This is a genomic window from Gordonia bronchialis DSM 43247 (genome assembly GCF_000024785.1).
GTDB lineage: Bacteria > Actinomycetota > Actinomycetes > Mycobacteriales > Mycobacteriaceae > Gordonia > Gordonia bronchialis.
In genome coordinates this window covers 1-81,410 of record NC_013442.1, presented here as the reverse complement: position 1 = coordinate 81,410, position 81,410 = coordinate 1, and the positions used below count along the sequence as shown (strand labels likewise).

Annotated in this window: 77 protein-coding genes and 1 pseudogene; 50 read left to right on the top strand and 28 right to left on the bottom strand. The window is 65.1% G+C overall.

Annotated elements, in window-relative coordinates; all coding sequences use genetic code 11:
* Positions 1-35 precede the first annotated feature (35 nt).
* From GBRO_RS24480 to GBRO_RS24425, 12 genes are all read left to right on the top strand, one after another.
* Positions 36-1,544, top strand: coding sequence for a PrgI family protein (locus GBRO_RS24480; protein WP_012836527.1), 1,509 nt, complete (start codon positions 36-38; stop codon positions 1,542-1,544).
* A gap of 43 nt (positions 1,545-1,587) precedes the next feature.
* Positions 1,588-3,462: a hypothetical protein gene (locus GBRO_RS24475; RefSeq protein WP_012836526.1), complete on the top strand. Its 1,875-nt coding sequence runs from the start codon at positions 1,588-1,590 to the stop codon at positions 3,460-3,462.
* Complete coding sequence (locus tag GBRO_RS24470) at positions 3,459-3,797, top strand: transposase (RefSeq protein ID WP_012836525.1); 339 nt, start codon at positions 3,459-3,461, stop codon at positions 3,795-3,797. Before GBRO_RS24475 ends, GBRO_RS24470 begins: the two co-directional genes overlap by 4 nt.
* 43 nt (positions 3,798-3,840) lie before the next feature.
* The gene (locus tag GBRO_RS24465) at positions 3,841-4,629 is read left to right on the top strand and encodes a hypothetical protein (protein ID WP_012836524.1); all 789 of its coding nucleotides are present in this window, start codon (positions 3,841-3,843) and stop codon (positions 4,627-4,629) included.
* Positions 4,630-4,736: 107 nt separating this feature from the next.
* Positions 4,737-6,785, top strand: coding sequence for a transglycosylase family protein (locus GBRO_RS27640; RefSeq protein WP_012836523.1), 2,049 nt, complete (start codon positions 4,737-4,739; stop codon positions 6,783-6,785).
* On the top strand, positions 6,782-7,387 hold the full coding sequence (locus GBRO_RS24945) for a hypothetical protein (protein WP_012836522.1): 606 nt from the start codon (positions 6,782-6,784) through the stop codon (positions 7,385-7,387). Before GBRO_RS27640 ends, GBRO_RS24945 begins: the two co-directional genes overlap by 4 nt.
* Positions 7,388-7,417: 30 nt before the next feature.
* Positions 7,418-9,427, top strand: coding sequence for a type IV secretory system conjugative DNA transfer family protein (locus GBRO_RS24450; RefSeq protein WP_012836521.1), 2,010 nt, complete (start codon positions 7,418-7,420; stop codon positions 9,425-9,427).
* Positions 9,424-9,888, top strand: a complete 465-nt coding sequence (locus GBRO_RS24940) for a DUF4913 domain-containing protein (RefSeq protein ID WP_012836520.1) — start codon at positions 9,424-9,426, stop codon at positions 9,886-9,888. Before GBRO_RS24450 ends, GBRO_RS24940 begins: the two co-directional genes overlap by 4 nt.
* A gap of 65 nt (positions 9,889-9,953) precedes the next feature.
* Positions 9,954-10,652 carry a hypothetical protein gene (locus GBRO_RS24935; protein WP_012836519.1) on the top strand — a complete coding sequence of 233 codons (699 nt, stop codon included), beginning with the start codon at positions 9,954-9,956 and terminating at the stop codon, positions 10,650-10,652.
* A 17-nt stretch (positions 10,653-10,669) separates the two neighbouring features.
* Complete coding sequence (locus GBRO_RS24435; protein ID WP_012836518.1) at positions 10,670-10,891, top strand: hypothetical protein; 222 nt, start codon at positions 10,670-10,672, stop codon at positions 10,889-10,891.
* A 274-nt stretch (positions 10,892-11,165) separates the two neighbouring features.
* On the top strand, positions 11,166-11,750 hold the full coding sequence (locus GBRO_RS26505; protein ID WP_012836517.1) for a hypothetical protein: 585 nt from the start codon (positions 11,166-11,168) through the stop codon (positions 11,748-11,750).
* A gap of 125 nt (positions 11,751-11,875) precedes the next feature.
* Entirely contained in the window at positions 11,876-17,746 is a 5,871-nt protein-coding gene (locus GBRO_RS24425; protein ID WP_012836516.1) for a DEAD/DEAH box helicase family protein, read from the top strand.
* A 120-nt stretch (positions 17,747-17,866) separates the two neighbouring features.
* On the opposite strand, the gene mobF is transcribed toward GBRO_RS24425, so the two are convergent.
* Both mobF and GBRO_RS24415 read right to left on the bottom strand, forming a co-directional pair.
* A complete protein-coding gene (mobF, locus tag GBRO_RS27440; RefSeq protein ID WP_012836515.1) occupies positions 17,867-24,139 on the bottom strand; it encodes a MobF family relaxase in 6,273 nt (2,090 codons plus the stop codon).
* A gap of 2 nt (positions 24,140-24,141) precedes the next feature.
* Entirely contained in the window at positions 24,142-24,483 is a 342-nt protein-coding gene (locus GBRO_RS24415) for a hypothetical protein (RefSeq protein WP_041920856.1), read from the bottom strand.
* Positions 24,484-24,730: 247 nt separating this feature from the next.
* Between GBRO_RS24415 and GBRO_RS24410 the strand changes: the two genes are divergently transcribed.
* The 3 genes from GBRO_RS24410 to GBRO_RS24400 are packed head-to-tail and all read left to right on the top strand — an operon-like array spanning position 24,731 to position 26,615.
* Complete coding sequence (locus tag GBRO_RS24410; protein WP_012836513.1) at positions 24,731-25,222, top strand: hypothetical protein; 492 nt, start codon at positions 24,731-24,733, stop codon at positions 25,220-25,222.
* A 17-nt stretch (positions 25,223-25,239) separates the two neighbouring features.
* Complete coding sequence (locus GBRO_RS24930) at positions 25,240-25,836, top strand: hypothetical protein (RefSeq protein ID WP_012836512.1); 597 nt, start codon at positions 25,240-25,242, stop codon at positions 25,834-25,836.
* Positions 25,837-25,874: 38 nt separating this feature from the next.
* Complete coding sequence (locus GBRO_RS24400; protein WP_041920854.1) at positions 25,875-26,615, top strand: hypothetical protein; 741 nt, start codon at positions 25,875-25,877, stop codon at positions 26,613-26,615.
* A gap of 61 nt (positions 26,616-26,676) precedes the next feature.
* Here the strand turns inward: GBRO_RS24400 and GBRO_RS24395 are convergent, their stop codons facing one another.
* From GBRO_RS24395 to GBRO_RS25675, 6 genes are all read right to left on the bottom strand, one after another.
* Positions 26,677-27,279 carry a thermonuclease family protein gene (locus GBRO_RS24395; protein WP_012836510.1) on the bottom strand — a complete coding sequence of 201 codons (603 nt, stop codon included), beginning with the start codon at positions 27,277-27,279 and terminating at the stop codon, positions 26,677-26,679.
* Between the two features lie 55 nt (positions 27,280-27,334).
* Complete coding sequence (locus GBRO_RS24390) at positions 27,335-27,547, bottom strand: hypothetical protein (protein WP_012836509.1); 213 nt, start codon at positions 27,545-27,547, stop codon at positions 27,335-27,337.
* Position 27,548: 1 nt separating this feature from the next.
* The gene (locus tag GBRO_RS24385; RefSeq protein WP_012836508.1) at positions 27,549-28,223 is read right to left on the bottom strand and encodes a hypothetical protein; all 675 of its coding nucleotides are present in this window, start codon (positions 28,221-28,223) and stop codon (positions 27,549-27,551) included.
* A 44-nt stretch (positions 28,224-28,267) separates the two neighbouring features.
* Complete coding sequence (locus GBRO_RS26580) at positions 28,268-28,546, bottom strand: hypothetical protein (RefSeq protein WP_012836507.1); 279 nt, start codon at positions 28,544-28,546, stop codon at positions 28,268-28,270.
* 14 nt (positions 28,547-28,560) lie between these two features.
* On the bottom strand, positions 28,561-28,803 hold the full coding sequence (gene nrdH, locus GBRO_RS24375; RefSeq protein WP_012836506.1) for a glutaredoxin-like protein NrdH: 243 nt from the start codon (positions 28,801-28,803) through the stop codon (positions 28,561-28,563).
* A 356-nt stretch (positions 28,804-29,159) separates the two neighbouring features.
* Positions 29,160-31,118, bottom strand: a complete 1,959-nt coding sequence (locus GBRO_RS25675; RefSeq protein ID WP_012836505.1) for a DNA cytosine methyltransferase — start codon at positions 31,116-31,118, stop codon at positions 29,160-29,162.
* 189 nt (positions 31,119-31,307) lie between these two features.
* Between GBRO_RS25675 and GBRO_RS24365 the strand changes: the two genes are divergently transcribed.
* The 3 genes from GBRO_RS24365 to GBRO_RS24355 all read left to right on the top strand — a co-directional run bounded on the left by GBRO_RS24365 (position 31,308) and on the right by GBRO_RS24355 (position 32,527).
* Positions 31,308-31,778: a hypothetical protein gene (locus tag GBRO_RS24365; RefSeq protein ID WP_012836504.1), complete on the top strand. Its 471-nt coding sequence runs from the start codon at positions 31,308-31,310 to the stop codon at positions 31,776-31,778.
* A gap of 154 nt (positions 31,779-31,932) precedes the next feature.
* The gene (locus GBRO_RS24360) at positions 31,933-32,178 is read left to right on the top strand and encodes a hypothetical protein (protein WP_012836503.1); all 246 of its coding nucleotides are present in this window, start codon (positions 31,933-31,935) and stop codon (positions 32,176-32,178) included.
* Between the two features lie 118 nt (positions 32,179-32,296).
* Complete coding sequence (locus tag GBRO_RS24355) at positions 32,297-32,527, top strand: helix-turn-helix domain-containing protein (protein WP_012836502.1); 231 nt, start codon at positions 32,297-32,299, stop codon at positions 32,525-32,527.
* A gap of 67 nt (positions 32,528-32,594) precedes the next feature.
* Here the strand turns inward: GBRO_RS24355 and GBRO_RS24350 are convergent, their stop codons facing one another.
* The 4 genes from GBRO_RS24350 to GBRO_RS24335 all read right to left on the bottom strand — a co-directional run bounded on the left by GBRO_RS24350 (position 32,595) and on the right by GBRO_RS24335 (position 36,127).
* A complete protein-coding gene (locus GBRO_RS24350; RefSeq protein ID WP_012836501.1) occupies positions 32,595-33,626 on the bottom strand; it encodes a nucleotidyl transferase AbiEii/AbiGii toxin family protein in 1,032 nt (343 codons plus the stop codon).
* Complete coding sequence (locus GBRO_RS24345; RefSeq protein ID WP_012836500.1) at positions 33,626-34,300, bottom strand: type IV toxin-antitoxin system AbiEi family antitoxin domain-containing protein; 675 nt, start codon at positions 34,298-34,300, stop codon at positions 33,626-33,628. Before GBRO_RS24345 ends, GBRO_RS24350 begins: the two co-directional genes overlap by 1 nt.
* 46 nt (positions 34,301-34,346) lie before the next feature.
* The gene (locus GBRO_RS24340) at positions 34,347-34,919 is read right to left on the bottom strand and encodes a hypothetical protein (protein ID WP_147290684.1); all 573 of its coding nucleotides are present in this window, start codon (positions 34,917-34,919) and stop codon (positions 34,347-34,349) included.
* 947 nt (positions 34,920-35,866) lie between these two features.
* Positions 35,867-36,127, bottom strand: a complete 261-nt coding sequence (locus GBRO_RS24335) for a hypothetical protein (RefSeq protein ID WP_012836497.1) — start codon at positions 36,125-36,127, stop codon at positions 35,867-35,869.
* A 650-nt stretch (positions 36,128-36,777) separates the two neighbouring features.
* Here GBRO_RS24335 and GBRO_RS27435 point away from each other — a divergent pair.
* From GBRO_RS27435 to GBRO_RS24290, 9 genes are all read left to right on the top strand, one after another.
* Positions 36,778-37,371: a trypsin-like peptidase domain-containing protein gene (locus GBRO_RS27435; protein WP_115311873.1), complete on the top strand. Its 594-nt coding sequence runs from the start codon at positions 36,778-36,780 to the stop codon at positions 37,369-37,371.
* Positions 37,372-37,505: 134 nt separating this feature from the next.
* Positions 37,506-37,766, top strand: a complete 261-nt coding sequence (locus GBRO_RS24330) for a hypothetical protein (protein WP_115311874.1) — start codon at positions 37,506-37,508, stop codon at positions 37,764-37,766.
* A 612-nt stretch (positions 37,767-38,378) separates the two neighbouring features.
* Complete coding sequence (locus tag GBRO_RS24325) at positions 38,379-38,900, top strand: MlaD family protein (protein WP_227892985.1); 522 nt, start codon at positions 38,379-38,381, stop codon at positions 38,898-38,900.
* Between the two features lie 271 nt (positions 38,901-39,171).
* Positions 39,172-39,843, top strand: coding sequence for an 8-oxoguanine DNA glycosylase OGG fold protein (locus GBRO_RS24320; RefSeq protein ID WP_012836492.1), 672 nt, complete (start codon positions 39,172-39,174; stop codon positions 39,841-39,843).
* A 164-nt stretch (positions 39,844-40,007) separates the two neighbouring features.
* Positions 40,008-40,205, top strand: a complete 198-nt coding sequence (locus tag GBRO_RS24315) for a hypothetical protein (RefSeq protein WP_012836491.1) — start codon at positions 40,008-40,010, stop codon at positions 40,203-40,205.
* Positions 40,190-41,335, top strand: a complete 1,146-nt coding sequence (locus GBRO_RS24310) for a hypothetical protein (protein ID WP_012836490.1) — start codon at positions 40,190-40,192, stop codon at positions 41,333-41,335. Before GBRO_RS24315 ends, GBRO_RS24310 begins: the two co-directional genes overlap by 16 nt.
* Positions 41,336-41,532: 197 nt before the next feature.
* On the top strand, positions 41,533-44,358 hold the full coding sequence (locus tag GBRO_RS24305; RefSeq protein WP_012836489.1) for a DNA methyltransferase: 2,826 nt from the start codon (positions 41,533-41,535) through the stop codon (positions 44,356-44,358).
* A gap of 382 nt (positions 44,359-44,740) precedes the next feature.
* On the top strand, positions 44,741-45,235 hold the full coding sequence (locus GBRO_RS24300) for a hypothetical protein (protein ID WP_012836488.1): 495 nt from the start codon (positions 44,741-44,743) through the stop codon (positions 45,233-45,235).
* A 114-nt stretch (positions 45,236-45,349) separates the two neighbouring features.
* A protein-coding gene (locus GBRO_RS24290) for an IS3 family transposase (protein ID WP_370452974.1) occupies positions 45,350-46,494 on the top strand; the annotation gives its coding sequence in 2 pieces (ribosomal slippage) (positions 45,350-45,617 and positions 45,617-46,494; 1,146 coding nt in all).
* A gap of 802 nt (positions 46,495-47,296) precedes the next feature.
* Here the strand turns inward: GBRO_RS24290 and GBRO_RS27860 are convergent.
* Both GBRO_RS27860 and GBRO_RS24280 read right to left on the bottom strand, forming a co-directional pair.
* Positions 47,297-47,800 carry an RES family NAD+ phosphorylase gene (locus GBRO_RS27860; RefSeq protein ID WP_227892978.1) on the bottom strand — a complete coding sequence of 168 codons (504 nt, stop codon included), beginning with the start codon at positions 47,798-47,800 and terminating at the stop codon, positions 47,297-47,299.
* Between the two features lie 62 nt (positions 47,801-47,862).
* Complete coding sequence (locus tag GBRO_RS24280) at positions 47,863-48,186, bottom strand: MbcA/ParS/Xre antitoxin family protein (protein ID WP_012836485.1); 324 nt, start codon at positions 48,184-48,186, stop codon at positions 47,863-47,865.
* Between the two features lie 178 nt (positions 48,187-48,364).
* On the opposite strand from GBRO_RS24280, the gene GBRO_RS24275 reads away from it, so the two are divergent.
* Positions 48,365-49,573: a hypothetical protein gene (locus GBRO_RS24275; protein WP_041920850.1), complete on the top strand. Its 1,209-nt coding sequence runs from the start codon at positions 48,365-48,367 to the stop codon at positions 49,571-49,573.
* Positions 49,574-49,829: 256 nt separating this feature from the next.
* Here GBRO_RS24275 and GBRO_RS25650 read toward each other — a convergent pair whose 3' ends face one another.
* Together GBRO_RS25650 and GBRO_RS24270 are read right to left on the bottom strand one after the other, a co-directional pair.
* Positions 49,830-50,738, bottom strand: coding sequence for a phosphotransferase (locus GBRO_RS25650; RefSeq protein WP_012836483.1), 909 nt, complete (start codon positions 50,736-50,738; stop codon positions 49,830-49,832).
* Positions 50,735-51,574, bottom strand: a complete 840-nt coding sequence (locus GBRO_RS24270; protein ID WP_012836482.1) for a nucleotidyl transferase family protein — start codon at positions 51,572-51,574, stop codon at positions 50,735-50,737. The genes GBRO_RS25650 and GBRO_RS24270 overlap by 4 nt, the downstream gene beginning before the upstream one ends.
* Before the next feature lie 327 nt (positions 51,575-51,901).
* Here GBRO_RS24270 and GBRO_RS24265 point away from each other — a divergent pair, with 327 nt between their 5' ends.
* Positions 51,902-53,125 (top strand): hypothetical protein, encoded by a 1,224-nt coding sequence (locus GBRO_RS24265; protein WP_041920849.1) that lies wholly within the window; start codon positions 51,902-51,904, stop codon positions 53,123-53,125.
* A gap of 328 nt (positions 53,126-53,453) precedes the next feature.
* Here the strand turns inward: GBRO_RS24265 and GBRO_RS24260 are convergent, their stop codons facing one another.
* Both GBRO_RS24260 and GBRO_RS24255 read right to left on the bottom strand, forming a co-directional pair.
* Complete coding sequence (locus GBRO_RS24260) at positions 53,454-54,632, bottom strand: HEPN-associated N-terminal domain-containing protein (RefSeq protein WP_012836480.1); 1,179 nt, start codon at positions 54,630-54,632, stop codon at positions 53,454-53,456.
* Positions 54,633-54,930: 298 nt separating this feature from the next.
* Positions 54,931-55,161, bottom strand: a complete 231-nt coding sequence (locus tag GBRO_RS24255) for a hypothetical protein (RefSeq protein WP_012836479.1) — start codon at positions 55,159-55,161, stop codon at positions 54,931-54,933.
* 409 nt (positions 55,162-55,570) lie between these two features.
* On the opposite strand from GBRO_RS24255, the gene GBRO_RS24250 reads away from it, so the two are divergent.
* The 9 genes from GBRO_RS24250 to GBRO_RS27855 all read left to right on the top strand — a co-directional run bounded on the left by GBRO_RS24250 (position 55,571) and on the right by GBRO_RS27855 (position 60,101).
* On the top strand, positions 55,571-56,686 hold the full coding sequence (locus GBRO_RS24250; protein WP_012836478.1) for a CPBP family glutamic-type intramembrane protease: 1,116 nt from the start codon (positions 55,571-55,573) through the stop codon (positions 56,684-56,686).
* Between the two features lie 337 nt (positions 56,687-57,023).
* Positions 57,024-57,248 (top strand): hypothetical protein, encoded by a 225-nt coding sequence (locus tag GBRO_RS24240; RefSeq protein ID WP_012836477.1) that lies wholly within the window; start codon positions 57,024-57,026, stop codon positions 57,246-57,248.
* A 5-nt stretch (positions 57,249-57,253) separates the two neighbouring features.
* Positions 57,254-57,529 carry a hypothetical protein gene (locus tag GBRO_RS24235; RefSeq protein WP_012836476.1) on the top strand — a complete coding sequence of 92 codons (276 nt, stop codon included), beginning with the start codon at positions 57,254-57,256 and terminating at the stop codon, positions 57,527-57,529.
* Positions 57,526-57,954, top strand: coding sequence for a hypothetical protein (locus tag GBRO_RS24230; protein ID WP_012836475.1), 429 nt, complete (start codon positions 57,526-57,528; stop codon positions 57,952-57,954). The genes GBRO_RS24235 and GBRO_RS24230 overlap by 4 nt, the downstream gene beginning before the upstream one ends.
* A gap of 379 nt (positions 57,955-58,333) precedes the next feature.
* Positions 58,334-58,546: a hypothetical protein gene (locus GBRO_RS24225; RefSeq protein ID WP_012836474.1), complete on the top strand. Its 213-nt coding sequence runs from the start codon at positions 58,334-58,336 to the stop codon at positions 58,544-58,546.
* Entirely contained in the window at positions 58,543-58,725 is a 183-nt protein-coding gene (locus GBRO_RS24220; RefSeq protein ID WP_012836473.1) for a hypothetical protein, read from the top strand. The genes GBRO_RS24225 and GBRO_RS24220 overlap by 4 nt, the downstream gene beginning before the upstream one ends.
* Before the next feature lie 38 nt (positions 58,726-58,763).
* Positions 58,764-58,934 (top strand): hypothetical protein, encoded by a 171-nt coding sequence (locus tag GBRO_RS26495; RefSeq protein WP_012836472.1) that lies wholly within the window; start codon positions 58,764-58,766, stop codon positions 58,932-58,934.
* Positions 58,935-58,974: 40 nt separating this feature from the next.
* Positions 58,975-59,430: a hypothetical protein gene (locus tag GBRO_RS26575; protein WP_012836471.1), complete on the top strand. Its 456-nt coding sequence runs from the start codon at positions 58,975-58,977 to the stop codon at positions 59,428-59,430.
* The gene (locus GBRO_RS27855; protein WP_407636627.1) at positions 59,331-60,101 is read left to right on the top strand and encodes a GNAT family N-acetyltransferase; all 771 of its coding nucleotides are present in this window, start codon (positions 59,331-59,333) and stop codon (positions 60,099-60,101) included. The genes GBRO_RS26575 and GBRO_RS27855 overlap by 100 nt, the downstream gene beginning before the upstream one ends.
* Before the next feature lie 5 nt (positions 60,102-60,106).
* On the opposite strand, the gene GBRO_RS24925 is transcribed toward GBRO_RS27855, so the two are convergent.
* From GBRO_RS24925 to GBRO_RS25630, 9 genes and pseudogenes are all read right to left on the bottom strand, one after another.
* Complete coding sequence (locus GBRO_RS24925; protein WP_012836469.1) at positions 60,107-61,009, bottom strand: DUF2637 domain-containing protein; 903 nt, start codon at positions 61,007-61,009, stop codon at positions 60,107-60,109.
* A gap of 85 nt (positions 61,010-61,094) precedes the next feature.
* Positions 61,095-61,409, bottom strand: coding sequence for a hypothetical protein (locus GBRO_RS24205; RefSeq protein WP_012836468.1), 315 nt, complete (start codon positions 61,407-61,409; stop codon positions 61,095-61,097).
* A complete protein-coding gene (locus GBRO_RS24200) occupies positions 61,406-62,182 on the bottom strand; it encodes a ParA family protein (RefSeq protein WP_012836467.1) in 777 nt (258 codons plus the stop codon). The genes GBRO_RS24205 and GBRO_RS24200 overlap by 4 nt, the downstream gene beginning before the upstream one ends.
* Before the next feature lie 364 nt (positions 62,183-62,546).
* On the bottom strand, positions 62,547-64,577 hold the full coding sequence (locus tag GBRO_RS24195) for a hypothetical protein (protein WP_147290686.1): 2,031 nt from the start codon (positions 64,575-64,577) through the stop codon (positions 62,547-62,549).
* A gap of 509 nt (positions 64,578-65,086) precedes the next feature.
* Positions 65,087-65,749: a hypothetical protein gene (locus GBRO_RS25640; protein WP_147290687.1), complete on the bottom strand. Its 663-nt coding sequence runs from the start codon at positions 65,747-65,749 to the stop codon at positions 65,087-65,089.
* A gap of 57 nt (positions 65,750-65,806) precedes the next feature.
* Positions 65,807-66,091 (bottom strand): annotated as a pseudogene (locus GBRO_RS27850) (GAF domain-containing protein); the annotation flags it as partial.
* Complete coding sequence (locus GBRO_RS25635; RefSeq protein WP_012836464.1) at positions 66,081-67,475, bottom strand: cytochrome P450; 1,395 nt, start codon at positions 67,473-67,475, stop codon at positions 66,081-66,083. The gene GBRO_RS25635 and the pseudogene GBRO_RS27850, both read right to left, overlap by 11 nt.
* Before the next feature lie 18 nt (positions 67,476-67,493).
* The gene (locus GBRO_RS24185) at positions 67,494-68,531 is read right to left on the bottom strand and encodes an amidohydrolase family protein (RefSeq protein WP_012836463.1); all 1,038 of its coding nucleotides are present in this window, start codon (positions 68,529-68,531) and stop codon (positions 67,494-67,496) included.
* Positions 68,532-68,772: 241 nt separating this feature from the next.
* Positions 68,773-69,318 (bottom strand): helix-turn-helix transcriptional regulator, encoded by a 546-nt coding sequence (locus GBRO_RS25630; protein WP_012836462.1) that lies wholly within the window; start codon positions 69,316-69,318, stop codon positions 68,773-68,775.
* Positions 69,319-71,161: 1,843 nt separating this feature from the next.
* On the opposite strand from GBRO_RS25630, the gene GBRO_RS24175 reads away from it, so the two are divergent.
* On the top strand, positions 71,162-72,085 hold the full coding sequence (locus GBRO_RS24175) for a hypothetical protein (protein WP_052298461.1): 924 nt from the start codon (positions 71,162-71,164) through the stop codon (positions 72,083-72,085).
* 6 nt (positions 72,086-72,091) lie between these two features.
* Complete coding sequence (locus tag GBRO_RS24915) at positions 72,092-72,952, top strand: hypothetical protein (RefSeq protein WP_012836459.1); 861 nt, start codon at positions 72,092-72,094, stop codon at positions 72,950-72,952.
* A 9-nt stretch (positions 72,953-72,961) separates the two neighbouring features.
* Here GBRO_RS24915 and GBRO_RS26490 read toward each other — a convergent pair whose 3' ends face one another.
* A complete protein-coding gene (locus tag GBRO_RS26490; protein WP_169309909.1) occupies positions 72,962-73,198 on the bottom strand; it encodes a hypothetical protein in 237 nt (78 codons plus the stop codon).
* A gap of 31 nt (positions 73,199-73,229) precedes the next feature.
* On the opposite strand from GBRO_RS26490, the gene GBRO_RS24910 reads away from it, so the two are divergent.
* The 10 genes from GBRO_RS24910 to GBRO_RS24120 all read left to right on the top strand — a co-directional run bounded on the left by GBRO_RS24910 (position 73,230) and on the right by GBRO_RS24120 (position 81,381).
* The gene (locus tag GBRO_RS24910) at positions 73,230-74,825 is read left to right on the top strand and encodes a cutinase family protein (RefSeq protein WP_052298459.1); all 1,596 of its coding nucleotides are present in this window, start codon (positions 73,230-73,232) and stop codon (positions 74,823-74,825) included.
* 45 nt (positions 74,826-74,870) lie between these two features.
* On the top strand, positions 74,871-76,109 hold the full coding sequence (locus GBRO_RS24155) for a MinD/ParA family ATP-binding protein (RefSeq protein ID WP_012836457.1): 1,239 nt from the start codon (positions 74,871-74,873) through the stop codon (positions 76,107-76,109).
* Entirely contained in the window at positions 76,106-76,825 is a 720-nt protein-coding gene (locus tag GBRO_RS24905; RefSeq protein WP_012836456.1) for a hypothetical protein, read from the top strand. The genes GBRO_RS24155 and GBRO_RS24905 overlap by 4 nt, the downstream gene beginning before the upstream one ends.
* A gap of 127 nt (positions 76,826-76,952) precedes the next feature.
* Positions 76,953-77,246, top strand: a complete 294-nt coding sequence (locus GBRO_RS24145; RefSeq protein ID WP_012836455.1) for a hypothetical protein — start codon at positions 76,953-76,955, stop codon at positions 77,244-77,246.
* A complete protein-coding gene (locus GBRO_RS24140; protein WP_012836454.1) occupies positions 77,246-77,524 on the top strand; it encodes a hypothetical protein in 279 nt (92 codons plus the stop codon). Before GBRO_RS24145 ends, GBRO_RS24140 begins: the two co-directional genes overlap by 1 nt.
* Before the next feature lie 53 nt (positions 77,525-77,577).
* Positions 77,578-78,240: a hypothetical protein gene (locus GBRO_RS26485; RefSeq protein WP_012836453.1), complete on the top strand. Its 663-nt coding sequence runs from the start codon at positions 77,578-77,580 to the stop codon at positions 78,238-78,240.
* A gap of 49 nt (positions 78,241-78,289) precedes the next feature.
* Positions 78,290-78,523, top strand: coding sequence for a hypothetical protein (locus tag GBRO_RS24130; protein ID WP_012836452.1), 234 nt, complete (start codon positions 78,290-78,292; stop codon positions 78,521-78,523).
* Positions 78,516-78,677, top strand: coding sequence for a hypothetical protein (locus GBRO_RS26480; protein ID WP_012836451.1), 162 nt, complete (start codon positions 78,516-78,518; stop codon positions 78,675-78,677). The genes GBRO_RS24130 and GBRO_RS26480 overlap by 8 nt, the downstream gene beginning before the upstream one ends.
* A gap of 2 nt (positions 78,678-78,679) precedes the next feature.
* On the top strand, positions 78,680-79,567 hold the full coding sequence (locus GBRO_RS24125; RefSeq protein ID WP_012836450.1) for a hypothetical protein: 888 nt from the start codon (positions 78,680-78,682) through the stop codon (positions 79,565-79,567).
* A gap of 50 nt (positions 79,568-79,617) precedes the next feature.
* Entirely contained in the window at positions 79,618-81,381 is a 1,764-nt protein-coding gene (locus GBRO_RS24120; RefSeq protein ID WP_012836449.1) for a hypothetical protein, read from the top strand.
* Positions 81,382-81,410 lie beyond the last annotated feature (29 nt).

The following is an 81,410-nucleotide window of genomic DNA, read 5'->3' as shown; positions in this document are numbered from 1 at the left end:
GCTTTTCACCGCCCGATGTCTGTTCTGGGTGAGCGATGAGCAGCGCAACCGAAGCGCTGCAGCGCCAGCACTACGAACCGCTCAACGAGCCCAAAGAGTCCTTCCTGTTCGGCATGACCCTGCGTACCAGCGCGGCGTTCTTGGTTCTCGCCGTCGTGGCGGTCGGGCTGATCCTGTGGCTCGGATTGTTGACCGGCCTGCCGATTGCGGTGGTCATGCTCGCGGCGTGGCTGCCGACCGCGATTCGATTTCGCCGTTTGACGCTATGGCAGTGGTGGGTGCTGTGGCGGCAATGGCGTGCACACGTCAAGAAGGGTGAACACATGTATCTGTCCGGCCTGTTCAGCCGAGTTCCCGGCGGCACCAACGCATTACCCGGGGTGGCCTACGCCACACGGATGCACGAGGGGTGGGTGCAACACCAGTCCCGCCAGAAGTACGGATGCATCGAAATGCCCGACACCCACCAGTTCACGATCGTCATCGAGTGCTTTCCGCAGGGCAACGAGGCCGTCGACCAAGCGTCGGTCGACGTGTCGGTGTTCAACTGGGGCACCGTCATCAAATATCTCGGCGAGACCGGGGACGTCGATGCGGCGGTCGTGGTGCTCGAAACCGGGCCCGAAACCGGAAACCGGTTGCGCCGCGAGGTCGTCGACCTCGTGGCGGCCGGCAAGCCCGGTGGCGAGCTGCCCACCGCCATGATGATCGAGAGCGCTGAGATGCTGCCGCAGGACAGCGTGCGCATGTGGGCGCGATGCTCGATCACGTTCCGCGCCAACACACCAGAGCGGCGAAAGGACCCCGCCGAACAGATCAAGGAGATCTCCCGGCGCCTGGGCGGTGTGCTCACCGTGTTGGCCGAAGCCAACCTCAATCCGCGGCTGCTGGAGGCCGAGGAGATGACGGCGATGACCAAACGTGCCTACACCCCTGGGCTGCTCAACGAACTCGAGCTCGCCGAGATCGAAGAGGACGGTCACGATCTGGGGTGGGAAGATGCCGGCCCGAGCGCGCACCGCGAGGGCAAGTCCTGGTACTACCACGACGGGTGCTACTCGGCGACGTGGGAATGGAACAAGGCACCCACCAGCGCCATCACCGAGACCGTGTTGCGCCCGGTGCTCGACGTCAACGGTGAACTGGTGCGCAAACGGGTGGCATTCGTGTATCGGCCACACACTCCGGCCGAGGCCGCCGACATCGTGCAGCGCGACTACAAGAACGCGCTCTCGGGCCGCAACTCGCACCGCAAAGGCATCGTGTCGGTGGAATCAGAGATGGCCGTGGAGGCTACCAGCCGCCAACGCGAGGAACAGGGCCGCGGGCATGGTTTGACTCTGCTGGGTTTGCTCATCACCGTGACCGTGCCCGAGGACGGCGACCTGCCCAATGCGGCGTCGATCACCGATCAGCTCTCGATCCGCTCGCAGTTGCGCGTCCGACGCATGTTCTTGCAGCAGGCTCCGGCATTCGCCGCGTCCCTGGGGATCGGAGTGTTGCTGCCCGATCACCGCTCGGTCGGCAAGAAATTCGCGAAATGATGTCCGCCCCAACGTTTCCTGCAGAACCAGGAGGTTTCCTACCGTGGTGATCACCCGGCCCCCACGAGGCACCGTCGGCCCGTGCGACGAGCTGTCCAAACCTTCCCGCCGCGATCGCCGGGCAGCGGCGGCGCAGACGTCGACGGAGAAGCTGACGAAGCTACCGCTGCTCACCATCGAGGAACGCTTCGCGCTGGAACGCCAAACCACCACCGCCAACCCGTTAGTGGCGCTGCGCGCCAAGCTGAAGCTGCATTTCGACACCAGCCGCCGCTTCAACTACGCCAAACAGGTGCGGGAGCAGGCCGCTGCCCGGTCGTCGGTCGTCGATCCGCACCAGCAGACCCGCCGTGGGCTGGCCGGGGAAGGGGGTGGGCGGACCGGGCCGGTCGCGGCACCCGTCGAGTACCGCGGCACCACCTATCACGCGGGTGGGCTATGGCCCTTCCCTGTGGGTGCCGGCGCACCCCTGGTGGGGGTACCGCTAGGCCTGCATCTCTACACCCACGCCCCGGTGTGTTTTGACCCCCTGTCGTGGATGACCCGCGCCAAGCACATCGGACAGCCCAGCTTCATGCTGCTCGGGCTGCCGTCGTTCGGGAAGTCGACGCTGCTGCGCAAAATGATGCTGGGCATGATCGCTACCGGCGTCACCGCGCTCGTCCTCGGCGACATGCGCCCGGACTATCGTGATCTGGTCGCCAGCCTCGACGGCGGGCAAGTCATCACCCTCGGGTTGGGGCAAGGGACGATCAACCCTCTGGATATGGGGCCGTTGGCCCAGATCGTGCCGATTCTTGCCGCTGCTGTCGCAGAACGCACCGAGGCCGCCACGGCCGCCCGCGAGCGGGGCGACCTGGACGGCGCCCATACGTGCCAGGCTCTCGCCGACCTCGCCGCCATGAAACTGCGGGAGGTCCGGGCACGCATCGCCGGGGACCGGGTCCGGCGCATCAAGGGGCTGCTGGAGCTGACCCGTGGCGGTGAGATCGCCGACTATGAAGAGACCGCCATCCGGGCAGCTCTCGAGGTCTGTGATCGCCGCGGCCGCGCCGAGGATCGCCAGCCGGTGCTCAAAGACCTGGTGGCTGTCATCTCCGAGGGTCCCGCCGCGGTGCGTGAGGCCTATGTCGCCGACACCGACGCCGAGTACCGGCGCGAAGCCAAGGCGCTGTTGCGGACACTGACCGCGCTGCGCCGCGGCTCCTTCGGCGAGGTCTTCGATCACGAAACCTCCACCCCGATCGACATCGACGCACCCGCCATCTGCATCGATGTGTCCGGGGTGGAGGCCTCTGACCGCAAGCTCAAAGGGGCGGTACTGCTCACCTGCTGGGAGCACGGATTCGCCGCGATCGCGGCCGCGCACTTTCTCGCCGACGCCCTGTGCGGACCGAAACGCCAGTTCCTCGCGGTCCTCGACGAGATGTGGCAGGTGCTGCGCGCCGGGGTGGGGATGGTCGACCGCGTCGACGAGCTCACCCGCCTCAACCGCAATATCGCCACCGCCGTAGCCATGTGCACCCACACCGTGTCCGACCTGGTGGCGCTGCCACGCGAAGAAGACCGAGCCACCGCACAGGGCTTCGTCGAACGCGTGGCCGCGCTCATCGTCGGCGCCCTGCCACGCAAAGAGATGGACCGGCTCTCCGACATCAAACCCTTCACCGACACCGAGATCGCCGACATCACCAGCTGGAGCTCACCACCGGCGCTGACCGGTGACTCACGCACCAACAACGCACCGCCAGGACGCGGAAAGTTCTACATCAAGATCGGCGAACAAGGCACCCCCGGTCTCCCGTTCCGCACGATCCTCACCGACGTCGAGATCGAGTCCGGAATCCACGACACCAACCGCCGCTTCGATGCCACCGACCACGACTGGTCACGCGAACTCGCCGAGGTGGCGGCATGAGCCCACGCCGCATGTACAGCAGCCAGTTCCGTGCCACATGCCTTGAGCTGGTCACCGACAACCTGCGCCACCAGCGCTCACGCGAGGCCGCGATCGTCGCGGTGGCCACCGCCGTGGGAGTGCCGATCACCACGCTGCGCAACTGGGTCCGAGATGCCTGGGGCCCAGCCCGCGAACCGGACACTGACCGCGACACCGCGCTGGTTCTCGGTCAGTTGCAACGCGAAAACGACACCCTGCGCCGCGCCAATCGAGCACTCAGCAGACTCGCCGACACCACCCACCTGATCGGTCATCACCCGCACTGTGACGACCCCGAGACCACCCCCCTCTAAAACACGACGCACCCAATCATCCACCGACACAAAGGGATCAGCCATGACACACGCAGACACGCAGCTCGGCGGCGGCGACATCCTCGAGATGTCGCAGCAGACGCTCGCGCACTCGGCGCGCAGTGCCCTGCGCGCCGCACGCGCCACCCGCCGCACCATGCGCGCCCGATCGCACCACCGCCGGCGCACGCAGTGGCGCACACACACCGACACCACCGCAGTGCAAAGCCAACAGCAGGCCACCATCACCGCTCAGGATCAGCGGCTGACCGAACTCACCGCCCGGTGGGCTGCCAGCCAGGCCCTGGCCGAGGAAACCCGGCAACGCCTCGACGAACTGCGCAGCGAGATGCACCACCTGCCCGCCGCGAACAACCACGACACCGCCGCCGAACTGCGCGGCACCGAAGCCGATGCGGTCATCGCCGACATTCACCGCGACGCCTGGGCGCAGCGGCTGGCCCAGGCCGGATTCTCGACAGCGGCACTCGATGCCGCCACCCGCGACACCGGGGCCGACAGTGAACTCGACGCCGCCACAGGTCTCGACGGCGAGGCCTTGACCCCTGACGAACAGCTGGCCATGGACACTCCCGCGGGGGCGTTGGCGACCGAGTACGCCGCCGACATGGATTCGCCGTCGGCTGCTGCCACGCAACAACCCACGCTGGCCGATCTGGTGACCGCGACCCGGCCGGGCGTCGAGAACGCCGCCGGCGATGAGGCGTCGATCGAGCTCGGCAGCTTCACCGCAGGCAGTGTGCCAGCACCGGCTCATCACCTCGACACCCCCGCCCCTGCCGCCGACACCGGTTACACCACGGACAGCTGAACGGTGCTCCGTCACCTGCTGCGCCACCCGCCTGGGAGATCATCTCTCCTTCCGCGTCTCCGGCTTCGTGCCGAACCCACCACCGCTGAGCCCAAAGGACCGCCCGCATGAAGAACTCGAGGACGTCGGGCAGCACAACGTTGCTGGCGCTCGTGGCGGTGATCGTCCTCGCCGTTCCGATCCTGTTCATCACCGTGCTCCTCTCCGGCGGCGGCGGGGGTGACTGCGACCCCGGTGCCGGGGACATCACCGTCGATATACCCACCGACGGATCGCTTTCGCCCGGGGCGAAGGTCAAACCGATGAAGCAGAAGGACTTTCAGATCTCGTCCGGCTTCGGGCCACGCGGTCAGGAGTTCCACAACGGTATCGATCTGGCCGGGCCGCAGGGCGCGCCGATTTATGCCGCCGCCGACGGGGTGGTGGTCGCGGCCGGACCGGCGTCGGGGTTCGGGCACTGGATTGTGCTCAACCACAACATCAATGGGCACAAGTGGGCGACGGTCTACGGCCATATGTATGCGGCCGGGGTGTTGGTCAAGGTCGGGCAACGAGTCACCGCCGGACAACACATCGCCGACCGCGGCAATGACGGCCAATCCACCGGGGCACACCTGCATTTCGAGGTCTGGGACGGCGGGCACCGCGATTTCGGGGGCGGGCGAGCGATCGATCCGACTAGCTGGGTGACCACCAGCCCGGATCCCGGCAGCGCCGCGCCGCGTCCGGCGCCTACGCCCAACCCGGGGCGGCCGGGGCCCAGCGATCCATCCGTGGTCACCGCCGCGGACTGGGACAAGGTCGCCCAGCTCGAATCCGGCGGGAACTGGGCCATCGACACCGGCAACGGCTACCAGGGCGGCCTGCAGTTCGCGCCGTCGACGTGGACCGGCGCGGGCGGTGCCCAGTACGCGCCCACCGCCAACAAGGCCACCCGCGAGCAGCAGATGGAAGTCGCCAACCGGGTACTGGGCACCCAAGGGTGGGGAGCATGGCCGAGCACCTCCAAAGCTGCCGGTGTGACCGGGAAAAAGCCCGCTCCGCCAGGAACATTCGTCAACGCCGCGCGAACCCCGGCACCGACGCCGACACCGGCACCGCCGGCCACCCGCGCCGGCGATACCGGCGCCGGGCAGATGAGCGGTGCGCTGCCCCCGCTGCCGTCGTCGAAAGGGTCCGAGGCGCACTGGCAGATCGACAGCATCCGCCTGGCCCGCGCCATCGCGGTGAAATTCCCGAAGATCGCCACCATCGGCGGCTGGCGTCCCAGCGACCCCTTCCCCGATCATCCGTCCGGGCGGGCGATCGATGTCATGATCCCCAATTACAGCTCGGCCGAGGGGATCGCGCTGGGCAACGCCGTGCACAAGTACGTGATGGACAACAAGAAGTTCTTCAAGGTGGTGTACACGATCTGGCGGCAGCGGTACCTCGACGCCACCGGCGCCACCAACATCATGGGGAACCGCGGCTCGGACACCCAGAACCACATGGATCATCTCCACGTCACCCTGGAAGGACACGGATTTCCCACCGGCCGTGAGGTCTACACCGCCCCGGGTGTCACCGGCGGCGGTGAGGACCTCGACGGCGGTGGGGGCAGCGAAGACGAGTGCGAGGACCCGGCACCGTCGGGCGGCGGGGAGGGCCACGACAACCTCGCCGCGGGCAAGGTTCCGCCCGCCTATGAGCGGTGGTTCCGCAAAGCGGGGACGATCTGCAAGCAGATCAGCTCGTCTCTGCTGGCGGGAATCGGCAAGCAGGAAACCGGGTTTCAGCAAAACCTCACCTCCAAGGACGGGGCGAAGGGGCCGATGCAGTTCATGGATGGCACCTTCCCGTCGTGGGCCAAGGACGACGACGGCAACGGCCGCGCCGACCCCAACGACATCGGTGACGCTGTCATGGCGGCGGGCCGATTCTCCTGCGCCAACGCCGCCCAGATCGACGCCGCCATCGCCCGGGGCACCGTCCGCGCGCCCGCCGAGGGACCGGAAAAGCTCTACGCCGAGGCCTACAACGCCGGGGTCGGCGCGATCCTGGCCGCCGGTGGTGAACCCTCGGGCGGCGACTACGACACCCAAACCCGCCCCTACGGGGCCAACGTCATCCGCTACGCCCGCGAATTCGCCCAACAAGGAATGACCACGCCATGACCACACCTGTGATCGTCCGATCAGCCGCCCACTCCACCCGAAGCCAGCGGCACCGATCCCGCGTCCCCCGCACGGCAGTCATCATGGGATCGCTGGCCGCGGTGCTCATCGTTCTCGCCGGGTGTGGTGGTGATGTCGAGGAGTCAGGGGAGCACGCCGGCGATGTGCACGAGCACTACAGCAGCGCACCGGGCCTCATCGACCGTGACGAGCCGGCCGGGGTGCTGACCGCGGCGCTGGCGGCGATCTACAGCTGGGAGCCGGTCACCGACACCTCACCCACGGACGGATTACGCCGTGCCGCACCGTTTCTGACCGGCGATGCGCTGGCATCAGCGCAGTCACCACCGGCGTCCGGTGTGCGGGTCAGTGCCGACTGGGCGGCCTGGCGCAGCTCCGGTGATCTCATCACCGCCCGCGTCGACGAGCCCCGTATCTCCCGCATCGGACCCACGACAGTGCTCGGGCAGGCGCGGGTGGTGCAGACCGTGCTGGCAATCGACGGGGCCAGCACACCACTGGACACCTTCACCGCCACCACCCGTCTCAAACTCACCGACGGGCACTGGAAAGTCGCGACATACCCCTCGATCACTCACTGACACATCCTCAAAGGAAAGGACGGCCCGATCATGGTCACTGCCGCCACCCGCCGCCGCGAAGCCGGACAACACCCACCCACCGCCGCACCACTGGTGGCGGTGGTGGCCGCGATCGCGGTGACCGCCGTGTTCTACCTGAGTCTGCGGGTGGGGCACTGGTGGACCCGATCGCCGGCAGCCATTCCGGCCAACCCCGTGCGCGCGCTGCTCGAAGTCACCCAGGGCCGACTAGCCTGGCCCACCGCTTCCACCGTGCTCGTCGTGCTGCTCGGTGGCATCGGCGTGCTGGCCGTCGCCGCCGTCACGGTCAGCCGCACCCGAGATGGCCGGGGACGGGAACGGGATTTCGACCGAGCGGCACCGTTGATGGCCACCGCACGTGAACTCTCGGCCGTGACCGTCAAAGAGGCCCGCGCCTCGGCGACGCGGCTGCGCCGCGACCTCGCCGGGCAACGGCCGGGATTCCTCGATTACGGGCTGCTGCTCGGCCGCCTGGCCGGACCGTCCTCGGTACCGATCTTCATGCTGTGGGAATGGGTCGGCCTGGTCATCGGCGGACCCCGCTGCGGCAAAACATCGGCGATGGTCATTCCCATGGGCTGTCAGGCACCCGGCCCGGCGGTGCTGACCTCCAACAAGGCCGACATCTACGACGCCATCCGGTACGTCCGCGACGCCGACTTCGATCCGCACGCAGCCAGCTACACACTCGGCAGACCACGACAGCAGCGGTGGTTCACCCGCTGGTGGAACGGGATCACCGTCACCGCCCACGATCCCGGAATACGTGGACACCTGGGCCGCTGGCATGTGCGGCGCGTGATCCGTGCGCGGCGCAACGCCGTCCAGGGCCGCATCTGGGTATCCGATCTGCAACACATCGCCAGCGCCGAAGGCCAGCAGTGGTGGTGGGACCCGTTCTGGGACATCGACGACCTCGCCGATGCCCGCGAACTCGCCGCCATCTTCAAAGGCGCCTCGACCGAGTCCTCGGCACGCGTAGATGCCTATTTCGACGGTGGGGCACAAGAACTCCTCGCGCTCTACATTCTCGCTGCCGCCTGCGGTGGCGGCGATCTCAAGCACGTCGACGGATGGCTGACCGACCCCAAGCTGCAACTTCCCCGCAACCTGCTGATCCAGCACGGGCATGCCGACGCAGCCGCGAAAATCTATGCCGCCCAGGACCTCAACAAACGGCAACAAGACGGCCTCTACGACATGGCCCGCCGCTTCATCAACATCATGACCGTCCCGAAATATGCGTGCACCGTCCTGCCACCGCGGCGGGTGCAGTTCGCCGGTGACAACACCGTCGGCAACGCCGACCTGCACCACAACCTGCCAGCCTTTGACCCGCAACAGTTCGCGCAGTCGACCGACACCCTGTTCGCGCTCTCCAAAGAAGGTGCCGGTGCGGCCACCGCACTGACCACCGCGCTGGCCGATTCGGTGTTCAAAGCCGCCACCGCGATCGCCGAACAGCACGGCGGGCGACTGCCCACCCCGATGGTGGCGTTACTCGACGAAGCCGCCAACGTGTGCAAACTTCCCGAATTACCCGACTGGTACTCGCATTTCGGTAGCCGCGGCATCGTCGTGGTCACGTTCCTGCAGTCCTTGGCCCAGGCGTCCAAGGTGTGGTCGGCCGAGAAGCTGGACATGCTCAAAGACGCATCCAACGTCTACTACTTCGCCGGCAACTCCAACAGCACCCCCTACCTCGAATCACTGGTCCGCATGATCGGCACCCGCGATGTGCGCCGCGTGACCCGCAACCGTAATGGCAGCGGCGGTGTCGGGTCATCGTCGATCAGCGAGAGCTGGTCCTCAGAACCCATCCTCGATGTGGCCGAACTCGGCGCCATGCCCGACACCCGTGCGGTGGTCAAGACCTCAGGCAACCGGGTGCTGCTGCTCAAGAAGAACTCCTACTGGAAAGGCCCGTTCCGCCACGCCTGCCACGCCTCGGAAAGTGCCGCCAAAGCCCAACGAATCGCTGCCGGGCTACCCCTCGACGGACAAGGAGCTGCCGCATGACCGACACCGACGACGCGTTCGCCTGGGACGACACCGACGAACCCCAACCCGAACCCGAACCCGACACCCCACCACGCCGTTTCGGTTCGGTCGACGAATGGGTCGACCAATGGCTCTCCGAAGTCATCCACAACAGCTTCAACCGTGAACACCGCTGGTGTGCACAGTGGTGGCGCCATGAAGAGGTCGTCACCCGCCTCGTCGCGCTCTGGGACGGCTGGGAAGGTGCACGGATCAGCGAAGACCCGCTCGCTATGTCCGGGTGGTGGGTCTACCACTTCGACGCCCACTGGCGAGCGCTGACCGCTGAGAACGGCCCACTGCACCTGTGCAGTCCCGAGCAGCACGTCTCCCACGGCGAGCGCCGAAACCTGCCCCACGTCCCGATGCCGCGCGGATGGCTTACCCCCACAGATCTCGGCGACCAGCACGCCGACAGCAGCATGCTCAGGCCGGCGTAGTGAGCGCCGGACCACCACCCCAACAACCAACCAATCGACGCCACCCGACAGCGAGGTTTCTGGCCATGACACCCGAACAGCACCCCACGCAGCGGTTCGACCCCCCTGCCCCCGCACCCCGCCCTCTCGCGTACTCCGAGGTGCCCGACGGCGACCCCGACGGCAACCTGTACGACGGCCCCGACGACAGCGTCGCCCACCTTGACCGGCGGCATCTGGGCCCGGCGTCGGGGTTCAATCCGCACGCCGCCGCCTGGGGCGAGGACCGCTATCCAGATCCCCAGCCGCACACGACGACACAGGACACCCCAGCCCTCTCGGCGAGCTGCGACGCCGGCGTCGACCTTCTCCGGTTTATCGCTTGCGCACTCGTCACCGCGATCGTCGCCGCGCTGGTCGCCATCCTCGGCGTGTTCGTGGCCAACGCCGCGACACAACGCTGGACTCCGGCCACCTACTGGATCGACCATGCGCTGCCCACGCCGACCGTTTCCGGTGTTGGCGCCGTAGCACTTTCGGTGGGTGCCGCACTGCTTGCGGCCGGGGTGATGTGGGTGCTGCTCAACGCGACGCCTGCCGCAGGTGGCTTCTTCTGCGCGATCGGTGTGCTGGTGACAGCCATCGCGATGCTGCTGGTGGCCACCTCCGGGCCGTGGCAAACCACCCTCGGACCCGCAGTGATCGTCGGCATGGTCAGTACGGTCATCATACCTCTGACCTGCCGATATGCACGCCTTACCACAACCCGCCCCGGGCGTTTCTGACGACGCGGATGCCCGTCATGACCGCATCTAACACATCCCCCGAGACTCACCAGCAGCCCCGGAGCCGCCGCCGATCCGCCCGGGAGACGGCGCGGGTCGCACGCACCGCCAACGATCTGCTCAACTGCCGACTGCTGCAGGCCGAACACCACAGCACCACCGACGCGGAGAACCACATCGCTGAACACTGTGCGCAGACGATGGACACCCAGGCAGAAGGTCCGGCGATGGTCACCTGAGGCAGCAGGCCCTGACAGGTGTTGGAGCACCTGCCAGGGCGTGGCGGTCAGAGGACAGGCTCCGACCGGTGAGTGATGTTATCGCCCCACCTGGGCTGGGCAACGGCTGCGGGTGGGATTCCACCAACCACCGTGAGAGGTTCCCCTGCAATGGCCAGCCGTTCCCGACGTAGCCAACCTGATCCGAACCAGCAAGACTTGTTCTCACTACCAGTGCAGGAGAGATCATCAGATGAACAGCTCACTGTGGACACAACCCGTGAGGAGATACGCGATGAGCGAGATCCAGGCGGCGGTACACGCACGCTATCGCCAGGAACTCAAGGACATGGACCGGGGCAGCTACGAGGACCTGGTGATGCGCCGGACCGCGGAGCTGGAGGCACAGATAGCTCAGCGGATCAGCGAGACCGAGCACTCGATGATCCGCGCGTGGGAGAAGGAGATGGGGCGGGTAGCCGACTACACCGAGCGGATGGGGTTGCTCAATCAGGCGAGGCTATCGGCGCAGGAGACAGTGCTGCACGAGGCGCTGTGGGAGGGCTATCAGGCCGCAGAGGACAACCCGACCGAGAACGACAGGGAGCCGGCATCGCCGAAGTCAGCGATGCCGGCGTGGGCAGCCTCCGAGTCTCCGGCGAGCCCGGAGATGGAACGTCTGGCGGAGCTGGTGTGGCCGGATCAGCCGATCCGGTGGCAGTTGTGGGCAGCAGACCTCCTGCAGAGTCGGGCAACAGAGTCGATGAACCTTCCACAAGGACCGCACGATCAGCTGGCCACGGAACTGGAACGCGTGGTGAGCGCGGCACTGGCCGAGCACGACGCCCTGATCGCCAGAAAGCCACCGCCGCAGCAGTAGTAGAACCCGAGCAGGGACTTCTGTTCGATTCGCTTGAGGACTTTCGCCAGCCGGTCAATCCAGCAGTCATCGACCCCGGCGGCACCCCCTTGCCCGCCGACGAGTCTTCTGTCGAATCGTTGCCGATGGTGGCCGCCGACGAGATGGGTGTTCCCCTGTCGGAGTGGACACGCGTTCGCACAAGAGAGGCCCGCCGACCCGACGGCACCCGCGTCTGGATTGCCGCCGACTCGGTGATCGCCGGCCTCGAACCCGATCCCGATCCGGTCAGCCGAGCAGCCACCCCGCAACATCAGCGTCAAACCGACACGCCATCACACGCCGCGTCCCACGCGGCAGAGTCCCACGAACAGAACATCACTGGGGATGAGGCCACAACCGGCAGCAGTGGGAAGCGCGATGAATCTACTCCGGTCCGCGAACCGGACGCAGAACCATTCGTCACGCCCCAGCGTTTCACCCACGGCGGCGACGTGCTGGTGCCATCGGGGGAGAGGGCACGTGCCCGAGCCAATATCGCAGCCCTGGAAGTAGTCACCGACTGCGCCGCCGGCAACCGGTACGCCACAGCCGACGAGCAGAACACCCTTGCCCGATGGTCGGGGTGGGGTGGATGCCCGAACGTGTTCGACCCGGGCCGCGAAGAGTGGGCGGCCGAGCGCGAACGCCTGCAACAACTGATCACCGCCGAGGAGTACCAGTCAGCCCGCGCCTCGACACTGAACGCGCACTACACCGATCCGGCAATCGCACAAGCGATGTGGGATGCTCTCGTCGACGCCGGTTTCAGCGGTGGACGGGTCCTCGAACCGGGTTGTGGGTCAGGCAACTTCATCGGACTGGCACCCGATACGGCCTCGATGGTGGGTGTGGAGAACGATCCAGTATCAGCACGCGTCGCCCACCTGCTCTATCCAGACGCGCAGGTCCGCAACGAAGGTTTCGAACGCACTCGAGTACCCGAGGGATCGTTCACCGCAGCGATCGGCAACGTACCGTTCGGCCGGTTCACAGTACCGGACCCGGTGCACAACAGCCGCAACCACAGCATCCACAATCACTTCATCATCAAAACCCTGCATCTGACCGCACCCGGCGGATACGCAGCACTGATCACCTCCAGCTGGACGCTGGACGCTGCCGATGAGAAGGCCCGCCGCGAGATGCACGAGCTAGGTGAGCTGGTCTCGGCGATCCGGCTGCCGTCACGGGCTTTCCAGCGCGTCGCGGCCACCGACGTAGTCACTGACGTCCTCGTGTTCCGTCGCCGCGACAACGCCGAAACCGTGCCGCACCCAGAAACCGTGGATTGGATTCACGCCGGACCGATGCGGGTACGTGACCGCCACGGCGAGTGGCAGGTCATCACCGTCAACCAGCACTACCACACCCGGCCATCATCAGTACTCGGACAGATTCACGCGGGCCGCGGCCAGTTCCACGACGCACAGATGGTGGTGATCAACGAGGACCTGGGCAGCGCGGCCGAGCAGCTCAGGCAACGGCTGCACGCTGACGTGACCGCCGCAGTAGACGCGGGCCACAGCCTGTCGGCGCGGCCCCGCCCGAGTCGGGGCAGCGACTTTCAGGCCGGGATCGCCACCGCCCGCGACCTGACCGAGGCGCAACGGCCGATCGGGCGGGTGGAATACGACGCCGAGGCCGACGAGTTCGTGCGCGAAGGCCTCGACGGGCCAGAAACGCTGTCTGTGTTCAAGACTCGTGTTGTCGAGACCAAACATCTGCTGCGGCTGCGTGATCTGGCCGAAGCGACGATCGCCGCTCAACGTGACGGCACGGCCGACAAGGATATGCGCGACGGACTGCGCGAGGAGCTCGGCCGCGTCTATGACGCCTACGTCGCCGCGTATGGGCCGATCAACCGCGCCCAGATCACCGGCGGAACTGAACGCAGCGCCGCTGAGGCAGAGGCCAAATATGTTGAGGCCGAGAAGAAGTGGCGGGCAAAGAACGGGGTCGGTGGGGTTGCTTACCGAGGTGAACTGCCCGCCGAGGTCGCCGAGGAGCTCACCGAGAAGGCATGGCAGACCTCTCCGCGGGTACGCCGGCAGCGCCACCTCGAGCAGCTGCGCGGCGATCCGTCGATGGCGGCGGTGCTGGCGCTGGAACACTTTGACACCGAAACCAAGAAGCCGACGAAGACCGCCATCTTCTCCCGCGACGTCGTCGTCGCCCCGGTACCGGTGCGCAGTGCCGAGTCTGCCGAAGAAGCTGTGTCGATCAGTGTCGGTGAGAGCGGCGGTGTCGACCTGGACCGGATTGCTCAGCTCCTCGGGTGCGCTCCGACGGAGGCCCGCGACCGGATCCGCGGTCTGGTCTATGCCGACCCGCAAAGCGACGGGCAGCTGGTTCCCGCGTCGACAGCCCTGTCGGGCAATGTGATTGCCAAACACGAGCAGGCGCGCACGGCACTGTCCGAGGACCCCGGCAACGGTGACCTGCGTGAGTACGTCGATGCGCTGGCCAAGGTGATTCCACCGCGCAAGGAACCCTCACAGATCGGTGCAGTCAGTCCGGGTGTGACCTGGGTGGCGGCCGAGGACTACGCCCAATTCGTGAAGGACGTGTTCGGTGCCCGCACCGCGACTGTGGAGAAGTCCTCGCAGGGATGGGTGGTTGATGTTCCCGCCGGCGAACGCAACACTCCGCTCATGCGCACCGAGTACGGCGCAGACAATCAGGACTACGAGAAGTCGCTCGACGCTATCGATTTGTGGACCGAACTGCTCAACCAACGACCGATCGCGGTCAAGAACTCCCCGCGTGAACGCGACGACGGTGCACCCGAGATCGACAGCCAGGCGACCGTGCTTGCACACGTGCAAGCACGCAAGATCACCAGCGAATTTCAGGGCTGGTTATGGTCCGATGATGATCGCCGCGAGCGGCTGACGACCGAGTGGAACCGGCGTTTCAACGCGTGGGTGGCGCCCCGACACGACGGCCGGTACCTGTCGCTGCCGGGATTGTCGCCAGCATTCACACCACACCCGTATCAGCGCAACGCCGTCGCCCGCATCGCGGCCGAACCCACGGTCCTGCTCGATCACGTGGTCGGCGCGGGAAAAACAGGAACCATGTTCATGGCCGCGATGGAACTCAAACGGCGCGGGGTGGTTTCACAACCATGGATCGTGGTGCCCACGCACCTGATCGAGCAATTCGGCAGAGAAGTCAAGCAGTGGTATCCCGCCGCGAACGCACTCGTGGGCGGTAAGGGCATGTCCCCGGAGGAACGACGCACCTTCGTCGCCCAGACCGCCACCTCCGATTGGGACATGGTGATCGTTCCAGCGAGCGTCTTCGAGAAGATCAAGGTGGCCCCTGACCGGCGAGAGGCCTACGTACGCCGGGAGCTGGCCGATCTGGAGGAGGAACTCCAACAACGCAAAGACAGCGGCGCAAGCCACCAAACCGTGAAAGCTATTGAGCGGGCGAAGAAATCCCAGGAGAAGCGGCTGTCCAAACTGTTGGAGAGCAAGTCGCGCGATGAGGGGGTGACCTTCGAGAACAGCGGCTGCGACTACATCTTCCTCGACGAGGCACACGAGTACAAGAACAAGGCACGCCAGTGCGCTATCGAATCTCTCTCCCACGAGGGGTCGCAGAAGGCCGAGGACCTCTCGATGAAGCTCGATCTGCTGCGCGAACGGGCCCAAGAACGCGCACACGACACCGGCCTTGCGCTGACGGCCGGCATGGAACGGGTGGCGACCTTTGCCACCGGTACCCCGATCGCGAACTCGCTGGCCGAATCCTGGGTGATGCAGCAGTATCTTCGCCCCGACGTGCTCGACGCGGCCGGTGTGCGGTCGGTGACAGACTGGGCTGCGGCGTTCACCCAGAAACGATCGGAGACGGTCACCAACGTGGCCGGTACCCGCCTGAGGGTGGAGACGGTGACCTCGTCATTCTCCAGTCCGCGGGAAATGTTCGCGATGAGCGCCCAATACGCTGACGTGGTCACCCGAGATCAGGTGCCCGCCAAGTTGCCCGTCTACGGCGAGCGCACCATCATCACCACCCGGCCGAGCCAAGAGGTCCTCGACTTCATCACCGATCTCGAACATCGGCTCGACCATCTGGACCCGCGGGAGCCGCAGTACGACAACACGCTCAAGGTGCTCAGCGACGGCCAGAATGTGGCCCTCGACCCGCGCCTGGCCAACCTGACCGCGACACGCGAGACCACGCGCGCCTACGCCGTGGCACAGAAGGCAGCAGACATTTATCACGCGAATCGCGACAACGAGTATCTGACCGCGACGGGGGAACGGTCGGCGACTCCCGGCGCATTACAGATGGTGTTCTGCGACCGTGGAACACCCAAAGAGGCCGGGAGTTGGACGGTCTACCACGCACTGCGCGACGAACTGATCGCGGCCGGCGTGCCTGCCGAATCCATCCGATTCATCCACGAGGCACGCTCGCCCCAGCAAAAGTTGGCTCTGCAAGAGGACGCGCGAACTGGGAAGATCGCGGTGCTGATCGGGTCCACAAAGACAATGGGCACCGGAATGAATGTGCAGGACCGCATGATTGCGCTGCATCACATGGACGTGCCGTGGCGGCCGGCGGATCTCGAACAGCGGGAAGGCCGCATCATCCGCCAGGGCAACCAGAATCCGCGCATCGAGATTTGCGGCTACGTCACCGAGGGCACAACCGATACGGTGATGTGGCAGAAGGTCGAACGTAAAGCTCGGTTCATCGCCGAAGCCAAGACCGGGCAACTCGACCCGACGGTGACCGAGGTTCAGGATGTCGACTCCTCACAGTCGCTCGTCGATGCGGCTGCGGCCACCAAGGCCGCGGCAACCGGAGATGAACGGTTCCTGCGCATGGTGGAGTTGCAGTCCGAGGTCGATGACCTACAAGCCTTGGCCAACGCCCACCGGGACTCCCGGATGCATGCCGCCATGGTGGTTCAGCGGGCGGATCGGATGATCCCGCAGTTGGAGCGGGCCCGAGACGTTCTCGAACAGCTCGTCGTCGATCACGGCGAGTGGGACGAGAAGGGAAGGCGGTTCACCGTCGCCGGCCAGAGTTACCGCGAACGGCCGGAGCGGTCTCTGGCGCTGCTGACACGCGCTCGAGAAGCCTTTATGAGCGTTCGCAACAAAGGCATTGGGGAGAAGGTGACGATTGCCGAGTTTCCCCACGGCGTGACGCTACAACTGTCGCGTTATGCGATGAGCGGAGATCACGCCTGGTTCCACCTCCATATTCCGGAGGTAGACGCGGAGTCGACTGGCCGACTGGAATTTTCAGTGGAGGGGACTCGATTGATGGCGGGTGGCCCCAGCGGCGAGCAGGTGAGTGCCGTAGCCAGTGGCTTGGCTACCCGCGTCGAGAATCTGTACGCACGGCTACCCGAGAAGGTCGCCGCTGTCGATGAGGCGATCGAGAACTATCGCGCAACCATACGCGTGCATAGCCCCCGCATCGATGTGCCGTTTGATAAGGCTAAGGAGTTGCAGGACCGGCAGGTTGACCTTCAGACGTTGCGGATGGAGTTGCAGGCGGCGCAGAACACACCGGAGGCGATCGCGGGCCGTGAGGCCGCAGCTGAGCGGATGCGGCGCGCCGGCCGTGAGCCAGGGTGGAGTTTGGAGCTCAACCCGACGAAAGCGACCCTCGAGGACGCCGGACTTACCGCCGAGCAGTATGTGGCCGCGACCATACGCAGGCACGCCGCCGCTGCCCACGACTACACACTTCAGCAGTCCCTCAGGGAAGCAGAAATGCGCGTGGAGGGCCCTGCACCTGAGCCGGAGCGAGAGACCGCCGACACCGGCGCGGATGAGCAGCAGGGACGGCCGCATGTGCGTGATCTGCTGAATGACATGCGTCCACCTGGCCGCCGCTCACGCAGCTCTACCCCGCCCGCAGCACCTACATCAGATCAACTGCAGCAGAGGGCATCTGGATTAGAGCAACGGCCCGCCGCGCCCGACCACGACCTGTCTCCGTGAGCCAGGCGCGGGGGACAAAACGGGGGTCCGCAGCCGGTGTCGTGGTGTGCTGCTGCTTAGTGGTGGTGGGGCAGCGTGAGCGGCGGCCAAGTGGTCGCGTACTTGGTCCTCGACGGCGCGTCAGTCACCGATGCCGTGGCCGATGGTGGGTTCGTGTGTGGGCGGTAGGGGGTGGGAGTGGTCGCGGCTGGGTGGGGTGGAGCGCGTGGGTGGTTCGGCCTCACCGGCGTTCGTGGTGTTGTCGAGGCGATCGTGGATGCGTGTTTCGGCGGTCTGCTGTTCGGGGGTGAGGTGGGCTCGGCGGGCGAGTTCGGTGTGTCCGCGCTGGAGGGCGTGGGCTGTGTAGTCGCGCTCGTCGATGGCCTGCTGGTAGAGCTCGCGGGCACGCTGGTCGGCCGCGTGGGCGGCGGCGATCTCGGCGTTGCGCGTGTCGGCGTCGGGAAGGGTGGAAAGGGTGTGTGCCCATTGCGATTCGGGAATGCCGATCGCTTGGGCCGTGGTGGTGCGTTGGTGCTGCAGGGTGGCGCGGCGTTCGGCGGCGGCGTGTTGGGCGGCGGTGAGGCGGTCGTGCTGCAGTTGGTGGGCCTCTCGGGCGGCGCGCCCGCGCCGTGGTGGGGCCAGAGCGGCCATGTCGGTACGCAGTGCGGTGAGTTCGTGGTCGACGGCCGCGAGGGCGGCGTCGAGGTCTGCGACTTCGTTGATGGCGGCCACTGCTGCTAGGTGCTCGGTGTGGCGGGTGTGGACGTGTTCGGCGCGGTCGCTGCAGGGGGGACCGGTGGCGAGGTCGGCCAGTGCGATGCGGTGGCGGCGCTCGAGGTCTGTCATGCGGCGGGCCAGGCGGTGGTCGGGCAGTAGCCGGACGGGGTCGTCGCGGAGCCACTGTTCGAGGGTGGTGTCCTCGGTGGTGAGAGTGGTTGGGGCCGTGGTCTCGTCGACGCCGGCGGCGTATTCGGTGCTGCTGTCGGGGTCGGGTGGAGTACTGCTGGTGCTGGTGCGCGGGGTGAGGTCGTCGTCACGGTGGTGGTGGGCGGTGTGGGTCAGTGCGTGGGTGCGGGCGAGGCGTTGCTCGGTTCGCCAGAGCCGGTTGTCGAGATCGGTGAGGCGGCGACGGTGGTCGGCGAGCTGATCGGTGTCGAGGTCTGTGGCGGCACGGCGTGCGGCGTCGACGTCGGCGGGGGTGACGCGGCGGCCTCCGGCTGCGGCGACCGCGGCGTCGAGGGCGGTTTCCGCGTCGGCAAGGGTGGTGGCGGCGGCGTCGCGGGCGGTGGTCGCGGCGGCGACGCGCAGGGTGAGCAGCTGGTGTTCGGCCTGCTGTGCGAGGAGTTGGTCGTCGGGGGACAGGTAGTCAGGATCGAGCCGGCGGGCGGGGTCATCGCTGATGTCTCCGGCGGCGATGCGGGCGCGCAGGTCGGTCAGGGCGGCGGCCGAGTGGTCGGCCTGGGTGGTGAGGGCATCCAGGGTGTCGGTGGCGTCGGCGAGTGCTTGGCGGGCGTCGAGGACGGCGATCGCGGCTGGGCGCTGGGTGTCGGATGATTCCCGCAACGTGATGAGGACTGCCGCGGTGGCTTCGGTGTGGGGGCCGCGGCCGTCGAGGACGGCCGCGCGCAGCCGCTGGTAGTCCGCGCGTGCCTCGGTGATTTGAGCGCGCAGTTCGTAACTGAGCGCGATGCATTCGGCGATGTCGTCCGGCGGGGCGGTGCGATCGGTTGTGGTGGCGGCGGTGTGTGCCAGGTCGTCCCAGTCGAGGTCCTCCCAACCGGGTTCTTCGCTGCTGGGTTCGAGGTCGGTCTCGGGTGGCGGTTCGAGGGTGGTGAGCGAGGTCAGGTAGTCGACGTCGGTGTCGGGGGGGTCGGGGAGTGGCGTGGTGGTGGTGTCGGCGCAGACTGGGGTGTACCAGGGGTCGTCGCGGCCGGCGGCTGCGGCGGCGGCTTCCTCGGCTGCAGGATCGGTGGGGGGTTCGGGGGGTGGTGTGGTGTCGGCGGCGTGGGTGGAGTGGGTGAGGATGAGTTCGATGCGCCAGGTCAACAGGCGCGCGTACTCGTCGAGTCGCACGGTGTGGGTGGCCTCGGCGGTGGTGTCGGCGCCGCCGTGAAGAAGGTCGTTGGCCAGGTGGAGCAGGTCGGCGGGTTCCCATTGGTCGGGGTCGGCGGCGTGGACGGCGGCGACCAATGCGGGCCAGGCGGGGTCGGTGAGGATGGCGTGGGCTGCGCGGTCACCGACGATGCCGGTGAGGTGGTGGGCCCAGGCCGGGCGCAGCTGCGATTCGCTGGTTTCGGCGGCGGCGGGGGTCAGGGTGGCCGAGAGGCGCCACCAGAGTGCGGCGGCAGGCATTTCGGTGGGAAGTGGCTCGGCGGTGGCGGCGTCCCGGACGAGGGTGTCGACGTCGAGGCCGGCGCGGTGTGCTTGGGCGAGATGTTCGGCCAGTTCGGGCCAGTAGGGGTCGGCCAGTAGGTGGTTGTCGATGCTGGCGGCAAGCTCGCTCCAGCGGTGAATGTCTGCGGTGGCCTGGATCAGTGCGGTGGCACGGTCGGTGAGCGTGCGGTGATGGCGTGCCAGTCTGGCTGCGGGTGGGGTGGGTCCGGCGGGGCGGCGGTCGGTGTCGGCGACCGCGTGGCTGGCCCGCCACACGGCCAGGTCGGCGACGAGCTGCTGACCGCGGTCGGGGTCGGCCAGCAGCAGCGGCCGCGCCCATCGCGGCGCAGTCTCCGGTGTCCAGGTGGCGGTCTGGGCGGCGACTTCGGTGGCCAGGTCCCTGGTGCAGTCGGCGCGGGCGGTGAGATAGGTGCGCCAGGTGTCGTCGAGCCCGGTAGGTGCCTGCGGCAGCCAGGGCAGTGGGCCGGTGCCCGCGGAGTGGTTCTGGGTGTCGTCGATGCGCCAGTCGAGCACGGCAGCGGGATCATCAGCGGTGTCGAGTTCGCGCATGTCGATGGCCGTGGCGAGACGGTGCAGCGGGTCGGCTCCGCGTAGCTGCAGGGTGGCCAGGTGGTGACGCAGGACGGGCCAGGCGGGGGCGTCGGTGAGGGTGCCGATTGGGCGTCCGGTCCGGGTGCTGTAGAGGTTGTCGGCGTCGCGTTCGAGCGCCTGGAGTGCCTCGGCGCCGAGGGCGTCTTCGGCGGCGGCGCCGACGGCGTGGGCGTATGCCCCGGCAGCAAGGTGTAGCCGGGTCGCGGGGTCGGTTGCTTCGCGGGCGGCGGTGGTCGCCGACTGCTGGGCGCCGTCACGCTCGAGGATGGCGGCCAAGGTTTCCAGACCTGTGTTGGGGTGGCGGGCCTTGGGTGTGGTGGCGTTGTGCGGGTCGGTTTCGGCGGTGGCCAGATAGATGTGGTTGGCGTGGCGGCCGCGGGTCAGCGCGACGTATAGCAGTTGGCGGGTCAGCGCGTCGGAGCCGACGACGTGGCAGGTGTCGGCGGTCATGCCCTGGGCGGCGTGAATGGTGGACGCGTAGCCCAGGGTGGTGTTGTCGGCGACGTAGTCAGCCGGCAAGGTGATCAGTCGCCCGGTGTCGAGATGTTGGGCGGTGAGCGCGCCGTCTGCTCCGAGCGCGGTGACTTGCCACCGGTCGCCGTTGCGTACCCAGTCGGTGGCCGACAGCCGAAGATCTCGGCGGTTGGATCGGGTGCAGATGAGGTCGCCGATGCTGGCCTGCAGGCCGTCGGAGAGCTGCACGGCCGCGTGCGGTGCCGCAGGATCAGCTGCGAGCCGGTCGGCGCGGGCGCGTTCGTTGAGGGCGTTGACCGTGTCGCGGGTGGCGGCGAGCATGACGGTGTCGCGGCCGGTGTCGCGATCGTGGGCCCAGGCGGTGTAGGCCTGCTCGACGGCCACGGTGTCGGCGGCGACGTGGACGCGTCCGGCGTCGGCGTAGAAGCCGAGAGCGGCGGGATCGCCGTCGCGTAGGGCGAGGGAGGCAGCGCCTTCGGCCGGGTCGGAGAAACGCACGACCTGGCTGAGGGTGAGTGCCCCGGTTTCGTGGGCGATGTCGCGCAGGACGCCGCCGGCAGAGATCGATGCCAGCTGTTGATCGTCACCGACCAGGCGGACACTGCCGCCGCGTGCGCACACGAACCGGATCACGGTATCGAGGTCGGCGGTGGAGGCCAAACCGGCCTCGTCGACGACCACCAGGGTGTTGGGGCCGATCGCGGTGAACCAGTCGGGGATGGTGGGCGGGCGCGACCGCGACAGCTCGGCGCGGGCGGCGCGCACCTGCCGCGCCAGCCGCGGATTGGTGGCGGTGCGCCACCGGGGGGTGGCCGCAAGAGCCTGTAGCCGCTCGGTCGCAACGAGCTGGACGAGTTTGGCGGCGGTGTCGGTGGTGGTGTCGAGTTCCTCGCGCAGAACGGCGGCGGCGGCAGCCGTCGGTGCCAGCCCAACCGTCGTTCCGCCGGAGTCGTTCCACGCGCGGGCCAGCGTGCGCAGGGCGGTGGTTTTACCGGTCCCGGCAGGGGCGAGGACGAGCTGCACGCGGCGGCCCGAGGTCGCCATCTCCCGCACCATGGCGGACTGGCCGTCGTTGAGTTCGCGGCCGTTGGCGGCCTGTTCGAGCAACGCCAGCGACACGGCGTCACCGTCGATGGTGCGGCCGTCGACGCGCCGCGCGGCGGCCACGATGCGGGCCTCGGCCGCGAGGATCGTCCGGGAGGTGTGCAGGTCGGTGTCGTGGCGGGTGAACACCGATTCGCCGTTGGCGCGGCGCAACACATGCGGCTCGTTCAGGGCGCCGTCGAGATCGTCGCCGGCCACGCGCACGCTGTCGCTACTCGACAGTGCGGTGTCGACGATCTGCTCGACCGCGGCACTGATTGTCGCCGGGTCGTCGAGGCCGGCGAAGTCTCGGTCCCGCAGCTGTCGCTCGGCTTCGGCGCGTAGATGGGGACGTTGCCAGCGGGCGCGGGTAGCCGATACCACCGTGATGATGTCGCTGGCGACTTCCTGACACGTGTCGAGGTCGAGTTCGGTGCCTCGGTGGGGTCGGACGGGGCGTCCGACCGCGGCATCGGCGATGACGCCTTTGAGGCCGGATTCGCCGCCGAGAACCTGCTCGGCCTCGGCACGCCAGGTGCGGCGCTGCTCGGCGTACGAGCGTGGTTCGTGCTTCTTCTCGCGGGTGTCCAGGGTGGCTTGCTGGGCCAGATCGAAGGCTTCTCCGGTGGTCGGTTCGCGACCGTGATCGGTATGAAACTGCGCAGAGAGTTCGGCGACACGGGCCTCGATGGCTTCTCGTCGTGACGACCACCGCTGCATCAAATCAGTGGGGATGCCGTCGATTTCGCGGACCGCTCGTTTGCGGAGGTCGGGCTGTGCACGCTCCGAGAACGTCACGCCCAGCGATTGATGCAGGTAGAGCTCCAGGCGCGAGTTGTAGACCTCGGAGGCCGACACGGTGGCCTTGTACAGCGGCCGTCCGTCCAGGGCCATCCAGCGGGCGATGCCGGCCGCATCACGCACTCGCACCTTGTTGCTGATGGCGACGTGGGTGTGCAGATCGGGGTCGCCCGCGCGGGAATCACGGTGGGTGAACGCGGCCGCGATCAGGCCGTCGGTGTCGACTTGAGCGACGCCGTTGGTGCCCAGCCGCGAGTAGCAGGCCTCACGCTCGATGAAGGCGATGGCGTCTGAGACGGCGGCGCGGTGCGCGTCTTCGATCGTGCTGGCCATGTCGATGGGGGCGATCGCCCACAGCGTCGACACCGATTTCACCGGCGAGAATGTCATGTCGTAGCCGGCGACCGCGGACTGGCGTTGCCGGGTTTGCTGGGCGATGTAGCCCGATAGCTCACGTTCGTCGCGGGCCGGGCGGTGGTAGTCGGCGTCGAACCACTCCCGCGCGAGTTGGGTGCGGATGGTCGCGCGGGTCTCGTCGTCGATGACGTCGTTCCAGGGCCGCCCGGAGGCCAGGTTGTGGTCGCGGAAGCGTTCGGCGAGTGCTTGCAGAAACGGTGGGTACTCGTCATACACCGCATATTCGTGACCCAGTTTGGTTGCCGCGAGGGCACTGTTCACCGCTTCGGATGCCCTCGGGTTGGTAGCGGTGGTGCGGTTGTTCTCGGTGGTCTTCGGGGCCGCGATACCGGCGGTGAGGAGCGCCCTTTCGATCGCGGTGGCGTTCGGGTGACGGCCCTCGCCGAACAATGCCTTCATCTGCTCGGCGGTGACCATCGACCCGTCGGCAATACTGCGTAGCGCCGCAACGGATTCCGGAAGCTCCATACCCGCACCAAGATCGGCCAGCCCGGTCAGTCCGGAGCCCATCCACACGCCCGGGGAGTCGCCTTTGGCGCTGTAGTAGTCGGCCAGCGAGACTCGGCCTTTGTCGGTGGCGTCCATCGCCGCCACTGACTTTGTCAGATACTCATAGCCGTTGCCGGCGGTGAGTTTGTGGATGGTTCCGGTCATGGTTACCGCCGGAAGGGCCGCAGTTGGTGGGCGCCGGCGACGGTGCCCACACTTGCGCGGTGGGCGCGGACCAGGGCGGCAAGGACGTCGTTGGACACCGATCCCTCTTCGATCGCCACCGTCAGCTTGTCGATGAGTTCGGTGGTGGCGGTGGGGGACTGTAGGACTCGTGTGATGGCGTCCTGCGCCGGGATCGTCGAGGTGGAGTCAACCTCGGCCCGCGGGTCGTGGCGGTGTACCCACCCGGCGCGGCGGCAGGCATCTGAGCACCAGCGGCGGGGCCGTCCTCGTGGTGCTACCGGCAGCGCGCCGCCGCAGTAGTCGCACACGCGGGGCGGGGTCATGGCGACATTCTGACACATAACTTTCGTCGGACGAATCCGGAATGCAAGAGGTGTGTGGGATTTGCTTTGGGGTGCGGATGTGGATGGGGTGGGACGAAGTGGGTGGTGAGCAGCGACAACGATGTTGTGGGTGGTGGGTTGTGCTGGTCGTGATAGGGGCAGACGGACAGAGTAGGGTGCGGTGAAAAGGGAGCGAGAGCGGCGCGGATGGTGGCCGAGGTGGCGCAGTCGGCGTTAGGGTGATGGTGTGCCGTCGAACAATTCCAAACTCAGTCCTGCCCAAGCGCGAGCTGTCGCGCGTAAACGAACAGCCGCCGCGTTGGCGCAGCAACAGCAACGAGAACGCGAGAAACTCGAGCTTGCGTTAGCTGCCCAGCGCCAAGCGATGGAGCTCAACGAGGAGAGCGTCGCCACGTACTTGCGTGCCGAGTCATCGATCGAGGCTGCTGCCGAAGCCCTGCGGGTCGCCACCGAGAAGGGGCGTCGCGAGATGGCCCAGGCGGTCGCCGAGATCGCCGAGCGTGTAGGAAGTGTTAGCTCGGCCGCCGAGCTGGTCGGCCTGACACCCGCGAAAGCGAACGCACTGCTGCGCAAGGCCGGCCTCTCCACCGCACGCCAGGAGAAGAAGTCCGGGCCGCCGGTCGCGAACGAGCCCGAAGAGAAGGCGACTGCTACTCCTGGTGATCGCGGCGGGCCGGAGAAGAGCGCCGGTGCCGAGCTGCACGACGTGTCGGTGTAGCGGGCTACTGTGCGCGCATGTCCACCAACGAAGTGTGCGACGCGGGCGACGAGTGGGCGTTGTTCGCATCCCCGGTGGCCCCGGTCTCGCGATCGGCGATACCGGGGAGCACCTCGGTCGTCACCGATCCGCTCCTGGCGCCCGATGAGCGGGCCGTCGAGCTGTTCTGGCGGCATGTGATCGTGACCGGACACTGTTGGTACTGGGTCGGTGCCATTTCCTCGCCCGATGGGTATGGACGCTTCACGTTTCAGCGCCACAAGCGCCAGCGGGCGATCAGTGCCCACCGTTTCGCGTTGCTGTTACACCATCCTGAGCTCGACCACCGCCAACCGAGCAGCATCGACACGTTGGTCGGTGAGCACTACTGCAACGAGCCGCTGTGCGTGCGCGTCGACCCCGACCACGTCCGGGTTGGTACCCAACGCAACAACCTGAGCTTCGCGGTGAGCCTCGGTCGACACCAGGGCGGCCGCCCGACAGCAACGATCAACCGCGACGAGCGCTCACGAATGGTGCGCAGCTATCTTCTCGACGGCGGCGACCCCGCGCTCACGCACCGCGTGTTCGGGCTGGCCAGTAGCAACGCCGACCAGCAGCTTGGGTTGTTCTGATGTGGAGGTGGTTTGTGTTAGCTCGCGACCAAGCCGAGATGGTGCGCGCGACGAACGACACCTCGGCGTCGCCTCGTGGGGACGACCGGGGTCCGGTCGCCGACGACGCTGCTCTGCCCGCTCTGGCACCTCGGCGTCGAGCCGGTGTGGTGCTCGCCGGCCACGTCGCGTCGGTCATCCTGCTATTCGCCGTGGTGGGCGGTGTGTTCGTGGGGTTGATCGGCTCGGGGGTGAGCGCGTCGACGGTGGGCTGGATACTCGTGGCCGTGGTGGGCGCCGTGGGTGTGGTGCGGGTAGCGCAGCTGGTCCGTTCACGCGCCCGACGTACGGGTGACGGACGGGTGCCCTCCGCGTGGGACAACGGACTCGACCAGGCACGCACCATCCGCGATGTTCTGGTGGGGATCGGCGCCAACGGCTTGTATCGCCATCCGCCCGGTCCGCTGATCCTGCGACCGGATGAAGCGGTGCACCTTCGCACGGCTACCACCTATGCGCGGCGACAGCACGCCGGCCTCGAGGAGTGGTGCGAGGATGTACCGATCGACGTGACCACACATCGGATCGTGGCCTACCTGCCGGGTGGGGTGCTGGTTTTCGACTGGGATGCGGTGATCGCCTGTCACGGGGACGCCACGGCAGTCGAGTTCAGCTTCGTCGACACGGTGCCGCTGCATCTGTCCGGGCCGCACGCTCTCATGATCTACGTCTACGCCACGGCCCGACTGCGCGGCATTCCTGCGCTCAGCACCGAAGAGACCCGGGCTCTGCTGGGGTGAAAGCACTGCTGGCTGGCTGTGGTGAACTGACACCCAACCAGGGTGCGGTGATGTGGCGGTGTCACCGGCGGCATTCCTGGCCCCAGATGCCGCGCTGGTGGTTGCGGGCGTCAGCTTCGGCAGCGATGAACTGGTCGGTGTATCGGCCGGGGCGGGCGGGATCAAACACGTAGCTGCGGGCCAGGCCCTCCGCGAGGAGTGTGTGGTTGACGAGGATCTCGCCGCGCCACACGTACGCCAGGGCACGCCCGTATCGGTCGGACTGATCCTGGGTGGCGTCTGACTCGATGAGGACCCGGGTGCCGGACGGCAGCAGTGCGGCCGTGCGCGCCGACGCCTGGGGGCCACAGAGCTGCACCGCGGTGCGACGGTCTTTGACTTCGGGAGTGTCGATGCCGAGCAGGCGCACGGTGGCTCTGGTCGCGCCGTCGGTGACGACGATGGTGTCGCCGTCGACGACACGCACGACGCGTGCATCGGCGGCCGCAGTCGGCGGTCGTGGTGCGCTGCTGGCCGTGGTGACGGCGGGATCGTTGCGCATCATCCACAGGCCCACGCCGAACGCGACGACCACTGTGGTGAACACGACGACGAACAGTGCGCGCGAGGCACGCACGAACAGCCTCCGGACGGGCCGCAGAAGCAGCAGCAGCACTATCCACATGGCAGATCACGTCTTTCCGGGGGCTTCGCGGGGTGTGGTGTTGTGTCGGATGGGGTCAGTCGAAGAGCGACAGTTGGTCGAGAGCTGCGGCGGCGTCGGTGGCCGTCACGTAGTCGGACGCCCACCGGCGCACGACTTTGGTGGGTTCGTCGAGCTCGTCGGCAACCGCCGGCCAGGACAGGCCATCTCGGTGGTGGAGTGACCACGCGAGGGCGCGCAGCTCGGCCAGTTCGCTGTCGGAGTAGCGGGTGTCGGTAGCGGCGGCCATCTCACGCAGCTCCTACCCTCGTGCACGACGATGAGGATGAGGCCGCGATGTCTCGCAGCATCGCCAGTTCCTCGGCGACGGCGACGGAACAGTCGGGGTCGTGGGGGTTGCTGAAGTGCTCACCGCACTCAGCGCAGTTGTCGCTGCCGATGTCGGCGACCGTGATGCGCACCCCGTCCTCGGTGGGGTGCACGATGCGGGAGTAGCCGTCCGGGACGTTCAACGTGATCGTGAGGTCCCCGTACGGGCTGCTCTCGAGGTGGAGTTCGACAGTGCCGACGGCAGTGTCACCCTCAGCGAGACGCCGGGCGACGATGTGCGAGCCGACACCCGCCGCGACCGTTTCCGACGCGCCGGTGACACCGACGTGCCATCCCTGGGCGACCGTGGTGGTCGGCTGCTGTGCGGTGGTGGCCGAATGCGCCAGCGCGCCGCGCAGATCGTCGAGGTGGTTACTGATCCGTCCGTAGTGGTCGGCGACGCTGCTGTCGGTGGCATCGTCTCCGAGCTGTGCCATCTCATCTGCTGTCCGCGTGAGCTCCCGTTCGGCCGAGGCGATCTGCACTTCCAGCGGCAGATCGGCGGGGGCAGGGTAGGTCGGTGGGTGAGCGACGAACGCGGCCAGCAGGCTGCGGTAGTCGGCGACGGTGGACTTGGTGGATGCGGGGGTGGTCATTGGTGTGGCTCCCAGTGTCGTAGACGTGGCGGGGGTAAGTCAGGTCAGGCGTTGTTGCACCGGTCACGATCGGCGATGAATGCCGCCCAGCCGGTGCGCGTTGACCATGAACCGACGTATTCGCGGTCGATGCAGGCGAGGACCTCGTCGTCGGTGTCGGCGTCGGTGTCGGCGTCGGTGTCGGCGTCGGTGTCGGCGTCGGCGTCGGTGTCGGTGTCGGCGTCGGTGTCGGTGTCGGCGTCGGTGCAGTCGGCCATCCAGCGGCGGGCGTCGGCGACGACTGCCGGGTCCGGTGGGGTAAGCGCTCGGGCGGATGCGGTCACAGGTCGCGTCCTCGTCACGCGGCCGAGGCCTGCTTGGCGGCGAGTCGCTTGATGTTGTCCGGCCGGAAGCCGCTCCATGATTCGTCGCCGGCAACGACGACGGGAGCTTGCAAGTATCCCAGGGCCATCACCATGTCGCGGGCATCGTCATCTTCGCTGATGTCGACCACGGAGTATTCCAATCCCTGCTTTTCAAGGGCTTTATATGTGGCATTGCACTGCACGCAGGCTGGCTTTGTGTAGACGGTGATATCCATTGTTTCCAACCTCTCGGGGCGGTCCAGTTGCTTTCTTCTATTCTAGCAGAATGGAACGTAATAGCAAGGGCTACAATGAATTACAATTGGACATAGAATGCCGAACAAAAGCACGGACGCCCTTTTCAACCCCCCCGCCATCAAAGCGTCTTTTTCGCCTATATTTACCCTTTTTCGATTGTCTCGGTGCGCGCTTGACGTATAGGCGCTCGAAGTGTGTTTCGGTGCGGTGCCGCGCGCGGAGTGATCACTGGAGTGGCGGTGCTCCGTGATGAAAGAGCCCGAATACCGGAATGGGCGAGATGGCCGGTGGGCGGGGAGCTAGCGATTCATCCCCGCCCACCGGGGACCCGGGGTTATGCCGCGAGGGGTTCGCTGTGGAAGACAGCGCGCAGGCGTAGGCCGATCCATTCACCGACCGGCGGGCTGACGGCGTTGCCGTAGCCGTCGACCTGGTCTCGGCTGCTGCCCCACACGACGAAGGTGCCGCGCTGTCCGGCGAAGTCGGGGTCGAAGCCGCATCCTCGGCCGACCTCGTGCGGGGCCATCATGCGGAAGTAGCAGTCCTCCAACGCAAGCTCGGCCAGCGCCTCGCGCCATTCGGCGGTGAGCAGGGCGGTGGTGTCGCGGGACGTCAGCGCGCCGAACGGGTCAAGAACGGGGTGCGGGCTGGTTTCGGTGCCGGTGCTGCCGTTGTTCTTGAACCATCCCGAGAACAGCAGGCTATGGGCGGCTCCGTTGGCGACCACGGTGTTCAGCGGTTGCTCGACGCCGGATACCCGGCGGTCATCGCCTTGACGGAACTGCATGGTGCCGGCGGCGGTGAGCAGGCCGGGGATTTGCTCGGCGGTGACGGTCGGCATGGCTTCGCCGTGGCTGGCGGGGAGGGTGTTCTTACGGAAGGGCACGACTCCGGAGGACAGCAGGGCGAGGGTTTCGGTGCCTGTTTGGGTGGGTAGTGCGTCGTCGGCGCCGCGCGGCGAGCCCTGGTGGTTGTCGACGGCCAGGGCGATCGGCGGGGTGAGCATGCCGGTGGTGTTGGTGGCGGGCTGTGTCCACAGCGGTTGGCTCAGATCGCGGATGCGGCAGTCAGATCCGGGTCGCTCGAAGGTGTTTCCGGCGGCGACAAGGAGCGCGCCGGTGGTCAGGACGGCTTTCTCGTCGGTGGCGGTGAGGGTGTCCATCGGGGCGCTGAGGTGTTGGCCGTCACCGTTGTGGCGGTGTCCGTAGGTGACCGCACCGGACATCAGGATCGCGGTCTCTTGCTGGGAGGTTTGGGTGGCCATGGGCTGGCCAAGGTGGCGTTCTGCGCCTCGAGCGGCTTTGGCGGGCATGAGGACGGCCGGGAACTGGGCGAAGCGTTGGCGGCAGCGTTCGGCGCGGGCCATGGTCGATGCGGCGAGGGGCTTCTTGCGGTCGCCGATGCGGGTGCCAAGGTTGCTGAGGTCAAGCGCGGCCAGCGATGGCGTGGCCTCGGGACGGACCTCGCGCAGGCACCGTGAGCACCGGTAGTTGTACTGCTTGCCGTATCGGACCGCGCCTGACGCTGGGATGCCGGTCTTCCACGCCCACTTTGACTCCACGATGTCGTCGCAGTGCGCGCAGTGGGCCAGGGGGCGGTGGTCGAGGTCCGGGGCGGGGAGCTTGCGGTCCCAGAAGACGATATACAGCCGGTCGCGGGACTGGGGCACGCCGAAGAACATGCTGTTGAGATAGAGCACGCGGTGGGCGTAGCCGAGTTTTGCGAACTCTGCCAGCCACCATCGGTACGTGCTGCCGTCACCGATCTTGCGTTTGCCGGGGATAGCAGGGCCCCACGACTGAAGTTCGGTGGTGCATTCGACCAGGATCATCAGTGGGTGGTGCTGGTCGGCGTAGTGCAGGACGCAGTTGGCTGTCGCGCGGTCACGTTCAGAGCGGGTGACTCGTTCCTCGAACTCGGGATCATCGAGGTCGAACAGTGACATCCCCTGGGCGTAGGCCTTTTTCGTGTTCGCCTGACTGTGATTGGTGCAGGTGACCCCGGCAACGAGGAGATCGGCGGCGGGCAAGTCGCGCACGGAATGGTAGGCGGGCACCTCCGGGTTGATCAGGTCAGCGATCCAGTGCTGCACGTGCGGATGGTTGGCTTCGTGGACTTCAACCTTGTACTGATTGTGATTGGCAGCCAAAATCGTTGTGAATCCTGCCTTTTCGATTCCCAGCGTCAGTCCGCCGAAGCCTGAGAACAAGTCGAGGGCGGTTGGGTCGTCGAAGCGGTAGCGACGACGGGAGGCGGGCCGGTAGGCCGCTGTGCTTGGCAGTAGAGGAGCCATCAGCGTTGTCCTTATCTGGTCGAAACTTGGGTCGCTGCCCGCCTGATGAGCACGGCAGCGTGACGGGGGTGATCGTGAAACCGTTACTTCAAGTGGGTGTCTATAGCCTACCACAGTGTGGTAGGCTATAGACACCCACTTTGGGGGATTGGTTCCCCGAAATTACTCGGAGACAAGGAGATAAACGCGATGGGCGTACATGTGGAATGGGGCGAGGCCAGCAGGACTACCGGGCACGGGATCGTGGTGATCAGCCCCGCCCGGGCGCGTGACTGGTTCGGTGCCGGGTGGGAGATTCCTCAGCACGGTTACGTGCTGACACTCGATCTCGGGGCCACCACGGTCGCCCTCACGGGCACCTCAGCAGAACTCCAGTCGTTGGCCACCGCGTTCACTACGGCAACCGATCAGCTCGACGGTTCAGGTGCGCCGCGCGACCGGATGGGTGAGCTGCGGGCCGAGGTCGCCGAGCTGCACGCGCTGTATCGCAACCGGAAGAGCTTCGACGAAGACCACGCAGACGACTACGGCACCGGCTTGGACTCCTACGACCGCCACGAACTCGACCACCTCTACGCCATCGCTGCCGCCGCCGAGAAACTGCTTGGCATCCCCGCTGTCGACTTCACTTCAACCGCTGCCCCTTCGGTGGGCATCTGAGCCCATCGGTCACACCGCCTGGATGGTCGCAGGCCGGGTTCGACTCCCGGCCCAGGCACATTCGATGGTCCGGTCCGGCGCTGCCGCCCGGACCCTGCACCGGTTTCCATATACGCCGGAGGCCTGTCCACGAAGGAAGGGAGAGATTGGGACGATGAGGAGTATCGAGATCAGTTGGACCGAGGTGTCTCAGCACCGGGTACGAGTGCAGGTTCCCGATTGCTTCGATGCCAGCAGTGAGGACTACGCCTGGGAGAACCGGCTGGGCGAACTCGACACCGACGGGTTCCTTGGACTTGAGCGCACCGATGTGACGGTCCGTGAGTTGCCCGACGGTGACTACGGCAACCTCGAAGAGTTCGACCCGGCCAGCAGACATGGTGAGTTCCTGGCGGAGTAGCACGAGTGGCCCGGGCGTGCTGGGCGCGTTACCGCCACGTGCCGAGCGCTGGACGGAGCCCCGGGTAGCCTGTGTCCCGGACGGCATCGCACCGTCGTGGTCGAGAGGAGAAGGCGCTATGCCCGTCGAGGTCGACGAGACCGCCATCTTGCTCGCCCTGGGCCGAGCGATCACCGCACGCCGCGACGAACTCGGACTGAGCCAACGAGGCCTGGCAACCGAGGCCGGCCTCGATCGCGTCTTCCTGCGCGGGATCGAGGACGGTACCCGCAAGGCCACTGTGGTCACTCTGATACGGCTGGCCACTGCGCTGGACACCACTGCGGCTGCTCTGTTGGCCGACTGCTGATCTGGGCCTGGATCAGCACGGGCAACGAAGTCGGGCAGGTGTCGTGTCGGAGATCCCGACCCTCGGTTCACAATCCACGCTCAGTGTCGCGCGCCCGGTCGGTTGAATATGGTTGGGGTGTAGGGCTTGTGGTGGCCGGTGGCGTGGGTGTGTGAGCCCGTTGCGGGCTACGGGTGTCAGCGAGCAGATCGGCGATCGATCGGGTCGGCGGCGCCCATGCCCCTGTGCCGGGGTCCCATTGTCCCGATGTCACTCGTCCGGACAAGACCGGCTCGATGAGGGTGTTGGTGTAGGCCAGTGCGCGCTCGGCGGTACCGAGCTCGCGCGGCACTCCGCTGTGGGCAGCGCGGTCCGGATAGTCCCGTTGCCAGCTCGGACTGGGGAGCACCAGCGGGACGGGGATCGTGATGGCGCGGCGTTGTTCCTGATAACGCAGTGCCGTGTGCAACTGCGCGGCATCGACACGTTGGGTGCCGGTAAGGATCGCCAGGTCGACGAGATCGTGTACGCGGGTCGAGGGAGTTTGCCCTTGGGGTCCGTGGAGCTCGTAGAGAGCTGCAACCTTATCGGCGATGGCTTCGGCCACGGCCTGCATCCTGATCACGGGCATGGGATCGAGTTCGTCGACCCGCAAGGCTGGCTCAGGGACGGTTTCCTCGGCTGCGAACAGCATCTCGCGGTGCGTGGCGAGGTCGAGGGAAGCGTCTGAGAAGCGTTGTCCGGCAACGATGTATCGGATGTGTCCAGCGAACAGTCCAGGGTTGTCGGTGGGGGAGATGCGGATGTCGAAGTGCCCGAAGTCTCCGGGGCCGGGTCGGGCGGCACGCTGCAATGACTCCTGCATGTGTTCGGCGTCGAGGCGGGTGGCGAGGTCCGCGTCAGCGGTCGGGCGAGCTTGCTGGGGTGCCCGGAACTGTAGTGCGGTACCGCCGGTGAGTATCCAGTGCTTGGCATCAGACGACCGGAACAGTCGGGCGGTGAACAGGTGCAGGGTGAAGGCGCGTGCCAGTTCGTCACGGCTGAATCTGCTGTCGCGGGCTTCGCGCACCAGTCGAGCTTTCAACCCGGCGCGAAACGCATCCTCCGACGCATAGGCCATCAGCGAGCGGTCGCGCCGGCGGTGGTCGGCATTTGCGCCTGCTGCAGCAGTGACGACACCAGGTCCTCGCCGCTGGTGTGATCCCAGCGCGGAGCCGCGCGTTCACACAGCGCGGTGAGTTCGGCGACGTCGAGCAGTTCTTCGGTCAGGCATGTGTGCAGCGCTGTACCGAGGTGGCCGCCATCGCCGTAGGACATCAGCAGATCGGTGATCGTGCGTCGGGGTGTCGTTACGGGCAGTCCGTCGACCAGGTCCCAGTCGCGGCCGCGCTCACCGATCGGCCGGCGCCAGGTCCGGACTGTGTGGTCTCGGACGTTGATCCGGTGCGGTCCACTCAGCTCGAGGCCGGAGGCTGTGATCGTGCCCAGGCGCAACATCTGCGCGGCGGCCGCATGGCTGATGACGCAGTCCGGGTCAGCTCGGCGGGACTCGATGTCGGCCGCAGGGTGCAAGGCCAGCCATTGGGCGGCCCAATCGCCGAAGGTCATCCAGGCGTCCGATTCCGGCACTTCGTAGACGCCGTGGTGCACGCGCATGATGAGATCGCGGTGGGCCATCCGGGCCAGCTCATAGGCTGCTACACCCCGTTCGCGGGCCTGAGCGGTGGTGAACAGGCCGAACTGACGATCCGCCAGCTCACGGACCGCGGACCATCCACCATCGCCAGTCCTCATGCAGCAATAATAGCAGTGTGCGGTGTCCACGGAGTCGGGTGAAACTTCACAGACGGGCGAGGGCGTCACGGATGCTCAATCGGCGTCGTTCGGCGCGCTGCTGATGAGAGGTCAGGTCGGCGAGATGACCGGCGAGTGTGTCGACCTCGGCGGTATCGGCGATCTGGGCAGCCCGCACCGCCAGTGTGCGGAATCCTCGGCGATACCATCCATCGACGAGGGCGGCGGCCAAGTAGGGCAGGTCTCGGCTGCCGGGCAGCGCGGAGTGTTCACGCGGAGAAACGGTGTCCAGCAGTACGTTGAGTGCTCGACGGCGTTGGCCGCGTGAGGCCAGGCGGGCGTCGACCAGCTCGGGACACAGGGGTGATCCTTCGTCGACGAGTTCGACGATCGTGTCGAACAACAGTTGGCACACGGGTTGCCATAGCAGCGGTGCGGTCGCGGGCAGGTGTGCGACAGGCGGCTCGGCGTGGGTGCCGTCCTGGTCGCGCTGCTGAGGTGTCCCGATGAGGGCGGCGATCACCTGCGCCGCAAGGGGAGTGGGCGCCCAGATCAGGGAGGCGAGGAACCGCACCTCGAGACGTTCGGTGGCATCGACCTCGAGACCGGGATCGTCCAACGGCAATGAACCATACAGTGTGTGGTCATCGAGGTTGCTCGTGGCAAAGTCGGGCTGTGACGCCGCGACGTCAATCGGCGAGGCAGCCACTGCCTGCGTGCTCGTCGATAGCCTGGGTCGTGGATGGCCAGCGGTGCTCATGTGTGCCTCCGGGTGTTGATGGTGCCGGTGCGTGTTGCTCCCGGACATCTCTGAGCTGAGCGGCGCCCCGGACAAGGGTGTTCACAGCGAAAAGGTGTTCACAGCGAAAAAGTCATCCGGGCCGGAGGCCTGAAACCCGTAGGGCGGATAAGCGTTTCGCGGCCCTTGTCGCGGGCGACGGAAGTCAGAGAATGGGAGGTGCAACACACTCCGCCGGGGTCGAGGGGGGCAGCAGATCCTCTAGGATCTGCCCGACGTCGAACATGGAGGGTGCGGGCAGGCCAGCCAGTGCGCGTGAACGATAGATGGCGGCGACGATGCAACACGACGGCGCGAGGGCGTGACGCTGGACAACGGTCTCGTACTCGCGGGCGTGGTCGAGGAGTTGTCGTGCCGGCACTCCCGCGATGACCGACCGGGGATCGGCCTGGACGCGGGCCGCCAGAACGTCGAGGTGACGTAAGGACGGAGCCTGGCGGCGACGACGATCATGCGGGTGTCGATCATGCGGGGGTCGCTGTGTGGATCGGTGGAGAGCCATGTGGTAATCCTTTGCCGACGGGTGCAGAACATGACCGGAAGGCAAGGGAAGTAGCGCAAACCGCACCGACAAATGACGATTGCGTCGCGGCGATCTGTGCTCGCGCCCATTGTTCGTACCGAACAATGGATACAACCAAATCCGCACCCGTCTGGGCACGGTGAAAATGAAGTGACAGGCGCCAACCAGTCACCAATGAGTATAGAGCGAAAAATGTCCCGAGCCCAACGGCTCGGGACATTTCATTCTCTCGGGGCCGAGCCTCTCAGATGTGTTCGCCGGTGTAGTACCAGCCCGAGGACCCGAACGGGCTGCGCGCGGTGAAGCAGCCGGACTTGGCGATGTAGGCGTGGTTGTTCGCCTTCGCCGCGTGACAGGCAGCCTGCGAGCCGTAGGGCCCGAATACCTTGGTGTACGGTCCGGCCTGGGCATCTCCGGCACTGAGGGCCGCCCCGCCAGCGGCCACGGCGAGTGCGGCCGTGGCGGAGAGAACAGCGCGTGCGGCGCGGCTACGGGTGAGTGTCATTCGAGGACTCCTTCTTCCTTCAGGGGGTGCCTGTGGTTGACATCGAGTTGACCGGCGAACAGGCGATCAGACGCCCAGAACATCTACCCTCACTGCCGAGGAGTCAGGTGGTGCGTTAACCGCATCGGCAAACACCACCTTCCTTTTTGTTGCCCACACCCCCACCGGAGATGTGACCAAAGAACCCTCATCCGAGGATTCCAAAAACAGATGACAGGCGCCAACCAGTCGAGCGTCAGTGTAACCCGTAAATCCCCCTGAGACGACGCTCGTGGCGTTATACTTTGAATCGACTGGTTGGCGCCTGTCATCTTTCAACGCGCTCGGGTGGGTGCGGCTTTTGCCGTGCTCGTTTAACGGGTGCAGAGTCGCCGCCTGGTTCGTTGCGGCGAGCTGCGCGGCCGATTGCGAGAGCGAGATGAATATGCTTCGAAGGCAGACGATTTCGTGGTTTGCGCTAGGGGCGTGCCCTGATCAGGGCGGTGTCGGCGGTCGTGTTGGCACCATCCCCGATCGAAGGACTCGTCGTGAATCCACGCAACCGAGGTCTCCTCATCCTCGCACCCGCCCTCCTAGCCGCCACCGTCGCCACTGGACACGCGAACGCTCCAGCTACAGCCGCCCCAGCACTTGACCCTCCCGGGACAACCATGATCCGACTGTCAGAACTCCCTGGCGGCCTCGAGTTTGGTTGTTCTGCCGGCTTCGGCGGAAGAGACCGCTCTGGTATGCAGCTCGTAGTGACCGCGCGCCACTGCGGACCCGAAAGGCGCAGTATCCCTGCATATCTCGGCGATAGCCATTTGCCCGACGGTTGGCTGGTCCCGTCGACTGTGCTGGCCGGCAATCTCGACTACTCTGTGGTTCGCCTCCGGCCGGGGCGGGCAGTGCGCAGCGACCCACTGGCGGGCCCACCAGCGGTTGGCAGCACTGTCTGCAAGACCGGGCGGATGTCAGGGACAACCTGCGGTCCGGTCCTGGCAGTCACACCGACTGCCATCATCGCCAGAGTCAAAGTGGTCTGGGGCGATTCAGGATCTCCGTTGCGTGATGCCAAAGGACGCATCATCGCAATCACCAGCCGAGCCGATAGCGCCCGAATGCCAGCCGACCAGCGCCGAGCCTTCCAACAATTCGTCGGATCGATGACCGGCATATCACGCACCGTGGCAGCACTTTTCGTGCGCGCTGACGCAATCGTTGCCGATCTGCGCAGCACCGTCGGCTTCCGCGCCAACCTCTGACCAGCAGCAGGTGGAACACAGACATGTCACTGACCAACACTCAGCACACCTCGACGGACCCGGCCGCGACCCGAGCGCTTGGCCACGACGGTAGGGCAGGAAGACGCAGAGTCAGCAACGGCAGCCCCACCCAGGTGCTTAGGTCCGTAACCGCCGCCCTGCTCGCTGCGGCAAGGGAAGTCGACGAGGCCTCCACCGCACGCGACCTCCAGGCAGCCGGCCGATTCCTCCACCACTGCGATCCCAGCAAGTGGTGTGACCCGGATGCGCTCTCCGACGTCATCGCGGCGGACCAGATCGCAGCAGCGATCATCACCCGGCGACGCAGATCCACGCTCTCGAGCGGAGCTGCGGCGCATGTACGCACCGCCGAGAACCTGTTTCGGCACTGGTGACGAAAGCCTTTGCAGCACAGCGCCCGCGCTCGGGGCGATGCTGCCGGTGCATGAGCGGCAGTACAGCATGACAGCACTACAGCACCACAGCTCGCCAGACGTCACGCGATGTGCCTGGCCGCACCCACAAACCATTCTCGAAGGAAGCTCGAATCATGTTCTCCACTCGCTTGTTTGGTCGCATCATCCTGGCTGTGGGCATCGCCGCCACCTTAGGGACAACGGTGGTCGCAGCCACCTCATCATCCGCACACGCCGCGGAAGTCACACGCCAGCAGTGCACTATCACCGGGATGTTCATCAAGTGCGGAACCTTCCCAACGCTGCAGCAGTGCGAGACTGCACGCACATATCTCGGGGGAGCGGTCAACGGCAGACCGCTCCACTGTGACGGAGCCAGAGACAACTGGGCGCTGAGAGCACTCCTCACCTGATCCACTTTCGGCTCCGAGCAGGCCACCGCCGACGAGCTCGGCGTATCGCGGTCAGTCATTCGCCGCCGCCTCTACCTGGCCGGGCTCCGGCCAGTGGGAGCGCTCGCTCGTTGTTGAGTCCGCGGCGCGGGTCCGCAACGGAGGTTGGGGCGACCAGGGCTTATGCCACACTTGATGAGTGCGTACCAAGATGTTGTGGGTGCTTGCTGCGGTTTTCATCGTCATCGCCGCGGTCGTGCTCGTCGGCATCGCTGGCCGGTTCCTTCTTCGCTCGTTCGACGACAGCATGTCCAGCGTATGGGTCACAGAAGACACCGACGATGCTGGACGGATTGCCGAAGCCATGGGTGTTCGTCTGAACGGCAGCGCCGTCGACTACGGGCAAGTGACCTCGCAGTTTCAGGGCTCGCCGATGGCCTATCTAGTGGCGAAAGCGGACAACGAGGTGTTGCGCGACAGAGTTATTCGGCAATCACGGCTTCAGTGCGCGACCACCGATCCGGCGACCATAGCCGCGCTACGCCCAACGTCACGCCACGGTCCGCCACCCTCGCCGAGTCTGATGACATGCACCAGGCCGCCCACAGTCGGCTATGACGCCACGGTGCCAACGGGGGAGCGCGGCGGCGACCTCACCGTATGGTTCGACCCGAAGGCCGGAGACCGCAGCACCTGGCTATACATCTCCGCCGTCCCCTAGTGACCCAGAGCCCAGCCACGGCTTACCTCGACCTATACGGATGTCCGCGGCGGCATCGGCATGACCATTCCGATCAGGTGACAGCGCGGCCGGCATACACCTCGGCCCGTACTCGTCGACGACTCACGACCAGACAGTGTGAGCAGGCCGGACCAGGCAGTCGAAATGATTGTGGGGGAGCGTCGCCGGTCCGGGCGGGCTCGGTGTCGCGACAGCAGTAGTTGGCGGCACGGGGTGCGATGTGCCGATTGCGCGCCGGTAGCGTGAAGGAATGTCGATCGCGTTGACTGCCTTGTTTCCCGACGGTTTGGTTCCCGATCGCGAATGGGTGCTGGGCCAATCAATCCGGTTCGATCCGGCTGCGGTGCGCGCACGCTTGCCGGATGCTGCGATGTGGCCTGACGAGCTCGACAGTGTGCCGGCGGGCAGTGGTCGCTATCGACTGGTTTCACGCCGCGACGTCTTTGAGGTCGCAACCCGAGCGGTGCACGACGGGTCGCCGACCGCAGCGGCGCAACTGCACGTGGCGTGTGTGGTGTGGGGTACGAGTCCGGGCCTGACGATGGTGCGGGCGCTGCGGCCCCTCAGCCAGCCCGACGCCGCAGACAAGCTCGCCAAGGCGCTGGCTGTGGTGCGGTCCGAGGGGCCGGTCAGCGCCTACAGAGCCTTGAGTGGCCGCAACCGGCTGAAGATCACCGGACTGGCGGCGGGTTTCTTCACCAAGTTTCTCTACTTCGGCGGGTACGACGCGAATGCGTTGATGGGCCGCCCGCTGATCTATGACAGCAGGGTGGTCGACAGTCTGCGTCGAATGACCACAGACGCGTGGGAGATCGACGGCCCTGCTGACATGTACGGCCGCTACCTTGATCTGGCCGCGGACTGGGCCCACGACTTCAACACCACCCCGGATGTGATCGAACGCGCACTGTTCGGCCGCTAACTGTCTAATCCCTCGACGTAGGGTCTAGGTCCCGAAGCAACCGGCGATCACTGGCCTGGTGAGCTGGCATCGGCACTGAACGCATCCTTGCCGAAGCGATGGCCGTTCGCTACGTTCGCGAAAAGGGATCGACACCAGGTGCGGTTTGTTGGGGAGGGATCATCGTGGCCGATCATGACGTGCGGTTCAGCGCCAGCAGGGTTCGCGTCGCCGGCATCGACTTCGAATTCGATGTCGCGATCGACGGCAAAACCCTCGGCACCCTCTACGTTTCCGAGGGCAATCTGCAGTGGCGACCCAAACACGGACAAAAGCGGATTCCGATCTCGTGGAAGCAATTCGCCGAATGGGCCGAGTGGTAGCCCGCAAGAGAACTCCCCAGTCCGCCGGCGCAGGCGAAGCGGACAGCGGACGAGTGCAACTGTGCCTGCTACAGCCGTGGCGGCAAGCCGTCAATTGCTTTTTCCCTGGCGAGGACGATGACCCCGACATCGACGATCTCGTCTGGCGGACGCCACGAACGTATGCTGCCGGCGACACCATGGTGTACCTGGTCGACGCCCCCAGCCCAGCGATCATCAAGATCGACACCCTGTCCCGCAGCTCCGAAGACGATGGCCTCAACGCCGAACCCGACTCAGAGTGGGGCCCCTTCGACCAGGGATTGTCGCTGCGGGCGATCGAGAAACGATTAGGCGACACCCTGCCGGAGGCGCCGGTGACGATCACCGACGACACCCTGGGCCAGCAGTTTCTCGCCGCGATCGAAGCTGAAGAGGCCCACCCCACACCGTGGCGCGAGGTCGACGACTCCTGGTGTCGCTGGCATCCGGCCGACGCCCCGCCCGGAGCACCGTTCGGGCCGGCCGACTGTGTCGGCTGCGGTCGACAGTTCACCCCAGATCTGCCTGCCGAATCCCACCAACGCAACGTCGGCGACGACGAGGACCCCGCGTTTGCCGACGGCTCCCCGGTGGCGGTGTGTTCCGACTGCCACGACCGGTTGCATCAACCCCTGCCGGTCAGCCTCGCTGATCTCATCTGCGCGCGGCGGCCGTTGTGTCCATCGTGTTCTGCCGAACGCACCCTCGAAGTGATCTGGGGCATGCCTGCTGGTCCTCCGGGCCTGGGTGTCGCCCTCGCCGGCTGCGTCATCACCGGACCCACCCTGGAATACCGGTGCGCCGCATGCGGCTACGAATGGTCTGACGATGACACTGCCTATCCCGCCGCTCACGGCGCCGGCGGCGGGGACCGCGTTCGAGCCCGCCTCAGCGACTACCCACCTGGCGACCTCCCGCCGTCGCGACGTCAGCAACCTGGCCGCCTCGTCGTCGGGCGCTACCATCCCCACCATGTCGACGGGGCGTGGGAATCGGGCACCCGACACCTGATCATCGGCGAGGATCACAAACACTACATCGTCGACCCCACCACCCTCCGATGGGCCGACCACACCACAGACGCCGACCTCAGTCCGTCACTCGACTAGCGCCCCAGGGCACGTTCGGTCGACATCGCGCAGGTGATCGGCGTTGCGGTCGCGAATCGTAGGTGTAGCCGAGTCCGGGGCGTGACCGGCCAGCGCGGAAAGGGTGTCGGCGACGCCGCACCACGTGTGAGGGTTGCCGGATGTGATGATGAGCGGATAAAACGCGGTCCGACGGTGTCGGGGGAGGAGCTGGGCGGTTGTCAGCAACGGGTGTAGACCGCGGAGAGGTACTCCGCCGGCTTCGCGATTTCGCGACTCACTGGTCAGGCACGGTTGCCAAATGGGAGAGCACAGCAGCACCTCACACTGAGAAAAGCTATGCCCAGTCGTTCTGGTCTGATCTGCTCGGCTGCTTCGGCATTAACGCCTCCCGGCGTGACTTGTTCGAGCGTGACGCGTTGCGCGCTACGACCGGCCGCGGCGGCTACATCGACGTCTTCCAATCCGGAGTGTTCATCGGCGAAGCGAAATCGGTGGGTGCTGACCTGGTGAAGGCACACGACCAGGCATTGGATTATCTGGCCGGCGGTTCGATCGGCCAACACGAATTCCCTAAGTATGTGCTGGTCACAGACTTCGCCCGGATTCGCATCGACCGCCTCGGCGACGAGTCATGGTCGGTCGAGTTCCCCGTCGGGCAGAGCCCAGAGCATCTCGACGAACTGCTGTTTCTCGCCGGTCACGAGACAGTCACTCGCGCCGAGGAACAGGACGCCTCGATCCACGCCGCGCGACTCATGGCTGGTCTTTATGCCGCCATGGTCGGTGACGATGCCGACGCCCCGGTCGCTGACGGCGCCGCGCAGGATCCCGACGAGGAGGACGCCGCCGTCCAGCACGCCTCGATGTTCCTGACCCGTATTCTATTTCTGCTCTATGGCGACGATGCCGGCCTGTGGGAGGCAGACCTGTTCTACCGGTGGGTCGATCAGACCACCACCGCCGACACCCTGGGCGGTCAACTCGTCACCCTGTTCCAGGTCCTCAATACCCCCGCCGAGCGGCGCCCCCGCACGCTACCCGACCTGATCGCCCGTTTCCCTTTCGTCAACGGTGCACTGTTCCTCGACACCATGCCAGCGGATTTCTTCACCCACGACATGCGTGAAGCTCTGCTGGCTGCCTGCCGGTTCCGGTGGACCCGCATCAGCCCGGCGATCTTCGGGGCGATGTTCCAGCTGGTGAAGTCTCGGGAGGCGCGGCGCACCGCGGGCGAGCACTACACCACCGAAGACAACATCCTCAAAACCATTGGGCCTCTGTTCCTTGACACCTACCGGGCCCGCGCTGACCGTCTGATCGCGAACAAGTCCACCAGCGCCGCCCAACTCGCCGCCTTCCAGGACGAACTGGCATCGAACATCTATGTCGATCCCGCCTGTGGCTCCGGCAACTTCCTCAACGTCGCCTACGCCAAGCTGCGTGAAATCGAAACCGACATCATCGTCGAACGTCGCCGCCGACTCGGCGAGACCGGAATGTCGCTCGATGCCACCCTCGAACAGAAGCTGACCATCGACCGCTTCCATGGATTCGAAATCAACTGGTGGCCAGCGAAAATCGCCGAGACCGCGATGTTCCTTGTCGACCACCAGGCCAACCTCAACCTCGCCGAAGCGATTGGGCAAGCCCCCGAACGCCTTCCCATCACCATCACCGCGCATATCACCCACGCAGACGCCCTCGACCTCGACTGGAAAGCGCAACTGCCGGCCGTAGCGGGCCAGACGTTCGTCTTCGGCAACCCACCGTTCCTCGGCCACGCCACCCGCACCGACGACCAAGCCGAGCAGCTACGTCGCGCGTGGGGCACCCGCGACATCAGCCGGCTCGACTACGTGACAGCCTGGCACGCCAAGACCCTCGACCTCCTCGCGCAGCGACCTGGCGCGTTCGCGTTCGTCACCACCAACTCAATCGTGCAGGGCGACCAGGTGCCACGGCTGTTCGGACCGATCACCGCCAACGGTTGGCGTATCGCATTCGCCCACCGCACCTTCGCCTGGGACTCCCAAGCGCCCGGCAAAGCCGCTGTCCACTGCGTCATCGTCGGTTTCACCAAGGACCTGACAGTCAAACAGCGACTGTTCACCTATCCATCACCGAAAGCCGACCCAGAACCGGTGCAGGTCACCACCGACATCAACGCCTACCTCGTCGACGCACCGGCGGTGCTGATCACCAAACGCAATCGACCACTCTCACCCGAGATCGTGCCTGCGGTCTTCGGCAACATGGCCCGTGACGAGGGAAACCTCATCGTCGAGAACGACGACTACCCCTCCGTCATCGCCGATCCGGTCGCTGCGCAGTACGTGCGTCCGTTCATCGGTTCACGGGAGCTGCTCCACAATCTGCCGCGCTGGTGCCTATGGCTCGTGGACATGGACCCCGCCGACATCAAACGCAGCCCCATCCTCAAAGAGCGTCTGGAAAAGGTCGCGCTCATGCGATCCAGAAGCAAAGCCGCAAGTACCCGCGCTATGGCATCGACCCCGCACCTGTTCGGCCAGCGTTCCCACCGCGACGTACCTCACCTGTGCCTGCCGAAAGTGTGCAGCGAGACACGCCCGTACTACATCGCCGCGGCGATCAGCCCGACCACCATCGCCAGCGATCTCACGTTCACCATCGAAGACACCGACGGCCTACAATTCGCTCTCGTATCGTCAGCGATGTTCATCGCCTGGCAGAAGGCCATCGGCGGCCGCCTGGAATCACGAGTCCGATTCGCAAACACGCTGACGTGGAACACCTTTCCCGTCCCGGCACTGACATCAGCGACTCGCGCAAAGATCATTGCCGCCGGACGCGGAATTCTCGCCGCCCGCGCACTACACCCCAACCGCAGCCTCGCCGAGGCATACAACCCCCTCGCCATGGACCCAGAACTCCTCAAGGCACACCACCGTCTCGACAAAGAAGTCGACACAGCCCTCGGTGCGAGCCGACGGCTCAACAACGAGCGGCAACGGCTGGAACTGCTCTTCGAGCTCTACCGCAACCTCTCCGCCGACGCCTAACCGAGCGCTCGCCTGGGACGCTCCGGTCGACAACGACAGCGACCCATGGTCATCCCTTCTCGCGACCGCAAAAGTGTGCCGCCACCTGCAACCCCGTACGTGGGGGAGACGGCAGGTAGCGACGACCGGGGAGTCCCGCCATTCCACAAGAATCCCCGGCCGGAAACTATCAGATCTGCCGAAACCTGTTGTAGCGCAACGATTGACTCGGAACATTACCGTTACAAAGATCTACCCGTGCATTAGAGGGTCTGAACGAATGGTTAACATCGTGTAATCTGAGGTAGACGCCCAACCGGGTGGCAAAGATAGCCCCTCCTGGAGCAACGCGCCGGCAAGCTGTGCGCTCCTGGAGGGGCCTCAACCGAGAGGAAATATCTCGATGTCTGACAGTCTAACGCTTGACGTGGGCGATCTGACCCCTGAGCAAGTCGCCGACATTCTGAGGTTTGTGGCGTCGCTGCGGGAAGCCGAGATCGACGAACGCGAGGTCGATGACGGCTCGTGGCGAGACGCGGTGTCGACCGGGTGGACCCTCGCCCACGTGACACTGCTGCGTGAACACCTCGAGGAACGGGGCAAAGATGTGCAGCTCGCGGCATTCGATCTGGCGATCAAGCAAGGTGGATTCGTGTCAAGAGCGTCGGTGTATCGGCTGGGTGATTACGACGACTCACGGCGACTCAACAACTGGACCGCACCGTTCGTGGTGGCCGCGGACTGGCTCGAAGACGAGCATGGTCTGACGAGCCCCGAGTATCCGGTGTGGGCGGTGTACGACCCTGACATGAAGGGATTCCAACGAGCTCTCGGGTTCGAGGTGCTACCAGAGATCGTGAAGCTGGTGCGCGAGGACCAGGAGAGTTCGTCGAACTGAACCTGACCGGTGGGCGCCGCGGATAGTCGCGGTGGCGTGTCCCCCGTGAGCCGGTCCGGGTTGTTTTAGAGTCCTGATTGCCCTGATGAGGGCGGAGAAGGGACGATGAAGAACATGGCAGGACGGAAGCGTCATTCGGCGGAGGACATCGTGCGCAAATTGCGCCGGGCCGATGAGTTGGCCGCGGAAGGCAAGACCGGCGAGGAAATCGCTGCCGATCTTGAGGTGTCGGCGGCCACGTTGTACAACTGGCGCCGCCAGTACGGCGGTATGGACGGCGACGCCGCCAAGGAACTCAAAGAGCTGCGCGAGCAGAACAGCCGACTCAAGCGGCTGCTCGCCGATGCCGAGCTCGAGAAAGACGCGCTGCGGGAGATCGCCAAGGGAAAATTCTGAGCCCGACCGCCAAACGCGCCGCCATCGACATGCTCAAGGACGTCAAGAGCATGTCAGAACGCATGGCGTGCAAGGTAGTTGGGCTTTCCCGTTCCGCCTATCGACGGCTGCCGCAAGCGCACACCCCGGCCGACCCCGACGCCGCACTGCGCGAGCAGCTACGCACGTATGCCCGCAAGAACCCCCGGCACGGGTTCCGGCGCGCGTGGGCACACCTGCGCTTCGACGACGGCATCGAGATCAACAAGAAGAAAGTGCACCGGTTGTGGAAAGAAGAGGGCCTGCAAGTGCGGCGCGCTCCGCGCCGCAAACGCGCCGGCCAGTCATCGGTCCCGGTCGTTGTCGCGGACGCACCGAAAGTGGTATGGGCATTGGACTTTCAGTTCGATTCCACCGTGGATGGGAAGAAGATCAAGATCGCGTCCATGGTTGACGAACACACCCGGATGTCGCTGCTGAACATCGTGGACCGCTCGATTCCGGCTGAGCGGTTGATCGAGGAGTTGGAGAAGACGTTCGCGATCTGGGGTGGCCCGCCGATGGTGCTGCGCATGGACAACGGCCCTGAGTTCATCTCAGAAGCCCTGCAGGCGTTCTGTGCAGGGTCGGTGGGGATCTCCTACATTCCGCCCGGCACACCGTGGAACAACGGGTTCATCGAGTCGTTCAACAACCGGTTGCGCGATGAGTGTTTGAACCGCAACTGCTGGCCCACACTGATCGAGGCCCGCGTGGTCATCGACGACTTCAAAGACGACCACAACCACCGACACCGGCACTCGGCGCTGGGCTACCAAACGCCGGCCGAGTACGCTGCCGGATGCACCCACCAACATCACCCCGTGGGCTGCGAGATCGACTGACGATCACAACAAGGAACTGGCTCTAGAACTGCCTGGACCGGTTATCGGGGACCTGCCAGCGGCACCCACCGGGCGGGCCCCGAGATCACCAACACGCGCAGCGGCGTTTCGCGTTGGGACCTAACCGGCTGGCGGCAGACTCCTGTCGTTCGATACTCGGCCGTCGTAGCGTCGAGGGCATGGGCGACGAACGAGTGTTCAGCATCGACGGAAATCAGGCCGTGCCAGCCGAATATGTCCGCTTGCCCAGCGTCCAGAAGTAGACACTATGCCTGGGCGTTAGCCTCGTGATTCACGTACACTTTCGTCACTGGTGACGAAATATGTTGCTACACAACCTAATCGCCGTTAATATATCTTATGTCAACTAAAACCTGTAATATTGCAACAGATGCAGGTGGACACGCTGCCCCTGCTGTCGGGTGACAACGTAACTGAGACTTTGACACCCTTTTGGGACTTGATGACACTTACTTGGGAGTCCGGGGTCCCTGACCTGGCACGATTCCGCGTGTCCTCCCACATTCGTTGTCAGTCGATCGGCTCATCGGCCGCGCCAGTTATCTTGTCTCAGATCACTTGTCACGACCGTTGATCGGCACCTGACTATCGCCGCAGGTCACCGACTCCCAGATGCCTGTCACCGCTATCAATTACCCTGTCATCCGACACCTGCTGTCGGCGGGTGACAGTCGTCAGTCGATCGGTTCAACGGCCGTCCCAGCCGTTTGTCTCAGATCAACTGTCAGGCAGATCAATCGGCACCTGGCCATACTCGCAGGTCACCGACTAGGTATTGGCCCTAGCTCCGAACTATCCGTAAAGCGGGCCCTGACGTGCCTGGCCGGGGTGGCAGAGTGGTCCACGCCTCGCGGTCGATGACCGTCGGCATCTCAGTGGCTGAAAGCCGTTGTCGAAACAGGGCAAGGGTTTCGCCTTGCCCTGTCGCCGCCGGGGCGATGATCCCGTGGTATTCGAGTTGGTGGGCCGCCGCGGCGACTCGTTGACATCGCTCGTAATCCCCGACCGCGGATTCCAGGTCAGTCTGGGACAGGTCGACTGCATCGACCGCAGCATCGCCCCGGAGATCCAGGACGTTGGTTACGTCCACCCGGACGCTGTAGAGGGTGCGGGCCCTGACCAGATGGGCTGGAATCCCGGCCTCGTCGACGAGATGCCGGTAAGCCTCCTCGATGCAGCTGTTGAGTGGACGACCGAGGTAGATGACAGGGAACGTGTCTCCCCACCGTCCGCCTCGTCCACCGGCGAAGGCGTCGCGATTCGGTGCCGCATGTCGCAGGAACACGCCTGAGATAGATACACCTCCCACGCTGGCGACTCGCTCAGCCGGCGTGCGTTGTCGTTCGCTCACCGTCTGGGTCCGCCCGCCAGCCGATCAACCGCTTCGAGCACGTCGTCAAACTGGCCGTTGCGGAGTAGCTCTAACGGCGACTTTCCGCCAAGGCTGCGTTGCCGCGCATGCAACCAGATTTCGATTCCCTCATCCTCATACACCTCCGACAGACCTTCGACGATGTACTTGAGTTCGAGGAGTCTGTCGCGCTGCTCGCCTTCAGGTCGACTCTTCCCTGACGCCCAGTTGTGGACCGACCTTTCCGACACGTGGGTGACGCCGCCGATTTCACCAACAGTCAGCCCGCGGCGCGCATCGGCGACGACCCGCGCGTACACAAGGCTGTTCCCCGACCTTCCTGCGATAGCACTCAAAGTTCCACTCCCGATGTTTCTCACTAAGTTTCATGACGTACTTCCGATTGTACTTCGTGTACAGTTGCGGGTACAACAGCAGCGGGCGCGGAAGGACTAACCAATGGCCCTCTTTGTTAGAGCAGGTCACAGCGACAATAGGGTGATCGAGGAACTGCTCGCACCCGCCACGGCGGGACTACCTTTCGGCGGCCGAAACGTACCCATGCGTGCCATCGTTGTCGATGCACCCACAGCGGCTGCGCAACCCGCGTTTCGTGAAGCCGCTGAAGCGGCGGGTGTCCCCTTGCTCATCGACCCGCTCACCCACCTGTTGCAGTACGAACAGGCGCCCGATAACAGTTGGGCCGGCCTCCCCTACGGGGATGCGCAGCAACGCTCACCACGCGACTTCGCCGACTCCACCATGATCGACGAACTGGTCAGTAGTTCAGTAACGTTCCAAATCGAGCACGGTGCGTCAGTGCTGATGCCACCGTATTTTCACCTCACGAGTCCCGACGATCCATGGTTTGACGTGGTATTGCGGGCGAATCAGCGGACCAGGCAGTATCTGCTGGCCGAAGGTATCGACCTACCAGTGGCGCCGCTGCTAGCCGGAGCGCTGCAGAAGTTCGGTAACCAGGCATCCTGGAGCAAGGGTATCGACCGTTTCCTGCGCAGTATCGACGATATGCACGTGCGATACGTGCCGATGGCGTTATCAGCTAGTCGAAATGCGCAGGGCGACACCGAAGATCGTATCGGTACCTACCTGGCCACAATCCGACACGTGTCCGCGGTGGCCGACACGGTGGCGTGGCGCCAAGGGCAATACGGTATGGCTGCCCTAGCCGCAGGCGCCGTAGGCTACCAAACCGGAATGGGCATCGACGAGAGGTGCGACCTCGCGGCTCATGCGCGCTCACGCCGGCCTCGACAACCGACCGACGAGGACGACAACGGCGGACCGCGTTCATCCAAACGCATCTACCTCGCAGAGTTCGGGCGCAGCGTGCCCGCCCGGGTCGCCGATATTCTGATGAACAACGGCCACCTGCGAGGGTCACTCGTGTGCACCGACCCGTCGTGCTGCCGAGATGGCTACACAAGCATGCGCACCGACTGGCGGCAACACGCGGTGCGCTCACGCGCGGCCACCGCGGCCGAGTTAGAGCGAATGCCCAACGCGGCATGGCGATTGAATCACGTGGCCCGGCAGGCCGAACGGGCGGCCGAGGACGCCCGCATGGCCAATGACATCTTGAGCAAAGCGGGCGAACGCGAGCGCCTACCCGAGACCAGTTTTCGATCACTGGCCACGGTCATCGATGCAATCCGCACCGTGAGCACCCGACGCGCCGCCGGCTGATCTGGCGACGGCGCGTGAGCTGTTGCTCGTGAGACTCGTAGAAGATCTCGACGCACGAAAGGGCCGCCGAGTATGCCGCGGATTTCAGTCTCAAGTAGGTGTCACTTGTGTCATGTCCTCTGTCATCCGTCAGTAGCTGTCGGATGACAATGACACCTACTTTGGGAGGCCGAGGTCGCGAGGCTCAGACTTGATGGCCTCGTGCTACTTCCTACCGACGACTGGCGCTGAGCAGTTACTCTGAATCGCTGAGCAGTTACCCTGAATTTACGGGCGTTCCGATTACATTGACCCAGTTCGCGCCCAATCCATTTGTGGCACGAGAATAGAATTCACCACGAATCCCTTCTAGACTCCAGCGAGTCAGCAGCTGCGTTTGCGAGGAGAGTTCCTTCCACATCCGGAGTCCGAAGAGCTCATCCATATCAATGTTCGGGGCCACGCTTGCGTACCCGGAAGCTATTTCCGCAAACGGAAACTCGCTATTGTATCGAGTTTGGTACATCGAGATTATGGCGAGGTCGAATAAGGCGGGCCCAGCGGCCACGTAATCGAGGTCGATGAATAGGGGCCTCTCTCCTGCTACACGTCTGACGAGGTTGCCGAGGTGAGGGTCACCGTGGACACAGCCGGTGTTTTGTTCCAGCTCCGTCCACGGGTACGAAACTTGCAGGCGCGCGAGTTCTTCATCGCATAGCCTTGCCGCATCCAGAAGGGTTGGCGTGCCAGTTGTCGCATAAGCCGTTTGGATACGTTCGCGGACGTACTCAGGAACGTTCAATCGTCGCATGCCAACAGTGTCGAAGTCCGCCCATTTTGCCATTTCTGCGCCAAGAATAAATGGATCAGAGTCCATCCATCCACGACCGGTCATCGGCTCCATCATCGGATAGATTGACACGATATAACCGTTAGGGCGTAAGGGATGATGCGAAGTCGGCGCCACCACGTTAAGCCCACCAGCACTCATTCGCGCGGCCAAATAGTGAGACTGAAGCACCCCAATCTGGGTCATACAGGGCGTGCTGGCGTCGTCTGAAGCAACGCGGTACACCAGCCTCGTCGAATCGGAGCCGAGCACGATGTGGCTTGACTGCCGCGCAAGCTCACGAACATCGCGGGGCAGGTTCAGTCGTTCACGTACTTCTGTGAAGGTTGCGATCACCGGTAGACCATCTCGTTGCGGATGTTCGTCGACGAGATATCGGTGGTGTCTGCTCGAGCGACCACGAGTACTCGCCGCCCCCGGATCGCGCCGCGCATCGGTGTCTCTGCAACGTAGGGTTCAACGTCCATCTCATGCTTCGGTCGGATTACGCAGACAGCGTGCCCATATCGCGAGAAGGCCCGCATCGAGACGGCGTTGTCGGAGCCGAATACCGCAACAGGTGTGACATTCCTGATCTCCGCCGCTTCCAACGTGTTCGACAGCCGAAGCATGACGTCGGTGAAGCTCCGCGGGCCGCCGGGCATGGACGCATCCCAACGGTCGATGAATGTAGGCGTGCCGCCCTGGAGGATAGGGGGACATACCTCGCATGCCGTCGCGAAGCGCGTCTCCGTGCGGATGGGGGCATCGGGATGGAGCGGCCTGATTTTGGCTTCTACGTGTTCCTCCGAGTGCAGAGAGAACACAGCGGCGAGAGGTGTGTATCCCTCGCCGAGAAGAGCCTTCTCTGCGGCCTCCATCATCGCAATGTGGCCACGATGCATCGGCGCGTATGAACCCATTGCGACGAGAAGCACTGCGTCCCGCGCTGTATCCGCTGCGACCGATCGGATACTCGTAGCGTGGGGACCAGCGGTGAACTTCACGTACGGATGACCGTCGGTGCCGTAAAACTTCGCCGGATTGTCCCGGCTGTCCCTGACGAGCCCTGCTACGGGAGGACGCAGGCCCGCCTCTTCAAGCTGGTGCAGCGAGTAGTCGATCGCCGCTGGTCCGAACCATGGGTTTTCGGTCAGTTCCTGAAGGTACTGGCTCACATGAGTGATGTGCACGTCCGTAGCTCCGTCCCGTGGATTGTGTCCATCTGTGACGGTAGAGCCAGCTGCCTGCAGAACGAACGCCGCTTAACTCACATCCTGTGCGAGGATTACACACGTGGCGCGTCACAGCACTCCACGGTGGAGAGATGACGAAAACCCTGAGGCGTCCCGCGAGACGCCAGGAACGAGCGGACCTTGCGAGACTACGGATGGAACGCGTTTGCAAGAGCACTTACGCAGGCCAAGCCACCAGATCTATCTTGGGAAGACATCGCCGACCGCGTGAATGAATCCGCCCGGACTGAGGCAGACTTGATAGACGGCCAACGCTTGCGAAACATGACCTACGGACGCGGGAACCCTCGCTTCGCACAGCTTCCGGCTCTGGGGATCGCGCTCGGTCGCGACCCCGCGTATTTTGCTCAGGTCATCGGTGCCGTCCCGAACGAGTCGGAAGAAGTCGCAAGACTGGTCCAGGTGAGGAGTCAGGTGGATCAGTTGGAGCAGCGCTTGCGCAGGCTCGACATCGAGTTCTCTGATCGACGGAATTCTCGCGTCGGAAGTGTCATTGCGGAGGCGACGCGAACCGAAGTGCTCGCAGCAAGCGTTTGGCCAGCAGTGGAAGGACCGCCGGGCTACGGCATGCACGTCGCAGACCGAATTGACTTCGTGCGGACCGACGGCGTCGATCTGGAGGTCGAAGACCTTCGGGCCTTTACGAAAGTTGCAGCTGCTCTGGACAACGCTCACGCCGTTGTGTCATCCACCAGTCCCCGATGGTCAGCCCTACTGGACTGCGAGCGACATTCTGTGGTGTCTTACTCCATCCCACGCTTGACCGCGTTCTTTCCCCCTGGCGTCAACACGCCCTACCTGCATCAAGGCTCAGTCGCGGTGGTGGCCCTGACGCAGGCGTCGTGGGTCATGGATGTTGCCGGGTTCATCGCTCGGATCTTGAACTATGGCCTACAAACCACGCGCGCCCTGGTCACCGAAACGTATGGCTACGCGGTTAAGACGGAGGACTCCATTGCGAACCACCGAGCCCTACGCCGAAGGATGCATGAAGGTTTGCTGCGGAACGCGCAAATTCGTTACGTCTGGGGGCATTTCGGTCTTCCTGAAGAATCAAACGAGGGGTACCTTTTTCCCCGACCTAATGAGTGGCCGGGAACGCTGACATGCGTCTGGCTGCGCGAGACGGATAACCTTATCGATGCCAAGTTTGCTGGCACACCTCACGTTGAGCCGTTGAAGCGAGCCCGCGACCAAATAGACGAGCGTGTCGCAGCCTCTGGACAACGCAGAATTATCCGCGTGGATATCGACTATCCGACGACCGACGGTGAGACGCCCCAGACCGACAAGGCGGTAAGAGATACGCGAACCACTTATGCACTCATTGCTGCTACCACAGCCGTCAACGAGATGCATGCCCGGGGATTCATCACAACTCAGGATCTACGGACTTCAATCGCGGCCTTGAACGGACCTGACCGCTCCACCATCGCGCAAACCATGCACAGATGGATCGAGGAGAAGAATGCTCTGCCGATCCGGTAGTTCCCGCCTCGCCACAGGTCGCTTGAAGGGCACTAGATCTCCAGCTCTTCGTCGTCATCACGCATAGCCACAGACTAGAGCATCGCGGTTACGTTCCCCCTAGTAGGAAGAACCCGATCCTGGCCCAACCACGGCATGCATGTGTTCCTAGTTCGCCTCCTCATGCCGGTCGGCAACAAACGGCCGCCGAACGATGACACGGTGGCCGCATGGTCCGGCCCTTCGTCGGCAACCGACCATAGGTCAAGGGAGGGCAGCAGCACAGCGGAGACTCGTCCAGCCCTTGGCGGAGCCGACGTTCGTTGGGTCTCCGCGCGCGATTCGGTCGTCAGACTGTTTGGTGGGTGATCGTCCGGTGGTCGAGTACGAGCCGGGTGTCCGGTGTCTCGCTCCCGCGGTCCGCACACTCCTCTGAGGTCACGAACAGCACACAGCAGTCGACATCATCGACTGCTGTTGACCGCCACAGGATGCCGTCGACAGGACCATCCGGGAGGCTGTAGCGCAGGAACTCGGTGATGATCTGGGTCGGGACGTAGGTGACCTCATCGGAGCCACCCGGGCGGGTGGGTTCACCGATGGACTTGAGGAACTCCCGCAGAAACACAGTTGCCGGTCTCCGGTCCCTGTCGGCTGCGTTGAACAGGGACGGAACGGGCGGCGGGGTACGCAGATCGAGTACCCGCAGTCCACGGTGGAGAGCGAACTCGCCGACGCTGAGCCCGCTTCCGGGGTCGGCGTACTTGCTCACCTCCCCGACGGCACCGCCACGGGTTGAGGTGCCATAGAACGCACTGATCCCCGTCGCCGTCATTCGATTGCTGCGCGCGTACTCCGACGGCGGTGGGCCGATGTCGGAGGCGGTGGCGAACGTCTCCCCCGGGTTGCCGACCCTCGCGCGCCACCAGGTGTCGCCGGCGGGCAGGTCGATGACCAAATCGGCGAGTTGGACGGCTGTGGTGACGGCGGCGGGAACCTCGTGCACCAGATGCATCCCCGGCTCGTCTTCCTCGGAAGGATCGGGCAGCAGGAACGTGTAGCGGCGCCGCGTGCGGACCTCCTCACGAAACCGGTCCCAGCTCCATGCGAGGCCCATGCCCACCGGGGGCACGGCCAGATCGCGGTCGCACCACTCGGTGGGGTGGATACTCCGCGCGATCGCCTCAATGAGGGCGTGATCGCTGCTGACGTCGTTCTCGTAGAGCAGTTCCTCAGTGCCCTGCGTCACGGTCTGATACCCGCCCTCGCTGGAGTCGTAGTACGCGACGTTGATCGGGTCGGTGTACTCCGTCCTCAGACCATCGACGGCCAGCTCGAGAACGACATCGAGCGGCGCGGCGTCTCGTACCCGACCGCAGAATGTGCACGGCCCGAGCGAGGAGGCCGCGGCGTGACGGACCGCTTGTTTAAGGATCGGTTCGTCGAGGCACTGCGAACAGACAACAGCATCGGAATAGGACCAGCCCTGCTCCTCGGCCTGCACCATCATGCGCTTCGCCATACCCATCTCAGAACTATCCCGCGGCCCATCGTTTCGCGCGAACGAGAACGCACAGGCCGACCTGCACCTGCAGCGAGCCGAGAGTAGCTACCGGCCGGGCGGGTTGACTTCGAGATCTCGGGGACACTGCTGCTGCGTGGTGAGTTCATCACGCCGCTGACGAGCTGCCCACGCACCGCGAGATTACTGGCCCGAACCGCCAAGGTGCCGCCTCTACCCCACCCACCTACGACACGCCCACGTACGCCGCGCTGCGATCGGCACCGGCCACCCGCCCAGCCGGCGCCGATAATGTCGGTTTACGTCAGCCGGTGACGTCGCGTCCGGTGCGATGCTCGAGCTGCTCGACGGTCGCACCGGTGGCTTCGGCGTAGGCCCGCGCCTCGGTGGCTTCGGCGGCGGTGAACGCCCGGATGGCGGCAGGGCGACCGGGAGGTCGCACGATCAGGGCCAGGGCGGCCAGGGGCACCCGTAGCCGCTTGGGAGCCACTCGATTGCTCGGCGGGCTGACGGCGGGGTCGATGTTCTCGGTCAACCTCTCCCCTCTTCTTCCACGGGTAAGTCGAGCCCGTGCCGCGGTGAGCGGTACGGGTCCTGCGCCCAGGTGATGTGCCCGCATTCCCGGCACGTCCACGTCAGACACGGGTGGGGTACCGAGTTGTTCCAGCCGACGAGCACCTGTCGCGCGCCGAGCCGATGACCATGAGCACACCGAGCCGGAGAGCGCAGACTGTAGCCGGCAGAGGTCCAGCGCCAGCGCGCCGGAAAGATCGTGACGGGATGGTCCGGGAGCGCCCTTCCCGCGCTCCCGGACGAGCAGTGTGCATCTGCTCCACCATCCACACCGACAGCATAGTCGAACAACCATTCGACGGCCAAGCGCCGGCCCGTACCTCGCATCGGAGACCGGGACCTAGGAAAACGGGCGATGTAGGGTGCCGCGCATGGTGATCGGGAATCGTCTGGCGGTCCTCGCGACGGCAGTGGGGGCGGCGGCCGGAATCGCGTGCACGTTCTGGCGCATAGCTCCGGCGGCTACTGGTCCGGGGTGGGCTGTGCTCGCGGTGGTGACGGGTGGATGGGTGGCGACGGTGACGCTGACGCTCCTGATGGCCACCCGCTCGGCGGTGCGGGACGCGACGTCGGCACGGATCTCGTTGTGGTTGGCGGTGATGTGTGGCGCCTACGGCCGGGTCGTGATGAGCAATCTGTACGGCGTTGCCGGCATCTCAAGCCTGACCGAACGTCCATCTCCGTGGTTAAGCAATTTGCATACGATCACTGAGCAGGCCGCTGCGATCACTGCGATGTGCGGGGTGTGGGTGGTCATCACCGGAAGCATCCGTGACCCGCGTGGGCCGTATCGATCCCAGCACGCTCGATTCTGGCCCGTGTGGCCGCGAATCCTGGTGTTATGGCTGATATTTGAGTTCGTCGCCCTCGTCGTGGCTCGGTGGCTTCTGGTCGAGACGCAGGTGCTCCCGATGGGGGTGGGGCCGTTCCATGACGACGCCGACTGGTCTGATTGGGTGCGGAGACTCATGGCTGGTCCGTACGAGGAGCTTGGGTTCACTGGTTTGACCGCGCTGCTCCTGATCATTCCGGCGTCCGGAAAGAACCCGTCGCGCCTATGGCTGTGCGGTGGGATCGTTGCCTCGACTGCCTTACGCGCGATTCCCCACTTGTATTACGGGCGGGGCGAACTCACGAGCGACACAATTCTACCGATCCCCAGTCACCTGGCCTCGGCGGCGAACCAGTGGGTGTGGTGCCTGGTCTGGGCAGGTGGGGCGATGTGGATGTTTGTGCACTATCGCCACCTTTGGCCGATCGTGGCCGCTCATTCTTTGTGGAATGTGTTGTTCACGCCCGCCTTTTTCATGCTCTTCATTCTCTGGGTCGCGGTCATGATCATGCTGCGCTGGGCGCCTGCCTGCCGGTGGTCCCGCAGCCTGACAGCTGTCGGACGAGAAGTCGAGCGCCACTGCGACCGGTACGCCCACAAGTTGCGCCAGCGTCGAAGGCGTAGGCCGGGCCACATAACACGCCTGAACCGCTGACCGACTCACGAGCCAGGCGAGGAATCCTGCGAATTGGTGTCACACAGGGTCGACCGGCGGTATTGGCTGAGCGGGTCGCGGCGGCAACTCGTCGGTGTCACCGACCAACCACCGCAGAAACTCGATGACATGCCGATTCAGATTCGAGTCAACCTGTGCCACAGCCTGTTTCGCCCGATCCCGAAGTTCGGGATCAGGGCGTGGCGTGATCGCCGGATACCGGTGTTTCGACGGCATAGTGCCAGTATGCACGGTGGCTTGCCACCTGCCAACAAACCGGGCTAGTATTGAGGTGGCTAGCCACCTCGGCTAGGTTTCCATACGCGAGGAGTCACCGATGGCCACCACGCCACTGGCGGAGGTAGAGGGTGTGGACACTGAGCTGACCGCCGGATGCGAGGTATTCGCCGAATGCACCCGAACCGCAGAGTGGCTGGTTGTCTGGCAGCGAAGGGACCTTGGATTCAAGATGCTCTGCGAGCATCACCGTCCGCTGTTCATCCATCTGATGATCGAGGTCGCGAGGCTCGATTCTAGCGCGTTCGACTTGGTGAGGATCTGATCGCAATGAGCACTCTTGATGAACCGATCGACCGACTCTACGACGACATCCTCGCCTTCCAGCGAAGGACCATTGAGATCGAGCGGGACTACCGGGAGCTGGCGCAGCGTGACGACCTCGCGGTGGACACCCTCGGCGCCGAGACCACTCCGGCCGAGTGCATCGCCCAGGTGTCCGAGGCGCTCATCACGATGCGCAAGTACCTGGACGCGGCTGAGGAAGCCCGCTCGAACGCCAAACGCGCGGCCGCGCGGCTGTTCATCGACAGGAGTGCACGATGATGACGACCACGCCCAATCCGAGAGCGTTCACCGTCGACGGCGCTGCCGGGTCGTGGCAGGCCGTGCGATTCGGGCAGCGGTGGAACGGGTGGCTAACCCCCGTCGTCGAGCGCGCAACCCTGCAATCCCTGATCGACGCCGCATCGGGCGTCGAGCTCGCATGGGAGGGCTCGACCGCCATCGTGATCTGCGAAGACTATCCCGACGAACCCGACCGCCTGCGCGTTGCCGCCGACGGCCTCTACGACCTCGCCAGTCTTGGCTGGTGTTTCACCGAAACCGACCGGTGGGATCGCCCCGTGGTGCAGTGCGGCTACTGCGGGCGTGGAGGCTACGATGTGGCGGTTATCGCTCTGCACCAACGCATTTCACCCCACACCGCGATCTGCTGCGACGCTGGCGACGACGAACGGGTGCCGGCGTGAGACGCCACCCTGCCGCTGAACCTGGACCCTGCCAGCGAGTCCGGCGCACCATCTCCCGGCGAGCAACCCGACATCGGATACTGCGCAGTCTGTGACCGGCCGATCATTCGGAAGGCAACCGGGCGGCCTCGCACCACCTGCTCGACCGCCTGCCGGACCGCACTCGGCCGGCGGCGGCGTCGCCGCACACCGCTCCCCCAGCCCCTGTCACAAAACGACGCCAGCGCCACCGGAAATGTCACGAAACGACCGGAGAGAAAGGACAGAGGAGGAAACGCCGCCGCCAGCGTCAGCATCGAATAGATCAGCATCGAATAGAAGTGGTCCGCAGGTGTTGGAGCACCTGCGGACCTGACACACCACGGAAAGGACCCGTGCCGTGCCTCAACACACAACCGTATCGGACGAGATCAGTGGCTACCTCGCGGCCGACCACACGATTCGCCGTGTCAGCCCACTCCACCGGGCGGCCACCGCCGCGGCGGTCCTGGCGCGTATCCCCTTCGACCCTCGATCGGGTTACGACCGCGGCTACCGCCTGCGCCTGCGCACATTCGTATCGACCACCACCACAGGACAGCAGGGCCGATGATGTGGCGCCTGGAAGCCATCGGGTGCGCAGCCGTCGGCATGCTCACCGGAATGGCCATCGCGACCGGAATTCTGATCCGACAGAACCAGCGCGGCGAACTCGTCGGACAAAGATTCGCCGGCAACAATCAACCCGTCGCCGCCGACCGGCGATGCCCCGCACCCAGCGGTGTCCGCTGAACCCGCCAACTGTCGGACCCACCTGCGACAATCGGCCCATGCACCCGCATCAGCCCAAGTTCGCGATCGGTGACCGCGTCCGCATCCTCGACACCGACCGTGGCGCATGGGGCAAGATCGCCGGGACTCTCGGCGACCTGATCAGCGTCACACGGCCCGACGGCGACCGCACCCTGCACCCACCCAACCAGCTCGAACACCTCGACTAGCCCACCGTGTCATCCGACCAAACGAAAGAAGCTGCGCCACATGGCGACACCACACACATACACCCAAGGGCACGCCCGAGCAGCACTGGCCGACGCCCGCCGCTGGATCGCTGACCGCACCGACACCATCGACGTCGAGGACCTCGACCTCACCGATGACGAGGTCATCGCCTACGTCGACCGCGAGTGGCGTCCCTCCTGGGGCAGGACCGGCTGGGCGGCATTCATCAAGGCCCGTGCAGACCTCACACTGCTACGGGCTCGACGTGACCAGCTGCTTGCCAAGGACCCTCGCATGAGAATTCATCTACGCAGCAGCGAGAGCACAGGACAAGCCGCCGCGTACCTCGCCGCCACCCGTACTGACGATGGCCTGGTCTGCGACGACCACGTCGAGTGGAACATTCTTCTCGAACTCGATCGCAGTCAGTGGCGGCCAGGGCGTATCAGGGCCCGCGCCGAGGTCCCCAAATTTTACGGTGGAGAACTGCAGTGAATACGCTCCTCCCGGACGGGTACCGCTTTACAGACCTCACCTCAAACTATCGCTCCGCAGTGCGGCTGTTCCAATGCTGCATTCATGGACTCCATAGTGAGGTCTCCAGCCCGGAGGCGGGCAAGAAGAACGGGCGCGCTCGGTGGTTTCTTGCCGGCGATCCTCGGGGCCTGGAGATTTGGGTAGGTGTTAAGGACGAATCCGGCAAGCTCCAAGCCGCTGCACATGTCGCTCCATCCTGGGCTTACTTGGATGCCTTCGGGAACCTCCCAGATCACGCACAGCCGGATGCAGTGTGGACGACCAGATTCCTGCGCGAGGCGCGAACGATTCAGGAGTTTGCGGTGGCTGAAGAATGCCGAGGCAGAGGGATTGGCCGGCTCCTCGAAGAACGTGTTGCGCACCTCGCTGCTCAAAGTGGGTGCCGCTACCTCCACGGATTCAGCAGCGAAGCTGACAAAGCGCAGGGATTCTTCGAATCATGCGGCTACACAGTGATGCCGAAGAACACCGGCCTGCCCCGCGACCCTGTTGTTGGGATGCCAATGAAGCATGACAGTGCTATCTCTGGGCCGGGTTGGTGGTTCTATCGGGAGCTTGGAGACATAGAGCGCCGTGGTACGAGCGGACGTCGTGTATGGGGTGCGCTCCCCACACGCAGCGACCTTTAGGTCAACTAGGTCAACACGTGTGGTGTAGGCGCTTCAGATGCTGATGGCCCACTGACGTCGCTGCCCGAGACGCGCGCAGCGGTGAGCCATCTGCTGATCGTCGTACGGTGCACCGAGTTGTTCAACGCGTTCTCGATCGACGCAGCAGTGTGGCCGTCACGGGCATAGGCGAGCGCGATCGCAATCTCGTGCACAGGTTTGGTGGATCGGGTGGCGACGTGCACGGTGCGTGCGAGCTGCAGGTCGCCGTCGGTCATGCGCGGCACGCTTACGCTCTCCACCGGTCCTGAATCACTCTGGTGCGCCGTGCTCTCCTCCCCCGCCGGCGCTCCGGTCGCTCCAGCGGCATTTCCGACGTTGTCGTCATCGTCCGGGAAGCTCAAGGGTGATGACTGCATGTCGATCGCTGGTGCGGCAGAGGTGACCTTGTTGGGTGCATGCGGTGCACGCTCCTGCTCGGTACGACGGGCGCTGAGGTGGACGATCAGGCCGTGCGTGCTCGCGAGTAGCGCCAGGGGCGGGATGCTCGCGATCGCCGCGGACACGGCCGAGGGCAGTACATCACCACTGGCGGCCAGGGCGTGGTAGCAGTTGAGCGCAACTGAGACCGTCGAGGTCACGGCGAGTACGGACCAATGATAGTTTCTGCTCCCACGGTCATCAGCAGCAGCAGCGACCACAAGCGAGTAGCTCGCCTGAATCATGAACACGTCGATGACGATCGGGAACAAGCCCGGCAATGGTTCGGGGAAGACGCCAGTCATGCGGGCGAGGTCTGCCAGCGCCGAGAAGCTGAGCGCAAACGCGGCGCCCGCCACGATGAGGCTGAGTCCGGCAGCGAGGAGTGCGTGCGTTCCGGGCCGCTGAGTTTTCCGGTGACCTACGGTTGCCTGGGTAGCATCGAACATTGATCACAGCTCCAATCTGTGGTCGAGTAGGCCCTGGTGGTGCTGACTCACCACCAGGGCCGCTTACGTAGCTGTGCTAGCTGAGCTAGCACCCGTGTTTCGTGAGGTACTCATCGAGTGCAGCGTCCGTGATCGACTGTAAGGACACGGTCGAATCGCCCGTTTCGTAACGGATCTTCCCCACGGCGCGAACTGCACGGTCCTTGACGCTCGGACGGATTCGGACGTTGTGCTGTTCGGTCAATTTCTCGATGCCGCCGTCAGCTGCCGGCGTTGGCGCGCCTACAGCAGCCCGGCCACCATCGGCAGTGCCTTCTTGTTCTGTGCGGGGGGGCCGCTCAGGAAGATTCTCTGCCGGATGGCGCCGGCTGATCGCTGGGGCGCGGTTGACCGAACTCATGAGACCTTCTCCTTCAGGTCAAGTTCTGCGAGCAGATCGGTGTAGGCCAGCTGGAGCGCCAGCGCCTTGCCGCCGCGGAACTTGTGTATGGGCGTGTGAGCGCTATGGGCATCTTGTCTTGCGGCGAGTTCCGGGATGACGGTTCGTGCTACGAGATCTCCATAGGCTGCGCGGAGCTCGGTCTCTCGGAACTGGTGCTCGCCCGTTTTGCGGCGGCGACTGATGACGATCTTCTCGAAGTTCAATCGTGGGTTCGGGCGCCGGACGACGCTTCGGATCGTGTCGTGCAGATTGGCGACGCCCCCGACGCTGTCGATGGTGGGCTCAGTCACCGCGATCACTCCGTCAGCCGCACAGAGCACTGCGAACAGCAGCTTTCCCAGGCTCGGCGGACAGTCAAACAGGACCAGTGAGTAATCAGAGAGGTCGAGCCCTTCGAACGCTATGTCCAGCCGGAAGATGAGGTCGTTGCTGCCGTCAGCCTCGATGTTGGCGAGGAACACACTTGCCGGGATGAGATCAACATGCTCCCACGGCGTTGCAATTACAGCAGTTGCAGCGGTGCCGGGCGTCGATTGGGTCATGAGGTCATACGCAGTGGGGATGTCGTCGCTCGCAACACCAAGGCCTGTCGTGGCGTTGCCCTGGGGGTCCATATCAACCACGAGCACGTTGGAGCCCTGGGAGCTTAGCGCCGAGGCAAGGCCCAGCACGGTGGCCGTCTTCCCCACGCCCCCCTTCTGATTGGCTACAGCTATCTTCTTGGGCTGCATGAACCGACCGTTCCTTTCTCGCTCTGGAAAATCAAATGCGAACTGATCGCTACTACTGCTACGGATGCTAGCACTGCTACGGATGCGATGCTAGCGAGGCGGTCCGCGTTAGCTTGTGTGACTACTGTGCCTAACTTAGTGGCACTTGCTACGCACGCACACGATGCAGCACCAGCGCACCTAGCAACGTAGGCTGTACCAGCAACGCTAGCGGTACTAGCTATGCAAGCGAAGATAGCAACGCTAGGTCCGTTCTCTGGATCGATTCGTGGCGGTGCACCGCCGGTCAGACTCAGAACCTCGCTTAGTGGGCGCGCCACCGTTGCTCTTTCCGGCTCCTCACCCTCCGGGAGAAGCTCGGAGCTTACCTTCGTAACCGATCAATCCACCGACGGCGGCGTTGCTGGGAGCCTTTCAGTGGCGATGGCCGTATGTCTTCAAATCCGCTGAATAGCGAGCCTTGATCACGGCCGGCGATATCGGTGTGAGTTAGTCGTTTCCGCAGTTCAATCAGTCGGGCGGCCATTCTCGAGCGTTCGCCAGGGCCATCTGCGTGCCACACCTTGCGCTCGGCCACGATGCGTGCCAGCAACTGCCGTGCACGCTCAGCGGCGCCCACTCGCTCGGCCGCCGCGGCAACCACCCCTACACCGCCAACTCCACTCCACCGGGTTCCTCGACCCCGACCCAGCCGTTCAACTAGCCCCAGCTCAGCCAACTCACGTAACACCCGCACAGCCCCGTGTGTTCGGTCACCCACCTCGAGGCCACATTCCTTCGCGATCAGCGAGCTACGCAGCCCGGTGGGGGAGTGCAGGGTGTACGACCACACCGCGTACGCCACGAACCCCAACTTTCCCCACAGGGGGTGGAGGGGGGGCGAGGCCCCTTTTAGATGTGTGACGTCATGGGCACCATTCCCTCGGTAAATGCCGCCTGCTGCACCAAGGTGCCAGAGCGTCGCCTGCCAGGGCGGCCCATCAGCCCAGTCGCGTGCGCAGATAAGCAGGCCGAGCTCGACGAGAGCCTTGAGATAGGTGTGGGCGCGGCTGTCGCACACAAACATCCAGGCAGCGAGGTCACGCTTGGCGATGGGGCGATCGCGCAGGCCGTAACCATCGCCAAAGCGGTGAGTCAGGACCGCGACTCCCGCGGCGACCAGAGCAGGGTCGTCCCAGGTGGCCACGGCGGAGAAGGCCTCGTCGAGCATGTCCTGATCCGTGGGGCTGATCGGCGGTCGATAAGTGCGGGCACGCTCGGCAATGGCCTCCCAATGGGCGACACACGCCGACCGAGTAGAAGTGCCACCACCGCGAGAATCCCGGTCGCGGTCGCGGAACTTCCGAAAGGCCGGCAGATGCTGGTAATACCAGCGCGCCGCGGCGAACGTGCGCACACCCGCCCGCCACAACACCCACGCTGCGGCCGTCGCCGCGGCGGAGCGATCCGACGTCGTCGAGTCGGTGAGGATCTGCCAATCAGCGGCTGACAGGCTTTGCCTCGGCCGCCACGCCCGCGGGGACTGCCATTGCAACGCATCATCGCCGTCGCCGACCAGGCGTAACTGCGGCGCACGGGCAAGGCCCGAGGTCGCGGAGGTGGTGTCCGACGGGGTGTCGCCTGCGTCGACGAACTCGGCAACGATGCGGTCACCTGCTGTGTGGGCGACCTCGCCTAGCTCGACGACCTTGATCAGGCCGTCGCGGCGCCGGACTTCCACATCGAGGCCCGCCCGGTACGTGACCGCCGGGACTCGGACGCACCACCGGCCGTCATGACGGGTGAACTCGCCCTGCACCGGGGCGAGACGGTCGTTGAGCACGCTCTGGAGACGCTGCACTGCCGCGACCGCGGTGATCGGGCGGAGGTCGTCGTCGACGGGCGCACAGTGCCGGCCACCTGGTTTGAGCGAGGCGGACCCGGGCAGGCGGAGCAGATGACCTCGCGGCTGCACCGCAATACGTGACGCTGGCAGACCCAGCTGGGCGCGCAGTCGGCCGAGGTAATCGGTGATGGCGTGTTCGCCGGCGGTGGTCGCGCAGCTCAGGGCGACGTGGATGCTGTCCGGGCTACCCGACGCGGCCAGGTAGGCCACCTCGGCCGAGTGTTCATCGGCCACATCCTGTAGCTGCGGCCATACCTGGCTTGCGCAGCGGTCCAGGTCGATGACAAGCAGATCCGTCCGCACCGGGGCCACCACCGCCCACACCGCCCGACCGGCTCCGGCATGCTCGGCCTCGCCGATCAATTCGACAGCGTCGCCGGCACGCTCCTTCACCGGACGGTTCGGTGTGGTCGTCGGAGCCAACGCCCACGCCATCGTTCCCGGCGCAAGCAGCAACCGATACAACGCAGACCACCGAGACTCGGCCGCAACCGAGTCGTGATCCGACACACTAGAAGCAGGTGTAGCGGACACCAAAGGGTGCGCGCTACCCTGAGACCTGTCTACCAGGACAGTCCCTTCGGGATAATGGGGCGAGCTACCAACTCGGGCCCCTCACACTTCGAACGCCCTCGGGTACCAACCGGGGGCGTTCGTGTTAACTACGCAGGCAAACGCAGCTGGTCTTGATCTCCTTTCCTGTCCGGGCCAAGAACGAGTTCATCCATGCCAGCGGCTTGGTAACCAACATCAGCTAGCCATCGGGACACGCTCGAGTAGCCTCGCTCAGCGGCCACCGCCGCGAAGTCGGCTCTCGTGCTCGCGCGCACCATGTACGCATGCCGATCACCGAGGTGTCGTTGTGCCATGACGATCCATCCTTTACAGCCGTGACGCCAATCAGGCTGCTCCAATCATGCCGGTTGCGTGTTTCAGTTTCAGGTTGACACGCCGGTAGGGCCTCCACACCGCGCGGCCAGGACGAGCCGCTCCGGAGCCAATGGAGGCTCACGCGCTCATCAGTCGTCAACAAGCGTCTCGTGAGCCTCTGGGTTGCCAAACGTGGCTATCACGATCCCTGTCCCGATGGACCCAGGGGTTGGTCTAAGACCCATCCGCACTGGGAGATAGCGGCCACTCGTACTTAACAGCCGCACCGGGATCTCCCGCGAAGCATCGTCACTGCGGCCGAAGCCCTCAGAACCTAGAAACTCCATCATCTTGACTTGGTCATCAGGATGGATGACGCGAGTTCCTGGGCGATGGTAGTCCCAGGGCATCCACTTAGGTGGCGGTGTAAGGAACACCGCGATTGTTCCTACGCTGGGGGCGATCACGGCGACATTGACCCCACGGGCAGCTGCTTCCTCCATGCCAAGTTGGTGGAGCGTAGGGGTCTCGGGGGGGCGAGCATCGGTCACGTCTTCCCAGAGCACCTTGGTTCCGTGAGGAGGGATTGCAACGATGTTCACCTGCCAACACATCCGCTTACCTGACTTATGGTGCACCACGGTGACATGCGTCTGGGCCTTCTGCCCGGTTTTCGGATCGAAAAGCAACTGAAGGGTTTCAGCGAACTGGTCGTATCTTGTACCCAGTTGAAGGACCCGCGCAAGCGGCACTTCTTCGTGGTAGTCGTCTTCACGCCCTGACATCCAAGTGGATTCCCAGGGCTGCACCACAGTACGTCGTTGTAGATCCCAGAAGACTCCCGTTATCCGCCGCCGAGGCGGCGGAATGTCATCCTCAGAACCACACCAGAACTGGACACCGTAGACCGATTCGCGGGGACTCGTGATTGGCACAACGATAACTCGGACGGGCCGTCCACTTGCTGGTCTATAGGTGCGCTCGATTGTGGAACCGTGCGTGACAACATCTCTGACGAGATCTTCGATCGGAACTATCGCTGGTGCTCGCCGTTTTAGAGAAGTCCATTCACGTTGAACACCGCCCGTGCTGATCACGCTCATGCCTGCCGGGCTTATTGCTTCCACTACAACCCAATGCGCATCAGGAGCCATCACGCGCCACCGCCTCAACTTTCAGTCTCAGTCCGCGCGGCTTTAGAGTGATCATCTCATCCGCCTGCAGCTGATAGTGAGTCTTTGCCTGGGGTTCGAGATGGTATCGTTCTACGATCCCCGCCAGAGTAAGAATGGCTTCATGGATGGCAAACTGGCGGCCGATACAGCTACGAGGGCCTACTCCGAATGGGCGGTAGACGCGATCCGGGAAGCGGCGCAGCTCTTTGGGATCGAATCGGTCGGGCCGGAACTGCGCTGCATCCGACCCCCATGTCGTTGGGTCTCTGTGAGCCCCGAGGAGCAGAACCATCACCACAGTGTTCTTCGGAACTGACACGGGTCCATGATCTCGCGAGTGCACGACAGTGTCCTGGCGCGCACGCCGGAAATAGGCCGGCGCAACAGGCCATAGTCGCAGAGATTCGTCAACGACCCTACGGGTGATCCTGAGCTTGGAGATCGCTTCATACGGTAGTCCGGCCACTGCTCCGACCGACTTAACCTCGTTTCGAACGCTACTCTGCAGCGCAAGGTCCTGGGCCAAGTAGTGAAGGCAGAATGCCAGCGTACCGGCGGTAGTCTCGTTGCCCGCGGCCAAGAGTGTAAGACACTGGTCGACGGCGTTCTGTCGGGGTAGTGCGTCAGAACTTCCCGCAGGGCACATTCGATCGAGCAGGTCTGTATGGCCATGGGAATCAGATCTGGATCTGTGCTGCGCAACGATCCGAGTCGCCGCATCCCGCAAGGACTGAGCGCCGCGCTTGAGTCGCGAGGAACGAAGCGCCGCAAGGATGGGTAGGGAGTTTGCGGTTGCCGAGAGTGCACGTAGTGTCTGGGTAAGCTCGTCAACAATGCTGGCACTACTCGATTCGGGACCAAGGGCATTAAAGGTATCGGAAAACCCTGCGCGTGCAATCACTTCCATGGTGAGTCTGTTCATGTCCCGAGATACATCCACCCAGCTACCTTGGGAGGTTTCCCACATATCACACAATTGATTGACCGCCTCAATCATGATCGGGTGATACGAGACCAGTGCTCCCCTTGAGAATCCCGGCGCAATGAGATCATTTGCCTTGCTCCAGAGCGGATCTGAGTTGTTGGCAGTGAGAAGACCGTTGCCTGTCATCGTTTCACGCATAAGGACAAAGGGGGACGAGAGGAACTTGGTCCAGGTGGCCTCGTCGGAGGTATCGTTGATCACGTTGTGGTCGGTTGTTACGACTAGTTCGCGACCAAGCCCCATATTGAGTTTGTAGAGCGCTCCCAGGCTCTCGACCAGCGCAAGCTCACTGTGGACTGGCATCGCAGGATTGATCCGCCAGAGATCGCCGATAAGTGGCAGCGACCAAGACGGTCCAGGCAGCTCACTGACGTGCATAATTCGTTCTCCTGTTCTTCAGGGTGACGTGTGGTAGATCCGCTGCGCGTTAAGACAAAAGGTCGGTTGTAGCGCTTCTTCGCCGAGAGCATCGAGCACACCGGCCGCCACGGCATGGACAAGGGTCGGGTAGTCAGCGCCGGCAAAGTCGATAGGCGCGTTCGATCCGAACATGATGCGATCCGCGCCGAAGAGCTTGGTGACGTGTGATATGTATGGCCCCATGGTTTCGATGAACCGGGTCGGATCATCGAACCGTCCACCAAGTATGGGCATAGCAATGCCGGAATGCTTCACAACCACATTTGGAAGATCGGCCAACTCCGCGATGCCGTCATACCACCGAGCAGTCTGATCACGGAGCCGTGGGACCCCACCAGATTGACCGACCAACCCAACTGGCGTTCCGTGGTGATTGAGCACGATGGTGGTGTCAGGATAGGAGCGGGCCAGCGAGGCAACATCATCGAGCTGGTGTCCGTACACCCAAGCGTCGAAGGTCAACGCTCTCGCCGCGATCTCGGCGAAGCCTTCAAGAAATGTCGCCGAGGTGTAGAGATGCGGTAAGTCTGTCCAGTCCTTCACTGAACGATGAGTGTGGTAGGCAGCCGAGCATCGGATGCCCACCAGACGAGGCGACGCTGCGACGTGCGCATCGATGACGGCGGCCGCGGTGGGCCATCGTGGGTCCACGTGCGCCACGAGCCCTAGCAAGGTCGGCGAGCTGTCCTGGCAAAGGCTCTCGACCCATTGCGTTTCGTCGACCGCGCCTAACCCTGTCGCTTTCCAGCTCGCTTCGATATGGACGAAAGACTCTACAGTGAAGGATATTTCACTGCCACGTCCGTCCTGACGAACATCGCGGGAGGCGGCCGCGTAGTCAGCTAAGTCGAACCGCCGACCAACGTACCGTGGGGTACGGATGAAGACTCGGTTTCGCTTAGGGACGGCGATAGGGAAGACCCCAGCCTCGAAGAGCAGCGACGGGGTACGGCGGTAGATGCGGGCGCCCAACGAGGCTTCGCGTGGAGTCGTGAGGGGGTCCCAAAGATGCACGTGAGCGTCCACAATTCCCCCGAGGTCGCGAGTTGACACACCGACACCCTACGGCCGTGAGCCACGACCCGAGAACACATGGGCTGCGGATGGCTGCAGAAAAGCCGCGCGGAGCTACTTTTCGAACGCGGTTTCCTAGCATTCAGTCCTACGCCTCTACAGAAAGCGCCAACTGGGCGCTTGACCCAGTCGTACGTCCCATTACAGGCGCAATATACTACTCGGCATACGTTTGCGATGCTTACTTGCGACGTCGGCGCGCCGCGTCGGCCTGTTCACGTGCTCGGGTCCTGTCAACGACCGCCTGCTCCCACGCCGAGGCAACTTCGTCCTCGGGCAGCTCCAACACCGCGGCCATCCGAGACGCAAGGAGGTCGTCGTACCGTGACCGGCCTCGTTCAATATCGCTCAGGGTCGAGGCCGGTATCTTCAACTTCGCCGCGAACTGCGCCTGGGTGAGGCCGGCCCGCACGCGCAAGTCCGCCAAGTGAACGTTGGCCGCAGCGACATGGGGCGTGAGGTCGGCGGGCGACAGGTTGAGAATCTCCGCCGCACGAACAAGTGACGTGGGAGATGGAGTCGTTTGCCCAGTGAGCCATGACGAAACAGCCTGACGAGAGACGCCGATGCTATCGGCAAGATCCTCAGCTGCAAGCGACTCACGTGCGAGGGCATTGCGAAGCGCAGCAGCCGAGAACCCTGGTGATCGCACTCCTCTTGGCACCACCCAATCCACCTCTCGCATCGGCCCAGAACCCCAGTCGTTGTGGTCATTCTGGCCGGTCATGTGGCGCCCTTCGAGTAATTGTCGGTGTAAACTTGCGATTCTTACTTGCGATGAACGGTTTACTGAGTTTACTCTAGGGAATGTGAGGATCGACCTACGGGAAAACCGACACCGTGGGCAAGGATCTTGCGTGATCACCGCAAGCTTTGTACGGTTGGAATGCGCTTGGGCTTCGGTCCAAGGATCTTCCCGCCGGTTGATGCAACGCCAGCGGTCGCAGACGAGCCACCCCATGGTGGGCTCTGTCGTGACGCTGTCAACCTGTTTGGGAGGAGAAGCACCTATGCGCTATCGCAAGCTCCCCTTACCCGTGCATGCACAAGCATCAAGGCGGTCACCGCAGCTAGTCGGCGCGTCAGCGTCCACCGGCGGTAGAAGGTTGCTGTCCGCGGTGAGGGAATCTGATTGGCGTCGGACACTTACCTCACCGCGGACAGCTCACCCAATCACAGCCACCAAATGCTCACAGCGTTCGGTGGAGCTGGACCCCTTCAATTATGCACGAGATGGCATTGCATTCGACACCGAGCGGCGACGGTGCCGCACCGGAAGTCGCCCTGCCGCAGTGCCTCATATCCTCCCGTCAGCGTTCGAAGCTGTCATACCGCTCGACGTGAGAGCAACGCCAACCCAATTCCTGGGGAGCGAAGCGCTCTTCATTATGCCCCATCTATGCGATGGCCTGGAGACAACACAGACGCTGGAGGGGGTGTTACGAGAGAGTGTGGGGTCACGGACCTGGCCGGTGTGTGGTTGGCGCCTGGCCGGACCAGGGTCCGTGAGCCCACTGTGATTGCCCCGACCTGTAGGCGGTAGGTGCCGCGAATCGGTGGGACAGTTGGTAGTTTACGCGATTTGTTGCGTATCGCTGCCCCCATTCGCTGAGGACTTGCTGTGTGCGGTGTCCCAACGAATGAAGGTGTGTATGCGTGTACGGATCAACGTGGCGATCCGCGCGGGCTGGGTGATGGCCCAGCGAGCTGATCGCGACGTTCGCATTGGCGGTGGTGACGTTGCCGTCGATTGATGATCGTCCCTGGGAGGGGCAGCAAGATTGGCCGTCGAACGGCCCCTCCCAGGGACTGGGTTGCAGTCCTCGACAAGGCGATCGGGTTTCCCGTGTCCTCGCGGGACCTAGGCCACCTTTCCGTTCCTCTGCACGAGGGCAGGGGGTGGCCCTGTGTCCAGCTTAGCTGTTACGGGTGGTCGGCTGTCAGTGCCTGTGTGCGGGCGTCTGCGACACGGCGCCGATCCCTTCTCTCACCTTCTTCTTGCCGCTTTGGTTGGCGGTTCATCCAATCGTTCTCGCAGGTGCGTGCCCTCTGGTGGTTCGCGCATCGGTGTCCGGTTCTCGTCTACGTCGATTCGGAGAGTGTGTTTTATGTATCAGCCTCGTCATTCGTTGAATGTGGTTGCAGCCGAACATGATCGGCTTGCTGATTCTGAGTGGTGTGCACCCCCTTCTACTGTGCGGCGGGCACATGCCAGGTGGTCGCGGCCGCGTCAAAGGGCGCTGACGGGGGCAGTGGCCGCTGCGGTCGTGGCAAGTCTGGGGTTGTCGGTGGGGACGGTGTATGCGGCACCCGAACAGGGTGGGGTGACGAACTCGCCGGGCAGCGATGACCAGGGCGGCGTGACGAACTCGCCGGGCAGCGATGACCAGGGCGGCGTGACTACGACGCCTCCGCCGGCGCCGCCGACGTATGATCCGGGTCCCACACTGGTACCGCCACCCCCTCCGGGGCAGTGGGAGCAGTGGCAGGCGCCCGACGATGGGGGCACGCAGTCGGTGCCGTATCCACAGTCGGGTTTGCCTCGAGCGGTACCCCGTGCGACTCCTCCGGTGAAGCGGATCATTCCGCCACCGGACACCTTGCGCGTCGGGAACCTCGAGTGGCCGGTGAAGCGAATTCCGGAGTTTCCGAACAAGATTCGCGCGGTCAACTCGGCGAACCAGTGGGCGGCATATGCAGAGGCCGAGATCGCCCGATTCTTGATCGCACACGGTGTGCCCAGGGATGAAGCATCGCGGCGAGCGGCGGCGGCGGTCATCGGTGTCGCGGTCGGCGGCGGGATCGGGTTTGCGGTCGGGTTTACCACGACGATGCTGGTGGTGGGTCCGGTTCTGATCCCGTTGGCAACGCTGGGTGGTGCGGTGACGGGCGCGATTGTCGGCAGCGTCGTCCCGCTGCCACCGGGCCCGCCGGTGAACACACTGGTCGGTGCCGGGATCGGTGCGGGTGTCGGATTGGCGGCCGGTACGGCGGCGACGGTGTTTGTGTCGGTGCTGGCCGGCACCGCCGGCGCTGCGGCGCTGGGCACCATCGGCGGCCTGCTCGCCGACGCGTTGGGTGCGGGTGACCCGAACGCGCACCCCACGCGACCGGGACTGCCGTGGCAGCAGGGCCCCGGTGAGCGCCCACCCGCACCACCGAATCCCGGTGCGAATCAGTTCGAGTTCACCGCCGAGCTGGACAACTCCGGGCTGCCCGGTGGCGGAAGCGTCCGCTACGAGGTGCGTAGCAACGGCAGTGTCGATGGTCATGCGCAGGTCGGTGCTGCGCGGGTGCCGCTGCACATTTCGGCCGATCAGGCCAACGCCCCGTATCGGGCGATCGAGAACTCCTTCGGTGCAGGCACCGCGCAGGCCGTGCGCGGCGCTGTCGCAGGTGGCGTGAAGGATCTGACCGCGACCGCGCAGAAGGTGCTCCCGCGAGCGAACCTGAATGTACGTCTACCGCAATTGATTCCAGCGGGGCGGCGGTGATTCTTGATGACTGATCAGCAGCGTGTGACGGTGCCGCGGCGCCGCCCGTGGGAGGTGGCTGAGGCCGGTCGGGCGCAGCCGGTGCCGGCGAGCGCGGTGCGCCCGGCACTGGTCGTGGGCCGGGCACGCGTGACGGCAGCCACCGACACCACCCGCACCACACGCATGCTCGACCGCGCTCACAGCACCGGGGTCCAGGAGCGACCGGCTGATGAGGCTGCGGTGGCGGCGAGTGCTGTGTCTGATCAGCGGGAGTTGTTGGTGCGCCGACGGCGGCGCGGGACGAAGGTCACGGTCGCGGCGGTGATGGTGCTGCTGGCTGCGGCGTTCGGCGGTGTCGGCGCGTTGTGGTGGCTGGGTTCGGGATTGTCGGAGCAGACGAACCCGGGTGAGGACGTCAGCAAGTTGATTGCCGAACCGACACCGCAGTTGCCTGCGCAACCGGCTGCCACCGGCGCGCCCGACACGATGGGTGCGCCGTGTCCAACAGCGCGCACGGGTCCGGTGTGGTCGGGTCGAGAGCCCGGCGGCGTACGAGGCGGCGAAGAGGTCATCAAGTACTTCCAGCACTCCTACTACGTCGCCCGCTCAGCGGTGCAGGCTCGCACGGTACTGGCCGCCACGGCGATGCGCGGTGACGCCCGATGGATGCAGTCGTTCATCGACAAATTGGCGCCGCACACGTCGTACTGCTTGCGGATCACCACGCTCGCACCGGGCAGCTACGCGGTGATGATCGCCGAACAGCAGGACCTCGGCAAGCCGCCGCAGAACATCTATCAGATCGTGCGGACCGCTGATTCCGGCGGCCGCACCTGGATTGTGTCGATCGATTCCGACCCCACAGAAGGACGTACTCATGGCTAATCCGTTGCGTCACCACCGAAGTGCCGCGTTGGTCACTGCACTGGTCATCACCGGAACCTCGCTCGGGGTGTCTCCGGCGCTGGCCGATCCGACGACGCCCAGCATCTCATCGAGCCGGGCCGGGAGCGATTGGGCGGTCACACCGAACCCGGATGGCAGCATGCCGACCTCTGGCCGGGTGCCCGACACCACTTCTGCCGCACCGGATACCACCCGAACCACAGTGGCACCAACGACTCCGAGCACCACACGACCGGCAGGCCCGGCTGGGTGCGCGGTGGTGCATGCGATCGCGTTGCAGGGCACCAACGAATCCGCCGAGGGCCAGGACCCGCGCCAGGATTCGGGCATGTTGTCGAAAGTGATCGTGCCGGTATCGGCGAAGTTCAGCAACGACCGCTCGAAGTTCGACCGTACCTACGTGCCCTATCCCGCCGATTTCGGATGGCGCGGTAACACCTACGAACAATCGGTGACCAAGGGTCTCGGATCGGCGAACAAGGTGATCACCGATATTGCTCGGCGTTGCCCGACAACGAAGTTCATGATCCTGGCGTATTCGCAGGGAGGTCAGATCGGCGACACGTTGCTGCGGCGCATCGGCAACGGCAACGGACCGGTCCCGGCTGCTCAGGTCGCCGGGGGCATGCTGTTCAGCTCGCCCAATCGGCCACCGGGTTCGGGCTTCTTTCCGGGGGCAGACGGGCAGAGCACCCCTGGTGCGATACCCGGCACACCGGGCACCGCGGTGCGAAATGTGCGGGCAGGCACCACATCCCCCGATCGTCCGGGCGGCGGTATCGCCCCCGACGTGGCCGGCACTCCGCAAGGGTACGGCGAGCTGACCGGACGGGTGGCCTCGGCCTGCATCCCCGGCGATCTGGCGTGCGACATGCCGGCCGGTGCGCCGCTGGCCAGACTGGTGACCAACGTCGGTGGGCAGCTCAACCTCAACACCGACGATCCGGTCGGAATCTTGACCAGTGTCGCAAATGTGGTGGGCACCACCGCGATCAAGACCGCTGCCGATGTGGTCAACAACGACATCTCCACCACCGACGGGACCACGGCCGGGTTGCAGTATCAGCCGCAGCAGAGCCTGCTCGGTCGGGCATCGGTCGCCTCGGACCCGCAGTACCAAACCGACGTGTTCGGCGCGCTGCAGAAGGTGCTGGGCATCGCGATCAACACCGGGATCACCATCGCGCGCAAGGTCATCACCCCGGCCAATATCGCCGAGATCGGCACCGTGGGGCTGACCAACCCCGCCGCCGGGTTGGCGTTGTTCGGCAGCAAACTGGGCAGCGCCGCGCTGGAGATGCTGCCGCAGAACTGGGCGAACCAGGCCGAAACCGCGATCGTCAACGAGCTGAGCACCGACTTCCGCGACAACAAGCAGCTCATCGCCATGGCCGCCGACGTCACCTACTGGAACACCGCCAAGCACTTCGCGTACGACAAGACGCCCCTGGCCGCCGATGGTGCCACCGCCGTGCAGTTCGCCACGAACTGGGCCATCGCCGCGGTCACCGATCTGCTCTCGGCCATGGTGACCACCGCCGGGAATGCGCCGGACTCGTCGCTGATCACCCTCACGTCCCCGGTGGGTGGACCCGACTCGTACAACGGGCTGCCCGGCCTCAACATGCCACGCAAGCAGCCGACTCCGGATACGACCTCGTACAACCCGTGGACCACCGAGACCACCGACCCCCAGGCCCCCACCTACCAGGACGGTGTCACCGACCCCGGCACGGACACCACTGTCACCCCGACCCCCACCATCACGTCAACCCCGGCACCGACGACAACCCAGGTCCCCAGCGTGAGTACCACCGACCAGACGTCGACCCCGCCAAGTGCCACCCCCTGAACGGGAACCATCTACCAGCACAATCACTTCCGCTAGGAGCACCCCATGTCTGAGCCGCACATCCCGGAATGGATGTCCCATCTGGCCACACCCACCGGCCGCGATGAGGGCACCGCAGACCTGCAGCCCACCCCTGCCCGGGGTGCCGAAGCGGGCACCGCGGTGACGACCGAATCGCCGGCGACGACCGACAACGATATTCTCGCCGCGGCCGCCAGGTGGCCGGGCAGCGAGGGTCCCGATCAGCACAGCGGTGCCATTGGCCTCTCGCGGCACGCCTCACCACCGATGGCAGCGTTCACCGCGCCCCCGCCGGCGCGGGCGATGCCCCGCCCGCCGGGATCGGTGCTCGGTGGGGGAGTGCGGCCGGTTCCGGCGTCGGGATGGCGGCGGGCGGTCTACGTCCTCAGCGGGGGCACGCTCAACGCCGGTGAATCGCCGAAAGATGTTGCCGACCACGACCTGAACGTCCGGATCAGCGCACCGGTCTACGCCGATCACCGGGTGGCGGTGCTGTCGTTGAAAGGCGGCGCGGGCAAGACCACCACAGTGGTCGGCATCGGCTCGGCCATGGCCGAGGTCCGCAATGACCGCATCCTGGGGATCGACGTCAACCCCGACATGGGTGGGCTGGCCCACCGGGTCGCGCCGGCCTCACACGCCAGTGCCACCGCGGGGTCAACGGCCACCATCTACGACCTCATCGAATCCGGACGGCACAGCAAGTACGCCGATGTGCGTGCCCACACCGTGGAAGCCGACACCGGATTGCAGGTGCTGGCCTCCCATTCCGATCCAGCCCGTTCGGACGCCCTGACTGCCGACCAGGTGCAGACCGCACTGACGATGGTCGCCGATCACTACCAGGTGCTGCTCGCAGATTGCGGCACCGGCATCACCCATCCCGCCACGAGCGGGGTGTTGCAGAGCGCCGATTCCGTTGTCGTGCCGACGTTGCTCGACGAGGCCGCCATTCACCGCGCCTGGTTCGTGCTCGATTGGTTGGATGCCCATCACATGCCGGATCTGGCCGCACGCGCGGTGGTGGTGGTCAACCAGGCGCCCTCCGGACGCGATCAGCGGTTGACACGAGTCACCGATTACTTCGCGCAGCGGGTGCGGGCGGTCGTCGCGGTACCAGCTGACCGGCATCTGGCCGAGGGAGGCCCGATCTACTGGGATCGGCTCCACCACCGCACCCGGCATGCCTACCGAAGCCTGGCCGCCGCCGTCGCCGACGACTTCGCCACCAAATTCGCCACCGCGGCAGGCCAGCGGCTATGAGCACCGCCTACCACCACGACCTCGCCCCGGCCGATGATGACCTCGCCACCACCGGCGACGCGGCCGTCGACGACGAGCAGCCGGCCGCCACCCCCACTGTGTCGGCCGTCCCGAGTGGAGTGGTGCTCGCGCCGCCGGCGCATCGGTGCGCCCCGATCTGGCCACAGCCGGTGATCACCGATCCGCGCCGCCCGCCGGCCCGGTTCTGGCTCGTCGGCGCCCACGGCGGGGCCGGTGCGTCGATGCTCGCCGCGGCCTGGGCCGAAATGGCCGGCGACGCCGAAGGATGCTTCCCGGGCGGATTCGGTGAGGAATCACCGTTCGTCGTGATCGTGGCCCGCGAATCGGCGCACGGTCTCGATCGCGCCCATGATCTGATCACCCAGCATCTGTCCGGGCTGGGCGGTCCGTCACTACTGGTGGGACTGGTGACCGTCGCCGCCCAACCCGGTCGGCGCGAATCGGCTGCGCTGCGCCGTCGACGCGAGGTGATCGGCGGTCTGGTCGCCGACCAGGTGTGGCGTATCCCGTGGGTGGACAGCTGGATCGAGCACACCGCTGAGGACATCAGCGCCTGGCCGCTCGAGCAACCACTGCCCACCGGGCGGCGCCGCGGCGAAGTCGAGCACCTCCTTCCCCGCGAAGTAATCGCACCGGCCTACGACATCTGGGACACCATCGCCGCCTACCTCACCGACCACGAGGACCGCCCGTGAACCGAGCACAGCGTGGCCGGCGCCGGTGCGGGGCACACGAACCCTCTCACACGTCCACACACAATCCGCCAATGGGTTGTGGCGCAACCACTATCAACCGATCACATCACTCTGAAGGGAAGTACTGATGTCCGTAATCGTCAGCATGTGGGAGACGGTGACTCCTCTGGCCATCGATCAGCCGACCCCGGTCCAGCCGCCGGGAGGGGACCGGATCATGAAGCTCGTCGGTGTCGGCCTGTGGGCCGCGGTGGTGGGATGCCTGATCGGTGTGATCTTCGGCGGTGGCTGGATGTGGGTGGATCACTCCAGTGGGGTCGGCGCTCGCGGTGGCACTGGCGTCAAGGTCGTCATCGGCGCGCTCATCGGCGCCGCTGTCGTCGCTTCCGCCGCCTCACTGGTCACCTTCGCCATGAACTGATGACCGTGGCTTCCTCGACTGGCATCGTCGCCGAACCCGCACCGCCGAAACATCAACTCCCGCCGGAGGTGTGGCAGCAACTGTCCCAGATCCTGGGGATGGGGATGTGGCTGGGCGGCATCGTACTGGTCCTCACCCTCATCGTCACCTGCGGGTTCGGATGGTGGCACTACCGCACCGGCAGCGGCGTCCGGTGGAACAGCAAGGTTCGCTGGATTCTGTTCGCCGCGTGGCTGTTCGGGTCAGCGTGGATCATCGCCGGCTTCGTTGTCCAATGACCGTTTTCCTACTCCATCTCATCTGCGTTACGAGCTAAAGGACGTGTGCTGACATGATCGTTTCCTCTTCTCTGATCCGCCGCGCCGGCGTGGGGGTCGCGGCGCTGCTCGTGCTGATCGTTGTTGCGCTGCTGATCGCCGGCGGGTGCGGATCGTCCTCCGACGACGAGGCCTCCGCTCCGGCAGTGGATACCACCGCCGCCCCCGCCGACGTGGCCTGCACCACCTGGCAGGGTGTGACGCTGCCCGCCTCGTCCGTCGACGGTCCCCGCACCGTGGACGGGGCGGTCGCCAAGGGCTACAGCCACACCCCCCAGGGGGCGGCGCTGGCGGCGGCGCAAACCACCACCCGGCTGCAGCTGGCTCCCGACACCGACTGGGTGGCCGTGGCCAACACGCTGGCCGCGCCCGGCCTGGGTCGCGACACCTACGCGGTCAACCGGGCGCTGGTGTCGATCACCCAGCCCGCATCCGGACCGAATGTCCAATCACTCAAAGGGTTTCGGTTCGACACCTACACACCGCAGCGGGCCGTGGTGAAGATCGCGGTCAACCGGCACGACCCCGCAGCAGGCCGTGAGGTCACCACCGTCGCCACCCAAACAATGGTGTGGTCGGGCAGCGACTGGCTGCTGCTGCTCCCGGAAGCCGGTAAGGAACACCCCGCCACCACGATTCCCGACCTCGCCGGATACACCCCGTTCGGCTGCCCCTAACCGCGTTGCCTGCCCGCCCCCGCGCATATCCCGAAAGGTCGTCCTGCCCATGACTGTTCACCACCGAACCACCGACCCAGACCATCAGAGCCACCCCAACAAGAAGCGATCCCTATTCGGCTTGGACCCCGAAACCGCCACCGTGCTGCTGGTCTGGTTGTTCGTCACGCCGGCGGTGGTGCTCTGGCTCGGCTGGTGGGTCGCACCAGTGCTCATGGTGTTCGTGGCTGGTCTGATCTGGTGCTCACCGAGTGTGCGGGAAGCGGGTGGGCACGATGACTGACCGCAAACTCTTCCTCGGCATCCTCCTCGTGATCGGCCTCCTCATTGCGCTCTGCGTGGTGCTGAATGTCATGGTGGGGCCGCCCCCTCTGGCCGGGGTCAGAATCCACCCGGTTGGTGCCGTGCTTCCCGAGTCGGTGGGAGGTGGGTGGTGACAATGACTGAGCCGCAGCCGGATACCGCCGAACGGCCGCGCCGCCGGCGCAATCCCATCGTCACCGTCCTCGCTTTCGCGTTTATCGTCTTCATCGTCATTTGTTGTGTGCTGGCGGTCGTGGTGCGCACCCAGGGTTCTTCTGATGGGCCGGCCCGGACCACGGCACCCAGCGTGACCGGCGCTGAACCCAGCGGGCCGGGCATCACCTCCGATGACCCTGCGTTTCGTGGCTTCGCCACCCCGACCACCGATCGGTTCGGGCGGCGGGTTGACATACCGAAATGGCCTGGCGGGTGGGCTCTGCCGCAGCAGCCGCGCACCAGTGAGGGCACCTGGGCCGCTGACATCCCCACCCCGGCACCCGCCGGGATCATCTGGGAGAAGGTCAACGACGGCGCGATCGTGGCCTTTTCGACCAGCGACGGACCGCGGCGGGTGGCTGCGGGGCAGGCGTTCGGGTTCGCCCATACCCCGCAGGGAGCCGCGCTGGCGGGATGGCAGATCACGATGCGTCTGGGCGCCGCCAATAACGATCTTGCGCGCACCATCTACGACACCCAGACGGTCATGACCGACGCCCAGCGCCGCGAAGTCTACGCGCAGCTGACGGCCGAGGGGCCGTGGTACCGGGACATGGCCGATGCCGAACTGTCCTATCTGACCCAGGCCGACGCGTTCCGGATTACTTCCTACGCACCTGATTTCGCCGTCGTCGAGTACGCGACCCGCGCCCCGGACAGCTCTACCGACAACGCGCAGCAGTGGACCACCAGTCGCGTCGAGTTGCTGTGGGATGACGACGGCGAGGATTGGAAGTTGCAGTTCCCCAGCACCGACCAGGACCCCACCGGCCACACCGCCACCTTGCAGGGGTGGACGACGTGGTGATCCGACAGCACCGGCCACCCCGGGCCAGATCGTGGGTCATCACCGCGGCGATGGCTGTGCTTGCTCTGTCGCTCATCGTGATTGGCGGCGGTCCGGCGCTCGCAGTCCCCTCCACACCGCCCACGATCAGCAACGCACCGAGTGCGCCACAGACTCCCGCGGGGTATGACAAGGCCAGCGAGAGCGACGTGAGGGCGTACGGGGTGCCGCCCACCGCACTGCGGTTGAAACCAGGGCAGCGTCCACCGGCCGGTTACACCGCCGTGCAAAAGCAACTCTGCGTCCCCAAACAGGTCGGGGCTCCGTGGATGGGCCAAAACTGCACCTCCACCGCGTTTGCCATCAAGACGGTGGGGGGACCTGTCGGCGGCACGGTTAACCCCAACAATGGCGGTACCTACGGCTTCGACGAGACCTGCGAACGGCTGAGCCGCAACACCGGGTCCTGGAAGAACCCGCTCAACTGGAACCGCAAGATCACCGGCAACATCGCCGAGCAAGGCTGCAAGCTCGCCAACGTCCTGACCCACCCCAATGAGGCGTTACAGGCGATGTGGCGCACCGGTTTCGGCAAAGCGGTCAAGGGAATGATCGCCGGCGTTGCGGACGGCTTCGGGATTCTGCTGAACGGGTGGTTCTCCACCCCAGCTCCCAAACTCGCCAACTCGAACTATCTGACAATTCTGCAAAGCTACTTCTGGATCTTCCAGGTGGCGTTCCTGTTCGGGTCCTTGATGCTCGCCTCGATCCGCATAGCGATGGCCGCACCCGGTGGGGAGACCGCCGAAACGCTGGGCGTCGCCAAGATCGTAGCCCGAACCGTGTATGCGACCGCGGTCATGCCGACCATCATCACCTTGGCGACCGTGGTCGGCGATGCGGTGGCGATCTGGCTGCTGAATGAGTCCACCGGCGGCGATCTGGGCGGCAAGGTCAAAACGATGCTGCTGGCCGACAACAGCTCCTGGGCACCCGGATGGGTGTTGATGATCGCCATCTTCGGGATGCTCGGCGCGCTGGCGCAGGTGATCTTACTGATCATTCGGCAGGCGTTCCTCATTGTCATCGTCGGATTCATCCCGTTCGCCGCGGCCGGCTCCGGATCAGGGATGGGCGAATCGGCCTACGAGAAGATGCGCAACTGGGCGTGGGCATTTGTGCTGTTCAAACCCGCAGCAGCAGCCATCATGGCGTGCGCGTTCTGGGCGGCCGACGGTGGTAATGACATCTCCAAGTTCAATGGCTTGGTTCTGTTGACCGTGGCGGCGGCGGCGCTGCCGGCGCTGCTGCGGGTGATCGGGGTGTCCAACGACACCGCTGGCAGCGGCCTGGGTGCCGGTTCTGCGCTGGCTGGTCTGGGGGTCAGTGCCGGTGCTGCCATCGCGACCGGCGGCACTTCCCTGGCCGCTCAGGGTGGCGGTAAGGCGCTGTCGATGATGGGTGGTCGCGGCGGCGGTGGGTCCCAGGGCGGCTACCTCGGCCAGGCCGGTGGCACCGGATCGAAGTCACGCGGCGACGGTGGGGGGGCGCGCACGCTGAGCCCGGCCGCTACCGGTCACTCCTCGAGCGGTGGAGGTGGAGGTGGAGGTGCGGGAACGCGGCCAGCGGCGCCGGCTGCGGGCGGGGGGCGGCATGCGGCCAGTTCCGCTGGCGGTGCCCAGCAGCGCGGGCGCAGTCGCGCCGCCGGTCCTGCCGGTGGCTCCGGTGTGCGGTCGGCAGCCCAGGCCGGCGTGCGCAGCGCCGCCCCGTCCAGCACGGCCACGGTGTCCTCCCGTATCCCGCGTAGTTCTGCCGCCAGCGACGTCGCCCGTTAGCTCGTTCTCGAAAGGATGTATCGGTCATG

Excerpts from the sequence above, each read along its gene's own strand:
- GBRO_RS24480 (WP_012836527.1), top strand. The coding sequence starts at position 36 with ATGAGCAGCGCAACCGAAGCGCTGCAGCGCCAGCACTACGAACCGCTC.
- GBRO_RS24235 (WP_012836476.1), top strand. The coding sequence starts at position 57,254 with ATGAGCACTCTTGATGAACCGATCGACCGACTCTACGACGACATCCTC.
- GBRO_RS24940 (WP_012836520.1), top strand. The coding sequence starts at position 9,424 with ATGACCGACACCGACGACGCGTTCGCCTGGGACGACACCGACGAACCC.
- nrdH (WP_012836506.1), bottom strand. The coding sequence starts at position 28,803 with ATGGATATCACCGTCTACACAAAGCCAGCCTGCGTGCAGTGCAATGCC.
- GBRO_RS24365 (WP_012836504.1), top strand. The coding sequence starts at position 31,308 with ATGGGCGTACATGTGGAATGGGGCGAGGCCAGCAGGACTACCGGGCAC.
- GBRO_RS24125 (WP_012836450.1), top strand. The coding sequence starts at position 78,680 with ATGACTGAGCCGCAGCCGGATACCGCCGAACGGCCGCGCCGCCGGCGC.
- GBRO_RS24205 (WP_012836468.1), bottom strand. The coding sequence starts at position 61,409 with ATGAGTTCGGTCAACCGCGCCCCAGCGATCAGCCGGCGCCATCCGGCA.
- GBRO_RS27435 (WP_115311873.1), top strand. The coding sequence starts at position 36,778 with ATGATCCGACTGTCAGAACTCCCTGGCGGCCTCGAGTTTGGTTGTTCT.
- GBRO_RS24145 (WP_012836455.1), top strand. The coding sequence starts at position 76,953 with ATGTCCGTAATCGTCAGCATGTGGGAGACGGTGACTCCTCTGGCCATC.
- mobF (WP_012836515.1), bottom strand. The coding sequence starts at position 24,139 with ATGACCGGAACCATCCACAAACTCACCGCCGGCAACGGCTATGAGTAT.
- GBRO_RS24320 (WP_012836492.1), top strand. The coding sequence starts at position 39,172 with ATGTCGATCGCGTTGACTGCCTTGTTTCCCGACGGTTTGGTTCCCGAT.
- GBRO_RS24915 (WP_012836459.1), top strand. The coding sequence starts at position 72,092 with ATGACTGATCAGCAGCGTGTGACGGTGCCGCGGCGCCGCCCGTGGGAG.
- GBRO_RS25630 (WP_012836462.1), bottom strand. The coding sequence starts at position 69,318 with ATGACCGGCCAGAATGACCACAACGACTGGGGTTCTGGGCCGATGCGA.
- GBRO_RS26575 (WP_012836471.1), top strand. The coding sequence starts at position 58,975 with ATGGCGACACCACACACATACACCCAAGGGCACGCCCGAGCAGCACTG.
- GBRO_RS24395 (WP_012836510.1), bottom strand. The coding sequence starts at position 27,279 with ATGTGGATAGTGCTGCTGCTGCTTCTGCGGCCCGTCCGGAGGCTGTTC.
- GBRO_RS24390 (WP_012836509.1), bottom strand. The coding sequence starts at position 27,547 with ATGGCCGCCGCTACCGACACCCGCTACTCCGACAGCGAACTGGCCGAG.
- GBRO_RS24230 (WP_012836475.1), top strand. The coding sequence starts at position 57,526 with ATGATGACGACCACGCCCAATCCGAGAGCGTTCACCGTCGACGGCGCT.
- GBRO_RS24930 (WP_012836512.1), top strand. The coding sequence starts at position 25,240 with ATGTCCACCAACGAAGTGTGCGACGCGGGCGACGAGTGGGCGTTGTTC.
- GBRO_RS26495 (WP_012836472.1), top strand. The coding sequence starts at position 58,764 with ATGCACCCGCATCAGCCCAAGTTCGCGATCGGTGACCGCGTCCGCATC.
- GBRO_RS24130 (WP_012836452.1), top strand. The coding sequence starts at position 78,290 with ATGACTGTTCACCACCGAACCACCGACCCAGACCATCAGAGCCACCCC.
- GBRO_RS24260 (WP_012836480.1), bottom strand. The coding sequence starts at position 54,632 with ATGGGTATGGCGAAGCGCATGATGGTGCAGGCCGAGGAGCAGGGCTGG.
- GBRO_RS24140 (WP_012836454.1), top strand. The coding sequence starts at position 77,246 with ATGACCGTGGCTTCCTCGACTGGCATCGTCGCCGAACCCGCACCGCCG.
- GBRO_RS24240 (WP_012836477.1), top strand. The coding sequence starts at position 57,024 with ATGGCCACCACGCCACTGGCGGAGGTAGAGGGTGTGGACACTGAGCTG.
- GBRO_RS24450 (WP_012836521.1), top strand. The coding sequence starts at position 7,418 with ATGGTCACTGCCGCCACCCGCCGCCGCGAAGCCGGACAACACCCACCC.
- GBRO_RS24155 (WP_012836457.1), top strand. The coding sequence starts at position 74,871 with ATGTCTGAGCCGCACATCCCGGAATGGATGTCCCATCTGGCCACACCC.
- GBRO_RS24345 (WP_012836500.1), bottom strand. The coding sequence starts at position 34,300 with ATGAGGACTGGCGATGGTGGATGGTCCGCGGTCCGTGAGCTGGCGGAT.
- GBRO_RS26485 (WP_012836453.1), top strand. The coding sequence starts at position 77,578 with ATGATCGTTTCCTCTTCTCTGATCCGCCGCGCCGGCGTGGGGGTCGCG.
- GBRO_RS24120 (WP_012836449.1), top strand. The coding sequence starts at position 79,618 with ATGGCTGTGCTTGCTCTGTCGCTCATCGTGATTGGCGGCGGTCCGGCG.
- GBRO_RS24470 (WP_012836525.1), top strand. The coding sequence starts at position 3,459 with ATGAGCCCACGCCGCATGTACAGCAGCCAGTTCCGTGCCACATGCCTT.
- GBRO_RS24425 (WP_012836516.1), top strand. The coding sequence starts at position 11,876 with ATGGTGGCCGCCGACGAGATGGGTGTTCCCCTGTCGGAGTGGACACGC.
- GBRO_RS24335 (WP_012836497.1), bottom strand. The coding sequence starts at position 36,127 with ATGACACTCACCCGTAGCCGCGCCGCACGCGCTGTTCTCTCCGCCACG.
- GBRO_RS24300 (WP_012836488.1), top strand. The coding sequence starts at position 44,741 with ATGTCTGACAGTCTAACGCTTGACGTGGGCGATCTGACCCCTGAGCAA.
- GBRO_RS24250 (WP_012836478.1), top strand. The coding sequence starts at position 55,571 with ATGGTGATCGGGAATCGTCTGGCGGTCCTCGCGACGGCAGTGGGGGCG.
- GBRO_RS24435 (WP_012836518.1), top strand. The coding sequence starts at position 10,670 with ATGACCGCATCTAACACATCCCCCGAGACTCACCAGCAGCCCCGGAGC.
- GBRO_RS24350 (WP_012836501.1), bottom strand. The coding sequence starts at position 33,626 with ATGGCCTATGCGTCGGAGGATGCGTTTCGCGCCGGGTTGAAAGCTCGA.
- GBRO_RS24265 (WP_041920849.1), top strand. The coding sequence starts at position 51,902 with ATGACCTACGGACGCGGGAACCCTCGCTTCGCACAGCTTCCGGCTCTG.
- GBRO_RS24310 (WP_012836490.1), top strand. The coding sequence starts at position 40,190 with ATGGGCCGAGTGGTAGCCCGCAAGAGAACTCCCCAGTCCGCCGGCGCA.
- GBRO_RS24465 (WP_012836524.1), top strand. The coding sequence starts at position 3,841 with ATGACACACGCAGACACGCAGCTCGGCGGCGGCGACATCCTCGAGATG.
- GBRO_RS26505 (WP_012836517.1), top strand. The coding sequence starts at position 11,166 with ATGAGCGAGATCCAGGCGGCGGTACACGCACGCTATCGCCAGGAACTC.
- GBRO_RS24385 (WP_012836508.1), bottom strand. The coding sequence starts at position 28,223 with ATGACCACCCCCGCATCCACCAAGTCCACCGTCGCCGACTACCGCAGC.
- GBRO_RS27640 (WP_012836523.1), top strand. The coding sequence starts at position 4,737 with ATGAAGAACTCGAGGACGTCGGGCAGCACAACGTTGCTGGCGCTCGTG.
- GBRO_RS24415 (WP_041920856.1), bottom strand. The coding sequence starts at position 24,483 with ATGACCCCGCCCCGCGTGTGCGACTACTGCGGCGGCGCGCTGCCGGTA.
- GBRO_RS24400 (WP_041920854.1), top strand. The coding sequence starts at position 25,875 with ATGGTGCGCGCGACGAACGACACCTCGGCGTCGCCTCGTGGGGACGAC.
- GBRO_RS25635 (WP_012836464.1), bottom strand. The coding sequence starts at position 67,475 with ATGCACGTCAGTGAGCTGCCTGGACCGTCTTGGTCGCTGCCACTTATC.
- GBRO_RS24905 (WP_012836456.1), top strand. The coding sequence starts at position 76,106 with ATGAGCACCGCCTACCACCACGACCTCGCCCCGGCCGATGATGACCTC.
- GBRO_RS24200 (WP_012836467.1), bottom strand. The coding sequence starts at position 62,182 with ATGCAGCCCAAGAAGATAGCTGTAGCCAATCAGAAGGGGGGCGTGGGG.
- GBRO_RS24945 (WP_012836522.1), top strand. The coding sequence starts at position 6,782 with ATGACCACACCTGTGATCGTCCGATCAGCCGCCCACTCCACCCGAAGC.
- GBRO_RS24925 (WP_012836469.1), bottom strand. The coding sequence starts at position 61,009 with ATGTTCGATGCTACCCAGGCAACCGTAGGTCACCGGAAAACTCAGCGG.
- GBRO_RS25675 (WP_012836505.1), bottom strand. The coding sequence starts at position 31,118 with ATGGCTCCTCTACTGCCAAGCACAGCGGCCTACCGGCCCGCCTCCCGT.
- GBRO_RS24935 (WP_012836519.1), top strand. The coding sequence starts at position 9,954 with ATGACACCCGAACAGCACCCCACGCAGCGGTTCGACCCCCCTGCCCCC.
- GBRO_RS24220 (WP_012836473.1), top strand. The coding sequence starts at position 58,543 with ATGATGTGGCGCCTGGAAGCCATCGGGTGCGCAGCCGTCGGCATGCTC.
- GBRO_RS26480 (WP_012836451.1), top strand. The coding sequence starts at position 78,516 with ATGACTGACCGCAAACTCTTCCTCGGCATCCTCCTCGTGATCGGCCTC.
- GBRO_RS24355 (WP_012836502.1), top strand. The coding sequence starts at position 32,297 with ATGCCCGTCGAGGTCGACGAGACCGCCATCTTGCTCGCCCTGGGCCGA.
- GBRO_RS24360 (WP_012836503.1), top strand. The coding sequence starts at position 31,933 with ATGAGGAGTATCGAGATCAGTTGGACCGAGGTGTCTCAGCACCGGGTA.